The sequence below is a fragment of the Olleya aquimaris genome (assembly GCF_003259525.1).
Lineage (GTDB): Bacteria > Bacteroidota > Bacteroidia > Flavobacteriales > Flavobacteriaceae > Olleya > Olleya aquimaris.
Map to the genome: position 1 here is coordinate 1 of NZ_QLLO01000004.1, position 115,343 is coordinate 115,343.

The 115,343-nt window shown below is 32.0% G+C and carries 108 protein-coding genes and 1 tRNA gene (1 of these 109 running past the window's edge); 41 read left to right on the plus strand and 68 right to left on the minus strand.

All coding sequences use genetic code 11. The features are described 5' to 3' along the window. Nucleotides 1-111 precede the first annotated feature (111 nt). From LY08_RS06400 to LY08_RS06410, 3 genes are all read right to left on the minus strand, one after another. Entirely contained in the window at nt 112-648 is a 537-nt protein-coding gene (locus LY08_RS06400) for a hypothetical protein (RefSeq protein WP_111659626.1), read from the minus strand. A 71-nt stretch (nt 649-719) separates the two neighbouring features. Further along, nucleotides 720-1,883: a site-specific tyrosine recombinase/integron integrase gene (xerA, locus tag LY08_RS06405; protein ID WP_111659627.1), complete on the minus strand. Its 1,164-nt coding sequence runs from the start codon at nt 1,881-1,883 to the stop codon at nt 720-722. 93 nt (nt 1,884-1,976) lie between these two features. Beyond that, complete coding sequence (locus LY08_RS06410) at nt 1,977-2,546, minus strand: cation transporter (RefSeq protein WP_111659628.1); 570 nt, start codon at nt 2,544-2,546, stop codon at nt 1,977-1,979. 98 nt (nt 2,547-2,644) lie between these two features. Here LY08_RS06410 and LY08_RS06415 point away from each other — a divergent pair, with 98 nt between their 5' ends. Further along, on the plus strand, nt 2,645-3,541 hold the full coding sequence (locus tag LY08_RS06415; RefSeq protein ID WP_111659629.1) for a DMT family transporter: 897 nt from the start codon (nt 2,645-2,647) through the stop codon (nt 3,539-3,541). Nucleotides 3,542-3,576: 35 nt separating this feature from the next. Here LY08_RS06415 and LY08_RS06420 read toward each other — a convergent pair whose 3' ends face one another. Further along, on the minus strand, nt 3,577-5,655 hold the full coding sequence (locus LY08_RS06420) for a M16 family metallopeptidase (RefSeq protein WP_111659897.1): 2,079 nt from the start codon (nt 5,653-5,655) through the stop codon (nt 3,577-3,579). Between the two features lie 19 nt (nt 5,656-5,674). Continuing rightward, the gene (locus LY08_RS06425) at nt 5,675-7,009 is read right to left on the minus strand and encodes a M16 family metallopeptidase (protein WP_111659630.1); all 1,335 of its coding nucleotides are present in this window, start codon (nt 7,007-7,009) and stop codon (nt 5,675-5,677) included. 193 nt (nt 7,010-7,202) lie between these two features. Here LY08_RS06425 and LY08_RS06430 point away from each other — a divergent pair, with 193 nt between their 5' ends. The 3 genes from LY08_RS06430 to rpmA all read left to right on the plus strand — a co-directional run bounded on the left by LY08_RS06430 (nt 7,203) and on the right by rpmA (nt 8,766). Beyond that, nucleotides 7,203-7,655, plus strand: a complete 453-nt coding sequence (locus tag LY08_RS06430; RefSeq protein ID WP_111659898.1) for a DUF4199 domain-containing protein — start codon at nt 7,203-7,205, stop codon at nt 7,653-7,655. A gap of 97 nt (nt 7,656-7,752) precedes the next feature. Further along, a complete protein-coding gene (rplU, locus tag LY08_RS06435; protein ID WP_111659631.1) occupies nt 7,753-8,463 on the plus strand; it encodes a 50S ribosomal protein L21 in 711 nt (236 codons plus the stop codon). Between the two features lie 42 nt (nt 8,464-8,505). Then, a complete protein-coding gene (gene rpmA / locus LY08_RS06440) occupies nt 8,506-8,766 on the plus strand; it encodes a 50S ribosomal protein L27 (protein WP_110474587.1) in 261 nt (86 codons plus the stop codon). A 64-nt stretch (nt 8,767-8,830) separates the two neighbouring features. Here the strand turns inward: rpmA and LY08_RS06445 are convergent, their stop codons facing one another. Further along, nucleotides 8,831-9,292, minus strand: a complete 462-nt coding sequence (locus tag LY08_RS06445) for a DUF1569 domain-containing protein (RefSeq protein ID WP_111659632.1) — start codon at nt 9,290-9,292, stop codon at nt 8,831-8,833. Between the two features lie 124 nt (nt 9,293-9,416). Further along, on the minus strand, nt 9,417-10,733 hold the full coding sequence (ahcY, locus tag LY08_RS06450; protein ID WP_111659633.1) for an adenosylhomocysteinase: 1,317 nt from the start codon (nt 10,731-10,733) through the stop codon (nt 9,417-9,419). A gap of 132 nt (nt 10,734-10,865) precedes the next feature. Here ahcY and LY08_RS06455 point away from each other — a divergent pair, with 132 nt between their 5' ends. The 8 genes from LY08_RS06455 to LY08_RS06490 all read left to right on the plus strand — a co-directional run bounded on the left by LY08_RS06455 (nt 10,866) and on the right by LY08_RS06490 (nt 18,154). After that, a complete protein-coding gene (locus tag LY08_RS06455) occupies nt 10,866-11,492 on the plus strand; it encodes a 4'-phosphopantetheinyl transferase family protein (protein ID WP_111659634.1) in 627 nt (208 codons plus the stop codon). Beyond that, complete coding sequence (locus LY08_RS06460; RefSeq protein ID WP_111659635.1) at nt 11,492-12,214, plus strand: geranylgeranylglyceryl/heptaprenylglyceryl phosphate synthase; 723 nt, start codon at nt 11,492-11,494, stop codon at nt 12,212-12,214. Before LY08_RS06455 ends, LY08_RS06460 begins: the two co-directional genes overlap by 1 nt. A gap of 1 nt (nt 12,215) precedes the next feature. Beyond that, a complete protein-coding gene (locus tag LY08_RS06465) occupies nt 12,216-12,476 on the plus strand; it encodes a hypothetical protein (protein ID WP_111659636.1) in 261 nt (86 codons plus the stop codon). Continuing rightward, nucleotides 12,460-13,092, plus strand: a complete 633-nt coding sequence (pnuC, locus tag LY08_RS06470) for a nicotinamide riboside transporter PnuC (RefSeq protein ID WP_111659637.1) — start codon at nt 12,460-12,462, stop codon at nt 13,090-13,092. Before LY08_RS06465 ends, pnuC begins: the two co-directional genes overlap by 17 nt. Further along, nucleotides 13,053-13,628 carry an AAA family ATPase gene (locus LY08_RS06475; RefSeq protein ID WP_111659638.1) on the plus strand — a complete coding sequence of 192 codons (576 nt, stop codon included), beginning with the start codon at nt 13,053-13,055 and terminating at the stop codon, nt 13,626-13,628. The genes pnuC and LY08_RS06475 overlap by 40 nt, the downstream gene beginning before the upstream one ends. Then, nucleotides 13,618-15,171: a DUF4301 family protein gene (locus LY08_RS06480; RefSeq protein WP_111659639.1), complete on the plus strand. Its 1,554-nt coding sequence runs from the start codon at nt 13,618-13,620 to the stop codon at nt 15,169-15,171. Before LY08_RS06475 ends, LY08_RS06480 begins: the two co-directional genes overlap by 11 nt. A 1-nt stretch (nt 15,172) precedes the next feature. After that, on the plus strand, nt 15,173-15,580 hold the full coding sequence (gene arfB / locus LY08_RS06485) for an alternative ribosome rescue aminoacyl-tRNA hydrolase ArfB (protein WP_111659640.1): 408 nt from the start codon (nt 15,173-15,175) through the stop codon (nt 15,578-15,580). A gap of 318 nt (nt 15,581-15,898) precedes the next feature. Next, nucleotides 15,899-18,154 carry a TonB-dependent receptor gene (locus tag LY08_RS06490; protein ID WP_111659641.1) on the plus strand — a complete coding sequence of 752 codons (2,256 nt, stop codon included), beginning with the start codon at nt 15,899-15,901 and terminating at the stop codon, nt 18,152-18,154. Nucleotides 18,155-18,205: 51 nt separating this feature from the next. Here LY08_RS06490 and LY08_RS06495 read toward each other — a convergent pair whose 3' ends face one another. Continuing rightward, entirely contained in the window at nt 18,206-18,652 is a 447-nt protein-coding gene (locus LY08_RS06495) for a hypothetical protein (protein WP_111659642.1), read from the minus strand. 156 nt (nt 18,653-18,808) lie between these two features. Between LY08_RS06495 and greA the strand changes: the two genes are divergently transcribed. Together greA and LY08_RS06505 are read left to right on the plus strand one after the other, a co-directional pair. Beyond that, the gene (gene greA, locus LY08_RS06500) at nt 18,809-19,282 is read left to right on the plus strand and encodes a transcription elongation factor GreA (protein ID WP_111659643.1); all 474 of its coding nucleotides are present in this window, start codon (nt 18,809-18,811) and stop codon (nt 19,280-19,282) included. A 132-nt stretch (nt 19,283-19,414) separates the two neighbouring features. Then, on the plus strand, nt 19,415-19,804 hold the full coding sequence (locus LY08_RS06505) for an HIT family protein (RefSeq protein ID WP_111659644.1): 390 nt from the start codon (nt 19,415-19,417) through the stop codon (nt 19,802-19,804). On the opposite strand, the gene LY08_RS06510 is transcribed toward LY08_RS06505, so the two are convergent. Further along, nucleotides 19,799-20,146 carry a hypothetical protein gene (locus LY08_RS06510; RefSeq protein WP_111659645.1) on the minus strand — a complete coding sequence of 116 codons (348 nt, stop codon included), beginning with the start codon at nt 20,144-20,146 and terminating at the stop codon, nt 19,799-19,801. The two genes, LY08_RS06505 and LY08_RS06510, sit on opposite strands and share 6 nt — an antisense overlap. Then, nucleotides 20,147-21,307 (minus strand): sensor histidine kinase, encoded by a 1,161-nt coding sequence (locus LY08_RS06515; protein ID WP_111659646.1) that lies wholly within the window; start codon nt 21,305-21,307, stop codon nt 20,147-20,149. A 120-nt stretch (nt 21,308-21,427) separates the two neighbouring features. Between LY08_RS06515 and LY08_RS06520 the strand changes: the two genes are divergently transcribed. The 3 genes from LY08_RS06520 to aat all read left to right on the plus strand — a co-directional run bounded on the left by LY08_RS06520 (nt 21,428) and on the right by aat (nt 23,669). After that, on the plus strand, nt 21,428-22,282 hold the full coding sequence (locus LY08_RS06520; RefSeq protein WP_111659647.1) for a flavin reductase family protein: 855 nt from the start codon (nt 21,428-21,430) through the stop codon (nt 22,280-22,282). A 45-nt stretch (nt 22,283-22,327) separates the two neighbouring features. Further along, nucleotides 22,328-22,705: a DUF3127 domain-containing protein gene (locus LY08_RS06525; protein ID WP_111659648.1), complete on the plus strand. Its 378-nt coding sequence runs from the start codon at nt 22,328-22,330 to the stop codon at nt 22,703-22,705. A gap of 337 nt (nt 22,706-23,042) precedes the next feature. After that, complete coding sequence (aat, locus tag LY08_RS06530) at nt 23,043-23,669, plus strand: leucyl/phenylalanyl-tRNA--protein transferase (protein WP_111659649.1); 627 nt, start codon at nt 23,043-23,045, stop codon at nt 23,667-23,669. Here aat and LY08_RS06535 read toward each other — a convergent pair. After that, nucleotides 23,666-24,229, minus strand: coding sequence for a DNA-3-methyladenine glycosylase I (locus LY08_RS06535; protein ID WP_111659650.1), 564 nt, complete (start codon nt 24,227-24,229; stop codon nt 23,666-23,668). The genes aat and LY08_RS06535 overlap by 4 nt on opposite strands. Before the next feature lie 77 nt (nt 24,230-24,306). Between LY08_RS06535 and LY08_RS06540 the strand changes: the two genes are divergently transcribed. Continuing rightward, nucleotides 24,307-24,921: a thioredoxin family protein gene (locus tag LY08_RS06540; RefSeq protein ID WP_111659651.1), complete on the plus strand. Its 615-nt coding sequence runs from the start codon at nt 24,307-24,309 to the stop codon at nt 24,919-24,921. On the opposite strand, the gene LY08_RS06545 is transcribed toward LY08_RS06540, so the two are convergent. From LY08_RS06545 to LY08_RS06565, 6 genes are all read right to left on the minus strand, one after another. Next, on the minus strand, nt 24,922-25,644 hold the full coding sequence (locus LY08_RS06545; RefSeq protein ID WP_245907562.1) for an energy transducer TonB family protein: 723 nt from the start codon (nt 25,642-25,644) through the stop codon (nt 24,922-24,924). A 78-nt stretch (nt 25,645-25,722) separates the two neighbouring features. Next, a complete protein-coding gene (gene truB, locus LY08_RS06550) occupies nt 25,723-26,418 on the minus strand; it encodes a tRNA pseudouridine(55) synthase TruB (protein ID WP_111659652.1) in 696 nt (231 codons plus the stop codon). 4 nt (nt 26,419-26,422) lie between these two features. After that, nucleotides 26,423-27,217, minus strand: a complete 795-nt coding sequence (locus tag LY08_RS06555; protein WP_111659653.1) for an undecaprenyl-diphosphate phosphatase — start codon at nt 27,215-27,217, stop codon at nt 26,423-26,425. Nucleotides 27,218-27,304: 87 nt separating this feature from the next. Then, nucleotides 27,305-27,565, minus strand: coding sequence for a DUF3098 domain-containing protein (locus LY08_RS06560; RefSeq protein WP_262510025.1), 261 nt, complete (start codon nt 27,563-27,565; stop codon nt 27,305-27,307). A gap of 41 nt (nt 27,566-27,606) precedes the next feature. Further along, nucleotides 27,607-27,750 (minus strand): hypothetical protein, encoded by a 144-nt coding sequence (locus LY08_RS13510; protein ID WP_158526727.1) that lies wholly within the window; start codon nt 27,748-27,750, stop codon nt 27,607-27,609. A gap of 152 nt (nt 27,751-27,902) precedes the next feature. After that, nucleotides 27,903-28,778, minus strand: coding sequence for a cell division protein FtsX (locus LY08_RS06565; protein ID WP_111659654.1), 876 nt, complete (start codon nt 28,776-28,778; stop codon nt 27,903-27,905). A 129-nt stretch (nt 28,779-28,907) separates the two neighbouring features. Here LY08_RS06565 and leuS point away from each other — a divergent pair, with 129 nt between their 5' ends. Beyond that, a complete protein-coding gene (leuS, locus tag LY08_RS06570) occupies nt 28,908-31,793 on the plus strand; it encodes a leucine--tRNA ligase (RefSeq protein ID WP_111659655.1) in 2,886 nt (961 codons plus the stop codon). 49 nt (nt 31,794-31,842) lie between these two features. Continuing rightward, the gene (locus tag LY08_RS06575; protein WP_111659656.1) at nt 31,843-32,145 is read left to right on the plus strand and encodes a DUF6370 family protein; all 303 of its coding nucleotides are present in this window, start codon (nt 31,843-31,845) and stop codon (nt 32,143-32,145) included. Between the two features lie 24 nt (nt 32,146-32,169). Here LY08_RS06575 and LY08_RS06580 read toward each other — a convergent pair whose 3' ends face one another. Further along, complete coding sequence (locus tag LY08_RS06580; protein ID WP_111659657.1) at nt 32,170-33,540, minus strand: TlpA family protein disulfide reductase; 1,371 nt, start codon at nt 33,538-33,540, stop codon at nt 32,170-32,172. Nucleotides 33,541-33,573: 33 nt separating this feature from the next. Then, nucleotides 33,574-36,936, minus strand: coding sequence for a transcription-repair coupling factor (gene mfd / locus LY08_RS06585; RefSeq protein ID WP_111659658.1), 3,363 nt, complete (start codon nt 36,934-36,936; stop codon nt 33,574-33,576). 274 nt (nt 36,937-37,210) lie between these two features. Here mfd and LY08_RS06590 point away from each other — a divergent pair, with 274 nt between their 5' ends. Beyond that, nucleotides 37,211-37,642, plus strand: a complete 432-nt coding sequence (locus tag LY08_RS06590) for a tellurite resistance TerB family protein (protein ID WP_111659901.1) — start codon at nt 37,211-37,213, stop codon at nt 37,640-37,642. A gap of 50 nt (nt 37,643-37,692) precedes the next feature. Here the strand turns inward: LY08_RS06590 and LY08_RS06595 are convergent, their stop codons facing one another. The 5 genes from LY08_RS06595 to fbp are packed head-to-tail and all read right to left on the minus strand — an operon-like array spanning nt 37,693 to nt 41,956. Next, the gene (locus LY08_RS06595; protein ID WP_111659659.1) at nt 37,693-39,216 is read right to left on the minus strand and encodes an ATP-binding protein; all 1,524 of its coding nucleotides are present in this window, start codon (nt 39,214-39,216) and stop codon (nt 37,693-37,695) included. Continuing rightward, on the minus strand, nt 39,216-39,722 hold the full coding sequence (locus LY08_RS06600) for a Rab family GTPase (protein ID WP_111659660.1): 507 nt from the start codon (nt 39,720-39,722) through the stop codon (nt 39,216-39,218). The genes LY08_RS06595 and LY08_RS06600 overlap by 1 nt, the downstream gene beginning before the upstream one ends. Continuing rightward, nucleotides 39,709-40,527, minus strand: a complete 819-nt coding sequence (locus LY08_RS06605) for a cell envelope biogenesis protein OmpA (RefSeq protein ID WP_111659661.1) — start codon at nt 40,525-40,527, stop codon at nt 39,709-39,711. Before LY08_RS06605 ends, LY08_RS06600 begins: the two co-directional genes overlap by 14 nt. A 15-nt stretch (nt 40,528-40,542) precedes the next feature. Then, the gene (locus LY08_RS06610) at nt 40,543-40,899 is read right to left on the minus strand and encodes a fructose 1,6-bisphosphatase (protein ID WP_111659662.1); all 357 of its coding nucleotides are present in this window, start codon (nt 40,897-40,899) and stop codon (nt 40,543-40,545) included. Nucleotides 40,900-40,948: 49 nt separating this feature from the next. Further along, on the minus strand, nt 40,949-41,956 hold the full coding sequence (fbp, locus tag LY08_RS06615) for a class 1 fructose-bisphosphatase (protein WP_111659663.1): 1,008 nt from the start codon (nt 41,954-41,956) through the stop codon (nt 40,949-40,951). A 119-nt stretch (nt 41,957-42,075) separates the two neighbouring features. Between fbp and LY08_RS06620 the strand changes: the two genes are divergently transcribed. From LY08_RS06620 to LY08_RS06630, 3 genes are read left to right on the plus strand one after another with little or no spacing between them, the layout of a single operon-like run. Next, entirely contained in the window at nt 42,076-42,555 is a 480-nt protein-coding gene (locus tag LY08_RS06620) for a GNAT family N-acetyltransferase (protein ID WP_111659664.1), read from the plus strand. Then, on the plus strand, nt 42,556-43,806 hold the full coding sequence (locus LY08_RS06625) for an aspartate kinase (protein ID WP_111659665.1): 1,251 nt from the start codon (nt 42,556-42,558) through the stop codon (nt 43,804-43,806). It abuts the gene before it with no gap. Between the two features lie 44 nt (nt 43,807-43,850). Next, the gene (locus LY08_RS06630) at nt 43,851-45,674 is read left to right on the plus strand and encodes a GNAT family N-acyltransferase (RefSeq protein WP_111659666.1); all 1,824 of its coding nucleotides are present in this window, start codon (nt 43,851-43,853) and stop codon (nt 45,672-45,674) included. A gap of 13 nt (nt 45,675-45,687) precedes the next feature. Here LY08_RS06630 and LY08_RS06635 read toward each other — a convergent pair whose 3' ends face one another. From LY08_RS06635 to LY08_RS06705, 15 genes are all read right to left on the minus strand, one after another. Further along, nucleotides 45,688-46,014, minus strand: a complete 327-nt coding sequence (locus LY08_RS06635; protein WP_111659667.1) for an ArsR/SmtB family transcription factor — start codon at nt 46,012-46,014, stop codon at nt 45,688-45,690. Nucleotides 46,015-46,130: 116 nt separating this feature from the next. Further along, a complete protein-coding gene (locus LY08_RS06640; RefSeq protein ID WP_111659668.1) occupies nt 46,131-46,673 on the minus strand; it encodes a hypothetical protein in 543 nt (180 codons plus the stop codon). Nucleotides 46,674-46,727: 54 nt separating this feature from the next. Continuing rightward, nucleotides 46,728-47,114: a VOC family protein gene (locus tag LY08_RS06645; RefSeq protein WP_111659669.1), complete on the minus strand. Its 387-nt coding sequence runs from the start codon at nt 47,112-47,114 to the stop codon at nt 46,728-46,730. A gap of 1 nt (nt 47,115) precedes the next feature. After that, complete coding sequence (locus LY08_RS06650) at nt 47,116-47,574, minus strand: DUF1801 domain-containing protein (RefSeq protein WP_111659670.1); 459 nt, start codon at nt 47,572-47,574, stop codon at nt 47,116-47,118. Nucleotides 47,575-47,599: 25 nt separating this feature from the next. Next, complete coding sequence (locus LY08_RS06655; RefSeq protein WP_111659671.1) at nt 47,600-48,538, minus strand: 2-hydroxyacid dehydrogenase; 939 nt, start codon at nt 48,536-48,538, stop codon at nt 47,600-47,602. 34 nt (nt 48,539-48,572) lie between these two features. Then, complete coding sequence (locus tag LY08_RS06660; RefSeq protein WP_111659672.1) at nt 48,573-48,938, minus strand: cupin domain-containing protein; 366 nt, start codon at nt 48,936-48,938, stop codon at nt 48,573-48,575. A 34-nt stretch (nt 48,939-48,972) separates the two neighbouring features. Then, the gene (gene mgtE, locus LY08_RS06665; RefSeq protein ID WP_111659902.1) at nt 48,973-50,322 is read right to left on the minus strand and encodes a magnesium transporter; all 1,350 of its coding nucleotides are present in this window, start codon (nt 50,320-50,322) and stop codon (nt 48,973-48,975) included. Between the two features lie 25 nt (nt 50,323-50,347). After that, a complete protein-coding gene (rsmA, locus tag LY08_RS06670; protein ID WP_111659673.1) occupies nt 50,348-51,145 on the minus strand; it encodes a 16S rRNA (adenine(1518)-N(6)/adenine(1519)-N(6))-dimethyltransferase RsmA in 798 nt (265 codons plus the stop codon). 29 nt (nt 51,146-51,174) lie between these two features. Beyond that, complete coding sequence (locus LY08_RS06675) at nt 51,175-51,498, minus strand: DUF4286 family protein (protein WP_111659674.1); 324 nt, start codon at nt 51,496-51,498, stop codon at nt 51,175-51,177. 2 nt (nt 51,499-51,500) lie between these two features. Next, nucleotides 51,501-52,013: a GNAT family N-acetyltransferase gene (locus tag LY08_RS06680; protein ID WP_111659675.1), complete on the minus strand. Its 513-nt coding sequence runs from the start codon at nt 52,011-52,013 to the stop codon at nt 51,501-51,503. A gap of 5 nt (nt 52,014-52,018) precedes the next feature. Further along, a complete protein-coding gene (locus tag LY08_RS06685) occupies nt 52,019-53,803 on the minus strand; it encodes a tetratricopeptide repeat protein (protein WP_245907563.1) in 1,785 nt (594 codons plus the stop codon). Nucleotides 53,804-54,234: 431 nt separating this feature from the next. Further along, nucleotides 54,235-55,506, minus strand: coding sequence for a serine--tRNA ligase (gene serS / locus LY08_RS06690; protein WP_111659676.1), 1,272 nt, complete (start codon nt 55,504-55,506; stop codon nt 54,235-54,237). Nucleotides 55,507-55,664: 158 nt separating this feature from the next. Continuing rightward, a complete protein-coding gene (locus LY08_RS06695; RefSeq protein ID WP_111659677.1) occupies nt 55,665-56,984 on the minus strand; it encodes an HTTM domain-containing protein in 1,320 nt (439 codons plus the stop codon). Further along, complete coding sequence (locus tag LY08_RS06700) at nt 56,974-57,888, minus strand: bifunctional riboflavin kinase/FAD synthetase (protein WP_111659678.1); 915 nt, start codon at nt 57,886-57,888, stop codon at nt 56,974-56,976. The genes LY08_RS06695 and LY08_RS06700 overlap by 11 nt, the downstream gene beginning before the upstream one ends. A gap of 84 nt (nt 57,889-57,972) precedes the next feature. Then, nucleotides 57,973-60,768 (minus strand): T9SS-dependent choice-of-anchor J family protein, encoded by a 2,796-nt coding sequence (locus LY08_RS06705; protein ID WP_111659679.1) that lies wholly within the window; start codon nt 60,766-60,768, stop codon nt 57,973-57,975. Between the two features lie 143 nt (nt 60,769-60,911). On the opposite strand from LY08_RS06705, the gene LY08_RS06710 reads away from it, so the two are divergent. After that, nucleotides 60,912-64,265 (plus strand): zinc-dependent metalloprotease, encoded by a 3,354-nt coding sequence (locus LY08_RS06710; RefSeq protein WP_111659680.1) that lies wholly within the window; start codon nt 60,912-60,914, stop codon nt 64,263-64,265. Between the two features lie 46 nt (nt 64,266-64,311). Here LY08_RS06710 and pth read toward each other — a convergent pair whose 3' ends face one another. The 3 genes from pth to LY08_RS06725 form a co-directional block, all read right to left on the minus strand. Then, entirely contained in the window at nt 64,312-64,947 is a 636-nt protein-coding gene (gene pth / locus LY08_RS06715) for an aminoacyl-tRNA hydrolase (RefSeq protein ID WP_111659681.1), read from the minus strand. Between the two features lie 77 nt (nt 64,948-65,024). Next, a complete protein-coding gene (locus tag LY08_RS06720) occupies nt 65,025-65,669 on the minus strand; it encodes a 50S ribosomal protein L25/general stress protein Ctc (protein WP_111659682.1) in 645 nt (214 codons plus the stop codon). Between the two features lie 57 nt (nt 65,670-65,726). Then, nucleotides 65,727-66,668: a ribose-phosphate pyrophosphokinase gene (locus LY08_RS06725; protein ID WP_111659683.1), complete on the minus strand. Its 942-nt coding sequence runs from the start codon at nt 66,666-66,668 to the stop codon at nt 65,727-65,729. 144 nt (nt 66,669-66,812) lie between these two features. Here LY08_RS06725 and LY08_RS06730 point away from each other — a divergent pair. Then, nucleotides 66,813-66,894: transfer RNA gene (locus LY08_RS06730), tRNA-Leu, on the plus strand. Between the two features lie 34 nt (nt 66,895-66,928). Here LY08_RS06730 and LY08_RS06735 read toward each other — a convergent pair. Next, on the minus strand, nt 66,929-67,939 hold the full coding sequence (locus LY08_RS06735; RefSeq protein WP_111659684.1) for a LacI family DNA-binding transcriptional regulator: 1,011 nt from the start codon (nt 67,937-67,939) through the stop codon (nt 66,929-66,931). A gap of 10 nt (nt 67,940-67,949) precedes the next feature. Then, entirely contained in the window at nt 67,950-68,921 is a 972-nt protein-coding gene (locus LY08_RS06740; RefSeq protein ID WP_111659685.1) for a type I phosphomannose isomerase catalytic subunit, read from the minus strand. 153 nt (nt 68,922-69,074) lie between these two features. Here LY08_RS06740 and LY08_RS06745 point away from each other — a divergent pair, with 153 nt between their 5' ends. The 3 genes from LY08_RS06745 to LY08_RS06755 all read left to right on the plus strand — a co-directional run bounded on the left by LY08_RS06745 (nt 69,075) and on the right by LY08_RS06755 (nt 71,810). Further along, entirely contained in the window at nt 69,075-69,665 is a 591-nt protein-coding gene (locus LY08_RS06745) for a HupE/UreJ family protein (RefSeq protein ID WP_111659686.1), read from the plus strand. 118 nt (nt 69,666-69,783) lie between these two features. Beyond that, complete coding sequence (locus LY08_RS06750) at nt 69,784-70,215, plus strand: deoxycytidylate deaminase (RefSeq protein ID WP_111659687.1); 432 nt, start codon at nt 69,784-69,786, stop codon at nt 70,213-70,215. Next, nucleotides 70,215-71,810 (plus strand): S41 family peptidase, encoded by a 1,596-nt coding sequence (locus LY08_RS06755; RefSeq protein WP_111659688.1) that lies wholly within the window; start codon nt 70,215-70,217, stop codon nt 71,808-71,810. Before LY08_RS06750 ends, LY08_RS06755 begins: the two co-directional genes overlap by 1 nt. Here the strand turns inward: LY08_RS06755 and LY08_RS06760 are convergent. The 3 genes from LY08_RS06760 to LY08_RS06770 are packed head-to-tail and all read right to left on the minus strand — an operon-like array spanning nt 71,807 to nt 73,219. Then, complete coding sequence (locus tag LY08_RS06760) at nt 71,807-72,412, minus strand: FAD-dependent oxidoreductase (RefSeq protein WP_111659689.1); 606 nt, start codon at nt 72,410-72,412, stop codon at nt 71,807-71,809. The two genes, LY08_RS06755 and LY08_RS06760, sit on opposite strands and share 4 nt — an antisense overlap. Further along, complete coding sequence (locus LY08_RS06765; protein WP_111659690.1) at nt 72,412-72,609, minus strand: hypothetical protein; 198 nt, start codon at nt 72,607-72,609, stop codon at nt 72,412-72,414. Before LY08_RS06765 ends, LY08_RS06760 begins: the two co-directional genes overlap by 1 nt. A 28-nt stretch (nt 72,610-72,637) precedes the next feature. Further along, a complete protein-coding gene (locus tag LY08_RS06770; RefSeq protein WP_111659691.1) occupies nt 72,638-73,219 on the minus strand; it encodes a MarC family protein in 582 nt (193 codons plus the stop codon). Between the two features lie 144 nt (nt 73,220-73,363). Between LY08_RS06770 and LY08_RS06775 the strand changes: the two genes are divergently transcribed. Then, nucleotides 73,364-73,933, plus strand: coding sequence for a DUF3109 family protein (locus LY08_RS06775; protein WP_111659692.1), 570 nt, complete (start codon nt 73,364-73,366; stop codon nt 73,931-73,933). Here the strand turns inward: LY08_RS06775 and LY08_RS06780 are convergent, their stop codons facing one another. Both LY08_RS06780 and LY08_RS06785 read right to left on the minus strand, forming a co-directional pair. Continuing rightward, on the minus strand, nt 73,934-75,904 hold the full coding sequence (locus tag LY08_RS06780) for a tetratricopeptide repeat-containing sensor histidine kinase (protein WP_111659693.1): 1,971 nt from the start codon (nt 75,902-75,904) through the stop codon (nt 73,934-73,936). Between the two features lie 5 nt (nt 75,905-75,909). Further along, nucleotides 75,910-76,644: a LytR/AlgR family response regulator transcription factor gene (locus LY08_RS06785; RefSeq protein ID WP_111659694.1), complete on the minus strand. Its 735-nt coding sequence runs from the start codon at nt 76,642-76,644 to the stop codon at nt 75,910-75,912. A gap of 743 nt (nt 76,645-77,387) precedes the next feature. Between LY08_RS06785 and LY08_RS06790 the strand changes: the two genes are divergently transcribed. Then, nucleotides 77,388-78,662, plus strand: a complete 1,275-nt coding sequence (locus LY08_RS06790; protein WP_111659695.1) for a ribonucleotide-diphosphate reductase subunit beta — start codon at nt 77,388-77,390, stop codon at nt 78,660-78,662. Between the two features lie 2 nt (nt 78,663-78,664). Beyond that, complete coding sequence (locus LY08_RS06795) at nt 78,665-80,446, plus strand: ribonucleoside-diphosphate reductase subunit alpha (protein WP_111659696.1); 1,782 nt, start codon at nt 78,665-78,667, stop codon at nt 80,444-80,446. A 78-nt stretch (nt 80,447-80,524) separates the two neighbouring features. On the opposite strand, the gene LY08_RS06800 is transcribed toward LY08_RS06795, so the two are convergent. After that, the gene (locus LY08_RS06800) at nt 80,525-81,376 is read right to left on the minus strand and encodes an OmpA/MotB family protein (protein ID WP_111659697.1); all 852 of its coding nucleotides are present in this window, start codon (nt 81,374-81,376) and stop codon (nt 80,525-80,527) included. A 63-nt stretch (nt 81,377-81,439) separates the two neighbouring features. Further along, complete coding sequence (locus LY08_RS06805; protein ID WP_111659698.1) at nt 81,440-82,162, minus strand: DUF6503 family protein; 723 nt, start codon at nt 82,160-82,162, stop codon at nt 81,440-81,442. 62 nt (nt 82,163-82,224) lie between these two features. Here LY08_RS06805 and chrA point away from each other — a divergent pair, with 62 nt between their 5' ends. Beyond that, nucleotides 82,225-83,364: a chromate efflux transporter gene (gene chrA, locus LY08_RS06810; protein ID WP_170120604.1), complete on the plus strand. Its 1,140-nt coding sequence runs from the start codon at nt 82,225-82,227 to the stop codon at nt 83,362-83,364. A gap of 53 nt (nt 83,365-83,417) precedes the next feature. Here chrA and LY08_RS06815 read toward each other — a convergent pair whose 3' ends face one another. Further along, on the minus strand, nt 83,418-85,697 hold the full coding sequence (locus LY08_RS06815) for an inorganic phosphate transporter (protein WP_111659700.1): 2,280 nt from the start codon (nt 85,695-85,697) through the stop codon (nt 83,418-83,420). Between the two features lie 76 nt (nt 85,698-85,773). Beyond that, nucleotides 85,774-86,976 carry a porin gene (locus LY08_RS06820; RefSeq protein WP_111659701.1) on the minus strand — a complete coding sequence of 401 codons (1,203 nt, stop codon included), beginning with the start codon at nt 86,974-86,976 and terminating at the stop codon, nt 85,774-85,776. A gap of 374 nt (nt 86,977-87,350) precedes the next feature. Here LY08_RS06820 and LY08_RS06825 point away from each other — a divergent pair, with 374 nt between their 5' ends. Continuing rightward, nucleotides 87,351-87,710 carry a toxin-antitoxin system YwqK family antitoxin gene (locus tag LY08_RS06825; protein WP_111659702.1) on the plus strand — a complete coding sequence of 120 codons (360 nt, stop codon included), beginning with the start codon at nt 87,351-87,353 and terminating at the stop codon, nt 87,708-87,710. A gap of 67 nt (nt 87,711-87,777) precedes the next feature. Here LY08_RS06825 and LY08_RS06830 read toward each other — a convergent pair whose 3' ends face one another. Both LY08_RS06830 and LY08_RS06835 read right to left on the minus strand, forming a co-directional pair. Further along, nucleotides 87,778-88,947, minus strand: a complete 1,170-nt coding sequence (locus tag LY08_RS06830) for a multidrug transporter (protein WP_111659703.1) — start codon at nt 88,945-88,947, stop codon at nt 87,778-87,780. Nucleotides 88,948-88,981: 34 nt separating this feature from the next. Next, complete coding sequence (locus LY08_RS06835) at nt 88,982-91,786, minus strand: TonB-dependent receptor (RefSeq protein WP_111659704.1); 2,805 nt, start codon at nt 91,784-91,786, stop codon at nt 88,982-88,984. A gap of 204 nt (nt 91,787-91,990) precedes the next feature. On the opposite strand from LY08_RS06835, the gene dgt reads away from it, so the two are divergent. The 3 genes from dgt to LY08_RS06850 all read left to right on the plus strand — a co-directional run bounded on the left by dgt (nt 91,991) and on the right by LY08_RS06850 (nt 98,125). Beyond that, complete coding sequence (gene dgt / locus LY08_RS06840; RefSeq protein WP_111659705.1) at nt 91,991-93,334, plus strand: dGTP triphosphohydrolase; 1,344 nt, start codon at nt 91,991-91,993, stop codon at nt 93,332-93,334. Between the two features lie 86 nt (nt 93,335-93,420). Next, entirely contained in the window at nt 93,421-97,404 is a 3,984-nt protein-coding gene (locus LY08_RS06845) for a thrombospondin type 3 repeat-containing protein (protein ID WP_111659706.1), read from the plus strand. 4 nt (nt 97,405-97,408) lie between these two features. Further along, complete coding sequence (locus LY08_RS06850; RefSeq protein WP_111659707.1) at nt 97,409-98,125, plus strand: hypothetical protein; 717 nt, start codon at nt 97,409-97,411, stop codon at nt 98,123-98,125. 39 nt (nt 98,126-98,164) lie between these two features. Here the strand turns inward: LY08_RS06850 and dxs are convergent, their stop codons facing one another. The 3 genes from dxs to LY08_RS06865 are packed head-to-tail and all read right to left on the minus strand — an operon-like array spanning nt 98,165 to nt 100,687. Continuing rightward, the gene (gene dxs, locus LY08_RS06855) at nt 98,165-99,940 is read right to left on the minus strand and encodes a 1-deoxy-D-xylulose-5-phosphate synthase (protein WP_111659708.1); all 1,776 of its coding nucleotides are present in this window, start codon (nt 99,938-99,940) and stop codon (nt 98,165-98,167) included. Between the two features lie 44 nt (nt 99,941-99,984). After that, the gene (locus LY08_RS06860) at nt 99,985-100,314 is read right to left on the minus strand and encodes a hypothetical protein (protein ID WP_111659709.1); all 330 of its coding nucleotides are present in this window, start codon (nt 100,312-100,314) and stop codon (nt 99,985-99,987) included. Between the two features lie 40 nt (nt 100,315-100,354). Beyond that, entirely contained in the window at nt 100,355-100,687 is a 333-nt protein-coding gene (locus LY08_RS06865) for a hypothetical protein (RefSeq protein ID WP_111659710.1), read from the minus strand. A gap of 63 nt (nt 100,688-100,750) precedes the next feature. On the opposite strand from LY08_RS06865, the gene LY08_RS06870 reads away from it, so the two are divergent. Next, nucleotides 100,751-101,200, plus strand: coding sequence for a nucleoside deaminase (locus tag LY08_RS06870; protein ID WP_111659711.1), 450 nt, complete (start codon nt 100,751-100,753; stop codon nt 101,198-101,200). Here LY08_RS06870 and LY08_RS06875 read toward each other — a convergent pair. The 7 genes from LY08_RS06875 to LY08_RS06905 form a co-directional block, all read right to left on the minus strand. Then, nucleotides 101,197-101,436, minus strand: coding sequence for a hypothetical protein (locus LY08_RS06875; protein WP_111659712.1), 240 nt, complete (start codon nt 101,434-101,436; stop codon nt 101,197-101,199). The two genes, LY08_RS06870 and LY08_RS06875, sit on opposite strands and share 4 nt — an antisense overlap. 9 nt (nt 101,437-101,445) lie before the next feature. Beyond that, nucleotides 101,446-103,227 carry a chloride channel protein gene (locus tag LY08_RS06880; RefSeq protein ID WP_111659713.1) on the minus strand — a complete coding sequence of 594 codons (1,782 nt, stop codon included), beginning with the start codon at nt 103,225-103,227 and terminating at the stop codon, nt 101,446-101,448. A gap of 52 nt (nt 103,228-103,279) precedes the next feature. Next, nucleotides 103,280-105,028, minus strand: coding sequence for an aspartate--tRNA ligase (gene aspS / locus LY08_RS06885; protein ID WP_111659714.1), 1,749 nt, complete (start codon nt 105,026-105,028; stop codon nt 103,280-103,282). Between the two features lie 98 nt (nt 105,029-105,126). Next, nucleotides 105,127-108,663 (minus strand): efflux RND transporter permease subunit, encoded by a 3,537-nt coding sequence (locus LY08_RS06890; RefSeq protein ID WP_111659715.1) that lies wholly within the window; start codon nt 108,661-108,663, stop codon nt 105,127-105,129. Next, the gene (locus LY08_RS06895) at nt 108,663-109,838 is read right to left on the minus strand and encodes an efflux RND transporter periplasmic adaptor subunit (RefSeq protein ID WP_111659716.1); all 1,176 of its coding nucleotides are present in this window, start codon (nt 109,836-109,838) and stop codon (nt 108,663-108,665) included. The genes LY08_RS06890 and LY08_RS06895 overlap by 1 nt, the downstream gene beginning before the upstream one ends. 12 nt (nt 109,839-109,850) lie before the next feature. Beyond that, the gene (locus tag LY08_RS06900) at nt 109,851-111,194 is read right to left on the minus strand and encodes a TolC family protein (protein ID WP_111659717.1); all 1,344 of its coding nucleotides are present in this window, start codon (nt 111,192-111,194) and stop codon (nt 109,851-109,853) included. Between the two features lie 6 nt (nt 111,195-111,200). Continuing rightward, entirely contained in the window at nt 111,201-111,806 is a 606-nt protein-coding gene (locus LY08_RS06905; protein WP_111659718.1) for a TetR/AcrR family transcriptional regulator, read from the minus strand. 127 nt (nt 111,807-111,933) lie between these two features. Here LY08_RS06905 and LY08_RS06910 point away from each other — a divergent pair, with 127 nt between their 5' ends. The 3 genes from LY08_RS06910 to LY08_RS06920 are packed head-to-tail and all read left to right on the plus strand — an operon-like array spanning nt 111,934 to nt 113,753. Continuing rightward, on the plus strand, nt 111,934-112,908 hold the full coding sequence (locus tag LY08_RS06910; protein ID WP_111659719.1) for a polyprenyl synthetase family protein: 975 nt from the start codon (nt 111,934-111,936) through the stop codon (nt 112,906-112,908). Next, nucleotides 112,908-113,258 carry a hypothetical protein gene (locus tag LY08_RS06915; protein WP_111659720.1) on the plus strand — a complete coding sequence of 117 codons (351 nt, stop codon included), beginning with the start codon at nt 112,908-112,910 and terminating at the stop codon, nt 113,256-113,258. The genes LY08_RS06910 and LY08_RS06915 overlap by 1 nt, the downstream gene beginning before the upstream one ends. Before the next feature lie 60 nt (nt 113,259-113,318). Next, nucleotides 113,319-113,753, plus strand: coding sequence for an RrF2 family transcriptional regulator (locus LY08_RS06920; RefSeq protein WP_111659721.1), 435 nt, complete (start codon nt 113,319-113,321; stop codon nt 113,751-113,753). A gap of 8 nt (nt 113,754-113,761) precedes the next feature. Here LY08_RS06920 and LY08_RS06925 read toward each other — a convergent pair whose 3' ends face one another. The 3 genes in view from LY08_RS06925 to LY08_RS06935 are tightly spaced (at most 1 nt apart) and all read right to left on the minus strand, a layout consistent with a single transcriptional unit that may run on beyond the window. Beyond that, complete coding sequence (locus LY08_RS06925) at nt 113,762-114,202, minus strand: hypothetical protein (RefSeq protein ID WP_111659722.1); 441 nt, start codon at nt 114,200-114,202, stop codon at nt 113,762-113,764. Nucleotide 114,203: 1 nt separating this feature from the next. Beyond that, on the minus strand, nt 114,204-114,986 hold the full coding sequence (locus LY08_RS06930; protein ID WP_111659723.1) for an ABC transporter permease: 783 nt from the start codon (nt 114,984-114,986) through the stop codon (nt 114,204-114,206). Beyond that, on the minus strand, nt 114,979-115,343 hold the 3' portion of the coding sequence (locus LY08_RS06935) for an ABC transporter ATP-binding protein (RefSeq protein WP_111659724.1). The gene runs 343 nt beyond the window's last position; 365 of the gene's 708 nt are visible here — the last part of the coding sequence; the start codon falls outside the window, past its right edge; it ends in the stop codon at nt 114,979-114,981. The genes LY08_RS06930 and LY08_RS06935 overlap by 8 nt, the downstream gene beginning before the upstream one ends.

The following is a 115,343-nucleotide window of genomic DNA, read 5'->3' on the forward strand; positions in this document are numbered from 1 at the left end:
AACGTGTTTGGCTATGGTTTCGTTGCGTGAAAATCCGCAAGGATTTTCTGCCGTAAACCGAAGATAGCAAATTTGCGAGGACTTTCCGAGAGGAAAGTCAGAAGCAATGAACTATAGCCGGTGTTGGGCACTGGCTTTTTTTATTTTTAATTGATATTTAATTCCGTAAATCAGTCCGATTATTCCTCCAAGATAGCTGAATGTATGCATTGTTCCTGCTGCTAAAAAACTACTTGGGTCAACTAAATCAGATGGTATATTCCAGTCAAAATGTAATTTTGAAAGTGTAATATATCCGACAAAAACTCCTAAAATTCCGAATATAAATGCAGATATTAAAATCCGAGTAGTTGCTCCGACAACACCTTTAATCATTAATCTTGAAGTTTGTTGATTAATTCCGATGAGTCCATTAATGATTCCGATTATTAGTCCGAACCACCAAGTTGATAAAATACCAACTATCGAAACTTTTAGTCTTTCGTCTCCATATCCGTTTTCCCAAAGTCCAAATTGGTCAAATTTAAAATTTGTGAAATATTCTTCTGAAATATTATAAGAAGCTTGATTGTGCAAAATTCCGTATATCGAAGCGAGAATTATTGAGATAATTATGATTAATATTAAAATTCCAATTTTTTTCGCCATTCGATTTTTCAGCTTGTGCCCAACTAGTTATATGACAACTAATATATGTTTTTTTGGGATTATTTTTCCAGTTATGACAACTTTTTTGTTGTTTTTTCAGAATTTTTTAACTTCTGTATGGCAAGATCTAAAGGGTTGCTTATTGCCATTAAATCTTTTCGTTGTACATGTGTGTAAATCATTGTGGTTTCTGGTTTTGCATGCCCTAATAAAGATTGTATGTACCTTATATCTACTCCGTTTTCTAACAAATGTGTAGCGTAACTATGTCTTAAAGTATGTGGTGTTACTACTTTATTTAAATTGGCTTTTTTGCAATTTTTAGAAATAAATTGTCTTACGCTTTGTGCGCTATATGTTCCGCCATTATTGCCTTCAAATAAATAGGTTTCTGGTTTGTAGCTTAAATAATATTCTGTAACCATTGGTATAAAATGATCTGCTATACTTACCAGTCTATCCTTTCTGCCTTTACTACTTTTTATATGTATTTGTTTTCGGTTTAAATTGATGTCTTTTAATTTTAAATTAATCAGCTCGCTTATCCTTAATCCACAAGAGTACAACAACGTTATTATAGTTTTGTGTTTTAAATTGCTAGTATTAGATATTAAGCTTAAAATTTCTGTTTGAGATAAAACATTGGGTAGTTTTCTGGATTTATTAGGTCTTGCTAATTGCAAATTATTAATATTTAGTTTTGGATAAAACACCACAAATAATTTTAAGGCACTTACAAATTGGCGTTGGGTACTTATACTGTAGTTTCTTTTTATGTATACGTCTTCTATAAATAGCTCTACCTCTTTATTTGTTATTTGATCTAAAGTAGTATTGTAATATTCTACAAAATCTGCTATCTGCTGTGTGTAAGTGTCTATAGTGCTTTGGCTGTATCTTTTTCCTTTTAAATACTTATAAAAGTTATTGAGTAAATCTTTATTGTTTTGCGATAATTGTCTTATTCTTCTTTCTGGGTATTGATGCATGGGCATGCTTTGATCAAATAAGTCTTTTGCATTGACAGTAGCTTGGTTTTTAAACACTTTAAATAGTATTTTTAAATGGTTGGGTGTGTTTTTTATATACCAACTTTTTAAGGTTTTACTCCACATAGCTCCAGGAACATCTCTTAAAATATCTATTAAAATGTCGTTGTATTTAAAACTAATTTTAATTTGATGTGCCTTTTTAAAGTACACGCGAGATAATGTTACGGTGGGTAAAGTCTGCATTTATAAAATTTTATTAAAAATAATAAATATTTTCCCACAAAAAAAAAGCTTCGATGTCTCGAAGCTTTTTTTAAAGATGTGTGTTTGTGTTGTTTAGGCTTTTTTAGCTTCTGCACAACAAGCTTTTTTACAGTCTTTTGCACATGCCATTTTTTCTGCTTCAGTTTTGCTAGCACATTTCTTTTTGCATTCTGCTGTTTTAGCAGCGCAATCTGCACAGTTTTCTTTTGTGCAATCTTCCTTACACTTCATAGTGCATTCTTTTTTTGCTGAAGAAAATGCGTCTACAGTGTGCATGTCTTTAACTTTGTAAGTGTCTGCAACACTTGTTACTGTGTTTTCTAAGGATGTAGGAGTGACTATTGCTTCATCATATTCTACCATCGCTAATTCGCGTTCAAAATCTACTGTAGCAGATTTTACACCTTCCATTTTAGCTATTTTTTTCTCGATAGTTTTAGCGCAACCCATTGCACAGGTCATACCTTCAATTTTAAATTCGGCTTTAGCCAAAGTTGCATCTGGATTTATGGTATTAGTAGTTACTTCTGAGGTGTCAGAACCCGAAGGTGCAGTTTTTACTTCTGGTTGTGCCTCGTTTTTACAGCTAAATGCAACTATAGTAACTAAAGCTAATACTAGTATGTGTTTAATTGATTTCATTTTTTATAGAATTTAATGATAAGATTATAAGTACAAATTTACTAAATATTATGCGTTATTGTTTTTAATATTCCATTTTTGTACTGTAAAACTATACTATGCAAAATAACAATACTTCAAAATGGGTGTATTTACTTGTTTTGTCCCTTATTTGGGGAACGTCTTTTATTTTAATTAAAAAGGCATTATTGGGTCTAAATGCCTATCAATTAGGTGCTTTAAGAACCATAATTACGGGTTTGTTTTTGTTTGCAGCTGGTTATACTAAGATAAAATCTATTAAAAAAGAAGCTTGGAAATGGATAGCTTTATCTGGTTTTTTAGGCTCTTTTATTCCTGCTTTTTTCTTTGCAATTGCCGAAACCCAAATAGATAGTGCTGTGGTGTCTGTTTTAAATAGTTTGGTGCCTTTAAATACCGTTTTACTTGGTGCAGCAGTGTTTAAAATAGCGAGTAATACCAGACAGGTTATTGGTGTTATTATTGGTTTTGTTGGTACGTCTATTTTAATTCTGGAAGGTGCAGACTTAAATCCAAACCAAAACTATTGGTATGCTGGTTTTGTGATTGCATCAACGTTAATGTATGCTGCTAATGTTAATATTATCAAACGCTATTTGCAAGACGTTAAACCTTTAGCTATTGCAGTTGGTAATTATGTGGTAATTTTTATTCCTGCGTTAATTGTATTGATTGTTGCAGGCTTTTTTAAGTTAGACAACTTTGACAATACCAATTTTAATACTGCTATTGGCTATGTGGTTATTCTGTCCTTTTTTGGTACTGCTTTAGCTAAAGTGTTATTTAACAAATTAGTGCAAATGTCTACTCCTGTTTTTGCCTCTTCTGTAACCTATATTATGCCTATTGTTGCTTTAATTTGGGGCGTTTTAGATGGCGAAAGCTTTAGCTGGACACAAGGATTAGGGACTTTAATTATATTATTTGGTGTGTATTTGGCTAACCGAAAAACAAAAAAAATCCGAAGCGTTTAAGCTTCGGACTTTTTAAAAATATTTGGTTTTAACTATTAGTTAAAATCTGCATCTGTAACACCTTCGTTTACTTTTACATTGTTAATATTCATAGAGATTGTTTGTGGACCTGCTACAATAGTTTGCCCATATGGAAACATAACTCCGTTTACTTCAGAATAGTTGTCGTATTTAACTGTTGAAGTTATAGATTGACCTTGTGCTTCGGTTGTTGTTTCTGTTTGAGTTAACAATCCTGTTTCTACGTTATAAAAACGGAACGATTCTTTGTCTCCAGTCATAACTTTAACTTTGTAGTTATCTGCTCCATCAATAGACACGATGCTTTCTAAAGTAACTTTAGACATATCGTATTTTGTTTCTGGAAACATACCTAAATCTGTTTGCTTTTCTGCAACTTCGGCATCAGTTAAAGGCATTCTTTGTCCTTGCTGTTCTCTGTAACCAGCAGTTCCATCCCATTTTTGCTTCATTAATGTTCCCATACCTTCAGCAGTCATTTCCATAGACTCTTTGTTTGGTGCCATTCTTTTCATTTCTACTTTTAAAGGAATTGGAACACCTTCAATAGTCACATCTCCATTCATTTGTATAGAATTTACCATTTTAATGTTTGAAGCTCCTCCAACTGCATTAATATAGTTGTCTAAAACAGATTGCGCAGTAACACCATTTGGTATTGGTTTAGAAAACTCAGGTTTTTCTACTGGATTAGCATAAGGATCAAAATACTTAATTGGTAATCCTGTTTTTTCTAATCCAGGGATTACATCACTTCCTTTACCAACAATTATAATTCTTGCATTTTCTGGTTTAAAGTATTTGTTAGCAACACGTTGTACGTCTTCTACTGTAACAGCATTAATTTTTGATAAATATGTTTTATAAAAATCTGATGGTAAGTTGTTTAACTTAATATTTAAAGCGTAACGTGCAATAGTTTGTGGGCTTTCTAAAGCTAATACAAAATCACCAACATACTTGGCTTTTGCATTGGCTAAATCTTCTGCAGAAACGGGTTCGTTTTTAATACGCTTTATTTCTTTTAAAGTTTCAACAACAGCACTATCTGTTACCATGTTTCTAACAGCAGCTCCAGCAGTAAATCTTGACGCACCATAACGTGAGGTTCCAATTCCAGAACGTGCACCATAAGTCCAACCATTAGCTTCACGAAGATTCATGTTTAAGTAACTGTTAAATCCTCCACCTAAAATTTTGTTAGCAATTAATACTGCATGATAATCTGGATCATTCATTTTTAACTTTACGTTGTTAGTTAAAGAAATGTTTGATTGTACAGCATTATCCATATTCACAAAATTAATTTGTGTGCTTGGTACATTATTATTTGGCTCGATAAGATTAGTGGTAATGTCAATTCCTTTATCCCATTTTTTGAAGTATTTTTTTACTTGTTTTTCAACAGTTTTAAAATCTACATCTCCAACAACTACTAAATAAGCATTGTTTGGGTTAAAGTATTTTTGGTAGAAAGCTCTTACATTATCTAAAGTAATGTTGTTTACTGTTTCTTCGGTAATAAACTCGCCATAAGGGTGTTTAGTTCCGTAAGATAACGCGCCTCCAACACGATCTGCAACAGCATCAACACTTTTTTTGCTGCTTTTTAAACCGTCTAAAACACGTTGTTTTTCTTTATCAAATTCTTCTTGAGTAAATAGTGGGTTTTGAGCTGCGTCTGCCATTAGCTCTAAAATTCGTTCAGAGTATTTAGATAATCCACTTGCAAAAGCACCATCCGAACTAAAATTTAATCTAGCTCCTAAAAAGTCGATTTCTTCATTAAAAGCATCTTTAGAGATGTTGGTTGTACCATTACCTAACATTGCACCTAACATAGCAGATACACCTGCTTTATCACCTTCAGCAATTGGTTGGTTGTCTATGGTTAACGAGTAAGATACTCTAGGTAGTTTGTGGTTTTCTACAACTAAGACTTTTAGTCCGTTTTTTAATTCAAATTCTCCAGGCACTTCCAATGTAATAGTTGGAGCAGGACCTGGTTCTGGTTGTTTAGAGCGATCTAATTGGGCAGTTGCCGAAATAGATATAAACAATACCGCTAATAAGGCTGTTATTTTTGTTTTCATATCTTGAAATGTCTTTTTATTAGTTATCGTCTTTTTTTGGTAAATATTCCAAAACAACACGCTGATTAGGGTTTAAATACTTTTTAGCTACCGCTTGTATATCTTCTCTTGTAGCCGATCTGTAGATATCAATTTCTGAATTGATTAACTCTGTGTTTCCGTACAACATATAGTTTCTAACTAACGAGTTAGCAATACCTTGTACACTAGAGTTTGAATTTACAAATTGGTTTTCGAATTTATTTTGAAGTTTTTGAAAATCTCTTTCAGAAATTAGTTCTGTTTGAAGTTTTACAACTTCTTCATCCATTTCTTTAAGTAAAGTTTCTAAAGAAGTATCGCCTAACGGAAGTCCATAAATAGCATATATACTATAATCTTTTTGAGGAATGTTTATTGCTCCAGCTTGTAGTGCCATTTTTTTGTCATCGACTAACTTCTTATATAATTTTGAAGATTTTCCGTCGCTTAAGTACGTAGAAATCATGTTTAATATATACGAGTCGCGTTCTGCAAACCCTGGAGTTCTGTATCCAGTAATTATAGCTGGAATCTGAATATTAGGATCAAAAAATTGTGTGTTAATAGTTTCTGTAATTGGATCTTCTTTAGGAAAATCTCTTACTGGTACCTCTCCACTTGGGATGTCTTCAAAATATAATTTTGCCAAACGTTTAGCTTCAGCTACATCAATGTCTCCAGCAATTACTAAAGCAGCATTGTTTGGTGTGTACCATTTTTTAAAATAAGCTTGAAACTCTTCTAAAGTAGAATCGTCTAAATCAGACATTTCTCCAATATTCTTGTGTTTGTAAGGGTGTTTAGAGAAAAGATTTTCGCTAACAGCAAATAAAAACTGACCGTAAGGTGAGTTGTCATAACGTAATCTTTTTTCTTCTTTAACCACTTCGTTTTGTGTGTCAACACCAACTTGATCAATTACTGGATGCAACATACGCTCGGATTCCATCCATAATCCTAATTCTAAATTATTAGAAGGAAATACTTCGTAATAATATGTTCTGTCTAAAGAGGTGTTTGCATTGTTACTTCCACCATTAGAAGACACTATTTTAAACCATTCACCACGATCTATGTTTTGAGTTCCTTCAAATAAAAGGTGCTCAAAAAAGTGAGCAAACCCTGTTCTAAGACCAGTGTCTGGACTTCCTCCTAAATCTTTTCCTCCAACGTCATACATAACGCCAACGGTTACTACTGGTGCAGAATTGTCTTGATGTAAGATAACGTGTAAGCCATTATCTAAATCAAACTCTTCGTACTTAACCTCTTGTGCTGTAGCTGTAAAACCAGCTAAAAGCAAAGCAGCTAATGAGAATAAACTTTTTTTCATGTGTTTTGATTATTTAATTTATCAGTTTAAGTATTAGTATACCATTGTAGGTTTTTGTTACAACAGATATCACAAAAATAGCAATAGAAGTAGGTTTTATAGTCTAATTTGTTAAAAATTAACATCAAATTATGTGAAATCAATTACATTTTTACGAAATTTAATAGCAGAATTAACCAAAACCATATTAATTATGAAAATCAGTTCTCTCCCAATTAGATTTGGCTTAGTAATAAGTGCTTGTTTAATAGCCTTTTTTTTAATATTATCTTTATTTAACTTACATACCAATCCTTTTTTTAGTTTATTTAATGGAGTTATAACGGGGTTTGGTATCTACGAAACCATAAAATACTACAAGTTGCAACAGGGTGAAAACTTTAGTTATACAGGTGGATTTACAGTTGGTGTTATTGCTGGGTTTATAGCAGCTATTTTATTTACTGTGTTTTTTACCTTTTATGCTACAGAAGTGAATCCAGATTTTTTAAAAGAATTATTAACGGTTTTTAAAGGCGATTACAATGTACACATAGGTTTAGTGGCTTTTGTGGTAGCCATTATGGGTTTTGCTTCAACAGTAGTTATTACATTAACGTGTATGCAATTGTTTAAAAATAGTGGATTTGCCCATCAAAATAAATAAAACGTTTGTAGATTAATTAATTAGAAGTATATTTGCATCCGTTTTCTCAGGAAAATGAGATTATTTTACATAAATTAATTAATAAAAACGTTACGCTATGTACGCAATTGTAGAGATAGCAGGGCATCAATTTAAAGTTGAAAAAGACCAAAAAGTTTTTGTTAACCGTTTAGCAACAGAAGAAGGTAAGAAAGTAGATTTCGATAACGTTCTTTTAATTGCAGATGGTGACAAAATCACAGTAGGCGCCCCAGCTATAGGCGGAGCACAAGTAAGTGCAAAAGTCTTAAAGCACCTTCAAGGTGATAAAGTTATTGTTTTCAAAAAGAAAAGAAGAAAAGGTTACCGTAAGAAAAACGGTCACAGACAAGCCTTATCTGAAATTATCATTGAAAGCATTGTAGCTTCTGGAGCTAAGCCAGCTAAAAAAGCTGAAAAAGCTGCTCCAAAAAAAGAAACTAAAAAAGCAGAACCTAAAGTAGAAGCAAAAGCTGCTGCACCAAAAGCTGAAAAAGCTGCACCTAAAGCTGCTGCTAAGAAAGCTACTGGAAAAGCAGATGACCTTAAAAAAATCGAAGGTGCAGGACCTAAAGCTGCAGAAGCCTTAGTAAATGCAGGTTACGAAACTTTTGCAAAGGTTGCTAAAGCAAAACCAGAAGAATTAAGTAAAATTCTTTCTGATGCTAGTTCTAGATTAGCACATTTAGTTACAGATACTTGGCCAAAGCAAGCTAAATTAGCTGCTGAAGGTAAGTGGGACGAATTAAAAGAATTACAAGATAGATTAGACGGTGGAATTGAAAAGTAATTTTTAATTGCATTAATATTAACAATATAAAAACTTAAGATCATGGCTCACAAAAAAGGAGTTGGTAGTTCGAAAAACGGTAGAGAATCAGAATCGAAACGTCTAGGCGTTAAGATTTTTGGTGGACAAGCTGCTGTGGCTGGAAACATTATCATAAGACAACGTGGTAACACACACCATCCAGGTGAAAACGTATACCAAGGAAAAGACCATACTTTACATGCTAAAGTTGACGGTTTAGTAAAATTTACAAAGAAAAAAGACAACAAGTCTTACGTTTCTATTGAGCCTTTTGAGGCATAGAAAATACTTTCTTTACAATTTAAAAAAAACCCTTTCAGAATTCTGAAAGGGTTTTTTGTTTTATCTATTGTAATATTTCTTTTATAATCTTTAAGTGATGCTTGGTATGTAGCGTTAAAAATTTTGGCACTCTTTTTTGGTTTATGTTTCCAAAAAATGGATGCTTAAAATAAGCGTCTTTATCTAAATTACTTAGGGTTTTAATATTAGTTTTAGCTAGTTGCATTTGTTGCAACAAGTCTTCTTTTAAAATAACTTCTGGAGGTCTCACGTATTTTGGTGCTTTAGCTTTTCCTCTTGGAAAAAAACCAAGGGTAAAAAATACTTTTCCTAACACACTAAAATTATTTTTAAACGTATTAGGCTCAGATTTTTGTAGTGACAAACAAACGCTATTGATAACCTTTAAACTATGGTCTATGTGCCATCCTACAGTTGCTTTAGATATCTTAGGGTTTAAAGCAGTATCCTTATTGATATAAGACTCAAGATTATTAATTGCGGTATCTAGTGTTTTTAAACTCATTTTTAAAATTTAGTTTTGTGAAGGTAACTAATTAAATAAGTAAAATGAAAAAACCCAAACAGTTATGTCTGGGTTTTAATTATTTAATAAGATGCTGAAACTAATTCAGCATAATGTCTATTTATTAGTATCTGTAATGCTCAGGCTTGTAAGGTCCTTCAACAGTTACGCCAATGTATTCTGCTTGGTAGTCTTTAAGTTCTGTTAACTCAACACCAATTTTTTCTAAGTGTAATTTAGCTACTTTTTCATCTAAATGCTTTGGTAACATATAGACATCATTTTCATATTTATCTGCATTTTTCCAAAGCTCGATTTGAGCTAACGTTTGGTTTGTAAACGAGTTACTCATTACAAAACTAGGGTGTCCTGTAGCACAACCTAAGTTAACTAAACGTCCTTCTGCTAAGATAATAATGTCCTTACCATTGATGTTATATTTATCAACTTGAGGTTTGATAGTATCTTTAGTGTTTCCGTAGTTTTTGTTTAACCAATCCATTTGGATTTCGTTATCAAAGTGACCAATATTACACACTATAGTTTTATCTTTCATTGCTTCAAAATGCTCTGCACGTACAATGTCTTTGTTTCCAGTAGTTGTAATAATGATATCAGAATTAGCAACAACAGTTTCTAGTTTTTTTACTTCAAAACCGTCCATTGCAGCTTGTAATGCACAAATTGGATCAATTTCTGTAACGGTTACAATACTTCCTGCACCTTTAAAAGACGCAGCTGTACCTTTACCAACATCACCATAACCACAAACAGTCACTCGTTTACCAGCTAACATAATGTCTGTTGCACGACGGATAGCATCTACTGCAGACTCTTTACAACCGTATTTGTTATCAAATTTAGACTTTGTTACCGAGTCGTTTACGTTAATTGCTGGCATTGTTAATGTGCCATTTTTAACACGCTCGTATAATCTATGTACACCTGTAGTAGTTTCTTCAGATAATCCTTTAATATCTTCAGATAATTCTGGGTATTTATCTAAAACCATATTGGTTAAATCACCACCATCATCTAAAATCATGTTTAATGGTTTACGGTCTTCACCAAAAAATAAAGTTTGCTCGATACACCAATCAAACTCTTCTTCTGTCATATCCTTCCACGCATAAACCGCAGTTCCTGCAGCAGCAATAGCAGCAGCAGCTTGATCTTGTGTAGAGAAAATATTACAAGAACTCCATGTTACCTCTGCACCTAAAGCTTGTAATGTTTCAATTAAAACCGCAGTTTGGATGGTCATGTGTAAACATCCTGCAATACGTGCTCCTTTTAAAGGTTGCTCGTTTTTATATTCTTCACGAAGACTCATTAAGCCTGGCATTTCTGCTTCAGCTAATTCAATTTCTTTTCTTCCCCAATCTGCAAGTGATAGGTCTTTTACTTTGTAAGGTACGTAAGCAATTGTTTTTGTACTCATATTTTTATTTCTTAATTTTTATAAAATGAAACACCTTTGGCAATAGCACTTAAAATGGTTAAATTCGCTTAACCAAAGTATCCAATTTGCCTTAGGCGATGCAAAGATAACTAATACATTTTACAATATTAAATGCCTCTCTATAAAACCATTACCGTAAACTCACAAACTACTGTTAAAATCTGGAAGATTGAAGAAGCTTACGACGATTTAATACAACCACTAGACTTAAAACCAGAGAGTTTAACGCGTGTTTTAGGTATGAAAAGCCAATTACACCAACGTGGGTTTTTAAGTGTACGACATCTACTTAGAAGTTTTGGATATACAGATCAGGATTTGTATTATGACACTAATGGGAAGCCACACCTAAAAGACGGTAAACATATATCTATTACACATAGTTTTACGTTTTCTGGTGTTATTATTAGTGATAAAGAAGTTGGTATTGACATAGAAATGCAGCGAGATAAAATTGCAATTATTGCTAAAAAATTTGTGGAGTATGAGTTTGAATATCTAGATACAGAAGCTAATGATTATGTTAACAAGTTGACAGTTATTTGGGGAATTAAAGAATCGTTATACAAACTATTTGCAACTCCAGGTATGCTATTTAGAGAGCATTTTTTAGTGATTCCGTTTACATTTAATGAGGACCAAACCGTTTGCTGGATTGATTATAAAGGATTAAAAAAGAGGTACACTGCCAATTATTTAGAATTTGAAGGCTTCACTTGTGCTTATGTTATAGAATAATGACTGTTTACAACGACATACTTTCCGCGAAAGCGAAACAAAAGAACTTATTGGCTATATTAATAGATCCTGATAAGTTTGATGTAAATTTAATATCGCAATTAGCCGATAATATCAATAATTCTATAATAACTCACATTTTTGTAGGTGGAAGTACAGTTGAAGTTGAAGCCACACAACGATTAGTTTCTGCATTAAAACCGTTAACTCATTTACCTATTGTTTTGTTTCCAGGAGACGTGACACAAATTTCAAAAGAGGCTAATGCTATTTTGTTTTTATCATTAATATCTGGTCGAAACCCTAAATACTTAATAGAAAAACAAATTGAAGCAGTCTCGTTATTAAAAAACACCAATTTAGAAGTCATACCGACAGGTTATATATTAATTGAAAATGGTAAAGAAACAGCTGTGCAAAAAGTAACAAATACACTGCCAATACCAACAGCACTACAACAATTAGTAGCAGATACAGCTAAAGCAGGAGAGTTGCTAGGTAAAAAATTAATTTATTTAGAAGCTGGTAGTGGTGCTTTACATCCTGTGCCAACCCACTTGATTAGTTTAGTAAAACAAGAACTAACTATTCCGTTAATTGTTGGAGGTGGTATTAGAAACAAACAACAATTAGAAGAGGCCTATCAAGCAGGAGCAGATTTAGTGGTTATCGGAACCGCTTTTGAGCATAATGACTCATTTTTTAACGATCTAAAAAAATAAGATGAATATATCCGTAGATTTAACGTTATCTCCATTGCAAGATGATTATGAACAACATGTCATTGATTTTATAAAAGCCTTAAGAGACTCAGAATTTAAAGTTTTAGAAAATCCGTTAAGTACTCAGATTTTTGGAGAATTTGACCTGTTAATGCCTTTTTTGAATCAAAAAATTAAAGATTCGTTTCAAAATCAAGACATTTGTGTCTTAACCATGAAAGTAGTAAAAACTGATAGAAGCAACTATGAGCCACATTTTTGATTTTTTTTTAGATGCATATAAAAATGCGTCGTCTACATTTATTGTTCTTGAAGCAATTGCTTTTGTATTTGGTATTTTAAGTGTCCACTATGCTAAAAAAGAAAACATTTTAGTGTATCCAACTGGTTTAGTAGCTACTGTAATAACGGTTTATTTACTATATAAAGCAAGATATTTAGGCGATATGATGATGAATTTTTATTACTCAGTTATGAGTATTTTTGGTTGGTGGAATTGGTCTAGAAAAAAGAATGATGAATTTGTCGTGCCAATATCAAGAACTACTAAAAAAGAAAAAATAATTGGTGTAGCATTGTTTTTTATAACCATGTTTGTCACCTATTTAGTTTATAATTATTACGATTACAAGCTATTACTAGCTAATTATATAGATATTTTTACATCAGGTTTGTTTTTTACAGCCATGTGGTATATGGCAACTAAAAAAATAGAGAATTGGATACTTTGGATTATTGCAGACCTTATCACTGTTCCGCTTTATGCTTATAGAGGTTTAGGGATGCTGTCTCTACAATATTTAATATTTACAATTCTTGCAATACAAGGATATTTACAATGGAAAAAGCACTTAAACAACAACCAGCAAATTGCATAAAGGTTGTGTTGTTTGGTCCAGAAAGCACTGGTAAAACAACATTGTCTCAGCAATTGGCACGCTATTATAACTCGGTTTGGGTTCCAGAATATGCTAGAGAGTATTTGCAAAATAAATGGAATAACGAGCGTAAAACTTGCGAACCTGAAGATTTATTACCAATTGCAAAAGGACAAATGGCACTAGAAAATAAGTTGGCACAAAAAACAAATACAGTTTTAATTTGCGATACCGATTTGCTAGAAACAAAGGTATATTCTGAAACTTATTATTCTGGAAACTGTGACCCTTTAATAGAAAAATACGCTTTAGAAAACACATACCATTTATACTTTTTAACGTATATTGATACACCTTGGGAAGCAGATGATTTACGCGACAAACCCGAAGAGCGAGACGCTATGTTTAAAGTATTTGAAGACACTTTAATTAAGTATAATAAACCTTATGTTTTATTAAAAGGAAATAAAAAAGAGCGTTTACAACTAGCAACAAAACATATAGATGCACTACTAGAAACTAACAATGAAGTTTAGCAAAACCGATATCGAATTTATAAAAAAGAAAGGCTTAACCCTTAAAAAAGTAGAGCAACAATTAGAGCTACTAAAAAATGGATTACCTTATATTAACCTTGAAAGAGCAGCTACAATTAATGATGGCATTGTACAATTATCCTATAAAACTGCTTCAGAATTTATAGATATTTACGAGACTAAAAAAGAGACCTTAGACATTATAAAGTTTGTTCCAGCATCTGGCGCAGCAACTAGAATGTTTAAGTTTTTATTTGACTTTTTAAAAGACTATAACCCAAATAAAGAAAGCATTAATGCCTATATTAATAAACATAAAGCTTCAGAACTGTCTCTGTTTTTTATTGGTATAGAAAAACTCCCTTTTTATGATTTGGTCATTAACTATTTAAAAGAAACTAATAGTAATTATAATCAATTAAAAAATGATGAAAAGCTAGTCGCTTTTGTAAAAGCCATATTAGATCAAAATCAGCTTGATTTTAGTTCCTTTCCTAAAGGATTGCTTCCGTTTCATAAATATAAAGATCATTTAGCAAGTGCTTTTGAAGAGCATTTGTTTGAAGCAGCTCTGTACGCAGCTACAAACAATGAGGCTACACTTCATTTTACTATTTCTGAAAAGCATAAGGATAAATTTGATGAAGAGTTTACAAGAATTCAAAACATTGTAGAGCAAAAAACAAAGACTACTTTTCATATTTCATTTTCATATCAAAAAGAAGCAACAGATACTATAGCTGTTACCACTAAGGATGAAGTTGTAAGAGAAGATAACCAACAATTGTATTTTAGACCTTCTGGTCATGGTGCTTTACTAGAAAATTTAAACGACTTTGATGCAGATATCATTTTTATAAAAAACATAGATAATGTTGTTGTCTATAAATATGAAGAAGAGGTAGCACAATCTAAAAAATTATTAGCAGGCTTATTAATTACTATTAAAGAACAAGCTTATAAATATGCTAAAGATTTAGACGAGAAAGAGCTTACAAATACTCAAATACATGATATTGCAAAGTTTTTAATAACTAAAATGAATGTGGTTATTTCTCCAGAATTTGAAAAATACTCAAAGCAATATCAGATAGATTATTTAAAAAATAAACTAGATAGACCTATACGTGTTTGTGGGATGGTACAAAATGAAGGAGAACCAGGTGGTGGACCATTTTGGGTAAAAGATGAAGGAGCTAATGTGTCGTTACAAATTGTAGAATCTGCACAAGTAGATAAAAAATCCAAAATACAGAAAAGTATTTTGAAACATGCAACCCATTTTAATCCTGTAGATATTGTTTGTAGTATTAAAAATTATAAAGGTGAAACCTACGATTTACAAAAATTTGTAGATCATCAAACCGCTTTTATAACCATGAAAACAAAGGTTAATAAAGACATTAAAGCATTAGAATTACCAGGATTATGGAATGGTAGTATGGCCAATTGGAATACTATTTTTGTTGAAGTCCCATTAGTAACTTTTAACCCTGTAAAAACAGTTAACGATTTACTTAAACCAACACATCAAGTCTCTTAATATGTTGGATAAAACTGCTTTACAAAAAGAGTTTAATCTAAAAGCTATTAGAAGTTCTGGTAGTGGAGGACAGCATGTAAACAAAGTTGCTACTAAAATTGAGTTAAGTTTTTCTGTTGCAGAATCTTTAGTGCTAACTCAGGATCAAAAACAATTAATACAAGAAAAACTATCAAGCAGGTTAACTAAAGATCAAGTCCTTATTTTGCAATGTGGAGAAACCAGAAGCCAATTAAAAAATAAAGGTATTGTCATCCAGCGTGCATTATCCATTTTAGAAGCTGCTTTAAAAGTTGAAACGCTAAGAAAGCCTACCAAAATACCTAGAGCAGTCATAAAAAAACGGTTGAAAAGCAAAAAAATGAATGCAGAACGTAAGGCCAATCGTAAAAAACCAAATATTGAATAGTATTTATCTGTTTAATATAATCGTGATATTGCAATATTACTAAATCAATCTTAAATTATTTTTTAATAGAAAAATGTAAATTCAGTATTAAAATTTAAAATTTCTACTTTACCTTTGCCACGTTCTCAAAAAAGGGGTGCCTATTATCGGCTGAGATCATACCCATTGAACCTAGAACAGGTAATGCTGTTTAGGAAATTAAAATACCATTTGGTGTAATTGTGTTATGTTAAGATTGTCTTAGCTACGCACAAATTAAATTTAATAACTAATTAAGAATAATGACCTCTTTTTATTCGATTATAAAACGTAATCGTAATGAAATCTATTTTTCTTTTTTTAACACTATTAGTGTTATCAGTCAGTGCTTCTGCACAACAAAACAATGTACAAAAAGATTCAACTAAAGTTGAACAATTAGACGAAGTCTTATTGTCTGCAACCAGAGCAAAAGACAAAACACCAGTTGCTTTTTCAACCATCACCAAAGAGGAGTTAGAATCTATTAACTTAGGTCAAGATTTACCAATTTTACTAGATCAATTACCTTCTGTAGTCACTACAAGTGATGCAGGAGCAGGAGTAGGATATACTGGTATTAGAGTTCGTGGAAGTGATGCTACAAGAGTAAACGTAACTATTAACGGAATTCCTTATAACGATGCAGAAAGCCAAGGAACATTTTGGGTAAATATGCCAGATTTTGTGAGCTCAGTAGAAGATATTCAGCTACAACGTGGTGTTGGAACTTCTACTAATGGTTCTGGAGCTTTTGGTGCTAGTTTAAACTTAAAAACTCTAAATCCTTCATCTGTTGGGTACGCAACTACCACTAATGCTTTTGGTAGTTTTGGTACAAGAAAGCACAATATTAGTATAGGATCTGGTGTTAACAATAACTTTTATGCAGAAGCAAGACTATCTAATATTCAAAGTGATGGTTATATAGACAGAGCACGTGCAGATTTAAATAGTTATTATGCAGAAGCTGGATATTTAGATAATAAAACTTCTATCAAAGCTATTGTTTTTGGTGGGAAAGAAGAAACGTATCAATCATGGTATGGTACACCAGAAGCTGTTGTAAATAATGACAGAGCAGGTATCCAAGCATTTATTGACAGAAACTATCCAAGTGATGCTGAAGCTGAAAATCTTTTAAATTCTGGCAGAACCTATAATTATTATACTTACGATAATGAAGTAGATAACTACCAGCAAACGCATTATCAATTACATGCTTCGCATCAATTTAACTCTAATTTTTCCGCAAATTTATCAGGAAATTTCACAAGAGGTAAAGGGTATTTTGAGCAGTATAAAGACGATGAAGAGCTAGGTGACTATTTCCCAAATAGTCCAAATGCTTCTGAGGAAGGTGATGTCATTAGAAGACGTTGGTTGGATAATAATTTTACAGCTATAGTGTATTCGCTTAACTACAAAAAAAATGACTTAAATCTTTATTTAGGAGGAGGTTACAACACTTATAAAGGAGATCATTTTGGAGAAATCATTTGGGACTCTTTTGAATCTTCAATTCCTATTAGAAGTAATTATTATTTTAGTTACGGAGATAAGCAAGACTTTAATACCTACGTTAAAGCAGAGTATAATATTAATGCTAATCTATTCGCTTTATTAGATTTACAATACAGAACCGTTAATTACGAGTCGGTTGGAACAAGTTCTGATTTAGTAAATATTAATGTTAAAGAAACGTATAATTTTTTCAATCCTAAATTTGGATTAACCTACAGAATTAATAATTACAACAGTATTTATGGGTCTTATGCAGTAGGAAACAGAGAGCCTAATCGTGACGATTTAACCAAAAACCCAATCCAACCAAAATCTGAACAATTACATGATTTTGAGTTTGGTTACAAACTGCGTGCTCCAAAGTATTACTTTACTGCTAATTTGTATTACATGAATTATAAAGATCAATTGGTATTGACTGGAGATTTAGACGATGTTGGTGACCCAATACGACAAAACGTTGCAGATAGTTACAGAGCTGGTATAGAGCTGCAAGCAGGCTACTCATTCTCTGATAAATTTAGATTGGATGCTAATGCGACCTTTAGTCAAAACAAAATAAAATCGTTTGATTATGTTGTCTATGATACGCAATACGATCCAAATACGTTTGATACAGTGTCTTATGAGCCAGTTGTTACCACGTTTGAGGATACAGATATTTCGTTTTCGCCAAATGTAATTTTCGGAAGTACATTGACGTATTCTCCAATAAAAAACGGAAGTATTGCTTTATTGTCTAAATATGTAGGTCAGCAATTTTTAGACAATACCTCTAGTGATAGTAAAAGTATGGACGCTTATTTTGTCAATAATTTAAACTTGTCTTACAAAATAAAACCACAATGGATTAAAGAGATAGCTTTAAACCTATTGGTAAATAATATATTTAATAATGAGTATGTGTCTAATGGATATACCTACAGTTATTTTTATAGACCAGAAAATTCTAATGATGCAGCTATAACAGAAAACTTTTATTATCCTCAAGCAACCACTAATTTTTTAATGGGAATGACGCTAAAGTTTTAATTAAAACATCCAATCTATTATGAAAAGCATCTCTTACTAAGAGGTGCTTTTTTAGTTGTTGTATACACGGATAACACTTCCGCTAACTTCTACAAAATAAGGCTTTAAGCTAAATTGTCCAGTCGTGCCATCAAAAGGTGCTCCATCTACAATATTATAACTGTTATTGTCCTCACAATTACAGGTAGCAGCAATACCCTCTACAGTTAGAGATGAACAGCCAGAAGGAGCATGATTTGGATCTGTAATTTCAAAAGCAGAATAGGTGTTATTGCCTTTACTGTAAATAACAATTCCGTTGTAGCCAAATGCATTAAGTACTACAAAATTTCCAGGGAATTGTAAGTTATTGTATTGCGGTAATGCTGTATTAATAGAATCCAAAGTATCAAAAGCAATATTTGGTATATAGTTGTTGTTATTGTCATTGTCATCATTTTTTTGACAAGACAAAATTAAAGACACACAGAAAACAATTGTAAATAAAGACCTTTTCATAACTAATTTATAATGTTTTATAGCATTGCAATTTACAATAAATACAACGTTGAATTAAATATTTTGTATATTTGTAATACAAAATCTCGTGTCGACGAGATTTTTGTGTTTAACGCTAATTTGTAATAGCGTCTTTTTTATTTAAACGAAAAAACTATGAGTAAAGTATCTTATTATACCGCAGAAGGATTAAAAAAGTTGCGTGAAGAGTTGAAGCAACTAAAAGATGTAGAGCGCGTAAAAGCATCAAAAGCAATTGCGGAAGCAAGAGATAAAGGTGATTTAAGTGAAAATGCCGAATATGATGCAGCAAAAGAAGCTCAAGGCATGTTAGAAATGCGTATCTCTAAATTAGAAGACCAATTAGCAGGAGCGCGTGTTATTGACGAGTCCCAAATGGACACGTCTAAAATATTAGTGTTATCTAAAGTAAAAATTAAAAACCAAACCAATGGTATGGAAATGGTCTATACTTTAGTGGCAGATGGTGAAGCCGATTTAGCATCTGGAAAAATTTCTGTTAATAGCCCAATTGGTAAAGGACTATTAGGTAAATCTGTTGGTGATGTTGCCGAAATCCAAGTGCCTAATGGTACCATGAAATTTGATATTATCGAAATTAGCCGATAATCTATATTTGTTCACTGTGTACAGTTCAAGTGAGCAAAAGACACAACCTAAAAAAGATTCCTCTTTATACTGAAACATTTTTCATATAAGCGGGAATCTTTTTTTATCTTTAATGTTTAAATCAATTTAGTTATGGCATCAATATTCACAAAAATAGTTAATGGAGAAATTCCTTGTTATAAAGTTGCAGAAACCAAAGATTTTTTAGCTTTTTTAGATGTTAATCCCAATGCTAAAGGACACACTTTGTGTATACCTAAAAAGGAAGTAGATAAACTGTTTGATTTAGATGAAGCCACCTATAATGGTTTAATGCAATTTTCCAGAACTGTAGCTATTGCTTTAGAAAAAACAGTCCCTTGCAAACGCATAGGTGTAAGTGTTATTGGATTAGAAGTGCCTCATGTACACGTACATTTAATTCCGTTAAACTCTATGGAAGATGCACGTTTTATAAACAAAGTGTCTTTAACTAAAGATCAGTTTGAAGACTTAGCTAAAGCAATACAGTCTAATTTATAATTTATAAATAGTAATACCAATTACAGAAGCAGTGATTGCTACAGTAGCAACTAATATAATCCAAAATAAACCTTTATATTTTTTTGAAGCTTTTTTAGGCTGAAAAGCCTTCATTTGGTAATCGTAAACACGTTCAATATCATCGGTCCATTGTGAGGGATAAATTTTAGTATTACAGACTGTACAATGCATTTCGGTATCAACGTCTTTAGTAATACTTTTATAAAAAGCAGTTTCTACAAAACGTTGTTTAAAGGTAATTTGTAAACCTGTTTTACTAAAACATTCTGGACAATGGTTGTTTAAATTAACAGACTTTATAGTAATTAGTTTTTCAGACATTTATATTGTTTTTAGGCTCATTAGCATCGTCGTACCTTTTCCAATTTCCGAGTGTAATACTCTTATTTTTCCGTTATGAAAATCTTCAACTATACGTTTTGCTAAAGATAATCCCAGTCCCCAACCACGTTTTTTAGTGGTGTAACCTGGTTGAAAAATAGAATTGTATTCTGTTTTACTAATACCTTTACCTGTATCTATTACTGTAACGTTTACTTGCTGCTCTATTTGAGTGATTTTAATTTGTAAATCACCTCTTCCTTTCATGGCATCAATAGCATTTTTCACTAAATTTTCTATGGTCCAACCATAGAGTTGTTTATTTAAATTAACATAAATAGGATGCTCTGGTACTTCAATATCAAAATTGATAAGTTTGGACGATCGCGTTTTTAAATAATCAAACGCTTCTTGTGTTTCGGCAACAATATCTGCTTTTTCAAGAGTTGGTAAAGAGCCTATTTTGCTAAATCGTTCTGTAATAGTTTGTAAACGATGGATATCTTTTTCTATTTCTTTAATATATTCTGGATTGGTGTTTTCGCTTTTTAAAATTTCTGTCCAACCAATTAAGGAAGATAAAGGTGTGCCAATTTGATGCGCAGTTTCTTTTGCCATTCCAGACCACAATTTATTTTGAGTTGCAATTTTAGAACTTCGATAAAAAAAGTAAACCACTGCTGCAAACAAAACTATAATTAGTAAAAGCGCTAAAGGATAATATTTAAGTTTGTTTAATAGTGGCGAGTTTCCATAATACAGCGTAGAATATAATTCGTCTTTATAGCGTATTTCTATTGGTGGATTTTCAGTTTTAAACTGCTCTATAAGTTTGTTTTTATGCTTTGCTAAAAATAAAGAATCAGATAAGCCATTAGTTTCAATATTGCTGTAACTACTTACCGTTTCATCTTTATAAATAACAATAATTGGTGTGGTAGTATTACTGTTTAATATTTTTATTAGTAAATCTATATCTGTATCGTCTTCTGCTTCAATAAAGTTTTCTTGTGCCTGACTCCATATTTCCATTTTAGCACGTTCTTCTGCTTTAAACTTTTGAAAAAACACATAGGTATTCCATAAGATTAAAGAAATAATAGCAAAAGAGGCAACAATTATAATCCAGCGAATAAGCTGACGATGTTTAGTAAAAAACATGATGGTTAATTTTTGTTGTTAATATAATGCAAATCTGTTAATAATATTGTGGGAGTTGGTCAGTAATTCACTTTTAGTTGCGTGTCAGATTACGTATTTTTGCTAAAACTAATAGATAGTATGTTATCATTTTCACCTCAAGAGTTTTCTACTGCAAAATTACATGGTTATTTACTTAGTGCTGTAGCACCAAGACCAATTGCGTTTGCTAGTACTGTAGATGCTAATGGCAACCCAAATTTATCACCTTTTAGTTTTTTTAATGTTTTTAGTGCTAATCCACCAATTTTAATTTTTTCGCCTGCACGTCGTGTAAGAGATAACACAACAAAGCATACGTTAGAAAATGCTGAAGCAACAAAAGAAGTAGTTATAAATGTGGTAAATCATGACATTGTACAACAAATGTCATTAAGTAGTACAGAGTATCCAGAAGGTGTTAACGAATTTGAAAAAGCTGGTTTAACCATGCTTAAGTCAGAGGTGGTAAAACCGTTTAGAGTGGCCGAAAGTCCTGTGCAAATGGAATGTAAGGTTAATGAGATTATCCATTTAGGAAAAGAAGCAGGAGCGGGAAACTTAATTATCTGTGAAGTGGTTAAAATGCATATATCTGAAGCTGTTTTAGATGAAAACAATGCTATAGACCAAAATAAACTAGATTTAGTTGCAAGAGCTGGTGGTAGCTATTATAGTCGTGCAAAATCTGGTTTTTTTGAAATCCCTAAACCTTTATCTACATTAGGAATAGGTGTTGATGCTTTGCCAAAAAGAATAAGAGAAAGCGCTGTTTTAACAGGAAACGATTTAGGGTTATTAGGAAATGTTGAAAACTTACCTGAAGAAAAAGACATTCAGGCTTTTAAAAACCAACATAATTTAAGTTCTTTATCCACAGAAGAAAAACATAAAAAAGCAAAAGACTTTTTAAGTTTTAATGATGTTGAAAGCGCATGGAAAATGTTATTATCGTAAATTAGCGATACCAAATTAGACGAATATTTAATAATTATATAGAAAATGGAAGTACAAGGAAAAGTAAAACTAGTAGGAGAAACACAAACTTTTGGTAGTAACGGATTTAGAAAAAGAGAATTAGTAATCACTACAGAAGAGCAGTATCCACAGCATATTTTAGTTGAGTTTGTTCAAGATAAGTGTGACTTATTAAACAACTATCAAGTTGGACAAGATGTAAAAGTAAATATTAATTTACGTGGTAGAGAGTGGGTTAACCCTCAAGGTGAAACAAAATATTTTAACTCTATCCAAGGATGGCGTATAGAAGCTTTACAAACTGGTGCACCACAACAAGGTATGCCTGAAGTACCACCAGCACAAGCTTTTGAACCTGCAACTAATGTAAATGAAGAAGATCACGACGATCTACCGTTTTAAGATTACATAAAAATGTATAATATAAAGCCTTAAAGTTTTAAACTTTGAGGCTTTTTTTAATCAAAAAAGTCTTGCTAGTTACACAAGACTTTAAGAATAGTGGTTTTAGTCTTTAAACTCAAACTTTAAAAAAGTAATGATGAATTGATTTGTAATTAAAAGACTAATATAAAGGTCTATAAAATTATGATAAATTCAAAGTAATGCATTGATATTTAACACTCTATAGCTAATATTTGTGTTTGTATTTTAGATGGTATTGCTATTTTAACAGTCTTACCTTATTATTTTTGAGAGTTATTTGTTATTTTTTGATTGAAAAAGAACACCTACCCAAATGAATTTTTTAAATAGTCAAAATTACTTTCCTGATGTATCTCAAGCTACAGACGATGGTTTGTTAGCTGTAGGTGGAGATTTAAGTCCAGAACGATTGTTATCTGCTTATAAAAACGGAATTTTTCCATGGTTTGATAATGATGACACGATACTTTGGTGGTCTCCAGACCCAAGATTTGTATTGTTTCCTGAAGACTTAAAGGTTTCAAAAAGTATGAAACAAGTCTTACGTAATACTGATTTTAAAATTACCATGAATCAAGATTTTGAATCTGTCATCAAAGCTTGTGCTAATGCTAAACGACCTGGTCAAGAAGATACGTGGATAACTAAAGGAATGATAGAAGCCTATACCAAATTACACCAATTAGGATACGCAAAGTCTATAGAAGTTTGGCAGGATAATAAATTAGTAGGAGGTTTTTATGGTGTAGATTTAAATAATGGTGTGTTTTGCGGAGAAAGTATGTTTACAACTGTTAGCAATGCAAGTAAAGCAGGTTTTATTAGTTTTATTCAGTATACAGATTACCAACTTATAGATTGTCAGGTGTACACCCATCATTTAGAAAGTTTAGGAGCAATTGAAATCCCTAGAGAAGAATTTTTGAAATTTTTAATTTAAACCTCGTTATACCTGAAGCAGTCAACTTCATGATCGTTAACCATTCCTGTAGCTTGCATATGTGCATAAACTACTGTGCTTCCTACAAATTTAAAACCTCGTTTTTTTAAATCTTTACTTAAAGCATCGCTAATGGCTGTGTTTGCAGGCGCATCCTTATAGTGTTTTAGTTTATTTTTAATAGGTTTTCCATCTACAAAACCCCAAATGTATTTGCTAAAGCTGCCAAATTCATTTTGAATATCCATAAATAATTTAGCGTTAGTTACGGTTGCTCTAACTTTTAATTTATTTCTGATAATTCCTTCGTTTTGAAGTAGCTCTTGAATTTTATCTTCGGTATAATTAGCAATTTTTTTGTAATCAAAATTATCAAAAGCAGCCCTAAAGTTTTCGCGTTTACGCAAAATAGTAATCCAACTTAAACCTGCTTGAAATGTTTCTAAAGTTAAAAACTCAAATAAGGTGTCATCATCATAAACCGGAACTCCCCATTCTTGATCATGATAAGCTTCGTATAAGTCGTTGCTAACACACCAACCACATTTATGTTTTGTCATTGTAAGGAATTTATATAATCTCCACTAATGTAGCAACAGTAACTTAAAAAACATAATAGTTACTGTATTTTTGTATTATGGAAACAATCACAGACACTACAATCAAGCAAATTATTAAAGATAGCTTAGCAAATAGCATGAGTTATCAAGAATACAGAGATTTGGTTTCTACTTTAGTAAACAAACAGTCTAATACAGGACCTGAGGTTACAGAAGCGCTAACAAATTACACCAAGCTAAATGATAGACGTATGAAACGTTGGGATAAAACGGTTAAGATAGATGAAGGACTTAAATCTAATATTAAAAATAAATCAATTAATCAAACCTGGTTAGTCATAACCGAAAGTTGGTGTGGTGATGCTGCACACGTTTTACCTGTAATTAATAAACTAGCCGAACTAAATGAAGGTATTGATTATCGTGTAGTTTTAAGAGATGAAAATGAAGCCTTAATGGACCAGTTTTTAACTAATGGATCTAGATCTATTGCTAAGCTTATACTAATAGATAATGCAACAAACAATGTGGTTGCAACTTATGGCCCAAGACCAAGTACAGCAACAACTTTAGTAAATAATTATAAAGTAAAACACGGTAGTTTAACACCAGAATTTAAAGAAGAATTACAACAATGGTATAACAAAGATAAAGGGCAAACTACAATTGCAGATATAGTTACCTTATTATAATCACTTCCCTTTAAACACAAAAGTAATAGAACCTAGTTGTTCCTTTTTTGTTGATGCATTAAATTTAGCCTCTTTAGCATAGTCCAATGCGTGTTCTTGTAAACAGGCATTGTCTGAAGTTGATGCATTATTAATATAAGCAGACGTGACATTACCATTAGCATCAACTAATATATTGACCACTATTTTTCCTTGTGCTTCACACAAATAAATAGGAATTGGTAAATGGTTATCTGTACGACCTTTTAAAGAATAGTAGATAGTACTATTAGTATTTGCAACATTGCTTTGTTTTGCGCTCTGGTTATTAGAGCGTTTAGACAAAATCTCGTTAACGCTATTAAAACTGGTTAACGTTTCTTCAGAGATTGCAGAATTGCCCTCACTTTTTTTGGAAGTTTTATCGCTTTCAATACTATTTTTATAAGTCTCTAATTTAGGATTTGTGTACTCTTTTGGTGGTGCAATAGGCTTGTAAGCTTGTGCGTAATGCTTATAGTTTTCTGTAGTATTATAAGCTTTGTTGGTAGCTTTTGTGTGGTTTTTTTGCTGAAGGTCTTCTTTTAAATCCTCAGTTTTAATATCCACTTTTTCAATCTCATAAAAAGTTTCAGCAATAGCAGATTCCATTTTAAAAACAGTCACATTTAATACAGACAATATCAATGTACCAGTAATTAAAAAAGTGATAGCTAGCGCTTTGTGAGAGTTGTTAAAGTTCATTAATTGCGAAATGAAATAATAATAGGTTTGGGTTTATTAGTGTAATATATACGTTTATAAAACGCAAATAGACGTGGTTTAGTTCTTTTTTGGGAGATTTTTAATAAAATCGTCTATAGAAAGTGCATTTTTAACATCAAAATCACCAATTTTTGTGCGACGTAACGCAGACAAATGTCCACCAGATTGAAGTGCTTTACCAAAATCATTAGCTAAAGAGCGTATATAGGTCCCTTTGCTACAGACTACTCTAAATTCAATATTTAGGTCACTGATGTTTGTAATTTCAAATTCCTGAATGGTTATTGATCTCGATTTAATGTCTACATCTTCACCCGCTCTTGCAAATTCGTATAACCGTTTTCCGTCTTTTTTAATTGCAGAAAACACAGGTGGAAATTGCTCTATTTCTCCTATAAATTGTTTTGTAGTTTTGTGGATTAGATCTTCTGTGATGTGAGCAGTCTCAAAGGTTTCATTTATCTCAGTTTCTAAATCAAAAGAAGGTGTTGTGCTACCTATAACTATGGTTCCTGTATATTCTTTAATTTGACCTTGAAAGGTGTCAATTTGCTTGGTCATTTTACCTGTACAAATCACTAATAAACCAGTTGCTAATGGGTCTAAAGTACCAGCGTGACCCACTTTAATTTTTTTAATATTAAAGGCTTGTCTAATTTCCCAACGCAGTTTATTAACCACTTGAAAAGACGTCCAATGTAATGGTTTGTCAATAAGTAAAACTTGTCCAGATTGATAGTCTTCTACAGTCATTTATTTAGCTTAAAAACGAAACAACAATAGCAATCACACCAACAATAGCGCAGTAAATAGCAAAATAGCTCAATTTACTTTTTTTAACTAGACTTATCATCCAAGTACACGCAAATAAACCAGCAATAAAGGCTGCTATAAAACCAGCAGATAAGGCAGTGATATTTTGACTTTCAAAACTTAAATCGCCTCCTAAAATATCTTTAGCAATTTTACCAAAAATTAAAGGCACAACCATTAAAAACGAAAAGCGCGCAGCTTTGGTTTTGTCATTACCTAATAATACAGAGGTTGATATGGTAGCTCCACTTCTAGAAATACCAGGAAGCATTGCTATAGCTTGAGCAATACCAATAATAAAGGCGTTACTAAACGATACTTTTTTATTGGTGTTTTTAGCTTTATCTGCAAAAAATAATAAGATAGCAGTTACAATTAGCATACAACCAACCAATAATATGTTTCCGCCAAATAGCTGTTCTAATTGTTCTTCAAAGAAAAAACCAACTAAAGCAGCAGGAATCATGGAGATAACAATTTTAGTGACAAATTTGGTGTCTTCATTCCATGTAAATGATAAAAACCCTGTTATAATTTCAACAATATCTTTTCTAAAAATAACCAAGGTACTTAAAGCAGTAGCAAAGTGCAATACTACTGTAAAAAGCAAGCTTTCTTCTGGGATACTTTGGTCGCCTAAAATAGCTTTACCTAATTCTAAATGACCACTTGAAGACACAGGAAGAAACTCGGTTAATCCTTGTACAATACCTAAAATAATAGAATCGAAAATATCCATGTTGGCAAAAGTATTAAAATACTATGACCAATCGATAATTTGAAGTTGAAATTTATGCTTCAATATACAAAGCACGTAAAATAAGAATTAATCTTTTTTTGGCTTAGATAAGATAGCATACACCTGTATACCAAAGCCAATAATAACTAAAGCAGGAGCTAATCTAATACGTCTCCAACTAAAAATAGCATCACTAAACACATTTGGGTCGTCACTTCCACCTCCAGACATGAGGATAAAACCTAAAGCAATAAAACCTAAACCAATAAACATAAATTTGTAATTGTGCTTACCAAAAAGAGGTTCGGTAATTACTGTTGGCTTGTTATTTTTTTTGCTATTTCCCAAAGTGATAATTGTTAATTTGTGACAAATTTAAACTTTTTAAATTAATCATAAATTGTTTTAGCATTATGTTTTTTAATCGTCACTTTTTCGGCTTGTGCGACTTTATGTTCAAATTTTGGTGCAGTGGTTGCTAAGTAAGCAACTATAGCAACTAGACCTATTAATACAAATGTTACTCGTTTCATAATCATTAGTTTTAGATTAATTAAACAATTAAAGTATTAGTTGGTCAGTAGCATTTTATTTTTTTGGTTAAGTAAATATAACGTGCTAAGGTGTGAAGTATTGTTAAGGGTTTAGTTAAAAGCTGTTAAATGTTTAGCCTTAAAAAATAAGCTTAATACAATTGATCTGTCTTTAAGTTTAAAAAGCGTTGTGTAGCAATATGTGTACTTATCCACGTAATGACAATACCCAGAATAAACACCAATAAAAACAAACCACCAATTAACAATGGACTTTGGCGAAGCTGTAATTCTGGAAACGCTTGATCGATATAGTACACAATAAATCCTAAAGCTATTATAGCTAAAATGGCTCCAATAACACCTAATTTAATGCTTTTCCAAACAAAAGGTTTACGTATAAAGCGCTTTGTGGCACCAACCATTTGCATGGTTTTAATGGTAAAACGTTTAGCATACACCGATAATCTAATAGAACTATTAATTAATAACACAGCAATTAATGTAAAAATGGCACTTAATAACAGTACCCAAAAGCTAATTTTTTTAACGCGACTATTCATTAAAGACACCAGGTCTTTATCGTATTTAACCTCTTCTACAAAGCTTTTTTCAGAGACTGAAGCAGCTAATTCTTCTAATTTTTCAGAAGTCAAATAGTCCGCTTTAAGGTTAACATCAATGTTATTCCATAACGGATTAAATCCTAAAAACTCCATAAAATCGTCACCATTTTCTTCTTTCATGGACTCTGCAGCTTGTTCTTTACTTACATAGGTGGTAGATTTTACATAATCTGCTAATGCTAGACTCTTTTCTAACTGTTTTACTTCAACATCTTTAGCGCTATCTTTTAAGTAAATAGTAACTGTTACTTGTTCTTTAAATAAATCGGCAACCTTTTTTGCGTTCAGCATTAAAAGTCCTAATATACCTAGTAAAAACAGGACTAAAGCAATACTTATTACTACCGAAAAGTAAGACGAAATTAATCTGCGTTTTTGATATCTTTCAAAAGAAGAGCTCATAAATTGATGTTAGTTTATTAGGTAAAAATATAAAAGAAAACGGTTTCCTTCAGAAATACAACGTTTAAACTTTCAACAATCTTATAATAAGTTTAAATTTGTGACTTTATTAAGCAGAATAACACAAAAATGCAATACCATTTTAACGACATAGAAGCCAAGTGGCAAAAATATTGGGCAGAAAACCAAACGTTTAAAGCCTCTAATAACAGTGACAAACCTAAATATTATGTTTTAGACATGTTTCCTTATCCTTCCGGAGCAGGATTGCATGTTGGTCATCCATTAGGTTATATTGCTAGCGATATTTATGCACGTTATAAGCGACATAAAGGGTTTAATGTGTTGCATCCGCAAGGTTATGATAGTTTTGGTTTGCCAGCAGAGCAGTACGCTATTCAAACTGGTCAGCATCCAGCAATAACTACAGAAACTAATATTAAAACGTACAGAAGACAACTGGATCAAATAGGTTTTTCTTTTGATTGGTCTAGAGAAGTACGTACCTCAAGTCCAGAGTATTACAAATGGACACAATGGATTTTTATACAATTATTCGAGTCGTATTACTGCTTTAACGATAATAAAGCAAAACATATAAAAGAGTTAATATATGTTTTTAAAGTTAACGGAAATAAAGACGCTAACGTTGCATGTGATGATAACGTAGAAGAGTTTACTGCTGAAGAATGGAATAGTTTTTCTGAAGACAAACAACAAGACATATTACTACAATATAGACTAACGTATTTAGCTGAAACCGAAGTCAATTGGTGTCCTGCATTAGGAACTGTTTTAGCAAATGACGAGATTGTAAACGGAGTCTCAGAACGTGGTGGACATCCAGTAATTCGCAAAAAAATGACCCAATGGAGTATGCGTATTTCTGCCTATGCAGAACGTTTATTACAAGGTTTAGATACTATAGATTGGACAGATTCACTTAAAGAAAGTCAACGTAACTGGATTGGAAAATCGGTTGGTGCTTCTGTGACTTTCAATGTTATGCCTTCTGTCTCGTCGAGCGCAGTCGAGACGTCTCATCAAATAGAAGTCTTCACTACAAGACCAGATACCATTTTTGGAGTAAGTTTTATGACTCTAGCTCCAGAACACGAGCTAGTCCAAAAAATTACAACACTAGAACAAAAAGCTGAGGTTGACGCCTATATAGAAGCTACAGCAAAACGAAGCGAACGCGACCGTATGGCAGATGTAAAAACCATTTCTGGAGCCTTTACAGGTGCTTATGCAGAACATCCATTTAGTAAAGAACCTATCCCAATTTGGATTGGCGATTACGTATTAGCTGGTTATGGTACAGGAGCAGTCATGTCAGTCCCTTGTGGTGACCAACGCGATTACGATTTTGCAAAGCACTTTAATATTCCTATTCCTAATATTTTTGAAGGTGTGGATATTAGCGAAGAAGCGTATACCTCTAAAGACAATGTTACTATTACAAATAGCGATTTCCTAAACGGAATGAACTACAAAAAAGCAACTAAACGTGCTATTTTCGAGCTGGAGCAATTAGGACAAGGACAAGGAAAAATTAACTACAGATTGCGTGATGCTGTATTCTCGCGTCAACGCTATTGGGGAGAACCATTTCCTGTATATTATGTAGACGGAAAACCACAAATGATAGATGTACAACATTTGCCAATCACGCTTCCAGAAGTAGAAAAATATTTACCAACCGAAACTGGCGAGCCACCTTTAGGACGTGCAGACATTTGGGCTTGGGACACAAAAAATAATAAAGTAGTTTCAAACGATCTTGTCATTCCGACAGAAGTAGGTACGACAGACGAGGAATCTCATAACGGAATTTACCCACTGGAACTTAACACAATGCCTGGTTGGGCTGGAAGCTCGTGGTATTTTTTCCGTTATATGGAAGAAAAAGCCAATAGAGGTGAAGCTTTTGCAAGCCAAGACGCGCTTAACTATTGGGAAAACGTAGACTTGTATATTGGTGGAAGTGAGCACGCAACGGGACATTTGTTATATTCTAGATTTTGGGTCAAGTTTTTAAAAGATAGAGAATTTGTTTCTGTAGACGAACCTTTTAAAAAGTTGATTAACCAAGGGATGATATTGGGGACTAGTGCTTTTGTTTATCGTGAAGAAGGAACTAATACCTACTTATCTCAAGGGTTAATTGAAGGTAAAAATGTGTTACCAATTCACGTTAAAGTTCAATATGTAAATGCTTCAGATGAATTAGATATAGAAGGATTGAAAAATGATGATGAGTTTGGAGAAGATTTTAATAATGCCGAATTCATTTTAGAAGATGGCGTTTACAAAGTAGGTCGCGAAGTCGAAAAAATGTCCAAATCCAAATACAACGTCGTAAATCCAGATGCTATTTGCGAGCAATATGGCGCAGACAGTTTACGTCTTTACGAAATGTTTTTAGGACCTTTAGAGCAGGCTAAACCTTGGAATACTGCTGGTATTACTGGTGTGCATGGTTTCCTTAAAAAATTATGGAAGTTATATGTTGGTGACGAAGGACTAAAAGTCAATGACACCAAACCAACAAAAGATAACTTAAAAACGTTACATAAAACCATAAAAAAAGTAGAAGAGGACATCGAGAATTTCTCGTTTAATACCTCTGTCTCTACTTTTATGATTGCAGTAAACGAGCTAACAGCACAAAAATGTACAAGTAAAGAGGTGCTAGAACCTTTATTGGTTTTATTATCGCCTTATGCACCACATATCGCTGAAGAGTTATACAGTCTTTTAGGTAATACAGAATCCATTTCTACTGCATCGTTCCCTAAATTTGATGCTAGTCATTTGGTAGAAAGTAGTAAGAATTATCCAATTTCATTTAATGGTAAAATGCGTTTTACGCTAGAGTTACCAATGGATATGAGTAAAGAAGAGATTGAAAAAACAGTGATGGCTCACGAGAAAACTATTGCACAATTAGAAGGTCGTACACCTAAAAAAGTTATTGTGGTACCTGGTAAAATTGTAAATATTGTTGGCTAACGTCATTTCTAGGAACAAAGCAATCTCATTAATTAAAAACGATTACATCATGAAAAACACAACATTAATTTTAGTCATATTATTATTCCTATCCTGTAATAATAAAGAAAAAACAAAAGTTGTAGAAATGTCTTGTGGTCAATGTCAATTTGGCTTAAATACTCAAGATGGTTGTGATTTAGCTGTACGTTTAAATGATAAAGCCTATTTTGTTGATGGTGCAGATATTGATGACTATGGAGATGCACATGATGAACACACAGGATTTTGTGAAGTCATTAGAAAAGCTGAAGTAACAGGTAAGGTGGAAGGTGATAGGTTTAAAGTTACTTCAGTAAAAATGTTAGATTAAAAATATTAGGTGCTGTTGCACAAATTATTCTTTATCAATCTTTGCTTTTTCAACTTCCTTTTTAGGCTTAGGTAATGTTTTAAAATAGCTTTTAAACGCATTAAAGTCGTAAGGTTTTTTAATAATTTTTTTGTCTTTATTCAAAACAAAATAACTTGGTGTCGATTTTACATTGTAGTTGTCACCAATTGGGTTATCCCATTTGCCTTCACCAAACACATGATAAAACTCAGGGAATTTATAGGTCATGTCTTTCCATCTGTATCGGTCTTCGTCTAAAGCTATAGCTATAACTTTTAATTGTCCTTTGTCAAGTGTTTTAACCAGTTTATGTAGTTCTGGGACCTCTTCTAAACAATGTGAGCAAGTCGTACTCCAAAACACCACTAAGTAGTGATTAGCTTCATCTAATTGGTGTAATTTTTTGACAGTAGCTTCACCTTCTTTATCAAATATAACGATTTCAAAATCTTGTCCAATAGCACCAACTGATGCATTTTTAAAATAAGTTAATTCTTTAATTAACTCGGTGTCTTTATTAGCTTTAGCAATAGCCATTAAATGTGCATCTACTATATGATTTGCAACTGGCTCAATTTCTTCTACAGCAAATTGATTCCATAAAATTTCTAATAAAATGCGCTTTACTTTTGGGTTGTTTCCTATTGCTTTTACTACAGTATTAATATTATTAATGTAAGAAGTGTTAGCGTTGTCATTATCTATAAAATTAAACACATAATTTAATGTTGCTTCTATTAAAAAATTTGAATTTTGAAGTACTGGGTTTCCAAAATTAATATGTTTAAAATAGGCTTTTTTAGCATTAGCAGTAAACGTTTTAGCGTCTATATATTCTTGAGGAATGTAAGGCTGACTTGCTGTTATAAAATTTAATACCAATTTACCTTCTGCAGCTTTTTCAAATTCTGATTGAGAGGTTTTAAGAATGTCTATAATCTTTTTAAAATCGTTTGGGTCTTTTTGGCTTTTACTATAAAAAGAGTTTAAACTTTGACCAATCATAGACATACTGTTATTGTAGGACATCCATAATTTATTTTCTTCTGAAGTCACAAAATCTAAACCGTTATCTAGGTCAAAAGTTAATTCGATATCTTCATTATTATATAAAAAATCAAAGTTATACTCGTCTTGCGGTTGGGCATAAACTATACGATAAGTTCCTGGTGCTTGAGTTTTTTTAAGCTCGAAAGTAAAACGTCCCTCTTCATCTATGTCTGCATTGTCAACAAAAATGGAAGTATCTGCTGTGACTTGGTATAAAAAAGCAAATTTAAATTGATCAGCTGGAGAAAATGTCCCTTTTATGGTGTGTTGAGCCCATAAAAAATTAGGGATTATCGCGATTAAAAAAAGTATTTTTTTAAACATTATGTTATGGTTTTTTCTTTAATTTTTCAAAAACTATTCCAAAATTGGTTGTAAAGCATTTAATGCTTGTTTTACCGTCTTAATGTGATCAAAGGTAAGCAATAAACGTAAACCGTTTCTAGTTTGTTTTTCTTTCATTCTACAAGATTGTGGATGTGTTTGCACATATTGTAACAGCTTAGTAAAATTAGGGCTTTGATAAAAACTACTTTGTTGATCGTTTATAAAATAGCCTATTAACTTGCCTTTTTTCATAATAACTTTTTCTATCCCAAGTTTAGTAGCTATCCATTTAACACGTACGCTATTTATTAAATCGACTACTTGTATTGGTAGTTCTCCAAAACGATCTACTAATTGTGTTTCAAACTCTGCTAATTCTGCTTCCGTTTTAAAGTTATTAAGTTGTGTGTACAGATTTAATCGCTCGGTTATATTATTAACATAATCATCTGGGAATAATAGCTCAAAGTCTGTATCAATAGTTATGTCCTTAACGTATTGTTTGTTTTCAATAGGTTCGTTATACAGGTCTTTAAATTCGTTTTCTTTAAGCTCTTCAATTGCTTCGTTTAAGATTTTTTGGTAGGTATCAAAACCAATATCATTAATAAATCCACTTTGCTCACCACCCAATAAATCTCCAGCACCACGTATTTCTAAATCCTTCATAGCAATATTAAAACCGCTTCCAAGCTCTGTAAACTGCTCTAAAGCTTGAATACGTTTTCTGGCATCGTTTGTCATTGCAGAATATTCTGGAGTTATAAAATAACAAAATGCCTTTTTATTGCTTCGTCCTACACGACCTCGCATTTGATGCAAATCACTTAACCCAAAATTATTGGCATTATTTATAAAAATGGTATTGGCATTTGGCACATCTAAACCACTTTCTACAATAGTTGTACTGACTAAAACGTCAAAAGCACCATTCATAAAACCTAGCATTAATTCTTCTAGTTTTTTTCCTTCTAACTGTCCATGACCAATCCCAATTTTAGCATCCGGAACCAATCTCTGAATTAATCCTGCGACCTCCCGAATGTTTTCTATACGATTATGGATAAAAAATATTTGACCACCACGTTCAATCTCGTAACTAACAGCATCTCTAATAGCTTCTTCATTAAACCTAATAACATGACTCTCTATTGGATAACGGTTTGGAGGAGGAGTTGTTATTACAGATAAATCTCGTGCTGCCATCAAACTAAATTGTAAGGTTCTAGGAATAGGCGTAGCGGTTAAGGTTAATACATCTACGTTATCTTTTAGAGTTTTTAGTTTTTCTTTTACAGCAACACCAAATTTTTGTTCTTCGTCAACTATTAATAATCCTAAATCTTTAAACTTAACATTTTTATTGACCAGCTGGTGTGTTCCGATAATAATATCTACGTGACCTTTTTCAAGTTTTTCTAAGGTTTCTCGTTTTTGTTTGGCAGTTCTAAAACGGTTTACATAGTCAACAGTTACCGGAAAATCTTTTAATCGCTCTGTAAATGTTTTATGATGCTGAAACGCTAAAATAGTTGTAGGTACCAAAACAGCCACTTGTTTGCCATTATCTACCGCTTTAAACGCTGCACGAATAGCTACTTCTGTTTTACCAAAACCTACATCACCACATATTAAACGATCCATTGGACGCTCGCTTTCCATATCTGCTTTAATGTCTGCAGTTGCTGTGATTTGATCTGGAGTGTCTTCATATAAAAAAGAGGCTTCCAGCTCGTGTTGCAAATAGCTATCTGGTTTGTATTGGTAGCCTTTTTCTAATTTGCGTTTAGCATACAATTTAATAAGGTTAAACGCAACTTGTTTAACTCTAGATTTAGTCTTTGCTTTAAGAGTTTTCCATGCTTTACTTCCTAGTTTATAGATTTTAGGAGGTTTACCATCTTTACCATTAAACTTGGTAATTTTATGCAAAGAGTGGATGCTTAAGTACAATACATCACGCTCTCCATACACCAATTTTATGGCTTCTTGTTTTTTGCCTTCTACGTCTATTTTTTGAAGTCCACCAAACTTACCAATCCCATGATCAATGTGTGTAACATAATCTCCAATATCAAGATTAGTCAGCTCTTTTAAAGTGATTGCTTGTTTTTTGGCGTATCCATTTTTTAGATGAAATTTATGATAGCGCTCAAAAATTTGGTGGTCTGTATAGACTGCAATTTTATTATCATGGTCAATAAATCCTTGGTATAACGACAAGGTTACTGTTTGGTAATGCACATTTTGTTCTATACTTTGACTGCGCTCTGCACTGGCATCGTCAAAAATATCATGAAAACGTTTAGCTTGTTGCTCGCTTACACAGGCTATATAATTAGTGTAACCGTTATTATGATTACTATTAAGATTATCGATTAATAAATTAAACTGCTTGTTAAACGCAGGTTGTGGTGTGGTGTTATTCTGAATAGTTTGTGTTGGACTAAATACAGACGAAGCACCAAATTCTACAATACTAAAGTCTAATAATTGTTTTTTTAATTCTTTTGAATTACAAAATAACTCTGCAGGTTCTGCATGTTTGATATCTGTTGAAAGTTTGCCAAAAGCTTCGACAGCTTTACTATAAAAATCATCAATTCTATCAAAGGTTAAATCGAAGTTTTTACCAAAAACGACTGTTTTTTGTGCAATGTATTTAAGGAAGCTTTGTCTGGACTCGTCCAGAAATTTATTAGCCACATTTGGGATGACACTAATTTTTTTGATTTTTTCTGTAGAGAGTTGCGTCTCGACATCAAAGGTACGTATGCTATCCACTTCATCTCCAAAAAACTCGATACGGTAAGGCTCATCATGAGAGAATGAAAAGACATCTACAATACCTCCACGTACAGAGAATTCTCCAGGTTCTGTGACAAAATCGACACGTTTAAATTTATATTCAAATAAAACTTCGTTTACAAAATCTATGGATAAACTATCATTAACAGTAATTTTTAAGGTATTGCGTTCTAGCTCTTTTCTGGTAACGACTTTTTCAAAAAGCGCATCAGGATATGTAACGATTATTGCTGGCTTTTTACGGGAGTTTATTCGGTTTAACACCTCTGCGCGTAAAAGAACATTGGCATTATCAGTTTCTTCTATTTGGTAAGGTCTACGATAACTACCTGGATAAAATAATACATCTGTTTTATTAATGAGTTGCTCTAAATCGTTGAGGTAAAAAGCAGCTTCTTCTTTATCATTAAAAATAAGTAAAAATGGTAGGTCTGATTGTTTAAACGTTTGTGTAATTATGTAGGATAATGAAGAGCCTACTAAACCTTTTAAGTGTGTTTTATTTAAACTTTGGCCAATAGCAGTTTGCAGTTTTTGCACTTGCAAAGACTGTAAGTAGGTTTGCGAGATTACTGTTTTACTCACTTAACTTTTAATTTTGTGCAAATATAAGTTATAGAATTGAGAATAGTTAATTTTAAAAACCACTATATGACAGTCCTTGTGTAAAGGATGGCATGGTTTGTTTTAGTTCTTTTAAAGGAGAACCCTGACAGGGCTAAGTATAAACTTTCTTGAAAGCTTGTTGTTTTATACCTTATTGAAATGGTGTAAAATAAACGCCCAAAAAAAGAAACTTTTAATTTTAAAAGGTGTTGGGTTTAACTATATTTGTAGTGTAAAAATTAAACAAAAAAGTATGTCATTTTCAGATTTATTCGATAGTGGATTTAAAAAGCGTAACGAGGATCATTTTGCTGCAATTGTACGTGTGGCAATGAGTGATGGTGTGATAACAGATGAAGAACGCGCCTTTTTAGACCGTTTAGCACGTAATTTAGATATTAGTGAAGGCGAGTATAAACAAATTTTAAAAGATTATAAAGAGCATCCAATAAACCCTCCAACATCTTATGACCAACGTTTAGAGCGATTATATGATTTGGCACGTATGGTATGGGCAGATCATATAGAAGGTGAAAAGCAAGTGGCTATTTTAGAGCGTTTGTGTGTTGGGCTTGGTTTTAAGTCTAGTAATGCTAAATATGTAACACATAAAGCGTTAGAGTTGGTGCACGAAGGTGTTGATTTAGATACTTTTGCTGAAGAGATTAAAACAATGAACAGATAATAATCTGAAATCATTACAAAAAAACCGAACTTTTTTAAGTTCGGTTTTTTTTATTTTAAATATTCTTCGATTTTAGACATAAGAGCTTGTTCATCAAACGGTTTTTTAATCACATCGTTAATTCCCGCTTTTTTATAACGTCTTAAATCGTCTTTAAATATACGAGCTGTTAGTGCTATAACTGGGACACGTTTGTGCTCTCGCTCTGGCATTTTTCTAATTAATTGGGTAATTTCATCACCATAAGCATCTGGTAATTTTATATCCATTAAGACCAAGTCAAACTCTGAGTTTTCTATACGTGGTACTACATCTTCTCCCTTAGTGACTATATCTAAAAAATAATTACCCTTAGACGCTAATACTTTTAATATTGATAATTGAGTAATTTCTGAATCCTCTACCAATAAAATATTATATTTTTTATCCGATACTGGTTTAGAGCTTGTCTCTTTTACTACAGGTTTGATTGAAGCATAGCTTGGATCTACTTTAAAATTTATATTTGTAGAAAATGTACTGCCTTCACCTACTTTTGAAGCGACGCTTATTTTACTATGTGTTAGTCCTACTAAAAACTTTGAAATTGCTAATCCTAAACCTGCTCCTTGATATGTTTGTGGGCTGTTTAGTTGTGTAAAACTTGTAAATATGTCCTCTTGTTTGTCCTCTGGTATACCTATACCAGTATCTTTTACTTGAAAATGAATGCTTGCTTTTTGTGCCCTGATTTGGTTTAATGAGACATTAAACTCTACACCTCCAACTTCTGTAAATTTTATTGCATTTTCTAACAGGTTACTTAATACCTGTCGTAATCGTAACGCGTCTCCACCTACAATTTCTGGAAGGTTGGAATTAAAATCTGAAGAAAAGGTTAAGCCTTTTTGCTGAGCTTTTACCTCAAATACATTTTTAATATCTTCTAATAAGCTTCTTAAGTTAAAAGGCTCTATAACTAGCTCTAGTTTACCAGCTTCAATTTTTGAAATATCTAAAATGTCTTCAATTAACTGTTTTAAGTAATAGGAAGAAGAGTCCATAACTTTTAAATAGTTAAGTTGCTCTTCATTTAAATTGGTTTTTTTCAGGATATCAGAAAACGTTAAAATACCTGTTAGAGGGTCGCGTAATTCGTGACTAAAATTAGCTATAAAAGCATTTTTAAAGGCTTCTTTTTCTTGAAGGTATTCGTTTTTAAGCTCTAAAATTTGAGAATTTATTACCGATTCGTTTCTAACTTGAGCAGTTGTTTGATAGTTATTGTAATGTAATGTCAGGTCTGAGATTATAACTAATGGTAACTTTTTGTTATCAAAGGTTTTTACAATAATATCTGTTATAATAGTTTCGTTTTCAGGATTAGTAAGGTGTATACAAGAGAAAATATGTGTTTTATTAGTGTCTTGTAGCGCTTCATCAATACTTTCAAAAAAAGGATGTATTGTAGATAGATTTTTGCCAACTAAATCTGGAAAAATAATATCATCAGACTCTTTAATTGTACCCTCACGGTCTACAATAATATATTGATTTACGGATTGAGAATGGGTTTTTTTGTATTGGTCTAACATTATTTTTTTGCCTCTTTAAGTAGCGTTTGAGCTAAGTTATAAAAAACTTCCTCAACATTTTTTCCTGATTTAGCACTTGTATAAAAATCAACAAATCGTCCAAAAACGTCTTTATTTTGCTTAATAAAATCGTTTGTTACTAAATCTTTTTTATTGCCAATAATTTTCATTGGAATATTTGGATAGCGTTCTTTAATATAATTGAGGTCAAACTCTAGATTCTCGTATGTTGTTGGTCTGGTCATATCAAATACATATAAAAAACCACTAGTTCCAATAAGGTAAGAGGGTCTAGTATTGGTAATATCATCATTACCTTCTAAATCCCAAATAACCAAAGTAATATCGTCATTAGTTTTAGGAATTGTAATTTCTTTTTTTAAGACATGAACACCTATGGTTACTTTATAGTCTTCGCTAAACGTGTTTTCGACAAATCGTCTAATTAAAGACGATTTACCAACACCAAAGTGTCCAATTAAAACTATTTTTTTAGATATTTTCATTTTCAAAGTAGGCTTTTAATTTAGTGCTAAAGGTATCACTATTATTTAAATCGGTTTTGTTAATTATATTTTGAGCAAAGTCTAATAATTTATCTTCTAATCGGCTTCTAAAAGTTGCAGTAAATGCGCCAGATACTGCGACAGCAATATAGTAATTTGAAAAGTTTTGTAAATGAATATGATAATTTTCATACTCTATATACTCTAAATTTTGAGCTTCTGTAGTAAAGGCGTCTTCTGCAAAGCTTTTAATAGCAGTTAGCATTCCAGCAACAGTATCTTGGTCTAAGTTTTGGGTTTTTGAGTATTCTGACACAATAATACCAGAACCACTCTCAATTACCATAATTTGCTCAATCTTAGGTTTTAGTTGTTCTTGTAATATTAAATCTGCTTCTGAAACGCCTGTTTTTTTAGACTTAAATTTTCTGAAAAGGCTTTCAAAAGAAAAAGAATTATTAACTTTTTTGTTAATATTTTCAGAGAGTATTTGTATTTCTTTTTGGATGTATTTTTTAATCATTTTACCCATAATTGGGTATAATGCTTCAACTACAGCGTCTTGAGAGTTTTTAATTTCTGCTTTTAATGTCTCAGTAATAGTTGGACCCAAAGTTTTGGGCATTTCTTTAATAAACTCGTCTAGCTTTTCTTCTAGAATTGGGTCTATATGTTTAGATAAATTATTTTGCTTATTAATTAGATCTTCAAGCTTTTTTAGCTTATGCTCTATAGATAAGGCATATTCATGTTCATCTTTTAATAAGATGTCTTTTAAAATTTTTAATTTATCTTCTTGATTCATGTGCGAGTCAAGTTATTACTGACTTATTTTTTCGCCCAATTTTGTTAAGAGATCACCTAGAAGTTTACGGTCTACTTTTTTGTTGTCTAAAGCTTCAGCTTTATCCTCAAAAGTGTTTTCTAATTCAGTTATTCTAATATTGATATCAGTACTTAAATTGTCGATATTTTGAAGTAATTCAGACTTGACTTCGTCTACAAGAGCTTCTAGTTCTTGTTTTTTTGCAAGAATGTCTTTTTTTAGTGTTTCAAACTCACTATCGTAAGCTTGCATATTTTCACCAAAAATAAGCTGCTTTATCGCATCAATTTTAGATGCTGCTTCCGCTGTATTTTGCGTAGATTCCTCGTTAGTTTTATTTGCTTTTGCCATGTAGGATAATTTATTTTCAAAAATAGCAAAAAAATAGACATAACGTTATTTAATCGGTGTTTTGCATAAATTCTTCGGCTTTAAGCACCATATTTTTACTTCCACAGAAAAAAGGTACACGTTGATGCAATTCTGTAGGTTGTATGTCAAGTATTCTTTTAAAACCGTCACTAGCTTTACCATTGGCTTGCTCTGCTAAAAACGCCATAGGGTTACATTCGTATAATAATCTTAATTTTCCTTCCTCTTTTTTAGAGCTTTTTGGATACATGTAAATGCCGCCTTTTATCATATTTCTGTGAAAATCAGAAACTAAAGACCCAATATATCTTGAGGTGTATGGTCTGTCACCTTCTTCCATTTGGCAGTATTTTATGTAATTTTTTACTCCTTTTGGGAAATGGATATAATTACCTTCGTTTACAGAATATATATTACCATTTTCTGGAAATTGCATATCTGGATGCGATAAATAAAAGGTTCCAATAGCAGGATTTAAAGTAAACCCATTTACACCATGACCTGTGGTGTATACTAACATTGTAGATGTGCCATATACCACATATCCTGCTGCAACTTGTTGATTACCTGGTTGCAAGAAATCTTCAATAGTTACAGGTGTACCAACAGGTGTAACACGTCTGTAAACAGAAAAAATAGTACCTACAGAAACATTTACATCAATGTTTGACGAACCATCTAATGGGTCTATTAATACAATATACTTGTTTTGATTGTTATCATCCTGACTATTTATACTTATAAAATCATCTTCTTCTTCACTTGCAATACCGCAAACAATATTACGATTGGTCAACGTTTGGATAAATTTATCATTGGCATAAACATCCAGCTTTTGCTGGTCTTCTCCTTGGATATTTGTATCGCCAGCTGCTCCAATAATGTCGACTAAGCCAGCTTTGTTTACTTCGTGATTTACAACTTTAGCTGCAAGTCGAATAGAGTTTATTAATCGAGATAATTCTCCAGAAGTATATTTAAAATAGGCTTGATTTTCTATTATAAATTCTCCTAAAGTTTGATTTTTTTTAGACATAGGTAGTAGTTGTGCTATTTGGTACAAATATCGCATTTTTTAACAATTATAACGTTGAAGTTTGTTATATTTTGGTTTGGTAAAAATTCTTAAACTATATTTGATTAAATTATTGAATCATGAAGTTTACTATCCGTTTTGCTGAAAAAAATGATGTTTCGGCAATACTTAATTTAATAAAAAAACTAGCTGCTTTTGAAAAAGAACCAGATGCAGTTATTGTAACGGAACAAGATTTGTTAGAACATGGTTTTGGACAACATCCACTTTATACTTGTTTTGTTGCAGAAAATAATGAAGAGATTGTAGCAATAGCTTTAGTTTATCTTCGTTTTTCTACATGGAAAGGAAAAACAGTTCATTTAGAAGATTTAATAGTTAATGAAGAGTTTAGAGGTCAAGGTCTTGGAACAATGCTTCTAGATGAAGTTATCAAATACGGTTATAGTTTAGGTGTAAAACGCATTTGTTGGGAAGTTTTAGATTGGAATGAACCAGCTATAAAATTTTACGAAAGTAAAGGTGCTACTTTATTAAAAGATTGGTATTTGGTACAAATGAATGAAACACAAATACAAAATTACATCCAAAACTTATAAATGAGAGTATTTAAATTTGGTGGTGCTTCTGTTAAAGATGCCAAAGGTGTTAAAAATCTAATTTCTGTTTTAGAGCAAGTAGGTTATAATAACACAATGATAGTTGTGTCGGCAATGGGTAAAACTACAAATGCTTTAGAGGTAGTTGTTGGTCATTATTTTGATAATAAAAAAGAATTACAGTCTGCAATTCAGGACGTAATTAATTATCATAACACTATAATTTTAGAGCTTTTTGAAAACGAGAACCATCCAGTATTTAAGGTTACTAATGCTTTTTTTGAAGAATTAAAAGCCTTTTTAAAAACTAATAAATCTCCAGATTATAATTTTGTTTATGACCAAGTCATTGGATATGGCGAGCTGCTATCCACTACAATAATAAGTCAATATTTAGCCATTAAAGGGTTTGATAATCAATGGATTGATGTTAGACAATTAATTAAAACAGATGATTATTACAGACGTGCCAATGTAAATTGGGAGCACACCCAAGCATTAATTACAAAAAATATAAATTCTCAAACACTTTATATTACACAAGGTTTTTTAGGAAGTGATAAAAATAATTTTACAACTACTTTAGGTCGCGAAGGAAGCGATTATACAGCTGCTATTTTAGGTTATTGTTTAAATGCAAACAGTATAACCATCTGGAAAGATGTACCTGGAGTGCTAAATGCCGATCCAAGATATTTTAAAAACGCACAATTACTAAACTCTATTTCTTATACCGAAGCGATTGAGTTGGCGTTTTATGGCGCTTCTGTCATTCATCCAAAAACATTACAACCTTTACAGCGCAAAGAAATTCCGTTATATGTTAAGTCGTTTTTAAACCCAACAGAACATGGTACTGTAGTTAATAAAACTCATGGAATTCAGCCAAAAGTGCCTTGTTTTATTGTTAAAAAAAATCAGGTTTTAGTGTCATTGTCAACACTTGACTTTTCTTATATCGTCGAAGACAATATTAGTGAAATATTTAATTTATTATCTAAATATAAAATGAAAGTTGATGTTATACAGAATTCTGCCATTAGTTTTTCTGTTTGTTTTGATAATAATTATAACAATTTAGAACCATTATTACTACATTTAAAAGCTAAGTTTAAAGTAACCTGTAATGATAATGTGTCATTATATACCATACGACACTATAATCAAAAAGCAATTACAGATTTAGAAGCCGGAAAAACAGTGTTATTAAAGCAAATATTTCAAGAAACATTACAAATAGTAACAAAATAAATCTATTGATTACATTTGTATCCACTAACTATGATAATAATTAAATGGGATTAGTCACAGCAAAAGAAGTTTCCAAAGCTATAAAACTTGATAAATATGGGTTTTTAGGCACTTTTGTTGGTTGGTTACTGATGAAAGTTTTAAAAATTTCTACCTTAAATAAAATATACAATCGTAATAAACATTTAAAAGATTTAGAGTTTTTAAATGGAATTTTAGACGAGTTTCAAATTAAATTTGAAATTCCAGAAGAGGATTTAAAACGATTACCAAAAGAAGGAGCTTATATTACAGTATCAAATCATCCATTAGGAGGAATAGACGGGATTTTACTTTTAAAATTAATGTTAGAGCAGCGCGAAGATTTTAAAATTATCGCTAACTTTTTACTGCATCGTATAGAACCAATGAAACCTTACATTATGCCAGTAAACCCTTTTGAAGACAGGAAGGATGTTAAGTCTAGTGTAGCAGGATTTAAAAGCGCTATCTCACATTTAAGAGCTGGTCGTCCATTAGGTATTTTTCCAGCAGGAGAGGTGTCTACTTATAAAGATGGTAAGTTAATGGTTGATAGACCTTGGGAAGAAGCTGCAATGAAATTAGTGCAAAAAGCAAATGTACCAGTGGTTCCTATTTATTTTCATGCAAAAAATAGTAAGCTATTTTATAAATTATCCAAAATTAACGATACGTTTAGAACTGCTAAATTACCATCTGAGTTATTAACACAAAAACGAAGAGTAATTAAGGTTAGAATTGGAAAACCTATAAATGTAGCAGATCAAGCAGAACATGAGTCACTTTCTGATTTTTCTGAATTTATCAGAAAAAAAACTTACATGTTATCCAATGCGTTTGAACCTAAAGAAAAAATTATAGATACCATATCTTCAAGTTTAAAAGTCCCGAAATCGACTAAAGCTCCAAAACAAATTGTTACTCCTGTTAGTCAAGATGCTATGATTAACGAAGTGGACGTGCTTAGGACTAAAGATTGTAAATTATTAACTAGTAAAAATTACGAAGTCTTTTTAGCTAAAGCTGAAGACATGCCTAATTTACTAAGAGAAATTGGACGTTTAAGAGAAATTACTTTTAGAGAAGTAGGAGAAGGGACCAACGAGTCTATAGATTTAGATCAATTTGATAAGTATTACCACCATCTATTTTTATGGGATAACGAAGCTAAAGTTATTGCTGGTGCGTATAGGATGGGATTAGGCTCTCAAATATTTGCCAATCATGGAATAAATGGTTTTTATCTTCAAGATTTATTTGGGTTTGAGCCAGAATTGTATAAAATGATGAGCGAGTCTATAGAAATGGGACGTGCTTTTATTATTAAAGAATACCAACAAAAACCAATGCCTTTATTTTTACTATGGAAAGGGATTGTACATACCACCTTACGTCACCCAGAGCATAAGTACTTAATTGGAGGTGTAAGTATTAGTAACCAGTTTTCAGAATTTTCAAAATCGTTAATGATCGAGTTTATGAAATCTCATTATTACGATCCATACGTTGCACAATATGTACATCCTAAAAAGGAATTTAAAGTAAAACTTAAGGATGCCGATAAAGATTTTGTGTTTGACGCTACAGAAGCCGATTTAAATAAATTTGATAAGATTATAGACGAAATCGAGCCAGGAGCATTAAGACTGCCTGTATTACTTAAAAAATACATCAAACAAAATGCACGTTTAGTAGCTTTTAATGTTGATCCATTATTTAATAATGCGGTTGATGGGTTGATGTATATAAAAATTGCAGATCTACCAGAAAGCACCGTGAGACCTGTTATGGAAGAGTTTCAAGCTGAGTTAGAACGCAAGGTGACTGAACAAAATAATGAGTCTTAAGTCACTGAAAATCTTACTTACTACAATTAACTTGTGTTTTAACAAAAAAGTCATTAACCACGCGTCTACATTCATTAAGTTGATCAGAGTCTATAGTATAAAATAGATTTTTACCCTTAACTTTTTGCTTTAATAAACCAATCTTTCGTATTTCAACTAGATGCTGAGATATGGTTGGTTGTGATAAACCAGTGCTTTTTACCAACTCGTTACAATTACAATTCTTGTGTTCGCTAATGTGTTGTATCATAGCAACTCTTGCTGGATGACCTAATACTTTAGTATAATTTGCTACTTGATTTTGAGTCGAGTTAAACAGTTGTTTTTTTGAAAATCCCATAGAAGTATAGTTTAATATAAATAGAGTAATTGTGATATTGCAATATCACAATGATAAAAATAAGTAAAAAACCAAAATCATGAAAGATTTTGGTTTTAAAATTTGTTTTACTATAACTATTTACCAAATAATCTTTGGAAAAAGTTTTTAGTTTTTTTGGTGGTTTCTTCAATAACTTCTTTTGCGTCTTCAGCTAAATCTTCTAATTTATCTCCAGCTTCATCAGCAAATTTGCTAGCTTTTTCTTTAGCATCACCTAACATCTCTTTAGCATCTTCATTTATAAATTTAGACGCTTTCTCTTTGGCTTTTTCGTAGGTTTCTTTGGCGTCTTCAGAATATTCATCAAATTTTTCTCCAGCTTCTTTTGCTAGTTTAGATGCCTTTTCTTTAGCGTCGTCTATAAATTCTTTAGCATCTTCGTTAATAAACTCTGTTGCTTTAGTTTTAGCCTTTTGGTAGGTGTCTTTAGCTTCAGCTTTAATGTTTTCAAATTTATCCTCAGCTTTATCTAAAACAGCTTCTGTTTTTGCTTTTGCATCTTCAAAAGCTTCGTTGGAAGTTTCTTTAACGTCCTCTGTAGTATCATTAACTGTTTCTTCAATATTATTGATAGTTTCTTCTGCTTCGTTTTCTAAGTTTTTGTTTTCTTCAGACATGTTTTTAGGTGTTAAATTTTTGATTGCTAATATATTACAATTTTTAAATACTTGTTATAAAAACGCTTTGTCTACTGGTTCCCATAATTCTATTTTATTACCATCATTATCTAAAATCCACCCAAATTTTCCGTAGTCATATTCTTCAATTTCTCCAACAACTGTAACCCCTTCTTCTTTTAAAGTGGCTATCAATTCTTTTAAATTTTCGACACGATAATTAAACATAAACTCCTTTTTTGAAGGCTCAAAATATTTAGTATCGTCTTTAAATGGACTCCATTGGGTAGAACAATCGTTACCCTCTTTATCTTTCCACCAAAAAGTACAGCCATAATCGTCTGTGTTAAAACCAAGATGTTTTTTATACCAATCTTTAGAGGCTTTAGGATCTTTAGTTTTAAAAAATAAGCCACCAATACCTGTTACACGTTTTTTCATTTTATTTCTTTTTTAAAGCAGCTTCATATTTATTTATCCAATCTTGAACTGACATTTTTTGACATAATTTAGCAATCAATTCCATTGGGATTTGATCTATTTTTTTAAATCTAACACAACTTTTCCCCATATCTAGTTTTGTTTTACAGTGTTTTGGATATTCTTCCACAAACCATTTATAAATTTTAGGATCTGCATAAATACCACTATGATATAGGTTAATTGAGTTTTTTTGTGAGGCAAAACTCATAAAAGGTAATGGTATTTTAGGGTCGCAATGGTAACCATCTGGATAAATGCTATGTGGTACCACATATCCAATCATACCATACTGAATACATTCTTGGAACCCTTCTGGTAAGTTGTCTTTTATAGTTTTTCTAAGGGTTTGTAAAACCTCTTTTCGTTCTTCAGGGACTTGTTTAATGTAATCTTCTGGTGTGTTGGCTTTGTATTGCATAAGTGTTAGTTTTAATGTTATAAAGCTAACAAAATTTTGCTTTTATCTTGTCAACTATGGTTTGTGCTAATTTTTCTTTACTTTCAATGGTCCAACCAGCAACATGAGGAGTAAGTAAAACATTCTTAGCAGATATTAAATACTGAAACGCTTCTGGTAGGTTTTGATTTGTGAATAAATCTTCAAACGACCCTTTTTCGTATTCTAAAACATCTAATCCAGCACCTAAAATTTGTCCTGTTTGTAATGCAGAAACCAAGTCTGTAGTTACGACACTTTTTCCTCTGGCAGTGTTAATTAACCAAAACGGGTTTTTAAATCCATTAATAAAATCTGAGTTAACCATATTAATGGTTGAAGGTGTTTCTGGCGTATGAAGACTTAAAACTTCAGCTTTTTCTTGTAGTTCTACCAAGCTAACCTGTTTGGCATTGTCATCTGAAACATTTGGTTTAATATCATAACATAACACATTGACATCAAACCCACGAAGCTTTTTAGCAAAAGCTTTACCCATATTTCCATAACCTATTAAACCAATAGTTTTACCATCTAACTCTAGCCCACGATTATCCTCGCGTAACCATTTACCTTGTCTTACTTCTGCATCTGCTTTGTTTAATTTATTAAATAAAGACAGAAGCATTGCTAAGCTATGTTCTCCTACAGCATTTCGATTACCTTCTGGTGCAGCAATTAAAGTTATTCCTTTGCGTTCTGCATAGTCACAATCTATATTTTCTAATCCTGCACCAACACGACCTATAAATTTTAAATTAGTTGCTGAGGCTAAAAAATCTGAGTCTATTTTAAAACGACTTCTTATAATAAATCCATCGTAGTTATGTATTTTTTTTTGAATTTCTGTTTTAGAGCTAGAATAATCCTCATGGTTTTCAAAACCTAAATCATTTAATTGATTAATTAAAAGTGGGTGATTGGTATCTAAGTGAAGTATTTTCATGAGCTCAACTAAAAACTATTAAAAGTAAGACTTTTTAAATTTTAGGATAATGGGTTTGGGTTTTTTCGTGTTGTACTTGTCCAGTATGTGCTGTTGTAAGTTTTTCAAACAATAAAACATGCACTTCCTCTTCGTTTTTAGTGCAAGGATTATGTTCCACACCTTTTGGTACAACAATTATTTCGCCTTCATTTACAACTTCTGTGCGATCTCTAAATTGCATGTAAAGAGTGCCTTTTACTACTTGAAACAGCTCATCTTCATTTTCATGACTATGCCATACAAAATCACCTTTTAACTTAGCTAAAAGAATTTGCATATCATCCACAATAGCTATTTGATGTGGTTGCCAATGTTGAGGGAATTTTGAGAATTTCTGATTTATATTTATTGTCTGCATTGAATAAAAATACGGAATTTTAACTCAATCCAAATTAGAAACCAATAATTTGACCAGCGATTATAAAGAATAAGTAAATCCCCAATATATCATTACTTGTGGTAATAAAAGGACCTGTTGCGATTGCTGGATCGATACCTCTTTTATCCAAGATTATTGGCACGAACGTACCAACTAATGCAGCGACTACTATGACAGACATCATTGATACTGCAATAGCGACACTTTCTGTAGTGTCTTGACCAATAAAATAACCAAAAAGGATAACTAAAAGTGCTAGTGCAAACCCATTAATTAGGCTTAATCCTACTTCTTTTATTAATCTGTTAAACAGACTTCCTTTTACATTGTCGTTTGCTAACCCTTGTACAATAATAGCGCTAGATTGTACACCAACATTACCAGCCATAGCAGCAATAAGTGGTGTGTAAAAAAATAAATTTGGGACAGTTGCCATAATATCCTCAAACCCTTTCATGATAAACACACTTCCTAATCCACCAAAAAGACCAAGGACAAGCCAAGGTAATCGGGCTTTGGTAAGTTGCAAAATACTATCATCTGCTTCTACATCTTGAGATATACCAGCAGCAAGTTGGTAATCTTTATCTGCTTCTTCACGAATAACATCTACGATATCATCAATAGTAATACGACCCAGTAATGTTTTGTCTTGATCTACAACTGGTATGGCTTCTAGGTCATACTTTTGCATAATTTTAGCGACGTCTTCAACATCTTCTTCAACATAAACATAATCTACGTTGCTATTGGAAAGTTCTGCTATTTTTTGTTCGCTTTTTGCGGTAATTAAATCTTTTAAAGAGAGGCGTCCAACTAGTTTTTCTTCTTTGTCAACTACATAAATAGAGTGTACGCGACTTACATTTTGTGCTTGACCTCTTATACGTCTTAGGCAACCAGCAACAGTCCAAGTTTCATAAACTTTGACAAGCTCTTTAGCCATTAAACCACCAGCTGTATCTTCATCATACGCAAGCAGTTCTTTAATTTCAGCTTTGTGGTCTTCATCCTCAATTTTTGAAATTACTTCTGCTTGACGGTTTTCTGGTAATTCTGCAATAATGTCTGCAGCATCATCGGTATCTAATTCTTCAATTTCTTCTGCAATCTCTTTAGCAGAAAGGTTTTTAAGGACTTTTTCACGATTATCCTCATCTAATTCCATAAGGACATCAGATGTAGTTTCAGAATCTAGAAGTTTAATGACATACATTGCATCTTCCAAATCCACTTCATCAAGAATTTCTGCAATATCTGCGTAATGAAACTCTTCTAAAAGCTGTCGAAGTGCCTTATCGTTTTTTAGTTCGATAAATAATTCTACTTGCTCTATAAGTGCATCAGTAAGTTGGAATTGTATGTTTTGGTTGTCCTCCACTTGTGGTCTATTTGTCGTTTTCTATTAAGCTTGTTAGCTCTAAAAATTGAGCGACACTTATTTGTTCTGGTCGTTTGTCAAATATAACATTTGCTTTTAAATTATCAGACAAATCAAATGTTTTTAAACTGTTACGCATGGTTTTTCTGCGTTGTTGAAAAGCTGCCTTAACTACTTTAAAAAACAGTTTTTCATCACAGGGTAAATTGTAGTTTTCTTTTCTAATTAAACGTAACACACCAGATTCTACCTTTGGTGGCGGATTAAATACTGTTGGAGGTACTGTAAATAAATACTCAGCTTCATAAAACGCTTGGGTTAATACAGACAATATACCGTAAACTTTTGATCCTTCCTTAGAGCAAATACGTTGTGCAACTTCCTTTTGAAACATTCCGGAAAATTCGGGAATTTGATCTCGTAACTCTAGGGTTTTAAATACTATTTGAGTTGAAATGTTATATGGGAAATTACCAATTATTGCAAAAGGCTCGTCTTTAAATGTTTGGCTTAGATCGTACTTTAAAAAATCTTCTTCAATAATTCTAGGTGCAAGATTAAGGTAGTTGTTTTTTAGATAGTCTACACTTTCTGTATCAATCTCGATAACATAGGTGGTTATTGGTTTTTTAAGTAGGTATTTTGTCAAAACACCCATTCCTGGACCAATTTCTAAGACATTTTTATAACCATTTAATGTCAATGCGTCTGCAATATCTTGTGCAATACTCTCGTCTTCTAAAAAGTGTTGCCCTAAGAATTTTTTAGCTTTTACTTGATGATTATTTCCTTTATGGTGTGACATGACATGGTTTTTTTTCAGCTTAAGCTGAATTATTTAAACTCTACATTATACTCATCTATAATCTGAAGCTCTGTTCTGAAAGCTAACATTTTATCTGCAAATTTTTTCAATCCTTCAATTCTTAATGCGTCTGCATCTTCTTTATAATAGGCATCTAATGCTTCACGCGAATAGGATTTATATTGAATAGAGTAGGTTTGTCCACCCATGTCTTCTTCAACCAATACCCTTGTAAGAGTTGCTTTTTCAAATTTTCCAGTTGCTAATACTTGTGGAATATGCTCTTTTATCCATAAGAGCCACTCGTCATGAACACTGTCGTCTATATTTACTGTTACATTATATATGTACATTGTTATAAGTTTTTTGCAAATAACAGAAGTTCTGCATCGTCCTCAAAGGGTTTTACCTTTTTTTCATAGGATAAGCCTAATTTTTCTAATAGTTTTATTGAATTGACGTTATGTTCTAATGTTATGGCGCCAATTTTTTTAAGTTTAAAGGTGTTTTTAGCTAGTTTTAAAATAGCTTTTGAAGACTCGAAACCAAATCCTTTGTTTTCATATTCTGGTAACATTGCGAAACCTATATCAGGTAGTTCTAAAGTGTCGCGTTTTGTCAACCCATTTGTGCCTATTGGTTTATTGTTTTCAGCCTTTAATAATAGTTTATAAAAACCATAACCTAGTTCTGTGTAATTTTTTAAATGCCCATTGGTAATACGTTCTTGGGCTTGCTCTACAGTTTTTACTTTACGATCACCTATGTATTTTTTAAATTTTGGAGTATTAACCAATTCGATAAAAAAAGGAGCATCCTCTAAAGTAAATTTAGCAATTATAAGTCGTTCTGTTTCTGCAACTACCATTATTGTTAGTTTAAGGCGTCACCACGTAGAGCTCTAAATTTTTTACGTGCCTCTACAGCAAAAATGCTATCTGAATGATTAAATAATAGGGTTTCGTATAATTTTTTAGCCTCTTCGGGTTGTGCAAGTTGATTGACAAAAAGCTCTGCTAAATTATATAAAGCATTATCCATTAAAATACTGTCTTTAAAATCTTTAATAATACGCTGGTAATTGTTTTTAGCTTTTTCAAAATCTTGTAATTTTTCAAACAACAAAGCTTGTTTTAATAAGGCTTGTGGTATAATGACTTCGGTTTTATGGTCTTCTAAAATTTGGTCTAAAATTTTAATAGCATCATTATTTTTGTTTTGAAAAGCTAACAAATCTGCTTTAGCATATTTTTTTAAGGCACGTTGTAACGAGTCCTCAGCTCTGTTGTCGCTAATTAATAATTTTAAATCTAAAGCATCATTTGCTGTTAGTTGAGAGGTTGACGATTTTAAAATTTTTAATTGGGATTCTGCCCATTTAAAATCGCCTTTATAATAACTTGTTTTTGCTACTCTAAATCTAGCTTCTTGAGCCAGTGTACTATTTTTAAGGTTACGCTCTATTTGTGTGTAATAAATTAAAGCTTGATTAAATTTTTCTTCTAACACTAAAATGTCACCTAATTCTAATTTTACTATGGCTAATTCTCTTTCAGGAATATTATAGGTTAATGTGTCTTTTAGTAAAGCAATAGCTTCAGTAGAGTTATCAAGATAGAACGCTAAAAAATGAGCGTAGTTAACTTGTAAATCTAAAGTTTGAGGAGTTTTACCATAAGTTTCAAAAATGGAAACATAATCGGTCTTAATGTCTTGATAGGTTTCAGGTAAACCAATTTTTGTTTTTATTTGCAACACTTTTAAATGACCTGTTAATTTGGTATCAATGTCTTGTGTGGTTTCAATTATAAAATTGAATATAGATAACGCCTCTTCATATTGTTTTTGGTTTTCAGCAATTAAACCTAACTCTATGATTCGATCCAAACTTTCTAATTCACGTTTATAAATGGCTTTTTCTTGAGCAAATGCTTTATTAAACTCTTTTTGTTGAATAAATAACCAGCTTAGCATCTCGTTCCACATGAGGTTTGGTGATTGCTGTATTTTTTTAAGCAATATTTTTCTAAGAAAGATGTTGTTTTCATTTGTATTATCCTCAGAAATAAAGTCACTAACATATCTTTTTATCGAGTCTATGTAATTTGGATTAGCCTCTGCAAAATCTATATAACTACTAAACATTTTTTCAATCTCACCTTGCTCTCCATAAATACGTGCCAATTGCATACTAAAGTTAAGGATAGGTTTTAGCTCCATAGCTTTATTATAAGTAGTAATGGCTTGGTCTAAAAGAGATAAGTTTTCAAAAGTACGACCAACGCGATAGGCATTATTAGCATTATCATCTAATGTTGTTATAGCTTGATTGTAATAATTATTAGCGTTAATTGTATCCTTTTGCAACTGATAATTATAACCTAATTCTACCAATAAATCTGGAGCAGCTCTTTTTTGGATAGCTTCTAAAAGTCTTACTTCAGCATCTTTAAATAATTCTAATTGTTGTTCAATTTTTACAATTTTTAAGAGGTAGTTATTATTTTTTGTGTTTTTACTATACAGTTTTTTATAGCTACTTAACGCTTTTTCAAATTCGCCACTATTAAAATATTCGCGTGCAACTAAATCTTCTTGAGCGTTAAGCGCATAAGAAAAAGTGATACATATTAGTATTAAAAACCGTTTAAACATCATAATTGTAAATATAACAAATCCAATTGCTAGTAAATGTAAATATTATGCAAAAAAAATGCCCGAACAGCGTTCGGGCATTGAGCCAATCTAAATAAAAGTGCTATTAATCATATATATTTAATATAAGATTCAATTACTTGATTGGGGCTTATCGATATAATTCAAATATATTACTGTTTTACTTGCGCTATTGTTGTTTTATTAACGTTGTCTTGGTTAGAATTAGTATCTAAAACTTTTACCATTACAACTAAAAGAACCACAAAAAGCAAGAGTCTTGCTACAATTTTCATTTATAAGTAGGTTTGTTGGTACACCAAATAAAAGTTTTTTTTGGTAAACCACAAAACAAAATCGATAAAAATTTGCTAAACAACGTGTTTATTAACACTTTGTCGATGATTTTAGCTATAAATGTAAGATAAATACTACTAATAAATAATATTAAAACCTGTATAAGGTACTAACACTTCTGGTATTTTAATACCCTCTTCAGTTTGGTAATTTTCTAAAATACCAGCTAACACTCTAGGTAAGGCTAAAGAGCTACCGTTTAACGTATGAGCTAGTTCGTTTTTACCCTCACTATTTTTAAAACGTAATTTTAATCGGTTTGCCTGAAAGGTTTCAAAATTAGAGACACTTGAGATTTCTAACCAACGGTCTTGCGCAGTAGAGAATACTTCAAAGTCATACGTTAAAGCAGAAGTAAAACCTATGTCGCCACCACATAACCTTAAAATTCTATATGGTAATTTAAGCTCGTTAAGTATATCTTTAACATGGTCTACCATTGTATCTAACGCTTGGTAAGAGTTGTCAGGATGTTCTACTCGTAAAATTTCTACTTTATCAAATTGATGTAAACGGTTTAATCCGCGCACATGTGCACCATAACTACCTGCTTCACGTCTAAAACAAGGCGTATAACCAGTTATTCCTATTGGTAAATCACTATCGTTAAGTAACACATCTCTAAAAATATTGGTTCCTGGTACTTCAGCAGTTGGGATTAGATATAAATTATCCTCTGTTACATGGTACATTTGCCCTTCTTTATCTGGCAATTGTCCAGTACCAAAACCAGATGCTTCATTTACTAAATGCGGTAATTGGTACTCGGTATATCCAGCTGCAGTATTTTTATCTAAAAAATAAGAGATTAAAGCACGCTGTAATCGTGCGCCTTTACCTTTATACACTGGAAATCCAGCACCTGTAATTTTATTACCTAATTCAAAATCTATGATATCATATTTTTTGGCTAGTTCCCAATGTGGTAAAGCACCATCAAACAGTTTAGGGATGTCACCTTTTTTGTAAACTTCCTCATTATCTTCCTCTGTATTACCCTTAGGGACTGATGGATGCGGTACATTAGGAATTTTGTATAGTAATTGATTTAAAGCTTCAGCAGTCGTATTTAACTGCTCGCTTAAAGTTTTAGATTCTTCTTTTAAATCTCCAGTTTTAGCTTTTAAAGCGTTAGCTTTTTCGGCTTGACCAGATTTAAATAAAATACCAATTTCTTTAGAGATTGTGTTGGACTCTGCCAAAACAGCATCTAATTTAGTTTGTAAAGCACGTCGCTCTTCATCTAAGTGTAACACCTCTTCAATCATAGCGCTAGCGTCAATGTTTCTTACAGCCAACCTATTGATTACTAAGTCTTTGTTTTCTCTAATAAATGGTACTTGTAACATGTTTTTTATTTTGGGCGTTACCACGCTTTAAGGCGTGGTCAGGCTTTCGCAAGTCGCTCTCTTCGAGGAGCTTCAACAATTGCTCAATCCTTAACGCAAAGTGTAACTTCAAATTATAAGTTGTAAAAGTAGTAAGATTTTGTGTAGCTAAAAATAAATTATTTATCTAATTGAGATGGTAACAACCAATCACTATGTTTAAAAGGTTCCCATTGTACTGAAGCTAAATCTGTATTAAGATCAACAAGCCTAACAAATGGTCTGCCATTTACACTAACTTTACAATCTACAAACACAGATACGTCCTGACCATTGGACAAAAATTCTTGTTTTAAGCGTTGTGCAAATTGCCAAATTGCATCAGGTTTTGTTGTTACTAATCGCTTTTGTTTTTTAGATAAGTAATGGTCTAAATTTATTGTGGTTGCTTTGTTGGTGTGTTTATCAACGACTTTATATAAGGCAAACCCATTTTTTGACCTAAGCATCATCCTCCAAGATAAGCGATGACCTTCTTCGGTCCATAACACATTATCTTTTAAAAAATGATGACGAATAGGAAGTATTAATTGAACGATAAAATAAACAGATGCAATCCCAACAAGTGCAGGTTTGTAATTAGGCACAATTACTTTATGCTCTTGGTAAAATGGTTTTTGTTTTAAAAAAATATTTCTGATGGTTTTAGGAGAAAAGAAAAACACACTAAAACCTAAAGCTAAATATGGAAAAATCCCAACTCCAAATACTATTGAGTTAAACAAATGAAAAAATATGGACCCAAAAAAGGCTAATTTCCTGGTGGGTTTATATAATAAAAACGGGATAATTAAACCATCGTATAAAATCCCTCCATAACCAACTAAAGCCGGAATAAATGGATGTTGTAAGGCTTCTCCAATTATAGGGTAGTTAATTTTGTTTTTCATTAATTGAGTTGGAACGGTCAAATCGATCCAATCAGGATACCATTTTGCTATTGAGGCGTAAGTGTATAAGATTAATAATTGAATAACAAATATCCATTTGCACCAATTAGGCATACTTATTTGTTTAATACTTGGGTTAAGTTTAACATCTAGAGAAGCGTACTTATTAGCAGGTAGAAATATCATTATACCGCTTAACAAACACAATAAGTAGTAATGGTTATTATAAGATGCTTTTTGCATTAAATAAGTAGCTGTCCACATTAATGTAAATGCAATCATGCTAAGTCTATACTTATAGCCTAACATAATTAATAAGCCAAAACAACCCATTATGGCATAATAAACATACATCCAATGACCAGGTAATGGTTGTAAAAAGTCAAAGCCTATAAAATTAAATGTAAATTTTGGGTCAATTAAGGTGTATTTAACCCAACCTGTAAAAATTGCACCAACAGATTCTAAAAAACATAATAATCCAAAAATAATCCTGAAAACTATTAATGCACTATTGTCTATATGTTTAAATAGAAATTTATTTAGCATAGGTTTTTAAAAACTCTTCAGCTTTTGTTTTATCCAAATCTAACTGTGATTTAAGCTGATCAAGATTTTCAAATTTTTGTTCGTCTCTTAATCTATGTAATAATTCTACACTTAAATTTTTATTATAAAGCGACTTATTTAAATTAAAAAAATGAATTTCGATACTTTGGTTTACTCCATTAACTGTTGGGTTTGTTCCAATATTCATCATCCCAAATTCTAAAGTATCATCTATTTTAGCTTGTACCACGTAAACCCCTTTTTTAGGTATTAGTTTATAGTCTTCCTCAACCAGTAAATTAGCTGTAGGGTAGTTTATAGTTCTACCTATTCCTTTACCTTTAACAATGTTTCCGGTAAGCATAAAATGGTAGCCTAAATACGTGTTTACTGTTTTAATATCACCTTCTAGTAATGCGTGTCTAATTTTAGTAGAGCTAATGGCAACATCATTTATATCTTGCATAGATATTTCTTCTACTTCAAAATTGAATTGTTCTCCAAATTGTTTTAAGTCGTCGATATTTGCATTTCTGTTTCTTCCAAAATGATGGTCATAACCAATAATAACATATTTAGATTTTAATTGGTTAACTAAAATATCTTTAACAAATTGTTCTGCTGTCAGTCTAGAAAACTCTTTTGTAAATTTTTTAACGACAAGGTTTGTAATGCCAAAACGCTTTAAAAGCTGTTCTTTTTCATTGATAGTATTTATAAGTTTGATGTTAGCGTCTTTTTGTAACACCATTCTTGGATGTGGAAAAAAAGTTAGTAATGTAGGTTCTAAATTTCTTGATTTAGCTACATCAACTAAACGATTAATAATTTTTTGATGTCCAATATGTACGCCATCAAAAGTACCAATAGTTAATACTGTATTATTGTTTTGTAATGTTTTCAATAGTTTTTTATTATCCTACAAAAGTAAAAAAAGCCAATTGAAATAAATCCAATTGGCTTTTAAGATTATTATTTAATTACACTTTTATTTTTTAATAAAAGGTAGTGTTATTGCATTACCAGCCTTCGAGATTTTTATAAAGTACATTCCATTACTAAATGGAGCAGTATCTATTGTTAAATCTTGTACATTGTTAATGTTTTTTCCAGTAATTAATTGACCAAGCATATTATAAATTTTGTATGCATTTGGTAAATCATTATCGTTATCTACTTTTACAATTAACACGTTAACGGTAGGGTTTGGATAGATAGAAATAGAATTAGCTAATTCAAACTCTCCTACAGATAAAAACGCTAATTGAGAACCAAAGTAGTATGTACCATCTAATCCATTAGAGAAAGACGCTTCTAATTTAGAATCGGTTCCAAAAGCAGAAATAGTAACAGGAACAACTTCTCCAGTAGAATCATTTTTAACATATAAAGCAGATCTATTTTCTCCAGTAATGGCTTCCCATGTAGCAAGTTCTCCTTCAGTAAAATAGAAGTTAACAGTAGCTGCGCCAGTACCAATATTAGTGGTTGTTATGTCAAAAGTTTTAGCAGTGACATAGCCAGCAACATTTGTACCGCCAGAGTAAGAAACAGCTCCAGCTCCTGCTGTTGTTGCGTCTCTTGATACAGCTACAGAAGTACATCCATAGTCAAAAGTACCTATGTTATCTACATCAATCATAATATCGTTACTATTTACATCTCTATAGAAAGTTTGACCAGCACCTATTAGGTTGTTTTGATCTGGAGTTGAAGTATTAACTGTTGTTTGCACACCAGTTGTAACATTAGAAGTTACAGAAATGTCATCTAACATAAATACAAACTCATCTGCAGATACAACATGAATAGCAACATAGATATTCTGTCCATCATAAGCTGATAGGTCATAAGTATACTCTGTCCAAGTTAATGGAGGTATAATGTATGGTGCAGGAGATATAATTGTAAAACTTGATGCGTTAGTATTTGTAGTAGAAATACCTACTTGGAAACGCTCTCCACCAGCATAATTATCTGTTAAAGACTTAGCCCAAAATTTTAATTCGCTACCTGTACCATTTAAATTAATTTGAGGTGTTATAGCGTAATCGTCATTTTGAATAACTCCACTTACATTTCCTGTAGAGTTGAAACAGTAATATCCTTTACTACCAGTATGTGCATCCCAACCTGTGTTTGATGCTGGAGTTGTTGCTGAAGGATTAAATACTATAAATGACCCTGTGTATCCTTCGTTAGTAAAATCGGTATTAGTAGAATCATAAGTGCTATCACCATCATTATCTATTAATGTCCATCCACCAACAGGAGAGATGTCAAAATCTGCATATGCTTCAAAACCGTCACTAAATAATACTGCATTACCAGCAGATATTACTACATCATCATCATTTTCAATAATATAATTATACGTATCAGAATCAGCAACAGCATCACCAGTTGTACTAACATTAATCGATAAAATAATTGTTTCATCAGCTTCAACCACACCATCGTTAAACACTCTTAAAGTAATTGAATTACTTGGAGTTGTTGATCCACTGTTAAAAGTTACCGTGTTGTTAATTAGCATAAAGTCTTCACCGTCTACTGCAGTACCAGAGTTTGTTAAACTAGCAGTTGCATTAGCACTTGCTGGAATAGTCATAGTTAAATCAATAGTATAATCTAAGAAATTACAATCACTACCTTCTGCAACTTGTCCTGGAGATGGTGATCCTGGTGAGAAGTTAATAAATGGAGTAGTAGGAGAGTTACAAACACTTGAACTTGTTAAAGATGCTCTGTTAACTTGTGAAGCTAAAACTGCTTGAACTCTAGCTTTTTGGTCTACTGTAAATACATTCATACAAGCATCATCAGAGTAGTCCATATAGTTTTCGATCATATCAAGACCTGCGTCAGACGGACAAGAGTCTGTACCTGTAGGACAACCATAGTTAGGAGAGCCTACTGCTGGTGTATCTGCACAAAAATCTCCACCTGTAGATCCAGTTCCAGCACATCCCTCTTGAAAAGTGTGATATAAACCTAAAAAGTGACCAACCTCATGCGTCATTGTTCTTCCCTTATCAAAAGGAGCGCTTAAATTAAACGTACCATCATTATAATCTGAGCTTCCAAAAAATCTATAATCTGCCACAACACCATCAGTATCTGCTGGTCCTCCTGGGAATTGAGCATAACCAAGTAAACCAGATCCACCATTAAAGGCTACAGACCACATATTCATATAATTTGCTGGATCCCAAATTGATGAAGGTTTTAATGCATCCATTTGGTTTTGAGCGTCAGATAAATTTGCTTCAAAAATTCCGTTTTGTCCAATGTTAACTCTGTCTATTCCGTTAGTTGGGCTTCCATTAGGATCTGTTTGAGCTAAACAAAATTCAACTTCTACATCTGCGCCAACTGGATTAACGTTGTATCCTGGCGTACCTAGAAGTCTTCTGTAATCTTCATTCAATACAGTAATTTGTGAAATAACCTGAGCATCTGTAATATTTGGTCCAGTACCTACAGTTTCACCATTATGAAAAACGTGAACAACAACAGGAATAGTAACAACTACCATTTGATTGCTGGTTCTTTGTTGTTTAGCTTCTTGTATTTTATTTTTTACTATTTCTTCAAATGCTTGGCTACCCATCATGTTTGGATTGTTTTGTAGCAATCTTGCATTGTATTCATCCGAACCACATCTGATTAATTGATCAGTATTTGCAGTAATATTATCAGGGATTTTTTTTCCGTTTTGAGCTTGAGTCACTATGCTCGAAATAAACATAAGTGAAAAAAGATAAAAAGTAATTTTTTTCATTTAAAGAAATTTTAGAATTATCCGCTAAAATTATGGAAAAAAATATAATTACATTGTTAAATTATTAAACTAATTCAGTTTTTTTTGAGAGTATTTAGCATTATTGGTTAATTTTAGGATTCAATTGTTAAAAATCCATTTATATGAATGCAAAATTACATTATTTCATCCCTCTATTTTTTTTGTTAGTTATTCAAACCACTTTAGCACAAAATAAAGCTTGGACTAAAACTACATTTAATGAAAAAACTAGCGATGTGTCTTTAAAAAAATTAGATAATAATTTCTTTACAATTTTTGATTTAGATATTAATCAACTAAAGCAACAATTAAGTACAGCACCTTTAAGAAATATATCTCAAGGCCAATCAAACACTATAGTTAGCTTTCCTTCTTTAGAGGGAAAATTTGAGCAGTTTAGAGTTGTAGAAACTCAAATTTTCTCTACAAATGATAACGAAAATCAACACCCTGGAATTAAAACATATTTAGGGTCTAGGGTTGATAATTCTGGTGCAAGGATTAGATTTAGTGTTACACCACTAGGTCTAAATGCAATGATTTCTGAACCTGAAAAAGAAACAGTTTATATTCAGCCAGTAACCAAAATTTCTAATGGACAATACATTGTATACAATAAAAAATCAAGAATTAATAGTTCTGAAACATTTGAATGTTTGACAGAAGATGTTAGTGTAACAAGTCGTGTAATTGGTAGTGAGGTTTATAGAGATGCTAACGATAAATTGTTAAGGACATTTAGACTGGCAATGTCAGTAACTTCAGAGTATACTGCTTTTTGGGATGATGGAAACGCTGGAAATGGTAATGCCCAACAAGATGCTTTAGCTGCTATGGTATCTACATTAAATAGAAACAATGAGGTGTTTGAAGTAGATATGGCAATAACCTTTCTTTTAGTGGATACAGTAGATGACCCTGCTTTAGATTTAATTTATTCTGGTACAGATCCTTATGGAAGTGATTTAAATGGAGATTTGCAATCTAATTTAACATCCGTTGTTGGTGAAACAGATTATGATATTGGGCACCTATTACATTTTGCAAATAATAACGGAAATGCTGGTTGTATTGGTTGTGTTTGCGAAAACGGAAAAGGTAGTGGCTTCTCAGCACATTCATTTGTTGATAATGATGGTGGACCTTACATGGCTGATTTTTTTGATATAGATTATGTGCCTCATGAAATTGGACATCAAATGGGTGCTAATCATACTTGGTCTTTTAATTCTGAAGGAACAGGTGTCAATGCTGAGCCAGGAAGTGGTACCACAATTATGGGTTATGCAGGAATTACAGGTGGTAATGATGTACAAGACCATAGTGATCCTTATTTTCATTATCATAGTATCAGACAGATTTTAAACAATGTTACAAGTGGTGCTAATCAATGTGCTACAACAACCAATATTTCTAATAACCCTCCAGTTGCAAATGCTGGCTTAGATTACACTATACCTAATGGTACTGCTTTTGTTTTAAAAGGAGCTGCTTCAGATCCAGATCCTACTGATACTTTAACCTATTGTTGGGAACAAATTGATAATGGTGTAACCACTAATAGCACCTTTGGACCAACAAAAACTACTGGTGCAGTTTGGAGGTCTAGACCACCAAGTACTTCACCAAATAGATATATGCCAATTTTAAGCCGAGTTTTAAATGGACAGCTAACAGAGTCAAATCCTGTTGAAACTGTTGATAATACGTCTTGGGAAACCGTATCTACAGTAGGAAGAACATTAAATTTTGCATTAACTGTTAGAGATCGTTCAGAAGCTGGTGGAGTCGGTCAATCACCTCAAACAAGTTTTGATACCATGCAAGTTACAGTTGATGGTTCTTCAGGACCTTTTAGTGTCACTTCACAAACTACCAATGAAACATGGGATGCAGGTTCAACACAAACTGTAACTTGGAATGTTGCCGGAACTAGTGGAGGTGCAGTAAATACACCAACAGTAAACATATTGTTATCTACAGATGGAGGTTTAACATTTCCATATACTTTAGCGTCTAATGTACCAAATGATGGTTCGCATGATGTAACAGTACCTTCAACTGGTGGAGATACAAGTATGGCTAGAGTTATTGTAGAAGGTAATAATAATATTTTCTATGCAGTAAACTCTACCAACTTCTCAATACAAGAATCTGAGTTTGTAATTACCGTATCTAATCCAGATATTGATGTATGTCAGCCAAATGATGCTGTTTATAACTATACCTATAATACTTTTTTAGGATTTAGTGATACTACAAATTTGAGTGTTACAGGTTTACCAGGTGGTACTTCCGCAATTATTAGCCCAAATACTGCTTCTGCAGATGGAGATACAGGAACTGTTACTGTTTCAGGTACAGGTAGTTTGGCAATTGGAAATTATACCTTTACTCTACAAGGTACTTCTGGGTCAATAACCAAAACGGTTGACCTATCTTTTAATGTATTTAGTAGTACACTTAACCCTGTGACATTGTCATCACCAGCAAATGGAACTGTTGATGTACCAGCAAACGGAGATTTGGTGTGGATTGCAGATTCTAATGCTGTAGATTATTTAGTCGAAATTTCTTCAGATTCTGGTTTTGGTACTATTGTAGAGTCTGCATCAGTTCAAACAAATACATATACCACTACCATGTTAAATGCAGATACACAATATTTTTGGAGGGTGACTTCTTCTAATAATTGTGTCACAGCAAGTCCATCTTCAGTATTTAATTTTACTACAGCAGTTTTGACCTGTAATAATGTTTTTAATGCAACAGACACACCTATAACTATTGCTAGTTCTGGTTCTAATGCTAATTACACTTCAGTTATCAATATTCCAGAAAATTTAGAAATCACAGACATTAATGTTAGAATAAATATTGATCACGCTTGGAACAGTGATTTAGATATCTTTTTAATAAGTCCTTTAGGTACAATTGTTGAACTCTCAACAGATAATGGTGGTTCTGGCGATAATTATACAAATACAATATTTGATCAAGAAGCAACTAATTTAATAACCTCAGGATCGTCTCCTTTTACTGGGACTTTTGTTCCTGAAGGTGATTTATCTGTTTTATATGGAGAATTTACAGCTGGAGATTGGACCTTGTCTGTAGATGATGATTATGGACCAGCAGATGGAGGTGCAATTATAGAATTTTCAATAGATTTATGTGTTTTAGGAAGCTTTGCAACATTATCAACCGACACATTTGAAGATAAAACCACCAAATTTGCTGTCTATCCAAATCCTAATAATGGTGAGTTTACAATTGAATTAAATAATAATAATTTTGATAATACTATACAAATGGATGTGTTTGATGTAAGAGGTAGAAAGGTTTATAATAACTTATTTGAAAACTCTAATAATTTTAATCAAACAATACACTTAAATAACGTAGAAGCTGGTTTGTATTTATTAAATATAACCGATGGTAATTTAACTTTAACCAAAAAGCTAATTATTAAATAATCAATTTAAGTTTAAAAAAAGGGGAAGCTTTTTGCTTCCCCTTTTTTTATTTTCCGTTAAAGTTATTCATGGTATTATTTATACCAGCTAATCCAAAAGATTTTATAACCTCTACTGCTTTTTCTAAACGCTCTGGTAGATGTTTAATTTCTTCTTCTTCCCATTCGCCTAGCACATAATCAACTTGTCTACCTTTGCTAAAAGCATCACTAATACCAAATCTAAACCTGTTGTATTTAGTGCTATTTAATGTGTTTTGTATGTCTTTTAAACCGTTATGTCCACCATCACTTCCTTTTGTTTTTATTCTTAAGCTTCCAAAAGGTAAATTTAAATCGTCAGTAATAACTAATAAGTTTTCTAAGGGTACTTTTTCTTTGGTCAACCAGTACTGCACTGCTTTACCACTAAGATTCATATAAGTACTTGGTTTAAGTAAAATAAAAGTTCTGCCTTTTAATTTATATATGGCAACATCACCTAATTTTTGAGTTTCAAAAGAAAGCGATTCTTTTTCTGCTAAAAAATCTAACACTTTAAAACCAATATTGTGTCTAGTGTTAGTGTATTTTTCACCAATATTCCCGAGTCCTACTATTAGAAATTTTTTCATTGGGTTAGATTCTTCAACTATAATATTGTTTGTTTCTGAAAGAAATAAAGATTTAATAAATTTCCACATTATAATTGATTTTTTTCAAAAATAAAAAAGCATTCTGAATTAACAGAATGCTTTAATTATTTTATAGATTTTATAGTCTATTCTTTAACAGCTGCTACATCATCTGTTTCTGTTGCTGGTACGTCACCTGCTTCTACTCCTTCTTCATCTTCATCTTCATCGTCTTCAACAACTGCAGCTCTAGAACGTCTTACTAAACATACAACTGTATTATCTGGATGCATAAACTTGTATGCGTCGTTTTCTAATTTAGTAATGTAAAGTTTGCTACCAATTTTTAAATCAGAAATTTCTGCATCAATAAAGTCTGGTAAATTTCCAGGTATAGCTTTAACTCTTAAACTACGTCTGTTTTTACGTAAAACACCACCATTTCTAACTCCTCTTGGGTTACCAATAAAGTTTACAGGAATGTCCATTGTAATTTCTTTATCTGCAAAAGTTTGATAGAAATCTACGTGTAAGATTCTGTCTGTTACTGGGTGAAATTGGATGTCTTGTAAGATAGCATCTAATTTTTCGCCACTTTCTAGCTCAATCACAACTGTATGCGCATTTGGCGTGTATACAAGTTTTGAGAAGGCTAATTCTGGTGCAGAGAAATGCACTGGTTTGTCTCCTCCGTATAATACGCAAGGAACCTGACCAGCATTACGTAAGGCTTGTGTTGCTTTTTTGCCCACGCTTTCTCTTTTGGATCCGTTGATTGTAATTGATTTCATTTTTATTTATATTTATTTATTAATATACAGTATTAGGTAGTCAACTTTAATTAGCAACTACATTAAAAATTTAGAGCTTATTGATTTATTGAAGTGTACATTTTGCATGACTTCTGCAAATAAATCCGCACAGCTTAAAACTTTTATTTTTTTACTTTCTTGCTTTAAAGGAATAGAGTCTGTTACAATTAATTCTTCTAATTTAGAATTTTCAATTCGCTCATAAGCATTACCAGATAATATTGGATGTGTACAAATTGCTCTAACACTAAGTGCGCCTCGTTCCATCATGACGTCTGCAGCTTTGGTTAATGTTCCTGCTGTGTCAACCATATCATCTACTAAAACTACATTTTTTCCTGTAACATCACCTATTAACTCCATGTGCGAAATTACATTGGCTTTAGCACGTTGCTTGTAACAAATTACAACATCGCTTTCTAAAGCTTTTGAATAAGCGTAAGCACGTTTTGATCCACCCATATCTGGTGAAGCAATAGTTAAGTTTTCTAAGTTTAATTCTTTTAGATAAGGTAAAAATATAGTAGATGCAAATAGGTGATCCACAGGTTTTTCAAAAAACCCTTGAATCTGATCTGCATGTAAATCCATTGTAATAATTCTAGTTGCACCAGCAGCTTCTAACATTTTTGCTACTAATTTAGCTGCAATTGGTACTCTAGGCTTGTCTTTTCTGTCTTGTCTTGCCCAACCAAAATATGGTAAAACTGCTGTTATATGTCTTGCAGATGCACGTTTTGCTGCATCAATCATTAACAACATTTCCATTAAATTTTCTGAGCTAGGATTGGTAGATCCTATTATAAAAATTCGAGTTCCTCTTATAGATTCTTCATAAGATGGTTGAAACTCGCCATCACTATATGTTGAAGTAATTACTTTACCCAACTCTGTCCCGTAGGCAGTAGCAATTTTCTCAGCCAAAGTTTTACTTTGGGTGATAGAAAATATTTTAGCTTCTGGCTTAGTATTTGGCATTGTTAAACAGTTGTTAGGTAGGTTTTTACACTACGTCAATTTTTATGAGGTGCAAATTTAGTATAATTTTTGAGGTTTAAAAGATATTACACGCTATTTTTAAAGGAATTATCTAAAATATATTTATTTTTGCCACTCTAAATTGCTCAAGTGGCGGAATTGGTAGACGCGCTGGATTCAAAATCCAGTTCTTTCGGGAGTGTGGGTTCGATTCCCACCTTGAGTACAAAAGGCTTTAGCAATTATGCTTTAGCCTTTTTTTATTTTGAAGACTCTCTTAAAACAATATCTGTTTCAACTGTTTCAGAAGTGGTAGTTGTTATTTTATTTTCTAATTTATCTATAAGTAATGTTGCTGCTTTTTCGCCAATAATTTCACCATGTTGACTAATGGTACTTAATCTTGGATTGGAGTGTCTGGCTAAAATTCCGTTAGAAAAAGCTAAAACAGAAACCTCATTAGGGATTTTTATACCTTTTTCTTGAGCTATTTTTAATGCTGCAATAGCTACAGACTCGTTTGAAGCGATTATAGCATCAAACGTTTGGTTAAAAAGTGGTTTTACCACAGCTTCATGATTTTTATAATACATTTCATGAGTGGTAATAATTATAGTATCGTCTTTTTCTAAATTATTATTTTTTAATCCTGCTAAATAACCATCATATCTTAATTTACCTACACTTAAGTCCATATTAGCTGCAACAAATGCAATTTTTTTGCACCCTTTATTTTTTAAATAATTTACTGCATTTACAGATGCCATAAAGTCGTTAGTAATAACCTTGTCACAATCAATATCTTCAACTACTCGATCAAACATAACTAGTGGGATTTCTTTATCCATACTAGATATAAAATGGTCATATTCTTTTTTTGCTTCAGTTTCTTCAGCAACAGATAAGATAAATCCATCAACAACACCTGTAGATAGCATTTCTATAGTTTCAACTTCTTTTTGGTGTGACTCGTTAGATATACAAGTAATTATTTTGTATCCTTTTGAAGTGGCAGTTTTTTCGATACCTTTTAGTACTTGGGCAAAATAATAATTCAACATATTAGGAATAATTATTCCTATGGTTTTAGTGCGTTGATTTTTTAAACTTAACGCATTAAAATTTGGTGTATAGTTTTTCTCTTTAGCGTATGCTTTTATCTCTTCAGAGGTAGTTTTGCTTATCTCTGGGCTGTCATTTAATGCTTTAGACACCGTTGAGATGGACACATTAAAATGGTTGGCAATATCTTTTAAAGTGATTTTTTTCATAATGTATAGCTTATAAATAAACTTCTAATAATTCACTAGATGTTGAAGATAAAGAAATGTTTTTAATACTAGCAGGAAGTAGTAAAGTTTCCCCTTTTTTTAGTGAATAGATTTTATCATTCCAAGTAAGTTCTACATCACCATCTACACACATATAAATGACAAAAGAGTCTAATTTAGAATAATCTTTTTCTAATACGCCTTCAACTTTTAAAAAGTTGCTTTTAAAATAAGGCGAATGGATTAATTTATTGGAGGAATTTGGTGTTTTAGTATAGTTTGTTTTGTAGGTTTTATATACTTCAAAATCTAATACTTCTTTGGCTTGTTCTATATGAAGGTCTCGTTTTTGTCCTGTAGTTTTGTCAACCCGATTATAATCATAAACTCTATAAGTTATATTAGAAGTTTGTTGTATTTCTGCTAACATTACACCTCCTCCAATAGCATGAATACGTCCAGTTGGGATGTAAAATGCATCTCCTTTAGTTACCTGTTCTTTATGTAAAACATTTAAAATGGTATTGTTTTTTAAATGAGTTTCAAGTTGAGATGGAGTGATTTTTTCTTCAAATCCAATAATTAATTCAGCATTTTTTTCTGCTTGCATCACAAACCACATTTCGTTTTTACCAAATGAATTATGACGGGTTTTTGCAACGTCATTATTAGGATGAACCTGAACCGATAAGGGTGTGTTAGCATCTATAAACTTGATTAGTAACGGAAAAGCATCACCAAACGTATCATAAACGGATTGTCCTAAAAATTCGCCTTTAAATTGTTTAATTAATTGTTTTAAGGAAAATCCTTTTAAATCGCCTTCTAAAACTTTAGTTTCATTTGCGTCCACATCAGAAATCTCCCATGACTCTCCAATATTGTTATCAGAATAATCTTTACCAAGTTCGGTTTTTAATTTTTCTCCTCCCCAAAGCCTGTAGTTAAAAAGAGGTTGAAATTGTAATGGGTATAACGTCATGTGTTATTTAAAATAAGAGTTCAAATTTACCAAACAATACCTTGAATTTATAATTTTTTTAATATTCCTTTTTTTAAAAGCTTAAAAACACCTACAATTTGGAAACCATTTTTGTTTTTACTTATATTTACGCAACCCTAAAACTTAACTATTATGTTCCAGGAATTTTGGATAAATGTACAATACGGAATTAACCATGTACTAGATATAAATGCTTACGATCACGTTTTATTTTTAATTGTTTTGGCAGTGCCATATCTTTTTAGAGATTGGAAGCGTGTGTTGTGGTTAGTTACAATGTTTACTGTAGGTCATTCTATATCCTTAGTTTTGGCAAGTTTTGGTAAAGTAAAAGTTGATAGTAATTTAATCGAGTTTTTAATACCATTAACTATTTTGATAGTCGCAATTTACAACGTGTTTACAGCTGGTAAAACTGCTAAAAGCCAGAAGATAGGACTGTTGTTTGTATCCACTTTATTTTTTGGATTGGTCCATGGATTTGGTTTTGCTAGAGAGTTTAGAATGAATCTTGATCAAGGCGATAATAGAGTAATTAAACTTCTAGAATTTGCTTTAGGTATAGAAATAGCCCAAATAATAATTGTGTTTATTGTGTTGTTTTTAGGATACCTTTTTCAAACGGTGTTTAGATTTTCTAAGCGTGACTGGATTATGGTAATTTCTGCAATTGTCATTGGATTAGTCATCCCAATGTTAATTAATAGTCCCTTTTTAGACTAGTTTTCATTAAAGTTTTCATAAAACTTTATATGTTGAATTGTAATTGAAATATGAAGCGAGTATCTTCGTTTATATCATAATGATTGATGCCAAGTGTTTTATTTCCATATAATTAATTATGCCAAAACAAAAACAACTTAAATACGATAAAGCATATCTTAGAATAGCTACAGAATGGGGAAAATTATCCTATTGTAAGCGTAAACAAGTAGGGGCTTTAATAGTTAAAGATAGAATGATAATTTCTGATGGCTATAATGGTACACCAACTGGCTTTGAAAATTTTTGCGAGGATGAAGAAGGATATACTAAATGGTATGTTTTACACGCAGAAGCTAATGCTATTTTAAAAGTAGCCTCTTCTACACAATCTTGTAAAGGGGCAACTTTATACATTACTATGTCACCTTGTAAAGAATGTAGTAAGCTTATACATCAAGCTGGCATTATTCGTGTGGTATATAACCAAGGATATAAAGACGATTCTGGACTTAAGTTTTTAGAAAAAGCAGGAATAGAATTACAATTAATAGAACAATTAGACGCCTAATGTCAAAAACCAAAACATATTTACCATTAATAATAGGTGTTGCTATAGCAGCAGGTATCTTTATTGGTGGAAAGTTAAATTTTGGAGACACTTCAGACCGATTGTTTACTTCTAATAGTAAAAAAGATAAACTTAACAGACTTATAGATTACATTGATTATGAGTATGTTGAAGAAGTAAATACCGATAGCATTGTTGATGTAACAGTTAATGGTATTTTGGATAAGTTAGACCCACATTCTGTGTACATCCCAAAAGCAGATATGCAAAAAGTGTCTGAAAACATGAAAGGTAATTTTGTGGGTATTGGGATTAATTTTTACACCTACAGAGATACAATTACTGTTATAAAAACTATTGAAAATGGGCCAAGTGCCAAAGCAGGAATAATAGGAGGAGATCGAATAATTTCTGCAAACGGAGAATCTTTATTAGGTGGAACTGTCAATAACGATTCGCTTGTAGATAAATTAAAAGGCGAACGTTATTCTGAGTTAATTCTAAAAGTATTTAGAAGAGGAGAACCTAAATTACTCACTTTTAATGTCACCAGAGATGAAGTGCCAATTAAAAGTGTGGATGCTGCATACATGCTTACAGACAATTTAGGTTACATAAAAATTAATCGTTTTGCAGAAAGCACATATAAAGAGTTTAAAAAAGCATTATTAAATCTTAAAGATAAAGGAGCTACAAGTCTTGCTTTAGATTTAAGAGGTAATCCTGGTGGTTTCTTAGAGGTTGCCTCTCAAATAGTAGACGAGTTTTTAGAGGATGATAAATTGATAGTTTACACCATAAATAAAAAGGGAAAAGAAGACCGAAGCTATGCTACCAGAAGAGGTGACTTTGAAAATGGACATGTCTATGTTATGATAGACGAAAATTCTGCTTCTGCTTCCGAGATTATTGCTGGTGCGCTTCAAGATAATGATAAAGGGACAATTGTGGGAAGACGGTCTTATGGTAAAGGCTTGGTGCAACGCGAAATGAAATTAGGTGATGGTAGTGCAGTTAGACTAACAGTTTCTAAATATTACACACCTACAGGACGCTCTATCCAACGTTCTTACGAGAATGGAAACAGAGATTATTATGATGATTTTGCAGACCGATTAAACAGAGGAGAATTGTTAGACGAAAAGAAAATAGAAGTTGCAGATTCTTTAAAATTTACAACACCAAAGGGTAAAATTGTTTATGGTGGTGGCGGAATTATACCAGATGTATTTGTTCCTTATGACACAAAAATGCAAAATGAAACACTGACGTTTTTAGAGCGAAGAGGATTTTTAAATAATTTTATATTTGAAGAATTAGAAAAACAACGAGAGGCTTACAGTGCTATTTCTAGAGAGGACTTTTTTGAAAACTATATCATAAGTGATGATATGGTTAAATCCTTAGAAGAATATTTAAAATTAAAAACACGATCTAATATAGTATTTGTTGCTTATAAAGATGAAGTGAAGCATTATTTAAAAGCAACCTTAGGAGAACAATTGTTTGGCTTTGGAGCGTATTATAAAATTTTAAATAAGCACGACATTATGATTGATAAAGTGATTAATTTAAGTCAGATGACAGAAAATTAAATCTTATCATGCACCTTGGTATGTTTACCATTATTCCAAATAGTTAAAATATCCGTCGCTACATGCGCGCCACTACCAGAAGCTATTGCAAATTGACTTCTCCAACCAGCTAAAGTTCCTGCTACAAATAAGTTTTCTTTAACCACATGGTTTGTGTTTTCTAACCAGATTCTGTCTTTTTCTATTGCTGCCTTAGGGTGCGGTTTTATATAATTTTCTAATCCTTTTATATTAAGTAGATTAGTGTATCCAACAGCAATAACCACACGTTGTGCAGTGTAGGTGTTATTATTTGTAATAATATTAAAACTTGAAGCTGTTTCTACAATTTCTCTAACTTTTTCGTTTTCAATTTGTACAACTTCTGGATACAGATTAGTTAATTGGTTTTTCCCATCTTCCAATATATCTTTACCTAAAGTCCCAGGATTTAACCCTAAAACATTATTAAATAAAGCGTTTTGTAAATGAGATGTTTTTTGATGAATAACAATACCAACGTTTTTACCTTCAGCATAAGGTTTATTTAATGCAGACCCTAAGACTAAAGCGCAAGATAAACCTGCTGCTCCACCACCAATAATTAAAGTATCAAACTGCATTACTGTTTAGTTTTAGCTTCAATTTTTTTAGAAATTCGTAAAATTTGAAGTAATATAATAGCACATAATGCTGCTAAAATGGTAATGACAGCAACAATGCTTTCGCCTTCAAACAATGCAGAAAAATCTAGCATTCTAGCATTGTAAATAATTAATCCAATTGCTAAAATAGTAATGATGTAAGTGAAAATTTTCATAAAAAATCTTTTTACAAAAATACAATAATTAGGCTAACAATATTTTAATGTTATCTGTAAATAACTTGACCGCAATTGCAAGTAAAACTACTCCAAACACTTTTCTTACAATGTTAATTCCGTTTTGACCAATTAAGCGCTCTATACGTCTTGAAGTCTTTAATACTATGTAAATTACTATAACATTAAGTATTACAGCTATAATAATATTTTTAATATCATATTCTGCTCTTAAAGACAGTAACGTTGTTAAACTTCCAGGTCCAGCTATTAATGGAAAAGCTAACGGAAATACAGAAGCGGTTAGGGGATTGGTGTCATCTTCTCTGTATAAAGTAATCCCAAGTATCATTTCTAAAGCAATAAAAAATAAAATAAACGAACCTGCTACAGCAAAAGAACTAACATTAATACCAATAAGATTAAGTATGCTTTTTCCTAGAAACAAAAATGAAATTAAAATTATTCCTGCAATAATAGAAGCTTTTTCACTTTGTATATGTCCTACTTTTTTTCTTAGGTCTATAATTATTGGAATATTACCAACAATATCTATTACCGCAAAAAGCACCATAAAAACCGTAAATATTTCTTTAAAATCTAGAGCCATAACATAATGTTTTAAATTTTCGGCAAAATTACTTTTAATTGTTTGAAATACAACATTAAACTATAGTTAAGTTTCTACTTTTTAATTTAACTACTTCTACTTTAGTATTATACTCTATATTTGCAAAAAAATAACTCTTACAGTATGTTTCAATTGGGTAAAACTATAGTGTCTGAAGATATTATAGAAAAAGATTTTGTGTGTAACTTATCTGCATGTAAAGGGGCTTGTTGTATTGATGGTGATGCTGGTGCACCATTAACCAAAGAAGAAGCACATATTTTAAATGACATTTATCCTAAGGTAAAACCTTTTTTACGTAAAGAAGGTATTGCAGCTATAGAGGCGCAAGGCACTTCTATTATTACAGATTTTGATGACATTGAAACCCCTTTAATTAATGGTGCAGATTGTGCTTATGTTATTTTTGATGATAAAAAAACTGCCCTTTGCGGTATTGAAGAAGCTTATAATCAAGGAGAAGTAGAATGGAAAAAACCAGTCTCCTGTCACCTGTATCCTATAAGAGTTAAGGATTATTCTGAATTTTCTGCAGTAAACTATGATAAATGGGAAATCTGTGATGATGCCTGTACTTTGGGTAAAGAGTTACAAGTACCTGTCTACAAATTTGTAAAGGAAGCTTTGATTAGAAAATTTGGTGAAGATTGGTATACCGAATTAGAAAAAGTTGCTAAAAACATGTCCAGATAATTAAGCTGTTTTAAGCTTAACTATAGGTATTATTGGTAGTTTTAATATAACGCATGTACCAGTAGCAAGATCTCCATCATATAAATCGTTTATAATCATACTATAATTTTCTGTATAGTTTTTAGAGAAGTTTTCTAAACGTTGTTTAGTAATTTCTATTCCTAAAGATTTTTGCTTGAGTAATTTTTCTTGTTTAATTTTATTGGAAGCAGCTCTACCAATTCCATTATCTGTAATGCTAATTGTTATAAAATTGGGTTGAGTTTTAGTAACTTTTAAGCTTATAAATTTATCACCTTCTTTAGCAGACAATCCATGCCATAAGGCGTTTTCTAAAAATGGTTGAAGAACTAAAGAGGGTATTTTAATGTGTTCTATATCTACAGTTTCTTCTACTGTAATATTGTAATTTATCTGATTAGAAAATCTAATATTTTCAATATTGATATATAAATCCATTGTTTCTAGCTCATCTTTAAGTGTAATTTCTTTTTCTGTAGAAGCAATCAATATTTTTCTAATCAATTTAGAAAACTTGCTTAGGTAGTATACTGCATTTTCCTTTTCGTTATTAATAATATACAGTTTAATAGAGTTTAAAGAGTTAAAAATAAAATGCGGATTCATTTGGTTGCGAAGCATATCTTGCTCTAGCGTTAATATTTGTTTCTCACTTTTTAATCGACGTTGTCTGTAAAAAGCAAATACTGCAATACCAATAACTAGTAAGCCTAATAATGTTGAAATAGCTGTTTTTTTACCGTTTTCAAGACTTATTTTTAATAATTCTTTATCCTTAGCAAGTTCTAAAATCTGATTATTTTTTTTCTCAGATTCGTATCGCATCCTTAGTGTATTAACGTATTGCGAGTTGTTTTCGCCTGTAATTTCATTATCTAAAGTAATAGCTTCTTTATATAACTGTAAAGCTTGATTAGTGTTTCCTAGTTTTTCAAATAGTTTAGATAGTTGAAGCTTCGCTTCAATTTCCATAGACTGTAAATTGTAGTCTTCTGCAACTTTAAGTCCTTTTTCAAGATTTTTTTTAGCGTTTTGTAACTGGTTTAATTCATTTTGTGCCCAACCTAAATTAATGTAAGCCCATGCAATATAAAACTGATCTTGTAACTCTTCTGCTAAAGCCACAGTTGGTATAATGGTCTGTAATGCTAAATCTGGTTTGTTTTGTTTTAAGTAAATGGTACCAATGCTATTATTGCTAATAACCTTTCCGGTTTTAGAGTTTATTTGGTTATTATAGTCTAAGGATATTTTATAATTTTTTAATGCTAGATTAAGACTGTCCTCTGCTTCATAGATAATTCCAATGTTATTGTAATTAATGGCCAATCCTAATTTGTTATTGGTTTGCTTTTCGATGTTTAGGGACTTATTAAATTGATCTAATGCTAAATCATATTCCTTTAAAAGCAAATAAATATTTCCCATGCTATTATGGGATACAGCAATACTTTTTAAATAGGATTCGTTAATTTCTGGTTGCGATTCGGCTAACCTTAAAGCTTCTTGATGATAATCTAAAGCTTCTTTTACAATAGCTTGTCTACGGTAAATTACACCTAACATGTTTAAGGAAACAATTTCAAAATCTATTAGATTGTAATCTCTAGATAAAGTCAGAGCCTTGTTTAATAAGCTTTCGGATTTTTCAAATAAAGATTTATTTCTGTATTGATTTCCAAGCATGATATTAGCAAATACTTGTCCTGGGATGTAATTTCTGTCTATACTTTTCTGTTCCAGCAGTCGCATTTTTAAAGTGTCATATTTTTCACTTCTTATGGCGCCTTCTATTCCAGAATAGGTGTTATAGTTAATCGTAATTAGACTATCTATTGTTTTGGAAAAATCCGAGGAGTTTTGAGCAAATATAGATGTGCTTAACAAGAAAATTAGGAGGCTAGCTACTAATTTGGATGTGTTATTTAAAGGGAGATTATACGGTTTCATAAAAATTAAAATTTTTCTAAAAACTCAGTCTTACGTTGTCTTGCAACTGGGATTTTATGATTGGATTCCATTATGACGTATCCTTCGTTTTTAATATATTCTTTAATTTTACTTAGGTTAATTATAAACGAGTTGTGTATCCTGAAAAATGACTGTTCTGGTAGTAAAGCGTTAATTTCTTTTAGTTTTTTTGTGACTAAAATTTTTTGTTTATCTGTCATAAACAAAGTGCTGTAGTTACCGTCAGATTCTACAAAAAGGATATCATCTATATTTAAAAACAATAACTTTCCGTCTGTGTTTATAGTTACTTTCTTTTTGTTATTGTTATTGGTAAAATTTATTAAAATATCCTCGATTTTATCCGTGTCTAAATGTCTTTTCTTAAAGCGTTTAATTTTTTCAATACTTTCAGCTAAATCATCTCGATCTATTGGCTTAAGTAAATAATCTATAGCTTCATTTTTTAATGCTTTAATAGCATACTCGTCATAAGCAGTTGTAATAACAACAGCAATATCGTCTGTGTTTAATTTTTCTAAAAACTGAAAACCGTCCATCCTAGGCATTTGTATGTCCAAAAACAAACAATCTGTAGGGTTGGTTTCTAGATAGCTTAATGCTAGTTCTGGGTTAGAAAACGTATTTATTACTTGTACATCATCGCTAAAACTAGCCAATTCCCATTTTAAACCTTGTATGGCTTTTGGTTCGTCATCTACTATAACTGCTTTAAGCATAAAAATAATTTTTAGATAAAGATAAAATTATATAGTTTAATAATTATAAGATTTGTGTGGTTGGTTTGGTTTTTTGTATAACTAGTGTTACCAATTATACAGTTTATTTAACCAATTATACATTGATGGCAACCAAGTATGATGCATTAAGTTAATTTTATAGGAGTTAGTTTTAGTTAAATACTGTTTGCATTATTAGTGACTAAGGGAATCACATCGTGTAAAACTAATACTTAATAAAAAGTGAGTAGATATTTCTACTCACTTTTTTAGTTTAAGATTTTTATTATCTGTTATTTAATTTTATTTCAAGATAAAAAATTTTAAGTCAAAATTTTTGAATGTTTTTGACTTTTTAATCATCAATTTTAAGACTTTTTTATAATAATTTTAACATTCAAAAATCCCTTATTTTATTGCTACTAAGCGATTATCTTATATTTTAATTTATTGAAAATCAGGCAGTTAAATAAAATTTATTAAAATGCCCTAAAACAAAGGGTTTTTCAGCTTTGTTAAAAACTTGTTGACAACGTTTAGCAAACACACTTTCTTTTTTAAGTACAATTGCCAATCTTTGTTGAAGGCTAAACTCAAAAAAAATTCTATTATTTTTTTAAAAAATCAAGCCCTTTTTTATTCCTCTCAAAGGAAAATTATAACACGTTTTACAGAATTACAAATTTGTTATTATAAATGATGAGAGTCATTTTATCTTAACAAGCTACTTAACTAAAATAATTATGGAGATTACACACATTATTAAAAGAGATTATGAAACAACACCATTTGTTTTAAACAAAATTTCTAACGCTATAGAAAAAGCTATGATTTCTGTGGGTAATGGAACTAAAGAAGATGCTGCTGCAATTTCTTTAAATGTATTGGATGCGTTGTTAGATAGAAAACAACAAGATAGTAGATACGTACCAACTGTAGAGCAGGTACAAGATCTTGTTGAAGAGAAATTGATGTTAAGTGCATTTCCTAATGTAGCTAAAGCCTATATTTTATATAGAGATGAGCAAGCTAGAAATAGAAAAACTAACATTTTTGAAAAACGTGTAAACTTTAAGCCTTTTGAGTATCCACAATTATACGAATATGTAAATGCAATAAGACATTCTTATTGGATTCATACAGAATTTAACTATACAAGTGATATTCAGGATTTTAAAACAGGTTTAAATGAAGTAGAGCGAAGCGCAATTAAAAATGCCATGCTAGCCATTTCACAAATTGAAGTTGCTGTAAAAACATTTTGGGGAGATGTATACCACAAAATGCCAAAGCCAGAAATAGGTGCAGTAGGTTCTACTTTCTCAGAAAGCGAAGTTAGACATCATGATGCTTATTCGCATTTACTAGAAGTATTAGGCCTTAATAACGAGTTTAAAGAGCTAAAGAAAAAACCAGTAATGATGGAGCGTGTTCATTACCTAGAAACAGCTCTAAAAAACTCTAAAAGTGATAACAATCAAGATTATGCCGAGTCTATTGTTTTATTCTCTTTGTTTATAGAACATGTGTCATTATTCTCACAGTTTTTAATCATTATGGCGTTTAACAAGTATAAAAATGTACTAAAAGGAATATCAAACGTCGTAGAGGCAACCTCTAAAGAAGAGCAAATCCATGGTGATTTTGGTATTGACGTCATTAAAATTTTAAGAGATGAAAATCCAGAGTGGTTTGGTGAAGAATACAAAATAACTACAACCGAAATGTGTAAGCAAGCATTTAAAGCAGAAAGCAAGATTGTAGATTGGATTTTTGAAAAAGGAGAACTAGACTTCTTACCTAAAACCGTTATAAACGAATTTTTAAAAGATCGCTTTAATAAATCATTAGTAGCAATTGGTTTAGAAAAAGTGTTTGAAACTGATGAAGCATTACTAAAAGAAACCGAATGGTTTGATGATGAAATTATTGGAACCAAACATGGCGATTTCTTTGTAAAAAGATCCATTGCATACACTAAAAAAAGTAAAAGTATAACTCACGCAGACCTATTTTAATTATGATCCAAAAAACCCTTACCAACACAACTAAGACTGATGAAAAAGATGGCTTAGTAGAAGCAAGAAAAAAAACATTACAAGCCCAAAGTGAGATAGGTAATCAACCAGAAATAGAATGGTTAACAGAAAATAGTCGTAAGTTTTTAGAATCAGGCTACTTAACAGATGGCATTACACCAGAACAACGTATTAGAGAAATTGCTGAAAACGCAGAGCGTATTTTAAATATTGAAGGTTATGCCGATAAGTTTTATAAATATATGGCTGCTGGATATTATTCTTTAGCATCACCAGTATGGTCTAACTTCGGGAAAAAAAGAGGTTTACCAATTAGCTGTTTTGGGTCGCATGTAGCAGACGATATGGGAGATATTTTATTTACCCAATCTGAAGTTGGTATGATGTCTAAATTAGGTGGTGGTACTTCAGGATACTTTGGTAAACTACGTCATAGAGGTGCACCAGTAAAAAACAATGGTAAATCTTCAGGATCTGTACATATTATGCAATTATTTGAAAAAATGGTTGATGTGGTAAGTCAAGGATCTGTTAGAAGAGGACGTTTTTCGCCTTACTTACCTATAGACCATAAAGATATTGGTGAGTTTTTACAAATTGGTACTGAAGGTAATCCAATACAAGAGTTAACTCATGGTGTTACAGTAAGTAACAAATGGATGGAAGAAATGCGAGATGGTGATGTTGAAAAACGAGAAATTTGGGCAAAAGTATTACAATCTCGTTCAGAGATTGGGTATCCTTATATATTGTTTAGAGACAATGCTAATAATAACGCTGCAGATGTTTATAAAGATAAAAACATGGAAATTTATGCAAGTAATTTGTGTACAGAAATCATGTTACCATCTAACGACAAGTGGTCTTTTGTTTGCTGTTTATCTTCAATAAACTTATTACATTACGACAAGTGGAAAGATACAGATGCTGTTGAGGTATTGACCTTTTTCTTAGATGCGGTAATGGAAGAATTTATTACTAAGTTAGATGTTTATAGAGATTCTGAAGAACGTGACGATAAGTTGACGTTCAGGTTTATGGAAAAAGCATATAACTTTGCTAAAGAAAACAGAGCGTTAGGTTTAGGTGCTTTAGGATGGCACTCATTATTACAATCTAAAATGTTATCGTTTGATAGTAAAGAAGCATTTGACTTAAATTACGAGATATTTAAAACTATTAAAGAGCAATCTTATAAAGCTTCAGAAAAATTAGCAGAGCTTTACGGAGAGCCAGAAGTATTAAAAGGTTATGGAAGACGTAATGCAACTCTTAATGCGATTGCACCAACAACTTCTTCTGCTTTCATTTTAGGCCAAGTCTCTCAAGGTATAGAACCAATTTGGTCTAATATTTATGTTAAGGACATTGCTAAGATTAAAACTACAATTAAGAATAGTTTCTTAGAAAAATTATTAGAAGAAAAAGGAAAAAATACAACAAAAGTTTGGAGAAGTATTAGAGACAGAGACGGTTCGGTACAGCATTTAGACTTTTTAACCGAGCATGAAAAAAATGTATTTAAAACCTATTCTGAAATTGACCAATTAGATGTTGTGTATCAAGCTGCAAGTAGACAAAACTTTATAGATCAAGGTCAGTCTATTAATGTGATGGTGCATCCAGATATGCCAACCAAAGATTTAAATAATATCTATATGACTGCTTGGCAAATGGGAGTGAAGTCTATGTACTACCAACATAGCTTTAATGCCGCACAAAAGTTTAAGCAGAAAAAAGAATGTACTAGTTGCGAAGGGTAATTAGTAAAAAATACAACAATAGAAGTCATAAAAAAAGCATCCATTTCTGGATGCTTTTTTTTGATTGTTAAACAAGATTTAATTAGATGCCATCATCGCAAAAAACTTGTCAATATTTGGAAGTAAAACTATACGTGTACGTCTGTTTCTAGCTCTACCATCAGACGTGTCATTATCTGTTAACGGTTGATAGCTACTTCTACCAGATGCTATTAGTTTTTCTGGTGCGACACCAAAGTCGTTTTGTAATTTTCTAACTACAGAAGTGGCACGTAACACGCTTAAATCCCAGTTGTCTTTAACTCTACCATTACTAATACTTCTTGAGTCTGTATGACCTTCTATCATAACATCTAAACTAGGTTCAGAATTAATAACATCTGCTAATTTTTGTAAAATTTTATCTGCTTTTTTACTAATTTGGTAACTACCACTATTAAATAGCATTTTATCAGATATAGATATCATAACAACAGTTTGGTCTATACTAATGGCAATATCATCACTTTCATCTAAATCTGTGGTGTCCACAAAACGTTTTAAGTTTAAAGATAATGCAAGATTCATAGAGTCTTCAAGCGTGGTATAATACTTCATGACCTCTGGATTAACTTTGCTAAGCGTTTTACGCATTTCAATTTTAGCTTTTTCAGAAATCACTGCTTTATTACCTACAGCATCAAATTTAACTTGGTTTTCTTCAGTTAATACACCAACTTCATCAGTTAGGCTATTGATTTTGGAATTGTATTCGCTTACTCTAGCTTCAATTTTAGCAAATTTAGCTTCTAAGTCTTCTTTTTCGACTTGAGTTTTTTGAAGTTGACTTTTAATTTCGCCATTTTGTTGTTCTAAGGCGACGTATTTCTTTTTAGACACACAAGAGGAAAGAACTACTAGTGTAAGTAGTGTAATTGATGATTTTTTCATAAATAGATTAACTTTTAGTTACTTTATTTACGACATGACTCTAACTTTAGATGTTTTAAAGTGCTATTTTTTTAAAATATCTGTTCCTAAATACAGATTATCCTTATTATAATACCAGGCTCTAACTTTAGGTATTTTTATATCACTTACGGTTTCTGTTTCCGAAAGTAAAATATACTCACCACTCTCTGGATTTTCGTTACCATCTTCATCTGTTTTAAAAAACTGATACACTTCCATAGCATAGGTCTTTGGATTAAAATAGAAATACCAAATATCTTTACCTACAGCAGCATCATAAGTGACTTTTAGTTTTAAATAGGGTTTGTCTTTAAATGTGACCTGTTCTACTTTTGGATTAATAGTGGTTCCAGGATCTTTTAGCTTCATGGGTAAACCATAAAGGTAGGTGTAATAGTTTTTGTAGAGTGTTGCTCTTTCGCAATTTAAATTTTTGGCTTTGGCTAATGCGTCACTTACTTTAGAACGACCATTATACACAATTTTACAAGTGTCTTTAGTAACAGTATATTCTGTGGTAATGGTGTCTCTTTGTGCTTTAACATAAAAAAACTCTTTAGGTAAATTTATAATAATTTTACTGTCTCTATCTGCGTTTTTAGGGGTTTCCATTGTGACAAAAAGCGTATCATTAAAAGTCTTCCATTGGTTGTTTGGATCATGATATTTTATGGCTTTATCCAATAACTCTTGACCTGTCAAAGTTTGAGCAGTAGAACAATAAAAACTTAAAATGAAAAGAATTATAGAACAAAAGGTTTTCATGGAAATAGATTTAATGACTAAAATACAAAACAATCAATTAAATTAGCATTGGATTTTAATTTATGAATTTAATACAGATGGATAGTAAACTTAAAGAAGTAGCACAAGTATTTTTTAAGTTAGGTTGTTTTGCTTTTGGTGGACCTGCAGCACATATAGCTATGATGGAAGATGAAGTAGTAACCAAAAGACGTTGGATGACTAGACATCAGTTTTTAGATTTAATAGGCGCAACTAACTTAATTCCTGGACCAAATTCTACAGAAATGACTATGCATTGTGGTTATGAGCGTGCAGGTAAAAAGGGACTATTTGTTGCGGGAATTGCTTTTATTTTTCCAGCAATAGTTATTACTGCAATTTTAGCATACTTCTATGTAAAATATGGCAACTTACCAGAGGTTACACCATTTATTTTTGGAATTAAACCTGCGGTTTTAGCTATTATAGCTTCTGCAGTTTTTAAATTAGGAAAAAAAGCCATTAAGACTTTTGAATTAGCAGTTTTAGGAATTTTAGTAGTTCTTGCTAGTTTTTTAGGTGTTAACGAAGTAGTCGCTCTGCTAATTGCTGGTGTGTTAGGGATGCTTTATTTTTATTTTAAAGAAAAAAAATTAGAAAGTCTTAACTCCATTTTTCCAGTATTTATGGTATCAAGTATTAGCATGTCCTTGTTGAAAATTTCTACCATTAATGTGTTTTTAACCTTTTTAAAAGTAGGTGCTATTTTATACGGAAGCGGTTATGTGCTATTTGCTTATTTAGATGCAGAATTAGTAACCAAAGGTTGGCTAACAAGAGTGGAATTATTGGATGCTATTGCAGTAGGACAGTTTACACCTGGTCCTGTATTATCAACATCAACATTTATAGGCTATCAATTATCTGGTTTTCCAGGTGCTTTAGCTGCAACAACAGGAATATTTTTACCTTCTTTTTTGTTTGTATTAGTATTAAATCCACTAATCCCTAAAATGCAACAATCCAAATTACTCCGTTACTTTTTAGATGCGGTAAATGTAGCTGCTGTTGCTGTCATGCTTGCGGTACTGGTGATTATGGCAAAAGATACACTTGTAGATTGGAAAGCTTTAAGTATAGCATTATTAGCTTTTTATTTAGTGTTTAAAACCAAATTAAGTTCAATTTGGGTGATTGTATTAGGGTCAGTACTTGGCTACATATTGATGTCCTTTTTTTAAATAAAAAAGCCACCTTGATTAAGATGGCTTTTTAAAATTATAAATAGTATTATCTATTCATTAGAATCAGGAATAGTTGCTGGTTCTACAGAACTATCATGAGAATTGTGGTATTCTTCTAAAAGATTCATTGTTGCACTTAATAAATCTTTAGTTTCTAATAATAAACTAAAATATAAGGTTGTGTTTTTAGGACTAGATTCCTCTGTTCTTGTACGTGCTACTTGCTTAACAATTTTAGAAGTCACTAAATCAAACATTTCCTTTTTACGATCAATAATTGCTCCAATTTGCTCAAAAGAACGCGAATCAAAAGCATTTTTAGTATCATTAAATAAAAGCTCTAAAGCATCATCTACTTCTTTTAGCTCCCTAATTTGGCTAAATTTTAATTTTTTATGATTGTTGTTAATATGCTTATGACTGGCTTTAGAAATATACTCTAAAGATTGAGTCATATCTTGCAAGTAACCCAAAATATTAATGTAGAAACTACTAGCTCTTAAACTAGTTTCATCTAAATTTTTAATAAAATAAAAGATGTTATCTCTAAGACTATCAACTTCTTGAGATAACTTAGTAATTTGTTTTTTATTCTTTTTAAGTAATCCTAAATCTTGTTTTGCTAAACCTTTAATGGCATTACTATATATTCTGTTTCCACGTTTTACAACACTAGAAATGTTGTTAGCACTTTCATGAATTACTCCTTGAACAGAGCTGCTTCCAGTTTCTTTTAAACTGTCTTCTTCAATAACTTTACTAGAAGATTCTTTGTGCGATTTGTAGTTTCTGTATAATAAAAATGCAGTAACTAATAATAAAATAGGAATCATTACTTCTTGGTTCCAGTTAATTAAGAAGACTACAGATCCTGCTGCTACAAATGCACCAATTGCAGTACCAAACCATCCTGCAATTACATTTAATACACCTGCTACACGATACACAGCACTTTCTGCTCCCCAAGCTCTATCTGCTAAAGAAGTACCCATTGCAACCATAAAAGTAACATAGGTTGTAGATAATGGTAATTTTAAAGATGTTGCAATAGCAATTAGTACACCAGCAACCATTAAGTTAACAGAAGCTCTAATTAAATCAAAAGCTGGTGCGTCTATACTTTGATCTTTGGTTAATGCAATAGCCTGAGATTTATCAAACCTACTATCTATTTTTTGCTGAACAGATTGTGGTAAGATAGCGCCAAAATATTTAGACATAGAAGACGAAAACTTTACTACAGCTCTAGACAAAGCATTAGGCTCAAATTTTTCATGTGTATCACCTTGACGTGATAAGCTTAACTCAGTTTCTGCAACTGTTTTTGCCTTTTTAGAAAACCATAAGGTCAATACCATTATTGCACCTGCAATAAATAATAACAAAGGTTCTGCAGGTACTTTTTTGTTTAATGCAGTCATTGGCATTTCAATGTCCATTCCACCTGCTATCCATGCTTCATAAGTATGGTAAGCTGCCATAGGGACACCTATAAAGTTTACTAGGTCATTACCTGAAAAGGCTAAAGCTAAACCAAATGTACCAATAGCTATAACGACAAGTAAAGCAGTTTTTTTAACAAGTTTTTCAAATACAAATGAAAATAATGTCCAAAATGCAAAACCTCCAATAATAATAAATATTTCGTTTCCTTCTATTAAGGATTTTAAATCACTGTAGTATGGAGTTCCTTTTAAACCTTTTAAGAAAATAAAATAAGTAATTGCAGTTAAAGCTACTCCAGCAAAAAGAATTCCGAAATTTTTAATTTTTTTCTCAAAGTTAAATGTGAATACTAATCGCGACACCCACTGTACAACTGCTCCAACAGTAAATGCTATAAATACAGATAATAAAATACCACTAATAATAGTAAGAGCGGTTTCAGTATTAATATACTTTCCAATATCTGCTAATGTTTCTGAGCTGTCTGGTGCATTAATTTTTATAATAGACATCACAACAGCAGCACCTAATAAATTAAATACAATAGACACCGTTGTTGAGGTTGGTAAGCCTAAGGTGTTAAAGAAGTCAAGAAGTAAAATGTCTGTTATCATTACAGCCATAAAAATGAGCATGATCTCACCAAATTCAAACTGAGCTGGAATAAATATTCCTTTTCGAGCCACTTCCATCATTCCGCTAGAAAATACAGCACCAATAAAAATACCTAAACTAGCAACAATCATTATTGTTCGCATAGATAAAGCTTTAGAGCCTATTGCCGAGTTTAGGAAGTTGATGGCATCGTTACTAACACCAACAATAATGTCAAATACCGCTAAAACAGCTATAGCAATCAACATAAATAAATAAATATTATCCATAATTTTTAATTAAAATAAGTTTGCAAATATCTTAAGTGATTTCAATTAGAATGTTATCCTAATGTTATGTTTTTTGTTAAAAATGAATATCAAATCCAAGTCTAAAGGTAATATTATCTTCATTACCATTAACCGTTGTATAGCTTAAATCTGATTGTACCTTTAATTTATGTCCTACTATAAACTTATTCACACCTATTGTATATTGGTCTGTAGGTAACGCTCCAGTGATAGATTCGTATTCTACAGTTGTAAATCTAGCAGCAATTTCGTAATTGTTTTTAAACAAATAACCTGCTTGTAAATTTAATGCATTTCCTGTTAATACAACATCACCAGTTGGTGTAACACCATCAGCTTCTGTAGCAATTTCGTTGTCTGCTGTACGCTTTGCATATTCGCCCATAAAAGAAAAACCTTGGTATTTAAACATTGCATCAGCAAAAATAGTTGTCTGGTCAGTTTCATAAATTGTACCATCAGTACGTATCATATAATCTCCTGCAAATCCACGTTCTCTAACTGCATCTTGATTATAGTTGTATGTAAAACCAGCCATTAGTTTTGGTTTTTCCTCGCGTTTTAAGTCCGACTGACTATAATCTCCTTTAGATTTAAAAGCACCAAATGGTAAAAACTCAACTCTAGCAGTATATTGTAATCCACCTTCGTTACCTTCTGTAACGTTTCTACCTTCACCTTGAGAGATAGAAAACTTTTCACGCATTAAAAAGTTACCTCCTAAATTTGATTTATGACGAATTTGAATTCCTAAATCACGATCAATATTAAATCGACTATTTAATAACGAACGATTTATTAATTGAAGATTAGCCGAAGAGACCACACGCTCTACGTTTCCTGGAAGTTTAGTTTGTCCAGCCCAAAGCTCCCAGTTTTTTGCAAACTCCCACATGATAACAGCATCAAGGATGTAACGAGGTGTATTACGATTAAAAGCATTAGCACCAGAGATATCTCTGTTGGATAAACCTAATTCTATTTTATATTTTAATTTAGGGCTATAAGCAAAACCATCAAATTTTAAACGTGCACGACGTACAATAAAATTGTGCTCCGGACTACCATATTGGCTGCCATCATGATCCCAAGAAGATATTGATCTAACTTGAAAACGTGGTGCAAATTTAACGCTGAACGAACTGTCTTTGGCTGTAAAATTAATTAATCCTTTTCCAAATGAAGTGTCACTAATTTCTTGAGCGTTTACTAGAAAAATTGAGCACAAAAATAGTGCAAGAGTAATGTTAAGTTTCATTATAATTATAAGTTTTTGTCGCTGCAAATAACCAACTCTAATGTTAACTTAATGTTTCCATATGTTTAATTTTGAAACAAAAAAAGACTGCTTTGGCCAAAAGCAGTCTGATTAGAAATCATAATAATGTAGTCGACAAAAACTAATAGATTATATGAAATACTAATTGTGTTGTCTATAGACAATAGCAAATATCTTGACTTTAAGTAATTTTAATGTAATGTTAATATTATCTAATTATTAATAATAATTAAATGTTGTAAATAATTGGAAATCAAATAAATAAAGCTTTAATGTTAAATTAATGTTACGTGAATGTTGTTTAAATGTTATGTAAATCTTATCTTTGAGTTATAATGTTAAAACCCATAATTATGAAGAAATCAATTTTATTTACGATTGCCTTAATAATTTCTGTGGTTTCTTTTGCGCAGCAAGAGAGAGATTTAAAACTGAATAAAGAAACTGATTTAATTGAAGTGACTTATTATCATGACAATGGAGTGGTAAGCCAAACTGGTTATTACACTTTAGATGGAAAACTTCAAGGACAATGGTTAAGTTTTAATACAGAAGGCAAAAAACAAGTTTCTGCAAATTATGATAATGGTAAAAAAGTCGGCAAATGGTTTTATTGGTATGATACCATTTTAAAAGAAGTAGATTATGATAACAACACTATAGCTAGTGTAAGCGAATGGGAAATTAAATCTCCAGTTGCGACTAGTAATTAGATTTTTATCTTACAAGAAATAAAAAAGCCTTGCAATTGCAAGGCTTTTTTTATATAATCTCTAAAATTTAGTTTACTGTCCATCCAGTTCCCCAAGTTGTGTAATCTGTAGTAGTAGCATTACCTTCACCTGTGTAAAAATCGGCATCAGTAAAGGATACTGTAGTATCATTTTTTACTTTAGTAGTAATATCTACAAAAGTAACACCTGTAACTTGTAAATCATTACTTATTACACCATTACCTGTATCCACATCATCTAAATCAAATGCTTCTAAATACCCTGTTATATGTACATTAGTAAAAATACCTTGTGTGCCTGCTCTTAGTCTAATAGCTTCAGCATGTCCCGCTGCAGTACCTTCTCCTACAATAGTAAGGTTGTTAACTGTAGGCTTAGAGAACACACCAGACGCATTACTAAAGTCAGTATTATATCCATCTGCTTCGATAGCTTTGTCATCAGACACTCTATTTGAAATGTAAACATGATTTAAAGTTCCTGAAAAACCTTCAGTCCAGTCAACCGAATCATCTTCAGCATTTATTACCGAAATATAATTTACGTTAACTGTACCTCCAAAAAACTCTATACCATCATCTTTACCAGCATATGCTTGAATATAGTTTACATCTGTTCCATTACCCACGCCATAAAATGAAAAACCATTATTTTCAGATTGTCCATCTGCAGCTCCTCCAGAATATTCTACACGAACATAATTTAAAGAACCTGAGTTGTCATCTGCTATATTACCACCATAAGGTAAACTTGCAATTTCTGAAGTAGCAGTGTTTGTACCAGTTACAGAATTTACTGGAGCTTTACCTAACAAAATGATTCCGCCCCAATCTCCAGCTTGTGGGTTAGAAGCATCAGAAGTAAATACAATTGGGCAATCTGCTGTTCCATTGGCTATAATTTTTGCACCTTGAGAAATGGCAATATAAACATTAGCTCCTGATGATAAGGCTTGGATTGTCATACAAGCAGGAATGGTTAATGTAGTGCCACTAGCCATTATTAACGAACCATTTAATTTGTAAGTATTATTAGCATCTAATGTTAAATCTTCAGTATAAGTTCCAGATAAAAATATGGTGTCTGAATTTGATCCTCCTCCAGAAGAATTGTTAATTACACTATTATCATTAATTATGATATCCGCAGTGTCATCTGTTGAGCAAGAGAATATCATCGATACTAATGCTAGCGATAAGATTAATTGTTTTTTCATTGTTCTTGTTTTTTATTTTTAATTGTATTTAGTTTTAAAATTTATATTTAAGTTGAAGTCCTAAATTTAGTCCTCGTTTATAATCTGTAACTCCTTTTCCGTTAGCAGAAACAACTAATATGTCTCCTTGATTTTGATCTTCTCTTACATATTGTATGGTTGGGTTTAAAAGGTTTTTTGCACTAAAATTAATTTCGAAATTATCGTTAATTGAATTTTTCCAAATAAAGTCTAATGTTGGTACACTTTTTTCGACGATGTTACCTAAGTCACCAGAGCCCAATGCATCAATACGGTCAGAGAAATAAGAGAATACTAAATTTGCTACTGGTTTATAGTTTTTAAAAGTAGGAGAGTAGCTAATATCTGCGTTTAATAATAAAGGTGAAGCACCTTGTAAATTATCTTCATTTCTATTAAATGCTAAATCAAAAGTTCCATCTATATTTTCATATAAATCTTGTTTAGTATTCATATATGTTGCATTAACACCAAATGATAAGTTGGTATTGTCATTTTCATCCACCAAAATATTCTTTCTTAATTCAACTTCAAATCCATAAATTGTTGCTTGATCTCCTGTTCTAACGTAGCGTTGTGTTCCTGTAGCGTCACCAACTACAACCAAGTTTATTGGGTTATCTATTTGTTTGGTAAAAGCACCTACAGAAAATATTTCGCTTCTGGTAAAAAACCACTCATACTTTAAATCAATATTTAAGATATCTGAATAACCAAGTACATCAGGATTACCACCTATTCTAGTTGAAACATCTTCATAAACAAAAGGAGCTATTTCTTTAAACTCTGGTGTTGACACTGTTTTACTGGCTGAAAAACGTAGATTTTGATCTTCATTTAAAGCATATTTAATATTCAAACTAGGAAGTATAAATGTTTCATTGGAGCTTTTAGTGTCTATTCCGCTATTCCCTAAGTTAATCACATCATAAGAAATATTTTGTTCAAAACTCTCTACTCTCACTCCAGGTACAAATAACCATTTGTCTCCTGCTTTAATTTCTGCATCAATATATCCAGCATAGATATTTAGTTTACCCTGATATGTGTTTTCAAATAAACCTGGTCTATTTGTATTTGATAATGTTGGGTAGGGTTTTAAAACTTTGATTTCATATATTCCGTTTGATTCGTCATTAAGATTCAAGTTTTCTAAATTGAAAACAGAATCAAAATTGTTGACATCTGCAATCTGGTAACCACTATCTACAATGTCATAACCATATCTAATATTATTAAACTGTCTAGTTTTATGACGACCATTATATCCAAAATTTAATTTTAGATTTTCGTTGGCTTTGTAAGTAAGATTAATACGACCATTATATTCATCGTCTTCAATTTTTTGGAAATAACGTTGGTTATCAAAAACTACATTACTGTAAAATGTCGGGTTGGTATTAGGGTTATTATCCAACGCAAATTGATAGTTTTCTACGCTAAAACGCTTTCTGTCTGGTTGATCTGCAAAAACCTTGTTATAACCAAATCCCCAATCTAGTTCTAATTTTCCTGATTTATGGTTACCTAATAATTGATTAACAAACATTCTTGTTTGGTCAAACTGTCTATTTTGCTGGTAAAAACCCTTATCTGTTTCAATTATAGCATCTCTATTTCTTCCTTGTCCATCTATACCATAATAACCAACTTCATCAGAAGAGCTATTAATAAATACAGAATTAAAACTAATAGCATTATCACTATTTAATTTATAATTTACATTAGCCATAGCAGTTGTAGTAGTAGAATACTCATACTCTTCAGAAACATCAAAAGCTTTTTTCTCTACAGTGGTAAAATCAACATTTTTACCTAATCTATACTCATAATTATTTTCAAATCCACCCGTTAAAAAGAAACTTAACCTTGAGCCATTTTCAAAATTAAAAGAGCTACCACCAGTTGCACCATAAGACACATTTATAGGTGTGGCAACAGTTTCTGGGTCTACACCATGAGATAAAATGACAGCAAATGGATTATGTTCATATCTTCCGTAATAACCAAAATATCCAGTGCCTTCGTTTCTAATAAAACTTTTGTCAATAGCATTAGTATTAAATCCTGTACCAGAAAAAGCATCTATAAATGTACCTCCTTTATGTTCTTTGGATGTGATATCAACGTTTCCAGCTGAGAAATCTCCATAAAATTGTGCTGCATATGCTTTACTTATTGACACGTTTTGTATGACGTCTGAGGAGAATAAATTTAGGTCAATATTCTTTTTGTTAACGTCATTTGATGGTAAGGATAAACCATTCATTGTGGTGTTTAAATATCTATCTCCTAAACCACGTACATAAACATTACTAGAGCCTTCTTGTTTAGATACACCAGAAATTTTAGCAACAGCTCCAGCTGCATCACTAACTCCTTTTCTAGATAACTCTTCTGCACCAATACTTTGTTTGATTTCTACTGCTTTTTTCTGTTCTAATAAAAGTGCAGTTTCACTTTCGCGTTTGGTGGTAACTGTTTCTAAAACGACTTCGTCCAAAGCTGCTGCGCTAGCAGCCATTACAACATCTAATGTAGTTGTCTGTCCAGATGTAACTGTAACAGGTAATCTTTGGGTTTGATAACCAACAAAACTAAATTCTATAGTATAACTTCCAGCTTCTAAGTCTGTGAAAGAATATGAACCTTCAAAATCTGATGTGGTACCTGTTGATGTGCCAGCTATTAATATGTTTGCAAATGCTAAAGGCTCATTATTAAATTCTTTATCTGTTATTTTCCCAGAAATAGAACCAGTTTGAGAGTAACCAACAATACTAAATAACGCAATTATTAAATATGTAATTTTTTTCATTTTGACTATTAAAATTCTAGGCACAAAGAAACTCTCATATTGTAAAGTCAATGTTAACTACAGATTAATACTTGTTCACTAAAAAGTTAGCTAAAGGTTATGAGAAATTGTTGTGTTCAAGATTTAGAAAACATTAAGTTAACATTCAAAAGTGCTTTTGATTATTTTTCAAATAGTTATCTTGCATTCCATTAAATTAGAATTATGAATTGGGAACAATTACTCTCCTTAAAACGCTTTGGCGACACTAATAAAAGATTAAGACAAGAACAAGATGAAACCCGTTTAGGTTTTGAGGTAGATTATGATCGAGTAATATTTTCTTCAGAGTTTAGAAGCCTTCAAGATAAAACTCAAGTTATACCACTTTCTCAAACCGATTTTGTACATACTAGATTAACACACAGTTTAGAAGTTAGTGTGGTAGGTCGATCACTAGGTAGAAAAGTAGGTCAGAAAGTATTAGAAAAACATCCGCATTTACAAAAGGTTCATGGCTATTTGCCAAACGATTTTGGAGCAATAGTGGCATCTGCTGCTTTAGCGCATGATATAGGTAATCCACCTTTTGGGCATTCTGGTGAAAAGGCTATAGGTGAATTTTTTAAATCTGGAAAGGGGAAACTGTATAAAGCTAATTTATTAGATAAAGAATATCAAGACTTATGCGATTTTGAAGGAAATGCCAATGGATTTAAAATAGTCACACAAAGTAGAGCAGGTCGTGAGGGTGGATTAAGACTAAGTTACGCGACTCTGGGTGCTTTTACAAAATACCCTAAAGAATCATTGCCAAAAAAACCAACTAAAAATATTGCAGATAAAAAGTATGGATTCTTTCAAAGTGAAAAAGAAGCCTTTCAAGATTTAGCTAAAGAGTTAGGGTTGAAAAAAACAGGTGATGGACAACATATAAGTTATGCACGTCACCCTTTAGCTTTTTTGGTTGAAGCTGCAGATGATATTTGTTATACCATAATAGATTTTGAAGACGGAATTAACTTAGGGTTAATTGAAGAAGAATACGCACTAGAGTACCTTATAAATTTAGTAAGACACTCTATCAATACAAAAAAATACCATCAGTTAACAAATACTAAAGACAGAGTAAGCTATCTACGTGCATTAGCCATAAATACTTTAATTAATGAAGCTGTAGAAATCTTTATGAAAAATGAAGAGCTAATTTTAGAGGGAAAATTTAATATTAGTCTTTTAGATAAAAGCCAATATGAAGCACAAATTAATGATATCATTAAATTAAGTATAGAAAAAGTATACCAATCAAAAGAAGTTATTGATAAAGAAATAGCAGGATATCAGGTGTTAAATACTTTATTAGAAATTTACACTAAAGCTGTAAACAATAGTTATCAAGGTGTTGCTTCAAATTATGACACATTAATATTGAAAGGTTTGCCAGCAATTTTAGACTTAAATTCAGATAGTTTGTATCAAAGATTATTAAATGTGTGTCATTATGTATCATTACTCTCGGATAGTCAAGCTATTATTCAATACAAAAAAATAAGAGGTTTTAGCTTTTAATCAAATCACTAAAAAATTCCTTTTAACAAAATAATCATTGTATTAATGATAAAAACAATTATTTTTAAGGACTTAAAAAAAAATCAATGAAAAAGAAATTATTACTACTCACTTCATGTGTGTTAATTTTAGTTGCCTTATTTACAGTAAAATCAGTAGACAAAAATACTGCTGTAGTAGATCAAGACATTAGAGAAATCCACAAGAAAAACTTAGAAAACAGTCCGTTTACAAAAACGCAACAATTAAGTAAATCAGAACGTAAAGCTGAGGGATTACCTCCAAACAAATTCTATGAGCAAGAATGGGAGTTGACAATGAATCCTGTATTGGGACGACCAACTTTTGAAAATTTAAGACAAATTCGTGCAATTCAAGAAGAAAAAAGACAAGCTTTTGAAGCTGCTAGAGTTCCTGGTGATGCAATAGATAATCCTTGGATAGAAAGAGGACCAAATAATGTTGGAGGTAGAACCAGAGCCATCATGTTTGATCCTAACGATACGACAAACGAAACTGTTTTTGCAGGAGGAGTTAGTGGTGCTTTATGGAAAAACACTAATATATCCAATCCTAGTTCGGGATGGACACGAGTAGATATTCCAGAAAATTTAGCAGTAAGTTGTATAACTTATGATCCAAATAACACAAACATTTTTTATGTAGGTACAGGAGAGTCTTATGTAGGAGGTGACGTAAATGGAGATGGTGTATGGAAATCTGAAGATGCAGGAACAACTTGGACCAAAGTCTTTGGAGGAATTTCTGGACCTACAACTTTTGAGTCTGCTTCCGATATTACCATAAACTCGCCAGCAAGTATTGCTGGAGATTATTTGTCTTATCCAACAGTTGCATTTGGTTCTGAAATTACTTCTGTTATTACTGCAGACTTAATTTTAGCTAATGATACTGCAAGTAGTAATCCAACCTTGGGTTGTACAGCATTTGGTGCTGATGCAACTGGTAAAATTGCTGTTATTAGAAGAGGAACTTGTAATTTTGATGATAAAGTTAGATTTGCAGAAGATGCTGGAGCTTTAGGAGTGATTATGATGAATAACATTGCAGGAACTCCAATCCCAATGGGTGGAGATGATACAACTATCACTATTCCTTCTGTAATGATTTCAAAAGCAGATGGAGACTTGTTAGAAGCTGCATTAATCTCAGGGACAGTTAATGGATCTTTAAACCCATCCACAGGGACTTTTACTGGAAACTTAGTACCAGGAATACAATTTGTTAATGACATTAAAGTAAGAAATAATGGAGGTGTGTCCGAAGTGTATGTTGCTGCAGGTGATAGCTTTTATGGAGCTGCAAATGCTACAACGTATTTAACAGGTCCAGAATTTGGATTATATAAATCTGTAGATGGTGGTGCCAATTGGAATGAACTTTCATTACCATTAACAGCAGATAATAACAAACATTGTCCTAATGATATAGAGATTGGTGCTGATAACAATATATGGGTATCAACAATTAATAGTGCAGTATATGGTGATGGTGGTGGAAAAATTTTCCGCTCTGCTAATGGTGTTAACTTTAACTTAGCTAGAACTGTACCAGATGCCGACAGAACCCAAATAGCTGTGTCGTCTTCAAACTCAGAAAAAGTATATGTACTTGCAGAAGGAACTACCAATCCTGTTATCATGGAAAAAACAGAAAATGGATTTGCTGGTAATACTGCAAATTCAATGAGTTTACCTAACGATGCTGATACTGGTATTACTGCTGCAGATTTTACAAGAGGTCAAGCTTTTTATGACTTGATGTTAGAAGTAGACCCTAATAACGACCAAACCATTTATGCTGGAGGTATTGATTTATTTAAGTCAACTAATGGTGGTACCAACTGGATACAATTCTCACATTGGTATGGAGGGTTTGGCTTTCAAGAAGTACACGCAGATCAACATGCTTTAGCTTTTGCTAATGGGTCTTCAACTATCATGGCTTTTGGAAATGATGGTGGTGTGTATTATTCTAGTAATGGTGGATCTATAACATCGTCTAGAAATAAAGATTTTAATACTTCACAATTTTATACTGTAGGTGTTGGGCCAACTACAGCTTTTACTGGAGACTTTTTTGCTGGTGGATTGCAAGATAACGGAACTCAATTATTCCAAGATGCAGATCCTAACCAGACATCTCCTTCAGTTGAGCCTTATGGAGGTGATGGTGCTTATACCTTTTTTGATCAAGATGGTACAGATAGATATTTTATCAGGAATTATGTATATAACTCTGGGATTAATCTTTACAATTTAGATACAAATACTAATGTTACCATTAATAATGAAAGTGCTTCTAACGGAGCTTTTATTAATCCACAAGCACTAGACTCTAATTTAGATGTTTTATATTCTAATTATTCTTCAGATGATTTTATAAGAATAAGACGTTACTCAGGTATTAAGTCTTCAGCAACGTTACAGGGTACAAATTTAACTAATGTAGATTTTGATAGTAGACCTACTGCGTTTACTGTTTCACCTTATACAACAACATCATCAACTTTATTAGTTGGTACTGTTTTAGGAGATGTATTTAAAGTAGAAAATGCAGATAGCGCTCCAGTTTGGACAGAATTAGAATTAAATAACATTATTGTTGGAAGTATTTCTGATATAGAATTTGGACAATCTGAAAATGATATTTTTGTTACTATTCATAACTACGGAGTACAAAGTATATGGTACACTAGTGATGGTGGTGCCAACTGGTCACCAAAAGAAGGTGATTTACCAGATATGCCTGTTAAAGCTATATTACAAAATCCTTTAAATTTAGATGAGGTTATCATTGGTACAGAATTAGGGGTTTGGTACACAAGCAATTTTTCTGACGCGAGTCCAAACTGGAACCAAGCGTTTAACGGAATGTCTAATGTTAAAGTTATGGATCTAGATTTAAGAGATGATAACACGGTTTATGCTGCCACTTATGGAAGAGGTGTCTTTTCTGGTAGTTTTGATGCTTTAGATCCAGATGGAGACGAAGATGGTGATGGTATAACTAATGATGTTGACAACTGTATAAACACTCCTAATGCAGATCAAGCAGATGCGGATGGAAACGGAATTGGAGATGCTTGTCAAGATACAGATGGAGATGGTATTTTAGACATTAATGATAACTGTCCAACAATTGCAAATACAGATCAAGCAGATGCAGATGGAAACGGAATTGGAGATGCTTGTGAGGATTCTGATGGTGATGGTATTTTTGATGCTGTAGATAACTGTCCAGATACACCTAACGCAGATCAAGCAGATGGTAATGGTGACGGAATTGGTGATGTTTGTGATACAAGTTACTTGGATGCAGATAATATCTCTATAGAAGTAGTTTCAGAAACTTGCGAAGGCGAAAACAATGGTCAAGTTATAGTAAATGTTAATGAAACCTTTGTGACTTATACAGCAACTGTAGTGGGTACAGGAGTGAATTTATCCGAGCAAATTACAACTAACACCTTCTCTTTTGAAAACTTAGCAGTTGGCTCTTATACTGTTTGTGTTGCAGTTAATGGAACTACTTACGAGCAGTGTTTTGAAATTAATATTGATGCAGCTGAGGTTATAGAATTAGAAATTATAAATAACTCAGATAATAATAACGATGCGTCAAACTCAAGAACAGTAAATGTAAGTGCAGGAACCGCTCCTTACACAGTTACATTTAATAATGAAGTCATTAAAATAACAAGCACTCCAATATTTGATATCCAATTAGAGGGTTCTGGAGAGTTAGAAATTAAAACCTCTAAAGCTTGTGAAGGAACATTTAGGACTACCATTATCAATCAATTAGACATTGTAGCTAGTCCTAATCCTGTTGATGATATGCTTAAAATATCTTTACCTACTTCTGTTAATCAGGACCAAATAGAGGTTCAAGTATTTGACGTAAATGGTAAATTAGTGTTCAATAAAAACGTTACAAATTTTAATTCTAATGTAATCGAGTTACCATTTAGTAACTTAAATAAAGGATTATACTTTGTGAGGTTAAATGTTGATGGACCAAAAGTTTTAAAAATTATAAAAAAATAAGAAGATGATTAAGAAAATAAATTTATTACCAATACTATTTGCATGTCTATTAATTGCATCTTGTGGTGGAAGTGATGATGGCGGAGGAGATGGCGGAAGCACACCACCTCCAACACCTAATTCGGCACCAACTAGAGTAAGTACGCTTGTTTATCCAACAGCAGATTTATTATGTATAGATAATACCATAAACTTTCAATGGTCTGCATCGACAGATCCTGATGGAGATACTGTTACCTATACATTAAGAATAGCATTAGATAGAGACATGACAAATATTGTCGAGCAATTAACAGCATCTACTAATAGCAGATCAGTAACTTTAGATACTGGAACAGCCTATTATTGGAATGTTATCGCTAAAGATTCTCAGGATGAAGCTGCGCCTTCACAAACCTATGCATTTTATACAGAAGGAGATGGCGTGTCTAATTACGCACCATTTACAGCAACTTTAAATGCACCAGAAATGGATGGTTTTGTGGATGCTGGAACAACTACTTTAAGTTGGACTGGAGGAGATGCAGATGTAGGCGATACCCTAACATACGATGTGTATTTTGGAGATACTAATAATCCAGCACTTGTACAGTCTGATGTGTCTGCATCAACATTTGATGTGACTACAGTTGCTGCAACAACTTACTATTGGAGAATTGATACTAAAGATGATAGTGGAACAAAAAGTATAGGTCAAGTTTGGTCTTTTACCACCAACTAGAAAACTAAATACAAAGATATATAAATGGCAGACTAATGTTTAGTCTGTCATTTTTTTTAGGAGTTCACTTAAACTTGTCGCATCAAGTTGAATAGATTGATGTAATTCTTCAACCGTTCCATGTTCAATAAATTGGTCAGGAATCCCTTTAATAATCAGCTTGTTTTTGTAGTTATGTTCTGCTGAAAATTCTGCAATAGAACTACCAAAACCTCCTTTTACTGCAGCATCTTCAATGGTAATGATAGTGTGATGCGTTTTAAAAATATCATGAAGCATTGCCACATCCAATGGTTTTACAAAACGCATATCATAATGTGAAAAGTCAGACTGGTTTTCAATTAAATGTAATGCTTCCATAACAGTTTTAGCCATATTTCCTATAGACAAAATAGCAATATTTTGTCCTTTTTTAAGTTGTTGACCAGTTCCAATTTCAATTTTGGAAAAAGGTTGTTTCCAATCGATTGTAACTCCTCTTCCTCGTGGATATCTAATAGCAATGGGCTGTTTTAAACCTAATTGTGCGGTATACATTATATTACGAAGTTCTATTTCATCTCTAGGTGCAAAAACAATAAGATTTGGTATGCAGCGTAAATACCCTATATCAAAAACACCATGGTGTGTTGCACCATCTTGTCCAACCAATCCAGCACGATCTAAACAAAATATTACTGGTAAATTTTGAATGGCAACATCATGTATTACTTGGTCGTATGCACGTTGTAAAAACGTCGAGTAAATATTACAAAACGGAATTAATCCTTGAGTGGCTAATCCTGCTGCAAAAGTCACAGCATGCTGCTCTGCAATACCAACATCAAAAGCACGATCGGGAATTTCCTCCATCATATATTTTAATGAGCTACCTGTTGGCATAGCAGGTGTAATCCCAATTATGTTTTCGTTTTGTTTTGCTAATTCTACAATGGTATATCCAAATACATCTTGATATTTTGGTGCTTGTTGTGTCGTGCTTATTTTAGCAATCAACTCTCCAGTGTCTTTGTTAAATTTACCTGGAGCATGATAGGTGACTTGCTGTTCTTCCGCTTGACGTAATCCTTTTCCTTTAGTTGTTATAACATGTAAAAACTTAGGACCTTTAATTTTTTTTAATCGCTCTAATTCAGAAAGTAAAAGTGGTAAATCGTGACCATCAATTGGTCCAGAATAATCAAAATTTAAAGCCTCAAATATATTGTCTTGCTTTTCAGTGCCTTTTTTTACGTTAGTTAAGTATTGCTTTAACGCACCAACGCTAGGATCTATACCAATAGCATTATCGTTTAAAATCACTAATAAGTTAGCATTAGTAACACCTGCATGATTTAAGCCTTCAAAAGCCATTCCGCTTGCTATAGAAGCATCACCAATTACAGCAATATGTTGTGTGTCTATATCACCTTTTAATTGACTGGCAATTGCCATACCTAAAGCGGCAGAGATAGAAGTGGAAGAGTGTCCAACTCCAAAGGTGTCAAAAACACTTTCCTCTCTTTTTGGAAAACCACTTAACCCTTTAAATTGTCTGTTGGTGTCAAAATTATCTTTACGACCAGTTATAATTTTATGTCCATAGGCTTGATGACCAACATCCCAAACCAATTGGTCTTTAGGTGTGTTAAAGACATAATGTAACGCAATGGTTAGCTCTACCACGCCAAGACTTGCGCCAAGGTGACCTTCTTTAGTAGCTACAATGTTGATTATAAAATCTCGTAGTTCTTGTGCAAGAATAGGTAAGTCGTCTTGTTCTAAAAGACGAAGTTGTTCTGGAGAGTTTATATGTTTTAAAAACTGTTTTTGCACCTAGCAAAAGTACAAGTTTTTCTGCTTGTTTATATTAAAAACTATTATTCCATTCCCATTATTTTAGCAACTTCAGGACAATTGGCTTTTACTAAACTTTGCATTTTTTTTCCATGTGCTAATTTCTCTTCATTAGTCATTGCATCTTCCTTTTTTTTCATTTCACCATCTGGATCTACACAAGCTGTTAAGTCGTCCATAGCTTTTTTATAAGCTACTAAATCTGTAGAATTTGGATCTTCTTTCATCTGTTTCATCATTTCTGTAACATCCTCAGAACAGTCACAAAAACGCTTTGCAGCTTCTTCTTCTGGTGTCCCAGTGCAAGACACAGCAGTTACAGCCAAACTGGCTAACACTAATTTTATTTTCATATTTTAATTATAGGTGGTAATTAATATTTAAATAAGTAAATTATTTATCCATTCCCATTGCTTCAACAATATCAGGACAATTGGCTTTTACTAAAGTCTGCATTCTTTCAGCATAGGCTTTGCGCTCTTCTGGTGACATAGCATCTTCCATTTTTTTGAGTTCACCACCAGGATCGGCACATTCTTTAAACTCGGTTAAAGCTTTATTATAACTTTCCCTATTCATTTCTCCTGAATTTTCTCTTATTTTAGTAATTTCTGTAGTAAAGTCTCCAGCGCATTCACAAAAGCGTTTTGCAGCATCTTCTTCAGTTGATGATCCACAAGAAAAAATGACGAATGCAATTCCTGTAAATAATATTTTAATTTTCATATTTCGATTTTTTTAGTGAAAATCAAATATATGATTTTCCTTTTTATTTGTATGTTTGAGATTATGATAAACCCATACGACGACAAATACTTTATGCAAAAAGCACTTCAGGAAGCTGAAGAGGCTTTTAATAAAGGTGAAATCCCAGTAGGCGCTGTAATTGTTATCCAAGATAGAATTATTGCCAGAGCACATAATTTAACCGAATTGCTTAATGATGTTACTGCACATGCCGAGATGCAAGCCATAACTGCTGCTGCTAATTTTTTAGGTGGAAAATATTTAAAAGACTGCACGTTATATGTGACTTTAGAACCTTGCCAAATGTGTGCTGGAGCCTTGTATTGGAGTCAGATTTCTAAGATTGTGTATGCAGCAAGGGATGAAGCACGTGGTTGTATTAATTTAAAAACTACGTTACACCCAAAAACAACCATTGAAGGTGGTGTTTTAGAAGAGGAAGCCTCTAAATTATTAAAACGATTTTTTATTGAAAAACGTAATTTAAATTAAAGTTTACGTGTATCACCTTCTTTTTTGCGCATCTCTTCTAACTTTTCTTTAGTTAACATATACTCTTTAGCATCTCTGTTTTTCCATCTGTGGTAGGTAAATAAAGGAATAACTACAAAAAACAACCCAACTACACCAAAACCAATTAGTTTTTGGGCATAATCAACTTCTAGAGTATAACCGCAAATAATACTAGTTACTGATGCAACAAAAGCTAAAGCTATAAGGTATCTCATATTATAAATTTAAGTCGTGGTATAATTAATTAATTGTCGTCTGTATGCTGTTAGTAATTTAGATTTGGATACAAACCCAATATACTTTTCGTCTTTTATAACTGGTAAATTCCATGCATTAGAATCTTGAAATTTGGTCATCACTATTTTCATAGAATCGTTTTTATAGTCAATGATGTCTGGTGGATTATGCATTAAATCGCTTACAAGAGTAGTATCATAAAGCGATTGGTTAAACATGATTTCTCTAACATCGTCTAACAAAATAATACCTACTAGTGCTTTATCTTCATTAACCACTGGAAATAAATTTCTTGTTGATTTTGCAACACCTTTATGTAACATATCACCAAGGGTCATAGTAGGTTTTAGTTTTACAAAATTAGTTTCAATAACACTATCTAAAGACATTAATGTTAGCACGCTTTGGTCTTTGTTATGTGTTAGTAACTCGCCTTTTAAAGCTAATTCTTTAGTATAAATAGTAAAGTCTATTGCATTCTTTTTTATAATGAAAGACATAGACACTGCAATCATTAAGGGTATAAATAATTCGTAACCACCAGTAATTTCAGCGATTAAGAAAATAGCAGTTAAAGGTGCATGAAGCACACCAGCAATTAAACCTGCCATACCAATTAAAGTAAAATTAGTTTCGGATACATTAAAGCCTAACCCTAAATTATTAATAATTTTAGCCACTACATTACCCAAAGCGCTACCCATTACCATGGTAGGAATAAAAATTCCTCCAGCTCCTCCAGCAGCAAAGGTTGTGGTCATTGCTATGGCTTTAAAAATTGTAATCCCAATAAGTAATCCAATAATCACCCAAATATTATCTTTTAAATGGTCAAAAGGTGTTGTGCCTAAAGCAGTTAAATGGTCACCAGCTAATAGACTATTAATAAACCCAAAACCTTCACCATAAAGTGGCGGAATAAAATATAACATCACACCAATTGCTAAACCACCAATAATTAGTTTTATGAGTCGCGATCTAAAGCGTTCAAAAAACTTTAAAATGAAAAAGTACATTTTAGTAAAATATATAGATGCAAAGCCAGTTCCAATACCTAAAACAACATAAAATAGAGTGTCTTTAATTTCAAACTTATCCGAAAAATTAAAGTTGAATAATAAGTCGTCACCTAAAAAGAAATAAGAGGTTAATACCGAAGATACCGAAGCTATTAATAGTGGTAATAACGACGCAAAAGTTAAATCTAAACTAAACACTTCTACTGCAAAAATAATGGCAGCAATAGGCGATTTAAATATAGATGAAATGGCACCTGCTGCAGCACAACCAATTAATAAAGTACGTGTTTGTTGATTAACATGAAACAACTTACCTAAATTAGAACTTATGGCAGATCCGGAAGCAATAGCAGGTCCAAGTAATCCAACAGATCCACCAAAACCAACCGTTAATGGTGCTGTGATTAACGGAATGTAAATTTTAGAACGCTCGATTAATCCACTACGTTTGGATAGTTTAAATAAAATAGAAGGAATGGCATGTTCTACATTTTTTTTAGTGACATATTTTACAAATAAGTACACTAAAAATAATCCAATAACTGGTAGTATAAAATAGACTTGGTTTTTAGAAAACACTACTAAATTGTCTAAAGCACCTTCTATGGTAAAGGTTATATTTCTTAACGTTACAGCAGCTAAACCAGCCAATAAACCAACAAGCCCACTTAATATATAAGTGAAGTTTTTTTCAGAGATGTGTTTTAATCTCCAAATAAAAAACCGTTTTAGAAGTGGTTGTTTAGGCATGAATTAAATGTACCAAAAAATCCTGCAATTTGCAGGATTTTTGTTGTTATGATTATAAATCTAATTTTAAATTTAATTCTTTTAGTTGTTCATCATCAATTGGCGCAGGAGCGTCAATCATAACGTCACGTCCCGAATTATTTTTAGGGAATGCTATAAAGTCTCTAATAGTTTCTTGTCCACCAAGAATGGCAACTAATCTGTCTAATCCAAACGCTAATCCACCATGTGGAGGTGCACCATACTCAAAAGCATCCATTAAAAATCCAAATTGGGCTTTAGCTTCTGCTTCACTAAATCCTAAATGTTTTAGCATAATAGCTTGTGTGGCTTTATCGTGTATACGGATAGATCCACCACCAATTTCGTTTCCGTTAAGGACTAAATCATAAGCATTAGCCTTAACTTCTCCTGGTTTTGTGTCTAATAATTCTATCTGACCTGGTTTTGGAGAAGTAAATGGGTGGTGCATTGCATGGTAATGTCCAGTCTCTTCGTCAAGTTCTAATAATGGGAAATCCATTACCCATAATGGTGCAAATACTTTAGGGTCACGTAAGCCTAATCGCTCTGCCAATTCCATACGTAATGCACTAAGTTGTGCACGCACTTTATTGGTGTCTCCTGATAATACACAAATTAAGTCACCAGGTTTAGCACCAGTAACTTCTGCCCATTTTGCTAAATCGTCTTGATCGTAAAATTTATCTACAGAAGATTTGTAGGTGCCATCATCATTAACGCGACAATATACCATACCTAAAGCACCAACTTGTGGACGTTTTACCCAGTCTATTAATTTATCAATTTCTTTTCTGGTATATGTGTTTCCGCCAGGAACTGCAATACCAACAACTAATTCGGCATTATTAAATACCCCAAAATCTTTATGTTGTGCCACCTCGTTTAGCTCGCCAAACTCCATTCCAAATCTGATGTCAGGTTTATCGTTTCCGTATAAACGCATAGCATCGTCATATAACATTCTTGGGAATTTCTCAATCTCAACTCCATTAACTTCTTTAAGTAAATGACGTGTTAAGCCTTCAAAAACATTTAAAATATCTTCTTGCTCTACAAATGCCATTTCGCAGTCTATTTGTGTAAATTCTGGTTGTCTGTCGGCACGCAGATCTTCATCTCTAAAACATTTTACAATCTGAAAATATTTATCCATGCCACCAACCATTAGCAATTGCTTAAAGGTTTGTGGTGATTGTGGTAAGGCATAAAATTGACCTTCGTTCATACGAGAAGGGACTACAAAATCTCTTGCACCTTCTGGTGTCGATTTGATTAAGTAAGGTGTTTCAACTTCTATAAATCCTTCATTAGATAAGAAGTTTCTAACCTCTTGTGTTACTTTTGCTCTAAAAATGAGATTGTTTTTAACTGGGTTACGTCTAATATCTAAATAACGATATTTCATACGTAATTCTTCGCCACCATCTGTTTCATCTTCAATAGTAAAAGGAGGTAATAACGCTTGGTTTAAAAGGGTTAGTTCTTTTACTAAAACTTCAATTTCTCCAGTTGGGATGTTTTTGTTTTTAGATTCACGTTCAATAACAGTTCCTTTAATTTGAATGACAAACTCACGACCAAGCTTTTGCGCTTGTTCCATCATGGCTTTTGGTGTACGTTCTTCGTCAAAAATAAGTTGAGTTATTCCGTAACGATCACGAAGATCGACCCAAATCATAAATCCTTTATCTCTTGATTTTTGAACCCAACCTGAAAGGGTAACTTCTGTATTAATGTGTGATGCTCTTAGCTCTCCACAAGTATGACTTCTGTACATAATCTATTTTTAGAAGTGCAAATTTAATATTTATATTTTGACTGCCATTTTTTAACAGCATAAAAAAAGCCTCAATGTTAATTGAGGCTTTAAATGCATTATTCTAAATCTATTAATTGGTCTTCTTGTAAAACGTTTTCAGTTTTTGAAAACTTATTATGAATCCACATTTTTAACTGCATGGCTAAGTAAAATAATACTGGGACAACAATTAAGGTTAAAAATGTTGCGACAAATAAGCCATAAATTACTGTCCATGCTAATGGACCCCAGAAAATTACGTTATCTCCTCCCATGTAAATATTTGCATCAAACTCGCTAAAAAGCGAAAAGAAATTAATATTTAGTCCAATAGCTAACGGAATTAACCCTAATATAGTTGTAATTGCAGTTAGTAAAACTGGACGTAAACGTGCTTTTCCAGCTTTTATAATTTGTGCGAGTAATTCTTCTTTTGGAAGATACTCTTCGTCATCTAAATCTAATTCGTTTTTCTTTCTGTCAATTAATAATTGTGCATAATCTAAAAGAACCACTCCGTTATTTACTACGATTCCTGCCAAGGAAATAATCCCCATCATGGTCATTAATATTACAAATGAAGCTCCAGTAATTACAATTCCGCCAAACACACCAATTAAGCTTAAAAAGATAGCTAACATAATTATGGTAGGTTTAGATAATGAATTAAATTGAAAGATTAAGATTAAGAATATTAATCCTAAACCAGTAAAAAAGGCACCCATTAAAAAGGCTTGTTCTTTATTTTGTTCTTCAATTTGTCCTGTATAATCAAATTTGACACCTTCTGGTAGTTCGCCAAAATTTTTCATTTCGTTTTTAATCTGATTTACTACAGCTCCAGCATCTACATATCCAGGTGCTAATCCAGAATAAACTGTAACCACACGTTTGGTCTGTTTATGTTTAATAGCACTAAACCCTGAGTTGTTTTTTTGTTTTGCAACAGTAGAAACAGGTATTTCTTTAATTTGTCCAGATGCCATATCCCTAAAGATAATTTTCTGATTAAATAGTGCGCTTTGATTGTAACGTAAATCTTCGTTAAATCTAACGTAGATATCATAATCATCTCCATCTTCTTTGTAAACACCAGCTTTTGCTCCAAATAACGAGTTACGTAATTGTTGTCCAACCTGTCCTGTACTAACCCCTAATTCTCCTGCTTTTTCACGATCAACAATTACTTGCATTGCAGGCTTGTCTTTGTTAACATCTATTTTAAGCTCGTCTATTGCAGCAATGTTTTTAGAGTTAATGTACTCTCTCATTTCCTCTGCAAGGTTAATTAAAGTGTTATAGTCGTCACCTTCAATTTCTATGTTAATTGGTGCACCAATAGGTGGTCCATTTGCATCTTTTTCTACCGAAATTAACACACCTGGATATAAACCTGTTAAGCTTTCTTGTACTTTTTGTCTAAGCGCTTCACTATCTTTTCCTTTTCGGAATTTATACTCAGTCATTGACGCAGTAATCTTTCCTTTATGAGGCATTTTATCTGAAGAACCACCATCTGTTTGAGGGTTTCCAGCACCTTCACCAACTTGTGATACTGCACTTTCTACTAAAAAGTTTTTACCATTTTCTACATATTCAGGATCGTTTAGTATGCTAAATACTTTTTGTTCTATCTCTTTAGTAATCGTGTTTGTTTTGTCAATATCTGTACCTTGAGGGTATTCGATATAGACAATAATTTGGTTAGGTTTATTATCTGGAAAAAATTCAATTTTAGTACGTTGAGTAGCAACCGAAGCTCCGAATACACCAAAAGCAATAAATAATAAAATTATAGTTCCAATAGTAATAAGTTGAGGTCTCCATCCTTTTAAAGCAGATGAAAGTGAGTTTTCATAAAAATTCTCTAGTCTTACCAGTGTTTTATTTTGAAAATTATTTGCTGCTTTTCTTAACACTAATCGGTAGACCCAAAGTAGTATAGCTGTAAAGACCATAACAGTTCCTAACCCTCTGTAATCTCCACCAAAAAGAGCTATAATTAAACCAATTCCTCCAATTATAGAAGAAATCATAATAATTCTGTTTAATGGCATATCCTTATCCTCTGTTGTCATAAACTGAGAGACTAAAACCGAATTAAAAAAGATGGCTACGATTAAAGACGACCCTAAAACAACAGATAAAGTTATAGGAAAATAAATCATGAATTGTCCCATTAAACCTGGCCATAATCCTAACGGAATAAAAGCAGCAACAGTGGTTGCAGTAGAAATTATAATAGGAAAAGCAATTTCGCCAATACCTTTTTTAGCAGCTTCTTTACGCGACATGCCTTCTTCATCCATTAAACGGTACACGTTTTCTACTACTACAATACCATTATCTACTAGCATACCAAGACCCATGATTAATCCAAATAATATCATTGTATTCATGGTGTAGCCCAAGGTGTCCAATATCATTAAAGACATAAACATAGACATTGGTATAGCAAAACCAACAAATAATGCGTTTTTAAATCCTAAAAAGAACATTAAAACGGTAACCACTAGTATAATACCAAAAATGATGTTGTTAACTAAATCGTCTACCTGTCCAATAGTTTTTGAAGACTGATCGTTGGTGATGGTAATTTTTAGATTAGTTGGAAAAACTTCTGCTTTTGCTTTTGTTACAATCTGTTCTACTTTTTCTGCAGCAGTCACCATATTTTTTCCAGATCGTTTTTTTACGTCTAGCATTACAACAGGGTCTCCTTTTCCTGTTTCAGAATTAAATTCTCTGGCGTAAGTGGTTTTATCTTTAGGTTTAAATGTTACGGTAGCAATGTCTTTTAAATAGATTGGATTACCATTTTCTGACTTAACTACAAAATTTTCTAAATCTTCAGGTCGATCAATTTCGCCTAAAATTCTAATGGTACGACGTTGTCCGCTTGTAATAAAGTTACCTGCAGACATGGTTGTATTACCATTGCCAATTGCGCTAATAATGTCTTGAAAATTAACTTTAGAAGCCATCATTTTAAACACATCTACTGCAACTTCTACTTCTTTATCTTGTGCACCACGAATATCTACTTTTTTGATTTCGTCTAAATCTTCGATTTCTTCTTCAAGATATTCTCCAAATTCTTTTAATCTTTCTACTGGATAATCTCCAGAAATATTAATGTTTAGGATTGGTATTTCTTCAGACATACTCAATTCAAAAACATTTGGTTCTACTTTTGCGTTATTAAAAGTTGGCCAATCCTCGCTGGAGGTTTCAGAATCAATTTCGTCTTTTACTTTTTGCTTAGCAGCTTCTACTGTAATACCTTCATCAAACTCTACAATAACCATAGAGAAGTCTTCTTGAGAAGTTGAGGTAATTTCTACTACATTACTAACGTTTTTAAGTTTGTCTTCTATAGGGTCTGTAATTAGTTTTTCGATATCTTCTGCAGTATTCCCAGGGAATAAAGAGCTAACATATATTTTTGTTTCCTTTATCTCTGGAAAACTCTCTCTTGGCATACTAAAATAGGCAGAGCTACCTAAAAAAAGTATTAAAATAATAGCCACATACATGGTGGTTTTATTATTAATTGCCCAAGAGGATAAACCAAATTCTTTATCGACTTTTTTGTTGTGTTTTTTCTTAATCATTAGTCAATTTTTTTATTGGTTATTTTGACTGTCTGTCCATCTTTAACACTTCTAGCACCTTCTTTAATAATTTCCATATCTGGTTGAAGACCAGAAATAATTTCAATATTATCTCCTTGTGTTTTACCAGTTTCAATAATAATTTGCTCTGCAACAGCTTTGTCTTCTTTTTTATCTTTTAGGACGTAAATGTATTGTTCTCCATTTGCGTTTTCAGAAATGACGCTTTGCGGAATTAAGATAGCTTCCTCATTAGTGTAATCGTTAATTTTTAGCCTAGCTGTTAAGTTTGGTTTAATACTTTTGTCCTTGTTTGGTACAGCTATTTCAATTTTAAACGTACGGTTTGCAGGATTAATAAAGTTTCCTGTTTGTCTTACTTTTGCATTTAAGGTTTTTCCTAAAACCGGAAATTCAACAATAACATCTTTACCTTCTGTAATATCTGTAATATAACGTTCTGGGACATCTGTTTCTATATACATATTGTTTAAGTTAACAATACGCATTAAAGGTGTTTGTCCAGGAGCAACTACACTACCTTGTTCTGTAATTACGTCATCAATAACTCCAGAGAAAGGTGCTCTAACATTTGCTTTTGCTAATTGTTGATTAATTTGGTTGATGCTTTTCTGTAAAGCTTCGTACTGAGATTTTGCTTGTAAATACTGTATCTCGCTACCTATTTTTTGATCCCATAGGCGTTTTTGACGCTCGAAAGTGGTTTTAGCTAAATCTGCTTGAATTTGTAATTGTGCTTTTTGTTGACTTATACCACCATCATCAATAGTTGCAAGTAATTGTCCTTTAGTTACTTTTTGTCCTTCTTTAACGTAAACACGTTGAAGTATTCCGCCCATTTCTGGAGTAATGACTAAGTTTTGTTTGGTTTCTACACCACCTTGAAGCTCTAAATAATGCTGAAAAGGTTCAGCTTTAGAAGTAATAGTAGTAATTAAAGGCACATTTCTATCCGGATTAATGTCTTCTAGCTTATCATCTAATTGCTTAATTTGATTAGCGATTTCTTGTTGCTTAGTCACTAATTCTTCCTTTTTAGTTTGAATAATTTGTGCGTCTCCTGTAGCAATTAATTCTTCAATAGATTGCTCTTTGTTTCCAGAACAAGACACAATTAGTATTGATAGTAAAGCAAGTTTATATATGTTTTTCATTGTTTATATGGATTAAAAGTTGGTGGTATTATTGGTGATGGTTTCAAGTTCTGCTTTAGTGTTTATAACATTTAGCATAGCTTGTAAAAATTCTTGTTGTGCACTGTAAAGTTGAGTTTGTGCTTGTCTTAAATCAAAACTAGAACCTACACCTTCAAAAAATTTAGTTTGATTTTTTTGCTCTATACGTTCAGCTAAGTTTAAATTTAGTTTTTTGTTATCGTATTCTTCAATTGCATATTTGAAATCGCTTTTAGCAGTTTCTATTTGAAGATTAAGCATTTGCTTTGTGTCTGATAAGTTTTCTTCTGCTATTTCTAAATTAATTTTAGCACGTTGGGTGGAAGCATTTCGCATCCCAGAACTAAAAATTGGGACACTTAAATTAACACCAACCAATGAAGATCCGTACCATTTGGTATTACTGTCTAAAAATACAAACTGGTTGTCAAAAGCACTATAACCACCATTAATAAAAGCACTTAGACTAGGTAATGCTTTGCTTTTTTCAAGTTTAACCATTAACTCTTTGGCTTTTTTATCGTTTTCTGCTATTCTATAATCGATAGTAGAAGTTACATCTGTTGTACTATCTACTAAATTTAAGGATATGTTTTTTACAGTTAATGTTTCTAAACTGTCAGTAACAATAATTGTAGAATTAAAATCCAAACCTAATGTTACACTTAGCATTTGATAGGCTATTGTTTTAAGACGCTTAACATTGTTTAATTGGCTGTTTACGTTAGACAAAGTAATTTGAAGTTGCTCTACGCTTTCCAATTCTTCAAAGCCATTTTCGTAAATTTTTGTGACTTCGTCTAAGTTTTTTTGTAAAACAGTTTTGTTGCGTTCTAAAATTTTAATGTTTTCTTCAATAAGTAAAACATTACCGTAGGCGTTAATAACAGATTTTCTAACCTCAAGATCAGTTTTTTCTTTTGCATTTTTAGAGATTTCTAAAAATACCTTTGCAGATTGTAAGCCCACTAAATAAGAACCGTCAAATAACAGCTGACTTAAGGTAGCGGTAGCAGTTGCATTTTGTTTGGTGCCAAAAATAACCTCTGCAAACTCCCCTTGATTTCCACCAAAAAATTCTGCTGGAATTACAGATACTTGTTGTTTTAAGAAATTTTGATAGTTGATTTCAGCATTAATTTGAGGTAAACCAGTTGCTGTGGTTTCCCATTTTTGTTGCTTTGCTGCATCAATATTTCTAGATGCATTTTTAGCTTGTCTGTTGTTTTCTAATGCAAAATCAATAGCTTCTTGTAAGCTAAACGATTGTGGTTGTTCTTGAGCAATCAAAAATGAACCCAGTAATAAGAAAACGAGTAATGAAAAATGTTTCATTGGTTGTTATGATTGGTTTTGTTTTATAAAATTGTTCAGAATTTTCATTCCTTTTTCAGTAACTATTGCACGTAAATGGTACTCTAAATAGCTTTCCATTAAATATTCCATGTTGTATAATTCAGGCGGAAAAATAGTACCATCTTTAATTCCGGACATACCATTAAAGTACATTCTAGAGATAAAGTCCACATCAATGTTGGATCTAAAAAGTTGTGTGTCTACTCCTTTTTGAATACTTTCTTTTACCGATTCATGCATTTTTTCAAACTGTTTAACTTGTAACAGTTCAAAGGTTTTAGGATAATATTTTTTAAGCTGATATTGCGGTGATGTTTTCTCGTTTTTTAGATAGTTCATCACAAACATTTTAATATCGTATAATTCTTCAATTGGATTTTTTGAAGCAGAACAAATGCAATCTATACCATCACAAATATTGTTAAATACGTGTAAAGTAGTTGCTTCTACTAATTTGGTTTTGTTTTCAAAATGTTGATAAATAGTTTTTTTAGAAATCGCTAATTCGTTAGCAATATCATCCATAGTCACACTTTTAAAACCAAGTGTTAAAAACATTTCTACAGATTTATTTATAATAGTGTCTCTCATAATTAAGTGCAAATGTACATCGGGAAACTTTAAAAACAATAAAAGTTTCCAAAGTTTTAAAGTTTTTTTAACAATGGACTTTTACATGTGTATAGTTTGTTAACACTATTTGCTTTATTTTTGCATAATGCAAAACATTTCATTTTATCAATCTGTAGTTACAGATTATTTAAAACAGTACTCCTCCACAAAAGAGCCCAAAAACTTATACGACCCTATACATTATATTTTGGAATTAGGTGGAAAACGTTTACGTCCAGTATTAACATTAATGACTGCTGAGGTTTTTGATGCAAACTATCAAACCGCTTTAAATGCAGCATTAAGCGTAGAGGTGTTTCATAACTTTTCGTTAGTGCATGACGATATTATGGATGATGCACCTTTAAGACGAGGACAACAAACTGTACACGAAAAGTGGGATGTTAATACAGGGATTTTGTCTGGAGATGCCATGCTAATTATGGCATATCAATTATTTGAAAATTACCAACCACATACATTTCAAGCATTAGCAAAACTATTTAGCAAAACTGCTTTAGAGGTTTGCGAAGGACAGCAATACGATGTGGATTTTGAAACAAGAGACGATGTGACTATCCCAGAGTATTTAAAAATGATTGAATACAAAACAGCTGTTTTAGTTGGAGCAGCCATGCAAATGGGAGCAATAGTTGCAGGAACCTCTGTTGAAAATCAAAATAGTATTTATCAATTTGGTAAAAACTTAGGTATAGCTTTTCAATTACAAGATGATTATCTAGATGCGTTTGGTGATCCAAAAACCTTTGGTAAACAAGTTGGTGGAGATATTATTGAAAACAAAAAGACGTATCTGTACTTAAAGGCATTAGAGTTTTTAAACCAACAAGAAAAACGTCAACTAGAACAATTATTTACTGTTAATTTGGAAGATAATTCAGATAAAATTGACACTGTAAAACAGTTTTTTGTTAATTCTGGATCTGCTGAAGCTACGCAACAAGCAATAGAAGAATATACAAACAAAGCTTTTCAGGTTCTGGAAGCTTTAAGTATTTCTGAAACTAAAAAAGAGATACTTCGTGAGTTTGGAATGGGTTTAATGACCAGAAAAGTATAATGAATCTACCGTCTACATTTGAAGATTTAATTGAAGAAGCCAATACGCTTAATTTGTACCAGAAATTAGTGAGGCAGCTTAATAAAGATTTTTTGTACGCTAATATCGACTTAGATTTTGACGAAGATATTTTACCTTCAAGTCTAAAGTTTTTACTTCACGAAACCGTTTATAAACTTATTCAAGAAAAATTCTCAGAGTACCTAAACCTGCTTTATATTATTGATGTGCCAGAGCATCAAATTAAAGCATTGGATGGGTCAGACACCTTAGAAATGTCTGAAAAAGTTGCTTTTTTAATTTTAAAACGCGAGTGGCAAAAGGTGTGGTTTAGGCATCAATATTCTTAATAGGATAAATTTATCTTATTTAAAGTAAATTACTTATCTTTGTTTTAAATAGTTAATTATATGTTTTCAAAAGCTTGCGAATATGGTATTAGAGCCACGATTTTTATTGCAAAAAATTCTGCTGAAGGCAAACGTGTTAGTCCAAAAGAAATTTCTGAAGAAATAAACTCTCCTCAAGCTTTTACTGCAAAAATATTGCAAGCATTAGTTAAAAACAATCTTATTAAATCAGTTCAAGGAGCATATGGTGGTTTTGAGATTGATAAAAATAAAATTTCCAAAATTAAATTAGCACAAATTGTTAATGCTATAGATGGTGATAGTATTTATATTGGTTGTGGATTAGGTTTAGATAAATGTGATGAAAACCATCCATGTCCTGTACACGATAAATTTAAAGAGATTCGTGAAGGACTAAGAGCATTACTTGAAAATACTAATTTAGAAGAGTTGGCCTTAAATATTAAAAAAGGAGTAGCTTTTTTAAAAGTTTAGACTAATACTTAAAGGTCAAAATACTTATAATATTTAGATATTAAACCTTTTAATTTGTTAATAGAAACTTCGGTTTCACTACTATTTTTAACTTCTTTAAGATTTGAAATTTCTTCTAAAATAGGCACTAAAACCACATGTAATTGGTCATGTGCTACACCTTTCATATCACAATTTTTAATAATATAGCTCGTTTGTTTTGATAATGCATCACCAACTATTTTTAGCTCTGAGAATGTCCTATTTTTTAAAATGGAATCAATACGTTTCATACCAAGATGTGTTTCTTCATTAACAATCCATTTTTCGCCATTATTCAATCTTAATTTTAAGGAGTCGATTGTTGAAACATCTTCTGTTGAAATTGTTTTTATTTCAGGTTTTTTGTCTTCTGTTTTACAACTAAAAATGAAGGCTATAAGCAACAATAAAGAGTAATTTATTTTCATCTTAAAAATCTTTTTTCTTTGATTTAAACATAATTCTTAACACTGGTAAGACCACCCAAAGGGTTAATGTTACAAAAGATACAATTATTCCGAAGCTGGTCCCGAAAAATTGTTTAAAAACTGCACCTGTATAACCTAGTAATGCAGAAATGTCTAGCTTTAAAAGGATTAAAGTCCTGGATAAATCAATTGGATTTAACATGGTACCAATTAAGGACACTTTGTCCAGTGGATAATCTTCAAACATAATTAGTGTCATTAAAAATAATCCATCATAAATAACAGCAAGAAACAACCATAATAAAATAGCATATCCAAACCCTTTTATTTTGTTCTCGTTTGATAACGCAATGTTAAAGGCTAAAGCTGTAAATATTAAGGTTAAAAAAGTACCAGTAATTAATAATAGAGAAAAATCCCAAATAGCACTACTTTGAAACAATCCATAAAACACAAACGGAATTCCTAATCCTAAAACTAAGCTCATAGAAAGTGATATGGCCACCCCTAAATATTGACCTAAAAATATGGAGGACCGTTTTAAAGGCTGTGCTAATAGCAACTCAGTAAATTCTTTAGAATTATAATAATACATCACACCAAAAATAGTCCCAATTAAAGGCACTAATACTATAATAACGTTCATTAAGGTAATGACAGCTTTTGATAGATCGTTATTTAAAAACAATAACACAATTCCTAATAACAAATAAAAGCCGAAATACACGTAACTCCAGCGACTGCGCATTAGATCGAAAAAACTATATTTTAATATTTTAAGCATGATTATCTGATAATATTGACGCAATTGCATGCTCAAAATCTGGCTGCTGTGTCTTGGTTTTTAATTCTTGAATAGTGCCTTTAAAGTAAATTTTTCCTTCTAAAATAAATACAATTTCATCAGAAACCTCTTCAACAAAACTCATAATATGCGATGTAATAAGTATAGTCTTGCCTTTAGCTTTTTCGGCTTTAATTAAATCTTTTAATCTTATTAACGAAATAGGATCTAAACCTGTTGTTGGTTCGTCTAAAATTACTAATGCACTATCAAACATAAAGGTTAAAACAAGGTTTACTTTTTGTTTAGTGCCTCCAGATAATTGCCCTAATTTTTTATCTAAAAAAGGTTCTAGCC

Excerpts from the sequence above, each read along its gene's own strand:
- LY08_RS06400 (WP_111659626.1), bottom strand. The coding sequence starts at position 648 with ATGGCGAAAAAAATTGGAATTTTAATATTAATCATAATTATCTCAATA.
- xerA (WP_111659627.1), bottom strand. The coding sequence starts at position 1,883 with ATGCAGACTTTACCCACCGTAACATTATCTCGCGTGTACTTTAAAAAG.
- LY08_RS06410 (WP_111659628.1), bottom strand. The coding sequence starts at position 2,546 with ATGAAATCAATTAAACACATACTAGTATTAGCTTTAGTTACTATAGTT.
- LY08_RS06415 (WP_111659629.1), top strand. The coding sequence starts at position 2,645 with ATGCAAAATAACAATACTTCAAAATGGGTGTATTTACTTGTTTTGTCC.
- LY08_RS06420 (WP_111659897.1), bottom strand. The coding sequence starts at position 5,655 with ATGAAAACAAAAATAACAGCCTTATTAGCGGTATTGTTTATATCTATT.
- LY08_RS06425 (WP_111659630.1), bottom strand. The coding sequence starts at position 7,009 with ATGAAAAAAAGTTTATTCTCATTAGCTGCTTTGCTTTTAGCTGGTTTT.
- LY08_RS06430 (WP_111659898.1), top strand. The coding sequence starts at position 7,203 with ATGAAAATCAGTTCTCTCCCAATTAGATTTGGCTTAGTAATAAGTGCT.
- rplU (WP_111659631.1), top strand. The coding sequence starts at position 7,753 with ATGTACGCAATTGTAGAGATAGCAGGGCATCAATTTAAAGTTGAAAAA.
- rpmA (WP_110474587.1), top strand. The coding sequence starts at position 8,506 with ATGGCTCACAAAAAAGGAGTTGGTAGTTCGAAAAACGGTAGAGAATCA.
- LY08_RS06445 (WP_111659632.1), bottom strand. The coding sequence starts at position 9,292 with ATGAGTTTAAAAACACTAGATACCGCAATTAATAATCTTGAGTCTTAT.
- ahcY (WP_111659633.1), bottom strand. The coding sequence starts at position 10,733 with ATGAGTACAAAAACAATTGCTTACGTACCTTACAAAGTAAAAGACCTA.
- LY08_RS06455 (WP_111659634.1), top strand. The coding sequence starts at position 10,866 with ATGCCTCTCTATAAAACCATTACCGTAAACTCACAAACTACTGTTAAA.
- LY08_RS06460 (WP_111659635.1), top strand. The coding sequence starts at position 11,492 with ATGACTGTTTACAACGACATACTTTCCGCGAAAGCGAAACAAAAGAAC.
- LY08_RS06465 (WP_111659636.1), top strand. The coding sequence starts at position 12,216 with ATGAATATATCCGTAGATTTAACGTTATCTCCATTGCAAGATGATTAT.
- pnuC (WP_111659637.1), top strand. The coding sequence starts at position 12,460 with ATGAGCCACATTTTTGATTTTTTTTTAGATGCATATAAAAATGCGTCG.
- LY08_RS06475 (WP_111659638.1), top strand. The coding sequence starts at position 13,053 with ATGGAAAAAGCACTTAAACAACAACCAGCAAATTGCATAAAGGTTGTG.
- LY08_RS06480 (WP_111659639.1), top strand. The coding sequence starts at position 13,618 with ATGAAGTTTAGCAAAACCGATATCGAATTTATAAAAAAGAAAGGCTTA.
- arfB (WP_111659640.1), top strand. The coding sequence starts at position 15,173 with ATGTTGGATAAAACTGCTTTACAAAAAGAGTTTAATCTAAAAGCTATT.
- LY08_RS06490 (WP_111659641.1), top strand. The coding sequence starts at position 15,899 with ATGAAATCTATTTTTCTTTTTTTAACACTATTAGTGTTATCAGTCAGT.
- LY08_RS06495 (WP_111659642.1), bottom strand. The coding sequence starts at position 18,652 with ATGAAAAGGTCTTTATTTACAATTGTTTTCTGTGTGTCTTTAATTTTG.
- greA (WP_111659643.1), top strand. The coding sequence starts at position 18,809 with ATGAGTAAAGTATCTTATTATACCGCAGAAGGATTAAAAAAGTTGCGT.
- LY08_RS06505 (WP_111659644.1), top strand. The coding sequence starts at position 19,415 with ATGGCATCAATATTCACAAAAATAGTTAATGGAGAAATTCCTTGTTAT.
- LY08_RS06510 (WP_111659645.1), bottom strand. The coding sequence starts at position 20,146 with ATGTCTGAAAAACTAATTACTATAAAGTCTGTTAATTTAAACAACCAT.
- LY08_RS06515 (WP_111659646.1), bottom strand. The coding sequence starts at position 21,307 with ATGTTTTTTACTAAACATCGTCAGCTTATTCGCTGGATTATAATTGTT.
- LY08_RS06520 (WP_111659647.1), top strand. The coding sequence starts at position 21,428 with ATGTTATCATTTTCACCTCAAGAGTTTTCTACTGCAAAATTACATGGT.
- LY08_RS06525 (WP_111659648.1), top strand. The coding sequence starts at position 22,328 with ATGGAAGTACAAGGAAAAGTAAAACTAGTAGGAGAAACACAAACTTTT.
- aat (WP_111659649.1), top strand. The coding sequence starts at position 23,043 with ATGAATTTTTTAAATAGTCAAAATTACTTTCCTGATGTATCTCAAGCT.
- LY08_RS06535 (WP_111659650.1), bottom strand. The coding sequence starts at position 24,229 with ATGACAAAACATAAATGTGGTTGGTGTGTTAGCAACGACTTATACGAA.
- LY08_RS06540 (WP_111659651.1), top strand. The coding sequence starts at position 24,307 with ATGGAAACAATCACAGACACTACAATCAAGCAAATTATTAAAGATAGC.
- LY08_RS06545 (WP_245907562.1), bottom strand. The coding sequence starts at position 25,644 with ATGAACTTTAACAACTCTCACAAAGCGCTAGCTATCACTTTTTTAATT.
- truB (WP_111659652.1), bottom strand. The coding sequence starts at position 26,418 with ATGACTGTAGAAGACTATCAATCTGGACAAGTTTTACTTATTGACAAA.
- LY08_RS06555 (WP_111659653.1), bottom strand. The coding sequence starts at position 27,217 with ATGGATATTTTCGATTCTATTATTTTAGGTATTGTACAAGGATTAACC.
- LY08_RS13510 (WP_158526727.1), bottom strand. The coding sequence starts at position 27,750 with ATGAAACGAGTAACATTTGTATTAATAGGTCTAGTTGCTATAGTTGCT.
- LY08_RS06565 (WP_111659654.1), bottom strand. The coding sequence starts at position 28,778 with ATGAGCTCTTCTTTTGAAAGATATCAAAAACGCAGATTAATTTCGTCT.
- leuS (WP_111659655.1), top strand. The coding sequence starts at position 28,908 with ATGCAATACCATTTTAACGACATAGAAGCCAAGTGGCAAAAATATTGG.
- LY08_RS06575 (WP_111659656.1), top strand. The coding sequence starts at position 31,843 with ATGAAAAACACAACATTAATTTTAGTCATATTATTATTCCTATCCTGT.
- LY08_RS06580 (WP_111659657.1), bottom strand. The coding sequence starts at position 33,540 with ATGTTTAAAAAAATACTTTTTTTAATCGCGATAATCCCTAATTTTTTA.
- LY08_RS06590 (WP_111659901.1), top strand. The coding sequence starts at position 37,211 with ATGTCATTTTCAGATTTATTCGATAGTGGATTTAAAAAGCGTAACGAG.
- LY08_RS06595 (WP_111659659.1), bottom strand. The coding sequence starts at position 39,216 with ATGTTAGACCAATACAAAAAAACCCATTCTCAATCCGTAAATCAATAT.
- LY08_RS06600 (WP_111659660.1), bottom strand. The coding sequence starts at position 39,722 with ATGAAAATATCTAAAAAAATAGTTTTAATTGGACACTTTGGTGTTGGT.
- LY08_RS06605 (WP_111659661.1), bottom strand. The coding sequence starts at position 40,527 with ATGAATCAAGAAGATAAATTAAAAATTTTAAAAGACATCTTATTAAAA.
- LY08_RS06610 (WP_111659662.1), bottom strand. The coding sequence starts at position 40,899 with ATGGCAAAAGCAAATAAAACTAACGAGGAATCTACGCAAAATACAGCG.
- fbp (WP_111659663.1), bottom strand. The coding sequence starts at position 41,956 with ATGTCTAAAAAAAATCAAACTTTAGGAGAATTTATAATAGAAAATCAA.
- LY08_RS06620 (WP_111659664.1), top strand. The coding sequence starts at position 42,076 with ATGAAGTTTACTATCCGTTTTGCTGAAAAAAATGATGTTTCGGCAATA.
- LY08_RS06625 (WP_111659665.1), top strand. The coding sequence starts at position 42,556 with ATGAGAGTATTTAAATTTGGTGGTGCTTCTGTTAAAGATGCCAAAGGT.
- LY08_RS06630 (WP_111659666.1), top strand. The coding sequence starts at position 43,851 with ATGGGATTAGTCACAGCAAAAGAAGTTTCCAAAGCTATAAAACTTGAT.
- LY08_RS06635 (WP_111659667.1), bottom strand. The coding sequence starts at position 46,014 with ATGGGATTTTCAAAAAAACAACTGTTTAACTCGACTCAAAATCAAGTA.
- LY08_RS06640 (WP_111659668.1), bottom strand. The coding sequence starts at position 46,673 with ATGTCTGAAGAAAACAAAAACTTAGAAAACGAAGCAGAAGAAACTATC.
- LY08_RS06645 (WP_111659669.1), bottom strand. The coding sequence starts at position 47,114 with ATGAAAAAACGTGTAACAGGTATTGGTGGCTTATTTTTTAAAACTAAA.
- LY08_RS06650 (WP_111659670.1), bottom strand. The coding sequence starts at position 47,574 with ATGCAATACAAAGCCAACACACCAGAAGATTACATTAAACAAGTCCCT.
- LY08_RS06655 (WP_111659671.1), bottom strand. The coding sequence starts at position 48,538 with ATGAAAATACTTCACTTAGATACCAATCACCCACTTTTAATTAATCAA.
- LY08_RS06660 (WP_111659672.1), bottom strand. The coding sequence starts at position 48,938 with ATGCAGACAATAAATATAAATCAGAAATTCTCAAAATTCCCTCAACAT.
- rsmA (WP_111659673.1), bottom strand. The coding sequence starts at position 51,145 with ATGTCACACCATAAAGGAAATAATCATCAAGTAAAAGCTAAAAAATTC.
- LY08_RS06675 (WP_111659674.1), bottom strand. The coding sequence starts at position 51,498 with ATGTACATATATAATGTAACAGTAAATATAGACGACAGTGTTCATGAC.
- LY08_RS06680 (WP_111659675.1), bottom strand. The coding sequence starts at position 52,013 with ATGGTAGTTGCAGAAACAGAACGACTTATAATTGCTAAATTTACTTTA.
- LY08_RS06685 (WP_245907563.1), bottom strand. The coding sequence starts at position 53,803 with ATGATGTTTAAACGGTTTTTAATACTAATATGTATCACTTTTTCTTAT.
- serS (WP_111659676.1), bottom strand. The coding sequence starts at position 55,506 with ATGTTACAAGTACCATTTATTAGAGAAAACAAAGACTTAGTAATCAAT.
- LY08_RS06695 (WP_111659677.1), bottom strand. The coding sequence starts at position 56,984 with ATGCTAAATAAATTTCTATTTAAACATATAGACAATAGTGCATTAATA.
- LY08_RS06705 (WP_111659679.1), bottom strand. The coding sequence starts at position 60,768 with ATGAAAAAAATTACTTTTTATCTTTTTTCACTTATGTTTATTTCGAGC.
- LY08_RS06710 (WP_111659680.1), top strand. The coding sequence starts at position 60,912 with ATGAATGCAAAATTACATTATTTCATCCCTCTATTTTTTTTGTTAGTT.
- pth (WP_111659681.1), bottom strand. The coding sequence starts at position 64,947 with ATGTGGAAATTTATTAAATCTTTATTTCTTTCAGAAACAAACAATATT.
- LY08_RS06720 (WP_111659682.1), bottom strand. The coding sequence starts at position 65,669 with ATGAAATCAATTACAATCAACGGATCCAAAAGAGAAAGCGTGGGCAAA.
- LY08_RS06725 (WP_111659683.1), bottom strand. The coding sequence starts at position 66,668 with ATGCCAAATACTAAGCCAGAAGCTAAAATATTTTCTATCACCCAAAGT.
- LY08_RS06735 (WP_111659684.1), bottom strand. The coding sequence starts at position 67,939 with ATGAAAAAAATCACTTTAAAAGATATTGCCAACCATTTTAATGTGTCC.
- LY08_RS06740 (WP_111659685.1), bottom strand. The coding sequence starts at position 68,921 with ATGACGTTATACCCATTACAATTTCAACCTCTTTTTAACTACAGGCTT.
- LY08_RS06745 (WP_111659686.1), top strand. The coding sequence starts at position 69,075 with ATGTTCCAGGAATTTTGGATAAATGTACAATACGGAATTAACCATGTA.
- LY08_RS06750 (WP_111659687.1), top strand. The coding sequence starts at position 69,784 with ATGCCAAAACAAAAACAACTTAAATACGATAAAGCATATCTTAGAATA.
- LY08_RS06755 (WP_111659688.1), top strand. The coding sequence starts at position 70,215 with ATGTCAAAAACCAAAACATATTTACCATTAATAATAGGTGTTGCTATA.
- LY08_RS06760 (WP_111659689.1), bottom strand. The coding sequence starts at position 72,412 with ATGCAGTTTGATACTTTAATTATTGGTGGTGGAGCAGCAGGTTTATCT.
- LY08_RS06765 (WP_111659690.1), bottom strand. The coding sequence starts at position 72,609 with ATGAAAATTTTCACTTACATCATTACTATTTTAGCAATTGGATTAATT.
- LY08_RS06770 (WP_111659691.1), bottom strand. The coding sequence starts at position 73,219 with ATGGCTCTAGATTTTAAAGAAATATTTACGGTTTTTATGGTGCTTTTT.
- LY08_RS06775 (WP_111659692.1), top strand. The coding sequence starts at position 73,364 with ATGTTTCAATTGGGTAAAACTATAGTGTCTGAAGATATTATAGAAAAA.
- LY08_RS06780 (WP_111659693.1), bottom strand. The coding sequence starts at position 75,904 with ATGAAACCGTATAATCTCCCTTTAAATAACACATCCAAATTAGTAGCT.
- LY08_RS06785 (WP_111659694.1), bottom strand. The coding sequence starts at position 76,644 with ATGCTTAAAGCAGTTATAGTAGATGACGAACCAAAAGCCATACAAGGT.
- LY08_RS06790 (WP_111659695.1), top strand. The coding sequence starts at position 77,388 with ATGGAGATTACACACATTATTAAAAGAGATTATGAAACAACACCATTT.
- LY08_RS06795 (WP_111659696.1), top strand. The coding sequence starts at position 78,665 with ATGATCCAAAAAACCCTTACCAACACAACTAAGACTGATGAAAAAGAT.
- LY08_RS06800 (WP_111659697.1), bottom strand. The coding sequence starts at position 81,376 with ATGAAAAAATCATCAATTACACTACTTACACTAGTAGTTCTTTCCTCT.
- LY08_RS06805 (WP_111659698.1), bottom strand. The coding sequence starts at position 82,162 with ATGAAAACCTTTTGTTCTATAATTCTTTTCATTTTAAGTTTTTATTGT.
- chrA (WP_170120604.1), top strand. The coding sequence starts at position 82,225 with ATGAATTTAATACAGATGGATAGTAAACTTAAAGAAGTAGCACAAGTA.
- LY08_RS06815 (WP_111659700.1), bottom strand. The coding sequence starts at position 85,697 with ATGGATAATATTTATTTATTTATGTTGATTGCTATAGCTGTTTTAGCG.
- LY08_RS06820 (WP_111659701.1), bottom strand. The coding sequence starts at position 86,976 with ATGAAACTTAACATTACTCTTGCACTATTTTTGTGCTCAATTTTTCTA.
- LY08_RS06825 (WP_111659702.1), top strand. The coding sequence starts at position 87,351 with ATGAAGAAATCAATTTTATTTACGATTGCCTTAATAATTTCTGTGGTT.
- LY08_RS06830 (WP_111659703.1), bottom strand. The coding sequence starts at position 88,947 with ATGAAAAAACAATTAATCTTATCGCTAGCATTAGTATCGATGATATTC.
- LY08_RS06835 (WP_111659704.1), bottom strand. The coding sequence starts at position 91,786 with ATGAAAAAAATTACATATTTAATAATTGCGTTATTTAGTATTGTTGGT.
- dgt (WP_111659705.1), top strand. The coding sequence starts at position 91,991 with ATGAATTGGGAACAATTACTCTCCTTAAAACGCTTTGGCGACACTAAT.
- LY08_RS06845 (WP_111659706.1), top strand. The coding sequence starts at position 93,421 with ATGAAAAAGAAATTATTACTACTCACTTCATGTGTGTTAATTTTAGTT.
- LY08_RS06850 (WP_111659707.1), top strand. The coding sequence starts at position 97,409 with ATGATTAAGAAAATAAATTTATTACCAATACTATTTGCATGTCTATTA.
- LY08_RS06860 (WP_111659709.1), bottom strand. The coding sequence starts at position 100,314 with ATGAAAATAAAATTAGTGTTAGCCAGTTTGGCTGTAACTGCTGTGTCT.
- LY08_RS06865 (WP_111659710.1), bottom strand. The coding sequence starts at position 100,687 with ATGAAAATTAAAATATTATTTACAGGAATTGCATTCGTCATTTTTTCT.
- LY08_RS06870 (WP_111659711.1), top strand. The coding sequence starts at position 100,751 with ATGATAAACCCATACGACGACAAATACTTTATGCAAAAAGCACTTCAG.
- LY08_RS06875 (WP_111659712.1), bottom strand. The coding sequence starts at position 101,436 with ATGAGATACCTTATAGCTTTAGCTTTTGTTGCATCAGTAACTAGTATT.
- LY08_RS06880 (WP_111659713.1), bottom strand. The coding sequence starts at position 103,227 with ATGCCTAAACAACCACTTCTAAAACGGTTTTTTATTTGGAGATTAAAA.
- aspS (WP_111659714.1), bottom strand. The coding sequence starts at position 105,028 with ATGTACAGAAGTCATACTTGTGGAGAGCTAAGAGCATCACACATTAAT.
- LY08_RS06890 (WP_111659715.1), bottom strand. The coding sequence starts at position 108,663 with ATGATTAAGAAAAAACACAACAAAAAAGTCGATAAAGAATTTGGTTTA.
- LY08_RS06895 (WP_111659716.1), bottom strand. The coding sequence starts at position 109,838 with ATGAAAAACATATATAAACTTGCTTTACTATCAATACTAATTGTGTCT.
- LY08_RS06900 (WP_111659717.1), bottom strand. The coding sequence starts at position 111,194 with ATGAAACATTTTTCATTACTCGTTTTCTTATTACTGGGTTCATTTTTG.
- LY08_RS06905 (WP_111659718.1), bottom strand. The coding sequence starts at position 111,806 with ATGAGAGACACTATTATAAATAAATCTGTAGAAATGTTTTTAACACTT.
- LY08_RS06910 (WP_111659719.1), top strand. The coding sequence starts at position 111,934 with ATGCAAAACATTTCATTTTATCAATCTGTAGTTACAGATTATTTAAAA.
- LY08_RS06915 (WP_111659720.1), top strand. The coding sequence starts at position 112,908 with ATGAATCTACCGTCTACATTTGAAGATTTAATTGAAGAAGCCAATACG.
- LY08_RS06920 (WP_111659721.1), top strand. The coding sequence starts at position 113,319 with ATGTTTTCAAAAGCTTGCGAATATGGTATTAGAGCCACGATTTTTATT.
- LY08_RS06925 (WP_111659722.1), bottom strand. The coding sequence starts at position 114,202 with ATGAAAATAAATTACTCTTTATTGTTGCTTATAGCCTTCATTTTTAGT.
- LY08_RS06930 (WP_111659723.1), bottom strand. The coding sequence starts at position 114,986 with ATGCTTAAAATATTAAAATATAGTTTTTTCGATCTAATGCGCAGTCGC.